This window comes from Rhizobium sp. 62_C5_N11_2 (assembly GCF_051811185.1).
Taxonomy (GTDB): Bacteria; Pseudomonadota; Alphaproteobacteria; order Rhizobiales; family Rhizobiaceae; genus Rhizobium; species Rhizobium leguminosarum.
On record NZ_JBPWPW010000001.1, the window covers coordinates 951,511 to 1,060,772 of the forward strand.

The 109,262-nt window shown below is 61.8% G+C and carries 111 protein-coding genes (2 of these 111 only partly in view); 68 read left to right on the forward strand and 43 right to left on the reverse strand.

What is annotated here, in order from left to right; translation table 11 throughout:
* Positions 1-335: the final stretch of an NAD(P)H-quinone oxidoreductase gene (locus tag AB8B31_RS04830; RefSeq protein ID WP_439007363.1), read on the forward strand. It extends 661 nt beyond the left edge of the window; 335 of the gene's 996 nt are visible here — the last part of the coding sequence; the start codon falls outside the window, past its left edge; the stop codon is at positions 333-335.
* Here the strand turns inward: AB8B31_RS04830 and AB8B31_RS04835 are convergent.
* On the reverse strand, positions 332-1,762 hold the full coding sequence (locus AB8B31_RS04835) for an MFS transporter (RefSeq protein WP_439007364.1): 1,431 nt from the start codon (positions 1,760-1,762) through the stop codon (positions 332-334). The genes AB8B31_RS04830 and AB8B31_RS04835 overlap by 4 nt on opposite strands.
* A 101-nt stretch (positions 1,763-1,863) precedes the next feature.
* Here AB8B31_RS04835 and AB8B31_RS04840 point away from each other — a divergent pair, with 101 nt between their 5' ends.
* Positions 1,864-2,487, forward strand: a complete 624-nt coding sequence (locus AB8B31_RS04840) for a helix-turn-helix transcriptional regulator (protein WP_439007365.1) — start codon at positions 1,864-1,866, stop codon at positions 2,485-2,487.
* A gap of 28 nt (positions 2,488-2,515) precedes the next feature.
* Here the strand turns inward: AB8B31_RS04840 and AB8B31_RS04845 are convergent, their stop codons facing one another.
* Complete coding sequence (locus tag AB8B31_RS04845) at positions 2,516-3,727, reverse strand: MFS transporter (protein WP_439007366.1); 1,212 nt, start codon at positions 3,725-3,727, stop codon at positions 2,516-2,518.
* Positions 3,728-4,341: 614 nt separating this feature from the next.
* Here AB8B31_RS04845 and AB8B31_RS04850 point away from each other — a divergent pair.
* Positions 4,342-5,367 (forward strand): asparaginase, encoded by a 1,026-nt coding sequence (locus tag AB8B31_RS04850; protein ID WP_439007367.1) that lies wholly within the window; start codon positions 4,342-4,344, stop codon positions 5,365-5,367.
* A gap of 109 nt (positions 5,368-5,476) precedes the next feature.
* Positions 5,477-6,217 (forward strand): hypothetical protein, encoded by a 741-nt coding sequence (locus tag AB8B31_RS04855; RefSeq protein ID WP_018241166.1) that lies wholly within the window; start codon positions 5,477-5,479, stop codon positions 6,215-6,217.
* Here AB8B31_RS04855 and AB8B31_RS04860 read toward each other — a convergent pair.
* Positions 6,192-6,947, reverse strand: coding sequence for a DeoR/GlpR family DNA-binding transcription regulator (locus tag AB8B31_RS04860; protein ID WP_439007368.1), 756 nt, complete (start codon positions 6,945-6,947; stop codon positions 6,192-6,194). The two genes, AB8B31_RS04855 and AB8B31_RS04860, sit on opposite strands and share 26 nt — an antisense overlap.
* A 140-nt stretch (positions 6,948-7,087) precedes the next feature.
* Between AB8B31_RS04860 and AB8B31_RS04865 the strand changes: the two genes are divergently transcribed.
* Both AB8B31_RS04865 and AB8B31_RS04870 read left to right on the forward strand, forming a co-directional pair.
* Positions 7,088-7,444, forward strand: a complete 357-nt coding sequence (locus AB8B31_RS04865; RefSeq protein ID WP_088680780.1) for a DUF4406 domain-containing protein — start codon at positions 7,088-7,090, stop codon at positions 7,442-7,444.
* A 229-nt stretch (positions 7,445-7,673) separates the two neighbouring features.
* Positions 7,674-8,294: a glutathione S-transferase family protein gene (locus AB8B31_RS04870; protein ID WP_028734131.1), complete on the forward strand. Its 621-nt coding sequence runs from the start codon at positions 7,674-7,676 to the stop codon at positions 8,292-8,294.
* On the opposite strand, the gene AB8B31_RS04875 is transcribed toward AB8B31_RS04870, so the two are convergent.
* On the reverse strand, positions 8,279-8,644 hold the full coding sequence (locus AB8B31_RS04875; protein WP_018241170.1) for an MmcQ/YjbR family DNA-binding protein: 366 nt from the start codon (positions 8,642-8,644) through the stop codon (positions 8,279-8,281). The genes AB8B31_RS04870 and AB8B31_RS04875 overlap by 16 nt on opposite strands.
* Before the next feature lie 38 nt (positions 8,645-8,682).
* The gene (locus AB8B31_RS04880) at positions 8,683-8,877 is read right to left on the reverse strand and encodes a hypothetical protein (protein ID WP_112906287.1); all 195 of its coding nucleotides are present in this window, start codon (positions 8,875-8,877) and stop codon (positions 8,683-8,685) included.
* A 174-nt stretch (positions 8,878-9,051) separates the two neighbouring features.
* On the opposite strand from AB8B31_RS04880, the gene AB8B31_RS04885 reads away from it, so the two are divergent.
* Together AB8B31_RS04885 and AB8B31_RS04890 are read left to right on the forward strand one after the other, a co-directional pair.
* Positions 9,052-9,948: a LysR substrate-binding domain-containing protein gene (locus tag AB8B31_RS04885; protein WP_439007369.1), complete on the forward strand. Its 897-nt coding sequence runs from the start codon at positions 9,052-9,054 to the stop codon at positions 9,946-9,948.
* 291 nt (positions 9,949-10,239) lie between these two features.
* The gene (locus tag AB8B31_RS04890) at positions 10,240-10,482 is read left to right on the forward strand and encodes a hypothetical protein (protein ID WP_028734128.1); all 243 of its coding nucleotides are present in this window, start codon (positions 10,240-10,242) and stop codon (positions 10,480-10,482) included.
* A gap of 153 nt (positions 10,483-10,635) precedes the next feature.
* Here the strand turns inward: AB8B31_RS04890 and AB8B31_RS04895 are convergent, their stop codons facing one another.
* A complete protein-coding gene (locus AB8B31_RS04895; RefSeq protein ID WP_439007370.1) occupies positions 10,636-11,295 on the reverse strand; it encodes a glutathione S-transferase family protein in 660 nt (219 codons plus the stop codon).
* Positions 11,296-11,393: 98 nt separating this feature from the next.
* Complete coding sequence (locus AB8B31_RS04900) at positions 11,394-12,761, reverse strand: TIGR03808 family TAT-translocated repetitive protein (RefSeq protein WP_439007519.1); 1,368 nt, start codon at positions 12,759-12,761, stop codon at positions 11,394-11,396.
* A 254-nt stretch (positions 12,762-13,015) separates the two neighbouring features.
* On the opposite strand from AB8B31_RS04900, the gene AB8B31_RS04905 reads away from it, so the two are divergent.
* Positions 13,016-15,313 carry a sensor domain-containing protein gene (locus AB8B31_RS04905; protein ID WP_018241176.1) on the forward strand — a complete coding sequence of 766 codons (2,298 nt, stop codon included), beginning with the start codon at positions 13,016-13,018 and terminating at the stop codon, positions 15,311-15,313.
* 376 nt (positions 15,314-15,689) lie between these two features.
* Here AB8B31_RS04905 and AB8B31_RS04910 read toward each other — a convergent pair whose 3' ends face one another.
* Complete coding sequence (locus AB8B31_RS04910) at positions 15,690-16,661, reverse strand: glycerophosphodiester phosphodiesterase family protein (RefSeq protein ID WP_439007371.1); 972 nt, start codon at positions 16,659-16,661, stop codon at positions 15,690-15,692.
* 114 nt (positions 16,662-16,775) lie between these two features.
* Here AB8B31_RS04910 and AB8B31_RS04915 point away from each other — a divergent pair, with 114 nt between their 5' ends.
* From AB8B31_RS04915 to AB8B31_RS04960, 10 genes are all read left to right on the forward strand, one after another.
* Complete coding sequence (locus tag AB8B31_RS04915) at positions 16,776-17,582, forward strand: alpha/beta fold hydrolase (protein ID WP_018241178.1); 807 nt, start codon at positions 16,776-16,778, stop codon at positions 17,580-17,582.
* 87 nt (positions 17,583-17,669) lie between these two features.
* Entirely contained in the window at positions 17,670-18,680 is a 1,011-nt protein-coding gene (locus AB8B31_RS04920) for a ligase-associated DNA damage response exonuclease (RefSeq protein WP_130715983.1), read from the forward strand.
* A gap of 51 nt (positions 18,681-18,731) precedes the next feature.
* On the forward strand, positions 18,732-20,357 hold the full coding sequence (locus AB8B31_RS04925; protein ID WP_047619575.1) for a cisplatin damage response ATP-dependent DNA ligase: 1,626 nt from the start codon (positions 18,732-18,734) through the stop codon (positions 20,355-20,357).
* A 113-nt stretch (positions 20,358-20,470) separates the two neighbouring features.
* The gene (locus AB8B31_RS04930) at positions 20,471-21,391 is read left to right on the forward strand and encodes an alpha/beta hydrolase family protein (protein WP_018449444.1); all 921 of its coding nucleotides are present in this window, start codon (positions 20,471-20,473) and stop codon (positions 21,389-21,391) included.
* 190 nt (positions 21,392-21,581) lie between these two features.
* The gene (locus AB8B31_RS04935; RefSeq protein ID WP_047619577.1) at positions 21,582-22,388 is read left to right on the forward strand and encodes a L,D-transpeptidase; all 807 of its coding nucleotides are present in this window, start codon (positions 21,582-21,584) and stop codon (positions 22,386-22,388) included.
* Between the two features lie 176 nt (positions 22,389-22,564).
* Positions 22,565-23,299, forward strand: a complete 735-nt coding sequence (locus tag AB8B31_RS04940; protein ID WP_047619579.1) for a L,D-transpeptidase family protein — start codon at positions 22,565-22,567, stop codon at positions 23,297-23,299.
* A 284-nt stretch (positions 23,300-23,583) separates the two neighbouring features.
* A complete protein-coding gene (locus tag AB8B31_RS04945) occupies positions 23,584-23,793 on the forward strand; it encodes a cold-shock protein (protein ID WP_003546468.1) in 210 nt (69 codons plus the stop codon).
* 275 nt (positions 23,794-24,068) lie between these two features.
* Positions 24,069-24,353: a hypothetical protein gene (locus AB8B31_RS04950; RefSeq protein WP_018241184.1), complete on the forward strand. Its 285-nt coding sequence runs from the start codon at positions 24,069-24,071 to the stop codon at positions 24,351-24,353.
* Positions 24,354-24,412: 59 nt separating this feature from the next.
* Positions 24,413-24,649: a 30S ribosomal protein S21 gene (rpsU, locus tag AB8B31_RS04955; RefSeq protein WP_018241185.1), complete on the forward strand. Its 237-nt coding sequence runs from the start codon at positions 24,413-24,415 to the stop codon at positions 24,647-24,649.
* Between the two features lie 230 nt (positions 24,650-24,879).
* Positions 24,880-25,104 carry a hypothetical protein gene (locus AB8B31_RS04960; RefSeq protein ID WP_003546479.1) on the forward strand — a complete coding sequence of 75 codons (225 nt, stop codon included), beginning with the start codon at positions 24,880-24,882 and terminating at the stop codon, positions 25,102-25,104.
* 44 nt (positions 25,105-25,148) lie between these two features.
* Here the strand turns inward: AB8B31_RS04960 and AB8B31_RS04965 are convergent, their stop codons facing one another.
* Positions 25,149-25,637 carry a MarR family winged helix-turn-helix transcriptional regulator gene (locus AB8B31_RS04965; RefSeq protein ID WP_018241186.1) on the reverse strand — a complete coding sequence of 163 codons (489 nt, stop codon included), beginning with the start codon at positions 25,635-25,637 and terminating at the stop codon, positions 25,149-25,151.
* A 337-nt stretch (positions 25,638-25,974) separates the two neighbouring features.
* Here AB8B31_RS04965 and AB8B31_RS04970 point away from each other — a divergent pair, with 337 nt between their 5' ends.
* Complete coding sequence (locus AB8B31_RS04970; protein ID WP_018241187.1) at positions 25,975-26,397, forward strand: organic hydroperoxide resistance protein; 423 nt, start codon at positions 25,975-25,977, stop codon at positions 26,395-26,397.
* Between the two features lie 93 nt (positions 26,398-26,490).
* On the opposite strand, the gene AB8B31_RS04975 is transcribed toward AB8B31_RS04970, so the two are convergent.
* Positions 26,491-26,937: a MarR family winged helix-turn-helix transcriptional regulator gene (locus AB8B31_RS04975; protein WP_028733805.1), complete on the reverse strand. Its 447-nt coding sequence runs from the start codon at positions 26,935-26,937 to the stop codon at positions 26,491-26,493.
* 88 nt (positions 26,938-27,025) lie between these two features.
* Between AB8B31_RS04975 and AB8B31_RS04980 the strand changes: the two genes are divergently transcribed.
* From AB8B31_RS04980 to AB8B31_RS04990, 3 genes are all read left to right on the forward strand, one after another.
* Entirely contained in the window at positions 27,026-27,754 is a 729-nt protein-coding gene (locus AB8B31_RS04980) for a DUF899 domain-containing protein (RefSeq protein WP_018449440.1), read from the forward strand.
* An 85-nt stretch (positions 27,755-27,839) separates the two neighbouring features.
* Entirely contained in the window at positions 27,840-28,307 is a 468-nt protein-coding gene (locus tag AB8B31_RS04985) for a DUF1579 domain-containing protein (protein ID WP_028733806.1), read from the forward strand.
* Positions 28,308-28,385: 78 nt separating this feature from the next.
* Positions 28,386-29,165 (forward strand): VOC family protein, encoded by a 780-nt coding sequence (locus tag AB8B31_RS04990; RefSeq protein WP_283186263.1) that lies wholly within the window; start codon positions 28,386-28,388, stop codon positions 29,163-29,165.
* A 203-nt stretch (positions 29,166-29,368) separates the two neighbouring features.
* Here AB8B31_RS04990 and AB8B31_RS04995 read toward each other — a convergent pair whose 3' ends face one another.
* Entirely contained in the window at positions 29,369-30,889 is a 1,521-nt protein-coding gene (locus tag AB8B31_RS04995) for an ABC-F family ATP-binding cassette domain-containing protein (RefSeq protein ID WP_439007372.1), read from the reverse strand.
* 382 nt (positions 30,890-31,271) lie between these two features.
* Between AB8B31_RS04995 and AB8B31_RS05000 the strand changes: the two genes are divergently transcribed.
* Positions 31,272-31,769, forward strand: a complete 498-nt coding sequence (locus AB8B31_RS05000) for a metal-dependent hydrolase (protein WP_247265597.1) — start codon at positions 31,272-31,274, stop codon at positions 31,767-31,769.
* A gap of 7 nt (positions 31,770-31,776) precedes the next feature.
* Here AB8B31_RS05000 and AB8B31_RS05005 read toward each other — a convergent pair whose 3' ends face one another.
* Together AB8B31_RS05005 and AB8B31_RS05010 are read right to left on the reverse strand one after the other, a co-directional pair.
* Positions 31,777-33,369 carry an ABC-F family ATP-binding cassette domain-containing protein gene (locus AB8B31_RS05005; RefSeq protein ID WP_439007373.1) on the reverse strand — a complete coding sequence of 531 codons (1,593 nt, stop codon included), beginning with the start codon at positions 33,367-33,369 and terminating at the stop codon, positions 31,777-31,779.
* Between the two features lie 195 nt (positions 33,370-33,564).
* Positions 33,565-35,130, reverse strand: coding sequence for a helicase HerA-like C-terminal domain-containing protein (locus AB8B31_RS05010; protein WP_439007374.1), 1,566 nt, complete (start codon positions 35,128-35,130; stop codon positions 33,565-33,567).
* Between the two features lie 222 nt (positions 35,131-35,352).
* Between AB8B31_RS05010 and AB8B31_RS05015 the strand changes: the two genes are divergently transcribed.
* The 3 genes from AB8B31_RS05015 to AB8B31_RS05025 all read left to right on the forward strand — a co-directional run bounded on the left by AB8B31_RS05015 (position 35,353) and on the right by AB8B31_RS05025 (position 36,816).
* Positions 35,353-35,745 (forward strand): hypothetical protein, encoded by a 393-nt coding sequence (locus AB8B31_RS05015; RefSeq protein ID WP_018449432.1) that lies wholly within the window; start codon positions 35,353-35,355, stop codon positions 35,743-35,745.
* 102 nt (positions 35,746-35,847) lie between these two features.
* The gene (locus tag AB8B31_RS05020; RefSeq protein WP_047619596.1) at positions 35,848-36,303 is read left to right on the forward strand and encodes an NUDIX hydrolase; all 456 of its coding nucleotides are present in this window, start codon (positions 35,848-35,850) and stop codon (positions 36,301-36,303) included.
* Between the two features lie 189 nt (positions 36,304-36,492).
* Positions 36,493-36,816: a hypothetical protein gene (locus tag AB8B31_RS05025; protein ID WP_018241198.1), complete on the forward strand. Its 324-nt coding sequence runs from the start codon at positions 36,493-36,495 to the stop codon at positions 36,814-36,816.
* Positions 36,817-36,831: 15 nt separating this feature from the next.
* On the opposite strand, the gene zwf is transcribed toward AB8B31_RS05025, so the two are convergent.
* From zwf to AB8B31_RS05040, 3 genes are all read right to left on the reverse strand, one after another.
* Positions 36,832-38,349 (reverse strand): glucose-6-phosphate dehydrogenase, encoded by a 1,518-nt coding sequence (gene zwf / locus AB8B31_RS05030; RefSeq protein ID WP_018449431.1) that lies wholly within the window; start codon positions 38,347-38,349, stop codon positions 36,832-36,834.
* A gap of 112 nt (positions 38,350-38,461) precedes the next feature.
* On the reverse strand, positions 38,462-39,232 hold the full coding sequence (tam, locus tag AB8B31_RS05035; protein WP_439007375.1) for a trans-aconitate 2-methyltransferase: 771 nt from the start codon (positions 39,230-39,232) through the stop codon (positions 38,462-38,464).
* An 83-nt stretch (positions 39,233-39,315) separates the two neighbouring features.
* Entirely contained in the window at positions 39,316-40,590 is a 1,275-nt protein-coding gene (locus AB8B31_RS05040) for a hemolysin family protein (RefSeq protein WP_018241201.1), read from the reverse strand.
* 867 nt (positions 40,591-41,457) lie between these two features.
* Between AB8B31_RS05040 and AB8B31_RS05045 the strand changes: the two genes are divergently transcribed.
* The 5 genes from AB8B31_RS05045 to AB8B31_RS05065 all read left to right on the forward strand — a co-directional run bounded on the left by AB8B31_RS05045 (position 41,458) and on the right by AB8B31_RS05065 (position 46,199).
* On the forward strand, positions 41,458-43,836 hold the full coding sequence (locus AB8B31_RS05045; protein WP_439007376.1) for a methyl-accepting chemotaxis protein: 2,379 nt from the start codon (positions 41,458-41,460) through the stop codon (positions 43,834-43,836).
* Between the two features lie 157 nt (positions 43,837-43,993).
* Positions 43,994-44,557, forward strand: coding sequence for an AAA family ATPase (locus AB8B31_RS05050; protein WP_439007377.1), 564 nt, complete (start codon positions 43,994-43,996; stop codon positions 44,555-44,557).
* A complete protein-coding gene (locus tag AB8B31_RS05055; RefSeq protein WP_018449427.1) occupies positions 44,532-45,008 on the forward strand; it encodes a GNAT family N-acetyltransferase in 477 nt (158 codons plus the stop codon). The genes AB8B31_RS05050 and AB8B31_RS05055 overlap by 26 nt, the downstream gene beginning before the upstream one ends.
* A gap of 67 nt (positions 45,009-45,075) precedes the next feature.
* Positions 45,076-45,570, forward strand: coding sequence for an AAA family ATPase (locus tag AB8B31_RS05060; RefSeq protein WP_439007378.1), 495 nt, complete (start codon positions 45,076-45,078; stop codon positions 45,568-45,570).
* A gap of 53 nt (positions 45,571-45,623) precedes the next feature.
* Complete coding sequence (locus AB8B31_RS05065; RefSeq protein ID WP_439007379.1) at positions 45,624-46,199, forward strand: histidine phosphatase family protein; 576 nt, start codon at positions 45,624-45,626, stop codon at positions 46,197-46,199.
* A 250-nt stretch (positions 46,200-46,449) separates the two neighbouring features.
* On the opposite strand, the gene AB8B31_RS05070 is transcribed toward AB8B31_RS05065, so the two are convergent.
* Together AB8B31_RS05070 and AB8B31_RS05075 are read right to left on the reverse strand one after the other, a co-directional pair.
* Entirely contained in the window at positions 46,450-46,899 is a 450-nt protein-coding gene (locus tag AB8B31_RS05070; protein ID WP_028733820.1) for a hypothetical protein, read from the reverse strand.
* 126 nt (positions 46,900-47,025) lie between these two features.
* The gene (locus AB8B31_RS05075; protein WP_439007380.1) at positions 47,026-47,712 is read right to left on the reverse strand and encodes a TetR/AcrR family transcriptional regulator; all 687 of its coding nucleotides are present in this window, start codon (positions 47,710-47,712) and stop codon (positions 47,026-47,028) included.
* Between the two features lie 183 nt (positions 47,713-47,895).
* On the opposite strand from AB8B31_RS05075, the gene AB8B31_RS05080 reads away from it, so the two are divergent.
* From AB8B31_RS05080 to AB8B31_RS05100, 5 genes are all read left to right on the forward strand, one after another.
* A complete protein-coding gene (locus tag AB8B31_RS05080) occupies positions 47,896-49,074 on the forward strand; it encodes a patatin-like phospholipase family protein (protein WP_112906313.1) in 1,179 nt (392 codons plus the stop codon).
* A 28-nt stretch (positions 49,075-49,102) separates the two neighbouring features.
* The gene (locus AB8B31_RS05085; RefSeq protein WP_439007381.1) at positions 49,103-49,861 is read left to right on the forward strand and encodes an acetoacetate decarboxylase; all 759 of its coding nucleotides are present in this window, start codon (positions 49,103-49,105) and stop codon (positions 49,859-49,861) included.
* Between the two features lie 26 nt (positions 49,862-49,887).
* Positions 49,888-50,670, forward strand: coding sequence for a 3-hydroxybutyrate dehydrogenase (locus tag AB8B31_RS05090; RefSeq protein ID WP_128402272.1), 783 nt, complete (start codon positions 49,888-49,890; stop codon positions 50,668-50,670).
* Between the two features lie 136 nt (positions 50,671-50,806).
* The gene (locus AB8B31_RS05095; RefSeq protein WP_439007382.1) at positions 50,807-51,700 is read left to right on the forward strand and encodes a DUF2092 domain-containing protein; all 894 of its coding nucleotides are present in this window, start codon (positions 50,807-50,809) and stop codon (positions 51,698-51,700) included.
* A 383-nt stretch (positions 51,701-52,083) separates the two neighbouring features.
* On the forward strand, positions 52,084-52,818 hold the full coding sequence (locus AB8B31_RS05100) for a hypothetical protein (protein WP_439007383.1): 735 nt from the start codon (positions 52,084-52,086) through the stop codon (positions 52,816-52,818).
* A gap of 111 nt (positions 52,819-52,929) precedes the next feature.
* Here AB8B31_RS05100 and AB8B31_RS05105 read toward each other — a convergent pair whose 3' ends face one another.
* Positions 52,930-53,613, reverse strand: a complete 684-nt coding sequence (locus tag AB8B31_RS05105) for a TetR/AcrR family transcriptional regulator (protein ID WP_439007384.1) — start codon at positions 53,611-53,613, stop codon at positions 52,930-52,932.
* Positions 53,614-53,733: 120 nt separating this feature from the next.
* On the opposite strand from AB8B31_RS05105, the gene AB8B31_RS05110 reads away from it, so the two are divergent.
* From AB8B31_RS05110 to AB8B31_RS05130, 5 genes are all read left to right on the forward strand, one after another.
* Positions 53,734-54,798 (forward strand): efflux RND transporter periplasmic adaptor subunit, encoded by a 1,065-nt coding sequence (locus tag AB8B31_RS05110; RefSeq protein WP_439007385.1) that lies wholly within the window; start codon positions 53,734-53,736, stop codon positions 54,796-54,798.
* A gap of 1 nt (position 54,799) precedes the next feature.
* Positions 54,800-55,897, forward strand: a complete 1,098-nt coding sequence (locus AB8B31_RS05115) for an efflux RND transporter periplasmic adaptor subunit (protein ID WP_439007386.1) — start codon at positions 54,800-54,802, stop codon at positions 55,895-55,897.
* On the forward strand, positions 55,894-58,944 hold the full coding sequence (locus AB8B31_RS05120) for an efflux RND transporter permease subunit (RefSeq protein ID WP_439007387.1): 3,051 nt from the start codon (positions 55,894-55,896) through the stop codon (positions 58,942-58,944). Before AB8B31_RS05115 ends, AB8B31_RS05120 begins: the two co-directional genes overlap by 4 nt.
* Position 58,945: 1 nt before the next feature.
* Complete coding sequence (locus AB8B31_RS05125) at positions 58,946-60,235, forward strand: alpha/beta hydrolase (RefSeq protein WP_439007388.1); 1,290 nt, start codon at positions 58,946-58,948, stop codon at positions 60,233-60,235.
* A 66-nt stretch (positions 60,236-60,301) separates the two neighbouring features.
* On the forward strand, positions 60,302-60,940 hold the full coding sequence (locus AB8B31_RS05130; protein WP_439007389.1) for a TetR family transcriptional regulator: 639 nt from the start codon (positions 60,302-60,304) through the stop codon (positions 60,938-60,940).
* Between the two features lie 18 nt (positions 60,941-60,958).
* Here AB8B31_RS05130 and AB8B31_RS05135 read toward each other — a convergent pair whose 3' ends face one another.
* Complete coding sequence (locus AB8B31_RS05135) at positions 60,959-61,426, reverse strand: cupin domain-containing protein (RefSeq protein WP_028733833.1); 468 nt, start codon at positions 61,424-61,426, stop codon at positions 60,959-60,961.
* A gap of 444 nt (positions 61,427-61,870) precedes the next feature.
* On the opposite strand from AB8B31_RS05135, the gene AB8B31_RS05140 reads away from it, so the two are divergent.
* Positions 61,871-62,689: a sugar phosphate isomerase/epimerase family protein gene (locus tag AB8B31_RS05140; protein WP_439007390.1), complete on the forward strand. Its 819-nt coding sequence runs from the start codon at positions 61,871-61,873 to the stop codon at positions 62,687-62,689.
* Between the two features lie 68 nt (positions 62,690-62,757).
* Here AB8B31_RS05140 and AB8B31_RS05145 read toward each other — a convergent pair whose 3' ends face one another.
* Positions 62,758-63,801: a zinc-dependent alcohol dehydrogenase family protein gene (locus AB8B31_RS05145; protein WP_439007391.1), complete on the reverse strand. Its 1,044-nt coding sequence runs from the start codon at positions 63,799-63,801 to the stop codon at positions 62,758-62,760.
* A gap of 247 nt (positions 63,802-64,048) precedes the next feature.
* Here AB8B31_RS05145 and AB8B31_RS05150 point away from each other — a divergent pair, with 247 nt between their 5' ends.
* The gene (locus AB8B31_RS05150; protein WP_130652034.1) at positions 64,049-64,936 is read left to right on the forward strand and encodes a branched-chain amino acid aminotransferase; all 888 of its coding nucleotides are present in this window, start codon (positions 64,049-64,051) and stop codon (positions 64,934-64,936) included.
* Between the two features lie 154 nt (positions 64,937-65,090).
* Here AB8B31_RS05150 and AB8B31_RS05155 read toward each other — a convergent pair whose 3' ends face one another.
* Positions 65,091-65,993 (reverse strand): LysR family transcriptional regulator, encoded by a 903-nt coding sequence (locus AB8B31_RS05155; protein ID WP_018446283.1) that lies wholly within the window; start codon positions 65,991-65,993, stop codon positions 65,091-65,093.
* Positions 65,994-66,131: 138 nt separating this feature from the next.
* Between AB8B31_RS05155 and AB8B31_RS05160 the strand changes: the two genes are divergently transcribed.
* The 4 genes from AB8B31_RS05160 to nadE all read left to right on the forward strand — a co-directional run bounded on the left by AB8B31_RS05160 (position 66,132) and on the right by nadE (position 71,362).
* Complete coding sequence (locus tag AB8B31_RS05160; RefSeq protein WP_439007392.1) at positions 66,132-67,433, forward strand: HlyD family secretion protein; 1,302 nt, start codon at positions 66,132-66,134, stop codon at positions 67,431-67,433.
* A gap of 118 nt (positions 67,434-67,551) precedes the next feature.
* Positions 67,552-69,171, forward strand: coding sequence for an MDR family MFS transporter (locus AB8B31_RS05165; RefSeq protein WP_130652036.1), 1,620 nt, complete (start codon positions 67,552-67,554; stop codon positions 69,169-69,171).
* Positions 69,172-69,201: 30 nt separating this feature from the next.
* Positions 69,202-70,407, forward strand: a complete 1,206-nt coding sequence (locus AB8B31_RS05170) for an adenylate/guanylate cyclase domain-containing protein (protein WP_439007393.1) — start codon at positions 69,202-69,204, stop codon at positions 70,405-70,407.
* Positions 70,408-70,525: 118 nt separating this feature from the next.
* Positions 70,526-71,362: an ammonia-dependent NAD(+) synthetase gene (gene nadE / locus AB8B31_RS05175; RefSeq protein WP_439007394.1), complete on the forward strand. Its 837-nt coding sequence runs from the start codon at positions 70,526-70,528 to the stop codon at positions 71,360-71,362.
* Here nadE and gstA read toward each other — a convergent pair.
* Complete coding sequence (gstA, locus tag AB8B31_RS05180; RefSeq protein WP_439007395.1) at positions 71,305-72,000, reverse strand: glutathione transferase GstA; 696 nt, start codon at positions 71,998-72,000, stop codon at positions 71,305-71,307. The two genes, nadE and gstA, sit on opposite strands and share 58 nt — an antisense overlap.
* A gap of 118 nt (positions 72,001-72,118) precedes the next feature.
* Between gstA and AB8B31_RS05185 the strand changes: the two genes are divergently transcribed.
* Positions 72,119-72,733 carry a TetR/AcrR family transcriptional regulator gene (locus tag AB8B31_RS05185; RefSeq protein ID WP_028733842.1) on the forward strand — a complete coding sequence of 205 codons (615 nt, stop codon included), beginning with the start codon at positions 72,119-72,121 and terminating at the stop codon, positions 72,731-72,733.
* Between the two features lie 109 nt (positions 72,734-72,842).
* Here the strand turns inward: AB8B31_RS05185 and AB8B31_RS05190 are convergent, their stop codons facing one another.
* Complete coding sequence (locus AB8B31_RS05190; protein ID WP_439007396.1) at positions 72,843-74,078, reverse strand: multidrug efflux MFS transporter; 1,236 nt, start codon at positions 74,076-74,078, stop codon at positions 72,843-72,845.
* A 330-nt stretch (positions 74,079-74,408) separates the two neighbouring features.
* On the opposite strand from AB8B31_RS05190, the gene AB8B31_RS05195 reads away from it, so the two are divergent.
* Positions 74,409-74,753, forward strand: coding sequence for a nuclear transport factor 2 family protein (locus AB8B31_RS05195; RefSeq protein ID WP_047619637.1), 345 nt, complete (start codon positions 74,409-74,411; stop codon positions 74,751-74,753).
* 31 nt (positions 74,754-74,784) lie between these two features.
* Here AB8B31_RS05195 and AB8B31_RS05200 read toward each other — a convergent pair whose 3' ends face one another.
* The 3 genes from AB8B31_RS05200 to AB8B31_RS05210 all read right to left on the reverse strand — a co-directional run bounded on the left by AB8B31_RS05200 (position 74,785) and on the right by AB8B31_RS05210 (position 76,877).
* Positions 74,785-75,516, reverse strand: coding sequence for a sulfite exporter TauE/SafE family protein (locus AB8B31_RS05200; RefSeq protein WP_018241221.1), 732 nt, complete (start codon positions 75,514-75,516; stop codon positions 74,785-74,787).
* A 61-nt stretch (positions 75,517-75,577) separates the two neighbouring features.
* Complete coding sequence (locus tag AB8B31_RS05205; protein WP_439007397.1) at positions 75,578-76,231, reverse strand: class I SAM-dependent methyltransferase; 654 nt, start codon at positions 76,229-76,231, stop codon at positions 75,578-75,580.
* A 319-nt stretch (positions 76,232-76,550) separates the two neighbouring features.
* Positions 76,551-76,877: a hypothetical protein gene (locus AB8B31_RS05210; protein ID WP_439007398.1), complete on the reverse strand. Its 327-nt coding sequence runs from the start codon at positions 76,875-76,877 to the stop codon at positions 76,551-76,553.
* A gap of 225 nt (positions 76,878-77,102) precedes the next feature.
* Between AB8B31_RS05210 and AB8B31_RS05215 the strand changes: the two genes are divergently transcribed.
* Both AB8B31_RS05215 and AB8B31_RS05220 read left to right on the forward strand, forming a co-directional pair.
* Complete coding sequence (locus tag AB8B31_RS05215; protein WP_008528928.1) at positions 77,103-77,705, forward strand: superoxide dismutase; 603 nt, start codon at positions 77,103-77,105, stop codon at positions 77,703-77,705.
* 137 nt (positions 77,706-77,842) lie between these two features.
* The gene (locus AB8B31_RS05220) at positions 77,843-78,688 is read left to right on the forward strand and encodes a metallophosphoesterase (RefSeq protein ID WP_439007399.1); all 846 of its coding nucleotides are present in this window, start codon (positions 77,843-77,845) and stop codon (positions 78,686-78,688) included.
* 52 nt (positions 78,689-78,740) lie between these two features.
* On the opposite strand, the gene AB8B31_RS05225 is transcribed toward AB8B31_RS05220, so the two are convergent.
* Positions 78,741-79,433: a helix-turn-helix transcriptional regulator gene (locus tag AB8B31_RS05225; RefSeq protein ID WP_131605359.1), complete on the reverse strand. Its 693-nt coding sequence runs from the start codon at positions 79,431-79,433 to the stop codon at positions 78,741-78,743.
* Between the two features lie 130 nt (positions 79,434-79,563).
* On the opposite strand from AB8B31_RS05225, the gene AB8B31_RS05230 reads away from it, so the two are divergent.
* The 3 genes from AB8B31_RS05230 (at position 79,564) to AB8B31_RS05240 (ending at position 81,882) form a co-directional block, all read left to right on the forward strand.
* A complete protein-coding gene (locus tag AB8B31_RS05230) occupies positions 79,564-80,199 on the forward strand; it encodes a LysE family translocator (RefSeq protein WP_439007400.1) in 636 nt (211 codons plus the stop codon).
* A 190-nt stretch (positions 80,200-80,389) separates the two neighbouring features.
* Entirely contained in the window at positions 80,390-80,830 is a 441-nt protein-coding gene (locus tag AB8B31_RS05235) for a c-type cytochrome (protein WP_018241227.1), read from the forward strand.
* 137 nt (positions 80,831-80,967) lie between these two features.
* On the forward strand, positions 80,968-81,882 hold the full coding sequence (locus tag AB8B31_RS05240; RefSeq protein ID WP_018241228.1) for a cytochrome c: 915 nt from the start codon (positions 80,968-80,970) through the stop codon (positions 81,880-81,882).
* Between the two features lie 145 nt (positions 81,883-82,027).
* Here AB8B31_RS05240 and AB8B31_RS05245 read toward each other — a convergent pair whose 3' ends face one another.
* Together AB8B31_RS05245 and AB8B31_RS05250 are read right to left on the reverse strand one after the other, a co-directional pair.
* The gene (locus tag AB8B31_RS05245) at positions 82,028-82,657 is read right to left on the reverse strand and encodes a glutathione S-transferase family protein (RefSeq protein ID WP_018241229.1); all 630 of its coding nucleotides are present in this window, start codon (positions 82,655-82,657) and stop codon (positions 82,028-82,030) included.
* Between the two features lie 107 nt (positions 82,658-82,764).
* Positions 82,765-83,259 (reverse strand): GNAT family N-acetyltransferase, encoded by a 495-nt coding sequence (locus AB8B31_RS05250; protein WP_018446273.1) that lies wholly within the window; start codon positions 83,257-83,259, stop codon positions 82,765-82,767.
* A 269-nt stretch (positions 83,260-83,528) separates the two neighbouring features.
* On the opposite strand from AB8B31_RS05250, the gene dmeR reads away from it, so the two are divergent.
* From dmeR to bla, 3 genes are all read left to right on the forward strand, one after another.
* Positions 83,529-83,801, forward strand: a complete 273-nt coding sequence (gene dmeR / locus AB8B31_RS05255) for a Ni(II)/Co(II)-sensing transcriptional repressor DmeR (protein ID WP_018241231.1) — start codon at positions 83,529-83,531, stop codon at positions 83,799-83,801.
* Between the two features lie 157 nt (positions 83,802-83,958).
* Positions 83,959-84,990, forward strand: coding sequence for a CDF family Co(II)/Ni(II) efflux transporter DmeF (dmeF, locus tag AB8B31_RS05260; protein ID WP_439007401.1), 1,032 nt, complete (start codon positions 83,959-83,961; stop codon positions 84,988-84,990).
* A 113-nt stretch (positions 84,991-85,103) separates the two neighbouring features.
* Positions 85,104-86,021, forward strand: coding sequence for a class A beta-lactamase (gene bla, locus AB8B31_RS05265; RefSeq protein ID WP_182565361.1), 918 nt, complete (start codon positions 85,104-85,106; stop codon positions 86,019-86,021).
* Positions 86,022-86,082: 61 nt separating this feature from the next.
* Here bla and AB8B31_RS05270 read toward each other — a convergent pair whose 3' ends face one another.
* The 4 genes from AB8B31_RS05270 to AB8B31_RS05285 all read right to left on the reverse strand — a co-directional run bounded on the left by AB8B31_RS05270 (position 86,083) and on the right by AB8B31_RS05285 (position 91,573).
* The gene (locus tag AB8B31_RS05270; protein WP_182565360.1) at positions 86,083-86,547 is read right to left on the reverse strand and encodes a hypothetical protein; all 465 of its coding nucleotides are present in this window, start codon (positions 86,545-86,547) and stop codon (positions 86,083-86,085) included.
* Between the two features lie 94 nt (positions 86,548-86,641).
* Complete coding sequence (locus AB8B31_RS05275) at positions 86,642-88,981, reverse strand: glucose/quinate/shikimate family membrane-bound PQQ-dependent dehydrogenase (protein ID WP_028733854.1); 2,340 nt, start codon at positions 88,979-88,981, stop codon at positions 86,642-86,644.
* 197 nt (positions 88,982-89,178) lie between these two features.
* Positions 89,179-90,681 carry a protein adenylyltransferase SelO gene (locus AB8B31_RS05280; RefSeq protein WP_439007402.1) on the reverse strand — a complete coding sequence of 501 codons (1,503 nt, stop codon included), beginning with the start codon at positions 90,679-90,681 and terminating at the stop codon, positions 89,179-89,181.
* 109 nt (positions 90,682-90,790) lie between these two features.
* On the reverse strand, positions 90,791-91,573 hold the full coding sequence (locus AB8B31_RS05285) for an HAD-IIB family hydrolase (protein WP_018446267.1): 783 nt from the start codon (positions 91,571-91,573) through the stop codon (positions 90,791-90,793).
* 360 nt (positions 91,574-91,933) lie between these two features.
* Between AB8B31_RS05285 and AB8B31_RS05290 the strand changes: the two genes are divergently transcribed.
* Positions 91,934-93,388 carry a DHA2 family efflux MFS transporter permease subunit gene (locus AB8B31_RS05290; protein ID WP_047619664.1) on the forward strand — a complete coding sequence of 485 codons (1,455 nt, stop codon included), beginning with the start codon at positions 91,934-91,936 and terminating at the stop codon, positions 93,386-93,388.
* A 17-nt stretch (positions 93,389-93,405) separates the two neighbouring features.
* Here AB8B31_RS05290 and AB8B31_RS05295 read toward each other — a convergent pair whose 3' ends face one another.
* The gene (locus AB8B31_RS05295) at positions 93,406-93,636 is read right to left on the reverse strand and encodes a hypothetical protein (RefSeq protein WP_047619666.1); all 231 of its coding nucleotides are present in this window, start codon (positions 93,634-93,636) and stop codon (positions 93,406-93,408) included.
* A 21-nt stretch (positions 93,637-93,657) separates the two neighbouring features.
* Positions 93,658-94,605, reverse strand: a complete 948-nt coding sequence (locus AB8B31_RS05300; RefSeq protein WP_047619670.1) for a homocysteine S-methyltransferase family protein — start codon at positions 94,603-94,605, stop codon at positions 93,658-93,660.
* Between the two features lie 218 nt (positions 94,606-94,823).
* On the opposite strand from AB8B31_RS05300, the gene AB8B31_RS05305 reads away from it, so the two are divergent.
* The gene (locus AB8B31_RS05305; protein WP_018241240.1) at positions 94,824-95,492 is read left to right on the forward strand and encodes a TetR/AcrR family transcriptional regulator; all 669 of its coding nucleotides are present in this window, start codon (positions 94,824-94,826) and stop codon (positions 95,490-95,492) included.
* Between the two features lie 11 nt (positions 95,493-95,503).
* On the opposite strand, the gene AB8B31_RS05310 is transcribed toward AB8B31_RS05305, so the two are convergent.
* Complete coding sequence (locus AB8B31_RS05310) at positions 95,504-96,028, reverse strand: DUF1697 domain-containing protein (protein WP_047619674.1); 525 nt, start codon at positions 96,026-96,028, stop codon at positions 95,504-95,506.
* Between the two features lie 17 nt (positions 96,029-96,045).
* Positions 96,046-98,154, reverse strand: coding sequence for a S9 family peptidase (locus tag AB8B31_RS05315; protein WP_047619675.1), 2,109 nt, complete (start codon positions 98,152-98,154; stop codon positions 96,046-96,048).
* Between the two features lie 253 nt (positions 98,155-98,407).
* Between AB8B31_RS05315 and AB8B31_RS05320 the strand changes: the two genes are divergently transcribed.
* A complete protein-coding gene (locus tag AB8B31_RS05320; protein ID WP_003557772.1) occupies positions 98,408-98,797 on the forward strand; it encodes a DUF930 domain-containing protein in 390 nt (129 codons plus the stop codon).
* A gap of 102 nt (positions 98,798-98,899) precedes the next feature.
* The gene (locus AB8B31_RS05325; protein WP_047619677.1) at positions 98,900-99,712 is read left to right on the forward strand and encodes a polysaccharide deacetylase family protein; all 813 of its coding nucleotides are present in this window, start codon (positions 98,900-98,902) and stop codon (positions 99,710-99,712) included.
* Positions 99,713-99,745: 33 nt separating this feature from the next.
* Here AB8B31_RS05325 and AB8B31_RS05330 read toward each other — a convergent pair whose 3' ends face one another.
* The 3 genes from AB8B31_RS05330 to AB8B31_RS05340 form a co-directional block, all read right to left on the reverse strand.
* Entirely contained in the window at positions 99,746-101,035 is a 1,290-nt protein-coding gene (locus tag AB8B31_RS05330) for an NAD(P)/FAD-dependent oxidoreductase (RefSeq protein ID WP_047619679.1), read from the reverse strand.
* A gap of 18 nt (positions 101,036-101,053) precedes the next feature.
* Complete coding sequence (locus AB8B31_RS05335; RefSeq protein WP_018241245.1) at positions 101,054-102,220, reverse strand: AI-2E family transporter; 1,167 nt, start codon at positions 102,218-102,220, stop codon at positions 101,054-101,056.
* Between the two features lie 176 nt (positions 102,221-102,396).
* Entirely contained in the window at positions 102,397-103,257 is an 861-nt protein-coding gene (locus AB8B31_RS05340; protein ID WP_018446259.1) for a VOC family protein, read from the reverse strand.
* A 293-nt stretch (positions 103,258-103,550) separates the two neighbouring features.
* Here AB8B31_RS05340 and AB8B31_RS05345 point away from each other — a divergent pair, with 293 nt between their 5' ends.
* The 4 genes from AB8B31_RS05345 (at position 103,551) to AB8B31_RS05360 (ending at position 106,228) form a co-directional block, all read left to right on the forward strand.
* Positions 103,551-103,970: a universal stress protein gene (locus AB8B31_RS05345; protein WP_018446258.1), complete on the forward strand. Its 420-nt coding sequence runs from the start codon at positions 103,551-103,553 to the stop codon at positions 103,968-103,970.
* Between the two features lie 116 nt (positions 103,971-104,086).
* Positions 104,087-104,755 (forward strand): PAQR family membrane homeostasis protein TrhA, encoded by a 669-nt coding sequence (gene trhA / locus AB8B31_RS05350; RefSeq protein WP_018446257.1) that lies wholly within the window; start codon positions 104,087-104,089, stop codon positions 104,753-104,755.
* A gap of 34 nt (positions 104,756-104,789) precedes the next feature.
* Positions 104,790-105,341 (forward strand): GNAT family N-acetyltransferase, encoded by a 552-nt coding sequence (locus tag AB8B31_RS05355; RefSeq protein ID WP_018446256.1) that lies wholly within the window; start codon positions 104,790-104,792, stop codon positions 105,339-105,341.
* Positions 105,342-105,526: 185 nt separating this feature from the next.
* A complete protein-coding gene (locus AB8B31_RS05360; RefSeq protein ID WP_018446255.1) occupies positions 105,527-106,228 on the forward strand; it encodes a pentapeptide repeat-containing protein in 702 nt (233 codons plus the stop codon).
* A gap of 20 nt (positions 106,229-106,248) precedes the next feature.
* Here AB8B31_RS05360 and AB8B31_RS05365 read toward each other — a convergent pair whose 3' ends face one another.
* Together AB8B31_RS05365 and msrB are read right to left on the reverse strand one after the other, a co-directional pair.
* Positions 106,249-106,776 (reverse strand): GNAT family N-acetyltransferase, encoded by a 528-nt coding sequence (locus AB8B31_RS05365; RefSeq protein ID WP_168297951.1) that lies wholly within the window; start codon positions 106,774-106,776, stop codon positions 106,249-106,251.
* 105 nt (positions 106,777-106,881) lie between these two features.
* A complete protein-coding gene (msrB, locus tag AB8B31_RS05370; protein WP_018241252.1) occupies positions 106,882-107,295 on the reverse strand; it encodes a peptide-methionine (R)-S-oxide reductase MsrB in 414 nt (137 codons plus the stop codon).
* Between the two features lie 187 nt (positions 107,296-107,482).
* On the opposite strand from msrB, the gene AB8B31_RS05375 reads away from it, so the two are divergent.
* Both AB8B31_RS05375 and AB8B31_RS05380 read left to right on the forward strand, forming a co-directional pair.
* Positions 107,483-107,698 carry a hypothetical protein gene (locus AB8B31_RS05375; protein WP_018241253.1) on the forward strand — a complete coding sequence of 72 codons (216 nt, stop codon included), beginning with the start codon at positions 107,483-107,485 and terminating at the stop codon, positions 107,696-107,698.
* A gap of 188 nt (positions 107,699-107,886) precedes the next feature.
* Positions 107,887-109,262 carry the 5' portion of a putative monovalent cation/H+ antiporter subunit A gene (locus AB8B31_RS05380; protein WP_439007403.1) on the forward strand. 982 nt of this gene lie beyond the right edge of the window, so 1,376 of the gene's 2,358 nt are visible here — the first part of the coding sequence; it begins with the start codon at positions 107,887-107,889; its stop codon lies beyond the right edge, outside the window.

Here is a 109,262-nt window from a genome sequence, read left to right on the forward strand (position 1 = left end):
TCGGCGCCTCCTATTTCGAGCGCAACATCGGCTCGTTGGCCAAGGACGGCTGCCTGTCGATCATCGCCTTCCTCGGCGGCGCGATCGCCGAAAAGGTCAATCTCTCGCCGATCATGGTCAAGCGGCTGACGGTCACCGGCTCCACCATGCGGCCGCGCACGGCAGAAGAAAAACGCGCCATCCGCGACGACTTGCTCTCCGAGGTCTGGCCGCTGCTGGAAGCCGGCACCATCGCCCCCGTCATCCACAAGGTCTTTGCCTTCGAAGAGGTTATCGAAGCCCACCGGTTGCTGGAAGGCGGCAGCCATGTCGGCAAGGTCATGCTGCGCGTTTAAAAAGACGCGCGGCGCGATAATGTCAGCGACACGCCGACGGCGAGAACACCCGGCAGCGCCATCAGCAGATAGAGCCAGTGCGCCGCCGAAAGCGCGCCTGATATGCCGCCCGGATCGACGAGGCCGGCGCCATTGGCGATGACGCCTGAGAAGGCCGCACCGAAGGCGCCGCCGAGCGAACTCATCGTCGGGATCGCCGAAGAGGCCTTGTCCTGTTCGTTGTCGGCAACGAGCCTCAGGACCATGGCGACCAGATGCGCCCAGCCGAGACCGATGCCGAAGCCCATCATGAACATGCCGATCGCCGCCGGCACGATGAAAAGCATATGCCCCTCCGGATTGTCGCTCGCGAGGAAAATCGCGAGCGAAGCGGTCGCCGCCGTCTCGATAAGGGCACCAATGACGATTGCCCGGTAAGCCGGCCTGCCGGTCCAAGAGCCACTGAGGAAGGCCGCAAACGTCCAGCCGAGGGCGACGAGTGCGACGAGATATCCCGATAGGAGTGGCGCCACCCCATGCAGGGTCTGCAGGAAATAGGGAATGAAGACGTCGCTGACGAGGACGACGGTCATGGCGAGCATCGCCAGGTAGACCCGTGCAATCGGCTGGGAAAGGCTGACAGCGCCGGACGGCAAGAGCCGGTTCGGGCTCTTCCGCTCGATGAGAAGCATGGTTGCCACCGCGATGACCGAGGCCGCAATCAGCGCCGCTTTCGCGCCTGTTGTCTCGATCGCGCCGGCCGCACTCACCATCAGCACGGCCGCAAGCAGCAGTCCGATCTGGGCAACCGGGGTCTTCTCCTGCTCGCGGTCGTCCTCGACCTCGGGCAGAAGCCGTGGCGCCAGGAATGCCATCAACAGCCCGAGCGGCACCAGCACGATGAAAGCGTAGCGCCAGGTGTGGCCCGAAGAAAAGAAGCCGCCGAGCGTCGGTCCGATGACGGTCGCCACGCCCCAGATCGCCGCATAGAGCGTCGAGGCCTTCGGCCATAGGGGCTCGGGATAGACGAAGCGGATGAAGGCATAGCCGAGCGCTGCCAGCGCGCCAGTTCCCAGACCCTGCACCGCGCGTCCGATCAGCACCACCGGCATCGACGGTGCGGCTGCGGCAATCAGGCTGCCGACGCCGAAGACAAGTGCCGCGATCACATAGACGGATCGAAGCCCGATGCCGCGCGGCCGCATGGCGACGAAGATCGAGCCGAGCACGGCGGCGGCGACGAACAGGCTGGTAACCCAGGAAAACAGCGCGAGCCCGCCGATATCGCGCACGATCGAAGGCGCGATCGTCGCCATGATGTAGCTCTCCACAGCATAAAGCGTCACGCCGCCGGCCAGCATCAGCGTTGCCGGCAGGTGCTCGGGCAGGAACAGGCGGAAGACCGAGCTGGAATTCGGGACGGCTGCAGTCTGGTCGATATTCGACATGGGAGGACCCCGAGATTTTTACTGGCGAAGGATTATTTTCCAAGTTATAAATTGGAAAATTGCATGCCGATTTGATTAAAACAAGACTTGACTTGGAAAATATGCGCCAGTCCCCAGCCAACCGGATCCTGATCCTGATAAAGACCGACGGCCCGCAGCTTGCCGCCGCGATCGGCGATGCGCTCGGCATATCAGGCGAAGCCGCCCGGCAGCAGCTGTCGAAGATGGCGGAGGAGGGGCTGGTGGAACCGGTCACCGTTGCCGCCGCGGGCAGGGGCCGGCCGCGCCAGCTCTGGCACCTCACGGCCAGCGGCAACCGCCAGTTTCCGGATGGCCATGCCGAGCTGACGGCAAATCTCCTTGGCACGCTCGTCGAACAGCTCGGGGCCGCAGCCCTCGATACGGTCATCTCCGCCCGCGAGGCCGAGACGCTGCAGCGCTATCGGCAGGAACTCAGCGAGGCGCATGACCTTGCCTCGCGCGTCGAGGCCCTTGCCGGCATCCGCACCCGCGAGGGCTATATGGCCGATCACTGGCAGGAGGCGGATGGCTACTTCATGCTGGTCGAAAACCACTGCCCGATCTGCGCCGCCGCCACCGCCTGCGCCGGCTTCTGCCGCTCCGAACTCGAAACCTTCCGCGCCGTCCTCGGCGCCGATATCGAGCGCAGCGAACACATCCTCGCCGGCGCCCGCCGCTGCGCCTATCGCATCATGCCGCGTTGACCGATATCGCTGGCAACCGGCTGGCGGTTCACGCCGGCTGCCGCGCCTGCCGCCAGTTGCTTTCGAGATAGAGCAGCACTCCGATCGATGCGAGACCCGCGGCCGCGCCGACAAAGGCGGTGCCGGAATAATCGGTGATCGCGGTGCCGAAAGCGAAGAGGCCGGCGCTGATACCGGTCCCAATGAAAGTGTTCAGCGAGATCAGCGAGGTTCCAAGCCCCGGTCGGTCCGCGATCAGGTCCTGCAGATAGGTGATCGGCACGCTGAGGATCGCTGCCGCCCCGCAGGCATTGAGGAGGAGTAGTGCATAGATGTGCCAGGGCGCGGAAGCAAAACCAAGCAGTAGCAGATAGGCGCAGTAGATCAGCGCGCCGAAGGCGAGCACATGCACGGTCCGGAAGTGGCGCTGCGCAAAGCCCCACATCATCATGAACGGCATCTCGAGCAGCGCCGTCAAACCTGCCATGAAGCCGACCTCGACGACGGTGCCGCCGGCCGCATGGGTGATGATCAGCGGCAAGAGCATGCTGTTCAGCCGCTGCAGCCCGAACAGCATCGCCATGACGATAACGCGCGACAGCACATGCGGCACAAGAATCCGTTTCAGCGAAGCAAAGAACCCGGCGTGATCGGGGGCAGGGCCGGCGGCGCCATTTCGGGGTGCGAAGAAGAAATACAGGCAGAAGCAGGTGCAGCTTGCCAATGCCGCGATCCCATAGGCCGGCGTCATCGACGGCGAACTGACGAGATAGAGGCCGATCAACCCCGGCGCCAGCGCCCATGAGCCGGAAAAGAGCGCCCGCACGGTTGCGGTGATCGCCGCCCCCTGGCCACGGTCCATCTGATTGGTCCTGGCGCGCAGGCTGGCGAACAGCAGCGAATAGGTGGAATTGCTCATCGGTACCAGCAGCAGCGTGGAGAAGATGAAGACCATGGGGCTATGAAAGATCGCGATCGACCCGAAGCCGAGCATGCCGGCGACGCAAAGCCCCAGCACCAGCGGCCGGCGCTCTTTCAGCCTGTCCGACCAGATGCCGAGCGTCAGGCTTGTCGTGACGTTGACGATTGCCGAGAAGAACACCAGCGCCGAATAGGCGCCATTGCTCAAGCCGAGTTCATTGATCCCGATGATCGACTGGTAGGGCGCGGTCGAAGCATAGGTGAAGGCGAGCGCGACGAGTGTCACGGTCGGAATACGGATCCTGTTGTCGCGAAGGATCAAGGAAAAAGTGGATGGCATGGGGGCGGTTCCTGATGCGCCACTCTTAGCTGCATCGGACCTATCAGAGAAACGATAGTTTTAGATCGTCTTCGTCAATTTTTGTGATGAATGTTTGGACGATGTGATCGCGTTCAAGCCTGCAAGGGGGCTGAATGCCTATTTCAGAATTTCGCGACCAAATTCGAGAGCCAGAAGTCGATTTGCCCGAAGGGAAGAACATTTGCCAAAAAAGCGACGAGCGCTGAGGTGGTGTATATCAACACCAGCCCAAGAAGGACTCCAAGGGTGATTCCGACGCTCGTCTTTGCGGGCTGGCGTGCCAACCAACACGCCAAGCTCAGAGAGACAATCGTGAAAAGTGCCAACAACGTGGACTCGGTGATAGATATGCCCGATTGCAAAACAATTCCTCGGATTGTGAATTGGGTTGCAAGGCATAACGTCTCGAGCCGTCTAAACTCAAGGGCTGGGACGGCGGAATATGCGGTGATGTCCAGCCACCCATAGAGCCGGTGCACTATCAGCAGGCACCCGCGCAGCCGCCTAAACCCCGACGCCACGTCAACCCCGTTGGCTTTCGCCGCGTGACGCGTTATGGACTGCGCAACCCGCCAGCATCCGGATGAGAGCTCATGACCAATCCCGTCACCGTCGAAGTCACCCGCGGCCTGCTCGTCGAAAGTCGCCATCGTGGCGCGGTGGCTGTCGTCGATGGCGACGGCAAGCTTGTCTTCTCGCTGGGCGACATCGAGGCCGCGGTCTTCCCGCGCTCGTCCTGCAAGGCGATGCAGGCGCTGCCGCTGGTCGAGAGCGGTGCTGCCGATGCCTACGGCTTCGGCGACAAGGAATTGGCGCTGGCCTGTGCCTCGCACAGTGGCGAGGACGAGCATGTGGCGCTGGCCGCTTCCATGCTGTCGCGCGCCGGTCGCGACGCCGAGGCACTGGAATGCGGCGCCCACTGGTCGTTCCATCAGAAGACCCTGATCCATCAGGCCCGCACGCTCGAGGCACCGAACGCGCTGCACAACAATTGCTCGGGAAAACATGCCGGCTTCATCTGCGCCTGCTGTCATCAGGACCTCGATCCGAAGGGCTATGTCGGCTATCAGCACCCGCTGCAGGTCGAGATCCGCGCGGCGATGGAAAGCCTGACCGGCGCCGTGCTCGGCGCCGAGAGCTGCGGCACCGACGGCTGCTCGATTCCGACCTATGCCGTGCCGCTCAAGAGCCTTGCCCACGGTTTTGCGAAAATGGCGACCGGCACCGGCCTCGAACCGCTGCGCGCCAAGGCCTCCCGCCGACTGATCGAGGCCTGCATGGCCGAGCCCTTCTATGTCGCGGGCTCCGGCCGCGCCTGCACGGAACTGATGCAGATCGCCCCCGGCCGTATCTTCTGCAAAACAGGCGCCGAAGGCGTCTTCTGCGCCGCCATCCCGGAAAAGGGCATTGCCATCGCGCTGAAATGCGAGGATGGCACGACCCGCGCCGCCGAAGCCATGGTGGCGGCAACCCTCGCCCGCTTCTTCGAGACGGAGAGCGAGGTGCATGCGGCCCTGATCGCCCATGCCACGAAGCCAATGCGCAATTGGAACGGCATCCATGTCGGCGATGTCAGGGTCACTTCCGCCTTGGCGGATGAGTCGAGCTTGCTTACATAAGTTATTAGAAAAATAAGAATTGCCTAATATAAAGGGGTACGTCCTGCGATCGCGGATGCACCCTTTCGCAGCGACGTGAGCACAGTCCTGGAAGCCGTGAGGGCAGGGCATGTTTGCAGGCCGCTATCTCTGGTGGATGCTGATGGGCATCGGCATCTTCATGTTCGCTACGTTGAGCCTCGATTATATCACCTGGCTCACGATCCAGCTGTCCGGCTGCGGCGAGATGGCCGGGACCTGCGAGCCGGCCCTGCGGCTGATATCGGGCGTGCTCAAACCCGCCTGCATCTGGACCGCGATCGGCGTGCTCTTCATGGCGACGCTGCTCCGTCTTCACGCTCTCTCGCTCATCTGGTTCTGGGGGCCGATCGTCGCCATCTGGTTCGTCGCTTCCACGCCGATCCTGCTCTTCCTGGCGGCGGATGCGGCGGCGCTGACGCAATCCGCTACCCTGGCCGCACTGCCCGTCGCCTTCCTGTTTCTGGCGGCTTTCGCAGCCTATCTCATGTTTGCCCTCGAGGATGGCGACATGCTGCCGCTTGCAGCCTCGGTGCCGTTGCGCCTTACACTCCGCCTGACGGCGGTTTACGGCGCGCTTGCTGGCGCAGCCTTCATGCCGGAACTCTCTCGGATCGCCGGGACCCTGCTCGACATGCCGGCACTTTCCATCGTCATCGCGTTGGCGCAGCCATATCTGCAGACGGTGCTCACCATTGGAACCGGCAGCATGGCGCCGGCCTATGCCGTGTTGGCGGCCTTCATCGCGGCCCTTGCCGCAAGTCTCTTGCCGCATGCTGCAGCACCGCAGCCCTCCCGCAGCACCATCATGCTGCGGCGATTGCGCCGTTGAGATCGCGATAGGGTTTCAGCCGTTCGGCGGTCACCTCCATGGGCACGATCAGCCCCGCCACCTCGGAAATGCCAAGCACTGGGCAGGGTGAGACGAGGTCGAACTTCTCCTCGGTCAGCAGCACATGCGTTTCGGCCGAGCACCGGGCGATGTGCCGCTTGATCGCCGCTTCCTCGAAATCACCGGTGGAAAGCCCGTGCACGGGATGCGCCGCCGTCACCCCGAGGAAGAAGAGATCGGGGCGGAGCTGCGAGATCGCCGCTGCCGCCGCTGCGCCCGTCGCCACCATCGAATGTTTGTAGAGCCGTCCGCCGGTCAGGATCACCTCGGCCGTCGGGTGGTGTTCCAGCTCGGCGGCGATCGTCGGGCTGTGGGTCGCAACCGTCAGCGGCAAGTCGCGCGGCAAATGCCGGGCGATCTCCGCCGTCGTCGTGCCGCCATCGAGGAAGATCATCTGACCGGGCTTGACCATCGCCGCCGCCGCTGCTCCCAGCCGTGCCTTGATCTGTGACGAGACGCTGCGCCGGGCGGTGAAGTCAGGCAGGTCAGGCGCCAGCGGCATCGCCCCGCCATGCACCCGTTTCAGCAGCCCCTCCGCCGCCATTTCCCTGAGGTCCCGCCGGATCGTGTCTTCCGAAAGGGCGAAATCCTCGGCGACGCGCTTGGCGATCACCTGGCCGTCACGGCGCAGGATGTCGAGAATGAGGGTCTTGCGTTGCGTTGTCAGCATCGTCTCTCTGCACGAAATTAAACATAATAGCCCGATATTGCACGAAATGACTCGACATTCAAGAAATATCGTGCATTTTCACGAAATCCCGTGCATGAGGCCGGGAGTGCTCACGCAGAAGCGGAGCGAAGGAGTGGATCATGTTGATTTTGATTGCCGGGCCCTATCGGTCCGGAACGGGCGACGACCCGGAAAAGATGGCCGCCAACCTGAAGCGGTTGGAAGAACCCTCGCACGCGCTGTTTGAGGCGGGCCACGTGCCGATGATCGGCGAATGGGTGGCGCTGCCGATCTGGCATGCCGCCGGCGGCCGGTCGGTCGGCGATGCGCTCTACGAAGAGATCTTCCACCCGGTCGCCGGCCGGCTGCTGCAGCTCTGCGAGGGCGTGCTGCGCCTGCCGGGCGATTCCAAGGGAGCTGACAACGACGTGCGCATCGCCAGGGAACGCGGCATTCCGGTCTGGCACAGGCTGGAGGATGTGCCGGGCTGCGGCTGAGCGGATTGCTGCGCCCGCGCTTTGCCCTTTGCTACACTCAATGCATTCGCAGCTTTATCGCTCACCCCCTCAACCGACCCGTCGGATGAGGGGGCCACACGACACATCTATTATGCCCTCACACTCGGCGCACCCACCCTTGTCTCGACGGACGATCAAAACCCAATCTCCCCAGTTCCGGCGCACCGACCGCTACGCTATAACCCTTGCCGAAAGGGAGTCGAGAACCATGCTGACACTGTATTACGCGCCGGGAACCTGCGCGCTCGCAAGCCTTATTGCCCTGGAAGAATCCGGCCTGGCCTTCGAAACGAAGAAGATCAGCCTCCGCGATGGCGAGCAGCGTTCGCCGGACTATCTGAAGATCAACCCGAAGGGCCGGGTGCCGGCACTGGTCACCGATTATGGCGTGCTGACGGAAACGCCGGCGATCCTGGCTTATATCGCTCAGAGCGCGCCGGCCGCCAAGCTGGCGCCGCTTGACGATGCCTTCGAATTTGCCAGGCTCCAGTCCTTTAACAGTTATATCTGCTCGACCGTGCATGTGAACCATGCCCATCGCCCGCGCGGCTCGCGCTGGGCCGACGAGCCGGCGGCAATCGAGGCGATGAAGGCCAAGGTGCCTGAGAATATGGCCGATTGTTTCACGCTGATCGAGCAGACGATGTTCGAAGGCCCATGGGTGATGGGTGAGGCCTATTCGCTCGCCGATCCCTATCTCTTCGTCATGACCGACTGGCTGCCATCGGACGGCGTCGATCCCGCCCGGTTCGAAAAGGCGAGCGACCACCACGCCCGCATGCTGCTGCGCCCCGCCGTCCAGCGGGCGCTGGCCTACGACCGGGCCTGACCGTTAAAACCTGCGGCAAGCTTCTTCGGCGCCCGGAACAGCCAGGCGCCGATCAGTCGCAACCGCAGTTCCTCGTCGCCGATCACGGCGGCGCGCACCGGCAGATGCGGCCAGCCGACATAATGATCGGTTTGAAAATAGACGTCAGGCGCCATCTCCAGCAGGTGATCCTTGTCGTCGAGCGAAATCGAGATCACGATCGTCTCGGCATTCTTCACCGCGACAAAACTCTTGCCGCCGACCTTCAGCGCCGGATTGCCATACGAGGTGCTCTCCTCGACATCAGGCAGGCCGGCTTCCGCCGCCAGCCGCTTCAGGCGTTCGAAGATCGCATCGACGTCGTCGGCCATTGCTCCGCCCTTTCTGCCAGGGCGAACCTACCATATCTTCACGCGCATTTCGCCAGCGGCGGCTTGCCCTCTGCCTGAAAGCCGGTCTGCATCCCAAGCGGCAGATCGGCGATTTCGCGCATCGACATGCGCTCGACCTCGGGATGCCGCAGCGGATCATCCTTCCAGGCTGGGGCAATTTCCGCGCTTGCCACCTGCCGAACAGGGGTGAAGAAAAACTTCAACAAAGACATGGCATGCCTCGCTTTCTCAGTAGCGCAGAAGGATGATCAATGGCGGCTGGCGCCTGCTGAGCCATCCCATCCGCTGACGTCCTGCGTTCGAATGGATTGCCTATGCTTGCAATGTCGGCCTCAACAGGCAGTTTTTCAATTGAGATTAATGCGGCGCCGCTATAGAAAAGCTATATGAAGAACTTGAACATGGTCCATCTCAACGGCCTGCGCGCGCTGGAGGCCGTCGGTCGTCTCGGCTCGCTCCAGGCCGCCGCCGACGAACTCGGCGTCTCGGTCGGCGCCGTCAGCCAGCAGGTCATCAAGGCCGAAGCCCAGCTTGGTCAGGTGATCTTCGAGCGCACCGCCAGGGGCATGATCGCCACCGAAGCCGGCCGGCCGGTGCTTCTGGCGCTCGACGAGGGGTTCGCCCGTCTTTCGGCGGCGGTGTCGATCGCCAGCCGCAAGGACGATACCATCCTGACCATCTCGGTGGCGCCGGTTTTCGCCGCCCGCTGGCTGGTCTGCCGGCTGGATCGCTTCGCCGAGCGCCATCCCGACATCAAGCTGCGGCTGGATGCAACCACCAATCTCGTCAATCCGGCCCTCTGCGACGTCGATATCGGTATCCGCGTCGGCACCGGCAAATGGCCGGAGGTGAAGGCAGAGCTGCTGTTGGAGCAGGAGGTCTTTCCCGTCTGTTCGCCCGAGATGGCGGCAAAATTGAAAGAGCCTGCCGATATTCTCGAACTGCCTGCCATCATCGATGGCCATGCCATGTTCACCTGGGAGGTCTGGATGCGCGAGGTCGGACTATCAGGTGCCACGCTTTCGACCCGTCACGTCTTCAACGACGCCTCGCTCTGCCTCGATGCGGCGATTGCAGGGCAGGGCGTCATGCTGGCCTGGCAGACCCTTGCCGCCTTTGCGCTCGCCGAAGGCCGGCTCGCCGCCCCCTTCGGCATTCGCGCGCCGACCGGCTTCGGCCACTACTTCGTCACCGCCGAAGGCACGCGCGAGCCAAAGAAGGTCAAGGATTTCAAGGCCTGGATCCGTGAGGAAATGGCCGGCACGCTGGCGCTCTTTCGATAATCCTCAGACCTAGGCAGTGAGTTCATGAGGTGATTTTTCCCCCGACCAGGATGGACTTCAATCTCGCGGAGCGCCAGAACTCCGGGCCGTTCGCTGCCATCGAACCGGACGGCTTCATCATTGCCGGCAACTGGTGACAGGCGGGCAAGCAATGGACTATCCTTAATCAGGGCGAGTGTGGCCTCCGGAATTGGAGACGATCGGCTTCGATAACAAAATCTTGTTGTAATTCAACGGATTGAACCACGTCCACCAGCCTCAGTGAATGTTTCCAGGATGGGAGAAACGCTCATGGCGCATGTGAACAAAGTCCTGCGCTCGATCAACGATCAGGGCGCGGACCGCTGCGTCGATATATTTCGGCGGCCGGATGGAACCGTCGGCTTCGAGGAATTCCGTCGAGACGTCGAGGACGCGCGCGGCTGGTTTCCGATCGGTGGTCACTCCGATCGTGTCTTTGCCGGTGAAGCCGAAGCGCTGGCAGCTGCCCTGATCGATGTGGCTTGGCTGAGACCCGCGATTGGCAACGCTTGAAGCAGCGCGGACGTTGTCAGAAGCCGGACGACACCACCTCGATATTCATACGCAGCGTCGAGGATGCTCTAAAATTCGTTCGATCATAGACGACATCCACTTTAAGGCCTCGTGGCCGACGTATCCAATGGACGCAATTCGGTGCGCCGCGCTTTAGATCGGCTCCTTGCTGCGTGTTGCTTGCATCGCCTTATAGGCCGGGCGGGACTGGCAGCGCTCGATCCAGGCTTTGATATTCGGATGCGCCTGGAAAAGCGCCTCTTCGCTCTGGGCGTAGCGCAGCACCTCGGCGATGTTGAGATCGGCAACGGTGAAACGGTCGCCGACGATCCATTGCCGGCCGGCGAGGTGGCCTTCGAGAACCGCCAGCGGCCTGCGCAGCGGGCGGCAGGAAACCGCGATCGTCTGTTGGCCACCTTCGCTGTTTTCAAGCCCGTTATCATAGGTGAGTACGATCTTCACCGTGTGCGGTTCGACCTCCGCAGCCGCCCAGATCGTCCACATCGTCAGCAATCCGTCTTCCTCGACGGTTTGGCCGGAAAGCGGTCCGCCATATTTACGGGCGAGGTAAAGATTGATCGCCAGTGACTCGTGCATCACGAGGTCGCCGTCCCGAATGCTGGGGATCTGCGCCATCGGGTTGACGGCAATGAATTCCGGCGAATGCGTGTTGAGCGGCGCATCCTGAGATAGCGGATCTGCGAGCCGCCTTGCCTGCAGCACTGGCACCGAGCGGAATTCGACCCCAAGCTCCTCCGCCATCCAATAGACGCGTGAGGCGCGCGATCGATAGACTCCGTAGATTGTCAGCATGTCCATATCCCCTCGATGTGTCCGAGAGACCGTAAATGCCGGATCGGCGTGGGAAAAGTCCTTGTGGCTGATGGGATGATGAAAGCTTTTGATGGCCTTCAGGAGACGCGGTTTCGCTCCACGGTCAGCTGCGCATAGGGCGAGCCGCCGCCTGCCATCTCGCCGGACACCTTCTTCTCCCACTGGAAGCCTAAAACCGCGCCTTCGGTGATCTCCTGGAAGATGTTGTCGGTGATGACCGCGGTCCCGGTGCCGTCGGCGACCGAGACGGCGCAACCGACCGGGGCCTTGCGCACCACATTGCCTGTCACAACGACGTTGCGCAGATAGGGACCCCAGCCGATCTGCAGCCCCCAGCGCGGCGCGCCCTCGATCACATTGCCTGAAATCAGCGTGTCGGCCTCCGCCGCGATGCCGATGCCGAAACCGACCTCATGCTGGTATGGGCCGCGCAGCGTCAGGTTGCGCACGACATTGCCGGTAACGCTCGCCAGCCGGCCGCCCTCGTCGAAATTGGCGATCGAGATGCCGTTTGCCGCCCCGTCGATCATGTTGCCGGAAACGACGGCGCCTTCGAAGGCGAATTCGACATAGATCGCCGTCTCACCGGAGCGTCGGCACTGGTTGCTGCTGATCTGGATATCCGAGGCCGAATTGGCGCGGATCGCCGTAAAGGCGCAGTCGGAGATGTGGTTGTTCACCACCATCACCCCGTCGGCGCGGAAAATATTGATGCCGTTGCCGTTTTGGCCGGTGCCGCCGTCATTGGCGCGGATGTTGGAAATGCGGTTGCCGGAGACAACCGTGCCGTCCTCCGCCTTCTTCCAGCGATGCACCAGGATGCCGCCATTGCCGCAATCCGAGATCGTATTGCCGGTGACCGAAAGGTTGGTGGAATCCACCGCGTAAAGTCCGGATTGGGCAGCCCCCGAAATGTGACTGCGCTCGATCCTGCCGCCGCAGCGCTCCAGCTGCAGGCTATGTTTGCAGCTGCCGCTGATCTCGCAATTGTCGATCAGCACCTCGTCGACGCCGGTAAATTGCAACAGCCCGCCGGCATCGTCGCCAAGCCAGCGGTTGCCGCCGTCGATGACGAGATTGGAAAGCTCGATCCGCCGCACGTTCTCGGCCGAAAACAGGTGGCCGTCGCCGGTATAGACGATCCGTGAAGCGCCAGGCACGCCTGATATGCGCGTATTGTCGGGCAAGGTGAGGTTGGAGACCCGGTAGGTGCCGGGCGGCAGAAACACCGGCACGTTCTCGCGCGCCGCCTGTTTGATCATCTGCTCAAGGTTGCGGGTCTTGCGGTCGCCACTTTCGGGAATGGCGCGATATTCCACCGCGTCGATTGCCCCACGCAGGTCGGGCTGAGCGGCCGCCGTCAGCGGCGAGGCGACGGCGCGTGATGTCCCTCCCGCAACCGCCGAGGCCGCGAGGAATAAAAGCATGTCGCGGCGTGAGGGCATCCGGGGATCACTTGTCATAACGCGCCCGTAGCAGGAAACGTGCCAGGCGGGCATGTATTCTTTTGGCACAAGCTTGGCAAAGGCGGACGAAATTGCCGTCGTGGCGAGCGCGACGGCAGGATATCGCCGCTTATATTGTCGTCTTGTTCACCCTTTCATTTAAGCAAGCCGAAGGAAATGAGGACTACTTTTAAGGGAAATTCTATGATGACGGGTGTGGGATACGGCCTTCGGCCGGCGGGGAGAATGGCGGCATGCACGAACCGAGTGCCAGGCGATGGGAATCAGCCGATGCCCTGACGGCCGAAACGCGGCGCATCGTCGCCGCGACGGAGGCAATGATGGCATCGACCGCCCACCACTTTTCCGAGGGTATCGAGAACCTCCGCCTCAAGGAAATCGTCCACGAGCTTCCGGATTTTCTCTACGTCAAGGATCGTGACAGCCGCTTCGTCTTTGCCAATGCCGTCACCGCCAGCAGCCTTGGCCTGGAGAGCGCTGCGCTGATGACCGGCAAGCGCGATTTTGACCTGTTCGATTTCGAGACGGCGCTCCACCATTTCGATATCGAGCAGCAGATCATGACGACGGGCGAAGCCCGCATCGACATGGAGGAATCCTACGTCCTTCCCGGCAGTAGAAGACCGATATGCCGGCTGACCTCGAAGATCCCGCTGCGCAACGATCGCGGCGAAATCGTCGGCCTGATCGGTGTTTCCCGTGATATCACCGAACGCAAGCGCCAGGAGGATCTGCATCGCGGCCAGGCGAGCCTGCTCGAAATGATTGCCCGCAACGAGCCGTTGCCGATGATCCTCGAGGCGCTTGTGCTGATGATCGAGGCGCAACTGACCGGGATCGACGGATCGGTGCTGCTGCTCGACAGCGAGGGCACCAGGCTCTATCACGGCGCCTCTCCCAATCTGCCCGGCGGCTACAGCCGCCTCATCGATGGTGTCACGATCGGTCCGAAGGTCGGCTCCTGCGGCACCGCCGCGTGGCGCGGTCAGACCGTGATCGTCGAGGACGTGATGAGCGATCCGCTCTGGGAGGATTTTCGCGCGTTGATTGCCCCGTTCGGGTTCCGCTCCTGCTGGTCGACGCCGATCGCCACATCGCAGAACAATGTGCTCGGCACGTTCGCGCTCTATTCCAGGGAAGTCCGCCGTCCCACCGAGCACGAGATGACGCTGGTGGCGCTCGCCACCCATATCGCCGGCATCGCCATCGAGCGCAAGCGTGTCGACGACCGCATTCATTTCATGGCCCATCATGACGATCTCACGGGCCTGCCGAACCGCGCCTTCCTGAAGGAGCGGCTGGCGAGTATCCTCGACCAGGCCCGGCGCAACAACCGCAAGGTGACCGTCGCCTATATCGATCTCGACAATTTCAAGGACATCAATGATGGCCGCGGCCACGCCGCCGGCGACGAGGTGCTGAAGGAGATCGCCGCCCGCATGGCCAATAGCGTCAGGGCGTCAGATATGGTGGTGCGTCTCGGCGGCGACGAATTCCTCGTGGTGCTCGTCCACCAGTCGAGCCACGATGCCGGCATCACGCGCCGTCTTCGCGAGCTGCAGAAGGCGATCAACCGGCCGATCCGCGGCGCGGACGGCGAGATCACCGTCACCTCGAGCATCGGTGTCGCTGCCTTCCCCTTCGATGGCGCAACCTCCGAAGAGCTTCTCGCCAATGCCGACCGCGCCATGTACCGCGCCAAGGAACTCGGCCGCAACACATTGCAACATCACGAGGGCGGCAGCACGCCCCTCGGAATGCCGCTCGGCGAGCACGAGGAACTGCACCTGGCGATCGCCGGCGACCAGCTGTTCCTGCAATATCAGCCGCAGGTCGATGTCGCCACCGGCCGCATCACCGGGCTCGAGGCGCTGGTTCGCTGGAACCATCCGGCCAAGGGCAGGCTGCCGCCGGTCAATTTCATTCCGCTCGCCGAAGAGACCGGCCTGATCGTCCCCCTCGGTCTCTGGGTGCTGAACGAGGCCTGCCGCCAGGCGCGCAACTGGCAGGATATGGGCCTGCCGCCGCTGACGATCGCCGTCAACGTCTCCGCCAAGCAGTTTGCCGATCCGGATTTCGCAACCCATGTCACCGAAGCGCTCGAGCGCCACCGCCTGCAGTCGCGCTGGCTGGAGCTGGAGGTCACCGAAAGCGTGGTGATGCACGATGCCGAACGCGCGCTCGCCATGATGGAATCGCTGCGGGCGCTGGGCGTTCGCCTGTCGATCGACGATTTCGGATCCGGCTATTCCAGCCTCGCTGCACTGAAGACTTTCCCCTTCGACCGCCTGAAGATGGACCGTTCGTTGGTCGAGGCCCTGCCGGGCGACAAGACCGCCGTCGCCATCGCCTCGGCCGTCATCTCGCTGGCGCAGACGCTGAAGCTTTCGGTTCTCGCCGAGGGTGTCGAAACCGACGCCCAGATGGATTTCCTGCGCCAGGCGCGTTGCGAGGAGGCGCAAGGCTACCGCTTCTCGAAACCCGTCTCCCCGGAGGAAATCCCGGCATTGCTGCGAGCGCGGAGCCTCTAGAGCCTTTCCGGGTTAGATTGAAGCATTCTGCCGGAGCAGGTTTTCGTCAGGGCAGAGGCGATTGGCGACGGGCATACCTCCCGGTACGTCCGAGCCGATCGCCTTTGATCCTGGCGGAAAGATGCCCGGCCCTTCGGGTTGGCTGAAACGGGCCGGCTGATCGACCGGCCGGCTTGGCCGTAGAGCCGGGCTACGACGCGCGCCGGCCGGTCGACCATCCGACTCCGTTTGAGCCAACAGAATGCTTCAATCTAACCCGGAAAGGCTCTATTGCATGTCGCCCAAAAGTGTGCAGCGGTTTTGGGAGAACGACATGCACAAAAGGAAACATTGAAAGACGCCGCATCGATCAGGTCGACGCGGCGTCTTTCAAGCTCTATTTCGCAAGCTTGCCGATCGCCTCGATCTCGTTCGTCCATATGCCCGCCGCATAGTTTGGCGGCAGCCGCGCCAGTTGCGCGGGGTCATCGATGCCGGTGGAAAAATCGCTGCCGCGATAGGGACCGAGCACGAAGACCTCGGTCCCGGCATCCGCCATCCGGTTGAGAAAACGGTCCGGCCAGCCCCAGAGCCACGGGGCGATATTGATCGGCACCAGCATCATCGCATGTTTGCATTCGTCCGGCAGCAGGCCGGTCCAGCCATAGCCGATATAGCCGAACAGGCAGCCCTTCAGGCTCTTGCGCGAGGCGGTCTTGATATCGGGTGCCATCCGGCGCAGCACGTCGATCGGCTCGTCACCGCCATAGACGATGATCTCGGCCCGTCTTTCCTGGGAAAGTCCGTTGAGCACGGTGGCGAGCTTTTCGCCCTCGGAAGGATCGCGGCTCTTGACGTTGATGAGGAAGCGCCGATCCGGAAAGGTCGACAGCACCTCGGCAAGGGTCGGCATCATGCCGATGCCACGGCCGCGAAAGGGAAAGGTCTTGCCGCCATCGGCGGTATAGCCATAGCCGATGTCGAGCCTCTTCATGTCAGCCATCGAATGCTCGCGGGTGACGCCATGCCCGTCGGTGCGGCAGTCGAGCGTCCAGTCGTGAAAGACGGTGAACTGCCCGTCCGTTGTCGGATGTACGTCGATCTCGACGATATCGGCGCCGGCCGCAAAGCCTGCCTGCATCGACGGAAGTGTGTTTTCGAGATAATCGTGTTTTGGCGGCAGCATTCGGCTCGCCGTGCAGGTGTCGTTCTTGAGATCGGTTTCGTCGAAGCGCTGGGCGATGCCGCGATGGGCGAGCAGCACCGGTTTTCCCGGTCGGTGTTCGGCTATCAGGCTGGTATTGTTGAGGTAGATGCCCGCTGCGACGACCGCGATTGCCGCCGCGCAATAGAAAAACTTCCTGCCCAATGCTGATCCCCCTGGTTGCATCGCAAGGGCTAGAAAGCGATTCTGGTTGTTCTTGGGCTGTTTTCCGGCTTTTCTATGCCATCGGTCTATTCGCCGGACGGGAGCCTCATCGCTATGGAACCACAAGACGACGAGCTCATCCATTTCGAGACGCATGGCGGCGCCCCATTGCCGCCGGCAGCAGTTGAAGGGCATGTCGCGCGCGACGGTGCCCGCATTTGGTATGCGTCCTACGGCGCAGGTCCCCCTGTCATTCTGCTGCATGGCGGCCTTGGTCACAGCGGCAACTGGGGTTATCAGGTCCCGGCACTGTTGCGCCGCGGCCGCCGCGTCGTGCTGATCGACAGCCGTGGCCATGGAAGAAGCACCCGCGATGCCCGTCCCTATAGCTATGAGCTGATGGCCTCTGACGTGCTCGCGGTCATGGACGCGCTGCATCTCGACAAGGCGGCCGTCGTCGGCTGGAGCGACGGCGCCTGCATTGCCCTGATTCTCGCCATGACGGCGCCGTCACGTGTCGAGGGGGTCTTCTTTTTCGCCTGCAACATGGATCCGAGCGGCACGCTGGAATTTGTTCCGAGCCCGGTCATCGACCGATGCTTCAGCCGGCACGCCAAGGACTATGCCGCATTGTCCACAACGCCTGACGATTTTAATCCATTCGTCGAGGCGGTCAGCCTGATGATGCGGACGGAGCCGAATTATCAGGCCGCCGACTTGGGCCTGATCCGGGTGCCGGTCGCAATCGTCCTCGGCGAGCGCGACGAATTCATCAAGCCCGACCATGCCGAATATCTTGCTCGCAGCATTCCGAACGCTGAGATGATCTATCTCACAGGCGTCAGTCATTTCGCGCCGCTGCAGCGGCCGGGTGAGTTTAATGTCGCTGTGGTCAACTTTCTCGACGGGATAGGGTCATGACATTGCAGTCGTTGAGCCGCGCCCCATTCCATAGTCCGTTCTTCCCGCCCTCTGGCCTCGCGTCCATTTCCCGCTATCTCTCGTTTCATGAGACCTGATGCGCTGCTTTATCCCGCCCCGGAGGGGCTCTATTGCCCCGAGGGCGGCTTCTATGTCGATCCGGTGCGGCCGGTCGAGCAGGCGCTCGTCACCCACGGCCATTCGGATCATGCCCGCCCGGGCCACGTGAACGTGCTTGCCACCCGCCAGACGCTCGACATCATGCGCCTGCGTTACGGCGACGGCTTTTGCGCCAGCGAGCAGGCCGCAGCCTTCGGCGAGGAACTGCTGGTCAACGGCGTCAAGGTAAGCTTTCATCCCGCCGGCCATGTGCTCGGCTCCGCCCAGATCGCCATTGAGAAGAACGGCACACGCATCGTCGTCTCCGGCGACTACAAGCGCCGACCCGATCCGACCTGCGCCGCCTATGTGCCGGTTGCCTGCGATGTCTTCATCACCGAGGCGACCTTCGGCCTGCCGGTCTTCCATCATCCCGATCCAATGGAGGAGATAGCCAAGCTGCTGGCGTCGCTGCGGCAATTTCCCGAGCGCACCCATCTCGTCGGCGCCTATGCGCTGGGGAAGGCCCAGCGCGTCATCCGGCTGCTGCGCGATGCCGGTTATGCCGAACCGATCTATATCCACGGCGCCATGGAAAAACTCTGCGACTATTATATCGAGCAGGGCATCGATCTCGGCGAGCTGCTGCCGGCGACGATCGAAAGCCGCGACAAATCAGTCTTCAAGGGTGCGGTCGTCATCGGCCCGTCATCGGCCTTCGCCGACCGCTGGGCCCGGCGCTTCAACGAGCCGCTGCCGGCCTTCGCCTCCGGCTGGATGATGGTGCGCCAGCGCGCCAAACAGCTCGGCGTCGAACTGCCGCTCGTCATCTCCGATCATTGCGACTGGCCGGAGCTGACCGAAACGATCCGGGAATTGCACCCGGCCGAGGTCTGGGTGACGCATGGCCGCGAGGAGGCCTTGGTGCGCTGGTGCCAATTGCAGGGCATCAAGGCGAAACCGCTGCATCTGGTGGGTTATGAGGATGAGGGCGATTGAGGAGATGAGCAATATCCCGCGTCAAAACCCCTCCGAAGTCGGGAGGCGCCCATGAAAGCCTTCGCCGACCTCCTCGACCGCCTGGTGCTCACACCCAGCCGCAACGGCAAACTGAAGCTGCTGACCGACTATTTCCGCGACACGCCCGATCCTGACCGTGGCTATGGCCTTGCCGCCATCGCCGGCACGCTGGAGGTGCGCAACGTCAAGCCCGCCATGCTGCGTGAGCTGGTGCTCGAGCGCATGGACGAGGTGCTGTTTCGCTATTCCTATGATTATGTCGGCGATCTCGCCGAAACCATCTCGCTCGTCTGGGACAATGAGAGGGATATCGACCGCTCGGCGCTCGCCCAGCCGCGTCTCGGCGAGGTCGTCACCGGCATGAACGCACTCGGCCGCACAGAAGTGCGCAGCTTCGTCCGTGACCTGCTCGACCGGCTGGATTCGTCCGGCCGTTTCGCCTTCATCAAGCTGGCGACCGGCGCCATGCGCATCGGCGTTTCCGCCCGCCTTGCCAAGCAGGCGCTGGCCGATCTCGGCGACAAGGACGTCACCGAGATCGAAACCCTCTGGCACGGTCTGCAGCCGCCCTATGAGACGCTGTTTGAATGGCTGGCGAATGGCGGCGAAAAACCGGTGCTGGCCACACCGGCAATCTTTCACTCCGTCATGCTCGCCAATGCGGTGGAGGAGGGCGATCTGACCGGTCTCGATCCGGCCGACTATGTCGCCGAATGGAAATGGGACGGCATCCGCGTGCAGCTCTCCCGCTCCGGCGACAGGCGCAAGATCTATTCCCGCTCCGGCGACGACATTTCAGGCGCCTTTCCCGATATTCTCGACGCGATCAGTTTTTCCGGCGTCGTCGACGGCGAGCTGCTGGTTGGCGGCACCGCCCGCTCCAACAGCCCGACCCGGACCTTCTCCGACCTGCAGCAGCGCCTGAACCGCAAGACGGTGACGACGAAGATGCTCGGCGACTATCCCGCCTTCATCCGCACCTATGACCTGCTCTTCGACGACGAGGAGGATGTCCGCGGCCGGACCTATATCGATCGCCGCGACCGGTTGACCGAGATCATCGACCGCGCCCCCCATGACCGTTTCGATCTCTCGCCGCTCGTGCCGTTCTCGTCGTGGGAAGAGCTCGACGCTCTCCGCGCCGCGCCGCCCGATCCGGTCATCGAAGGCGTGATGATCAAGCGCCGCGACAGCATCTACCAGGCCGGCCGCATGAAGGGCCCCTGGTTCAAGTGGAAGCGCAACCCCTATAATGTCGATGCGGTGCTGATGTATGCCCAGCGCGGCCACGGCAAGCGCTCCAGCTACTATTCTGATTTCACCTTCGGCGTCTGGGCCGATGACGAGGACGGCGAACAGCTGGTGCCTGTCGGCAAGGCCTATTTCGGCTTCACCGATGCCGAACTCGAGGTGCTCGACAAGTTCGTGCGTGACAATACCACTGAGCGCTTCGGCCCGGTGCGCGCCGTGCGCGCCGACAAGGATTTTGGCTTCGTCGTCGAAGTGGCCTTCGAGGGCATCAACCGCTCGACCCGGCACAAATCGGGGGTCGCCATGCGTTTCCCCCGCATCGCCCGCCTTCGCCCCGACAAGCCCTCCTACGAGGCCGACCGGCTGCGCACGCTGATCGCCATGATCGACGCCAAGCCGGAATGAGGTTGCATGCCCTGCGCAACAATGACGCAGGGCAATATTTTCAACATCATGTGTATTGGCGGCAACGATCTTCCGGTGCAGATTCTGCGTGCCGGGGAAATGATGGGTGCGTTATGAGCTCGCTTGAACAAAATTCCTTTTTCCGTCAACGCCGTGCCGTTCTGGCGGGTCTTGCCGGTGCACTCATCCTGCCGCGCATGGCAGCCGCGTTTGATGTCCCGGACGAGCCGCGTCTCGCCAAGCACGACTATGCCAAGGTCCGCCACCATTTCCGCACCAAGCTGTTGCAGAAGGGCCCGGCGCCCGACAAATACGAACCGCTGAATGCGCCTGCCGATGCCGACAAGATCTTCTACCGCTCCGGCTACGGCGAGCTGGAACTGGCGGCCTGGGTTTCCAAATACAAGCGCGAGCGCGCCGCCAAACCGGCCGTGCTCTTCCTGCACGGCGGCAATGCCATGGGCATCGGCCACTGGCAGCTGATGAAGCCCTATATGGATGCCGGTTATGTCGTGATGATGCCGTCGCTGCGCGGCGAAAACGGCCAGATGGGCAATTTCTCCGGCTTCTACGACGAGGTCGACGACGTGCTGGCCGCCACCGAGCGCCTGGCGCATCTGCCGGGCGTCGACCCCGAACGGCTGTTCATCGCCGGCCACAGCATCGGCGGCACATTGACCATGCTGACGGCGATGACCACCCACAAGTTCCGCGCCGCCGCGCCGATTTCGGGCAACCCCAACGCCTTCCGCTTTTTCAGCCGCTATCCCCAGGATATCCGCTTCGACGACAGCAATGAGCATGAATTCGAGGTGCGCTCGGCTCTGTGTTACGCCCAGAGCTTCAAATGCCCGGTGCGTGTCGTCCACGGCACGGAGGAGCCGCATTTCAACGACCGCGCCGATCTGCTTGCCCGCCGCGCCCGCGCCGCCGGCATTCATATCGAGACCGAAACCGTCGCCGGCAATCATACCTCGGCGCTGCCGGCCGAGATCGAACAGAGCATCCGTTTCTTCCACGGGGTGGCGGCCTGAGTTTCGCCGCCACCGGCAATTGCGATTAAGTGCCCTGGACGATTGATCCGCGATCCCGCCACCGATGGCGGCGGGCTGGTCGTTTCCTGACCTTGTGCCTTTTCCACCCCAACGCCAGCCTCGCGCCAGCCGCGGATGCGATCGTCCCGGCAGATGTCGTTGTCTGCCGATCGTTGATAAGGGTGGTTCCATGAATTTTCTGCGCCGGGTCTTCCCGATTGCCGGGCTCGTGATTGCGGTTGCGTCGCTGAGCGGGTGCAACATCCTCATTCCCGATGTCGCCGCCGATTCGCCCGCCCGCTTCGTCCAGGAAACCTCGCCGGTCTTCTATCAGCCGCCCGGTGTCGATCCGCGCCGGGTGCGGCCGATCCCCGATCAGCCGGTGCCGCAGACGCGCGAACTCTACAAGACCCAGTTCCACCAGACCTATGGCCTGCCGGTGACCAATCCCGTGCATATGGCGATGTATGGTGAGCTTCGCGACGCGGATTTCACCCTGCCGGCGATCCCGGTCAGCCGCGTACAGCCGCAGTTCCTGCGCCAGGAGGTCGATTATCAGACGACCGAGCGTGCCGGCACCGTGGTCGTCGATACCAAGGCGCATTTCCTTTATTTCGTCGAGGGCAACGGCAAGGCGATGCGTTACGGCGTCGGCCTCGGCCGCGACGGTTATGCCTGGTCCGGCCGCGGCGTCATCCAGTGGAAGCAGAAATGGCCGCGCTGGACACCGTCGGTCGAAATGGTCTCGCGCCAGCCTGAGGTTCGCCCGTTCGGGGCGGAGAATGGCGGCATGAATCCGGGGCTGATGAACCCGCTCGGCGCGCGCGCCATGTATATCTTCAAGGACGGGCAGGATACGCTCTATCGCGTCCACGGCACGCCCGACTGGCAATCGATCGGCAAGGCCACATCGTCGGGCTGCGTGCGCATGCTGAACCAGGACGTCATCGATCTTTACGACCGCGTGCCTGCCAGGGCCGAGATCGTTGTGATGTAGCGCTGCAACAGCGCTGCTCATATCGTCCGCTTCAGGCCGGACACGTCTACGTGAAGCTATGGTTTATTTGGCGCAAGCCGATAGATCTTCTCTTGTTGTTATCGGCATCGGGCGAATCGCTGGTTTATCAGCCCTTTCGTCCGGCTTCCCGCATCAGAGGAAATCAGTCCCGCGTCATGAGCTTCGATAGACATCTTTCCCGCCGCAGCTTTCTTTCCTTTTCGGCATTGACCGCAGCCTCCGCGCTCACCGGCTGCGCCTCCTCAGCCAATACGGTAACATCGGGCGATACGTCGATCATCTATCGTTCGCCCATGCGCCTGTTCCAGTCCCCGGCCGCGTCAAGCGTGCCGAGCGGGCCCGAGCTTGCCGTCATGTATGGCCCGGTTGAGGATGGCGGCTTTCTCATTCCGGCCGTTCCCTACGAGCAGATCGATCCGCGCTATTATCGCCAGCGCGTCGTCGATCCCACTGGCCAGCCGCCCGGCACCATCGTCGTCGATACGCCGTCGCGTTTCCTTTATCTCGTCCAGGGCGACGGCATGGCGATGCGCTACGGCGTCGGCATCGGCCGCGAGGGTTTCGCCTGGCAGGGCTCGGGCGTCATCCAGTGGCGTCAGAAATGGCCGCGCTGGAAACCGCCGAACGAGATGGTCGCCCGCCAGCCGGAACTCGTCAAATATTCGATCGACAACGGCGGCATGGAGCCTGGCCTGAAAAACCCGCTCGGCGCCCGCGCGCTCTACATCTTCTCGAATGGAGAGGACACGCTTTATCGCCTGCACGGCAATCCCGATTGGCGCTCGATCGGCAAGGCCGTCTCATCGGGCTGCGTGCGGCTGCTGAACCAGGATATCATCGATCTCTACGATCGCGTTCCGACAAAGGCGCCGATCGTCGTCTGGCAGTAATTTTCACCCAGGCGGCCGCGATCCGGCCGCCTCGGACCGATCCCTTTGTCCCCGGGCAAGCAGGTTGCTTTCCCCTGGACAAGAGCTTCATTTTGCGCCCGCAAGAGAATTATTTTCCGAAATACCATTGCTTAATTCGGTAAATATCCTACATGGTGCGTATCGAATTGCTTGCGACCTTTGTCCACGCGCTTGAGCGCACCGTCAGATATCCTCTCAACATCGATACGGCTTGTCGGATATCTCTCCGCAGGCGAACACAAACGGTTGAAAAGGAGATCGTTATGAATTCAGGCGTCGTCAAGTGGTTCAATGGCACCAAGGGTTTTGGCTTCATTCAGCCGGATGATGGTTCTACGGACGTTTTCGTCCATATTTCAGCGGTTGAACGCGCCGGCATGCGCGAACTCGTTGAAGGTCAGAAGATCCGCTACGATCTCGTCCGCGACAAGAAGTCCGGCAAGAATTCGGCTGATAATCTTCAGGCCGCATGATTTGTCATTCGCCTCTGCTGACCATGAATATGGCAGCGGGCTGGCCATGTGCTGGCGGCAAGCTGACCACGGATGTACTGGCAGCGAGCTGACCAGGGGTGGCGGTGAGCTGACCATACGGGCAGCGGGCTGAGTGACTGGAAGAGGTCGGGTCCGAGCCCGGCCTTTTTGCTTTGATCGCAGGCTTTTCCGGAATGGCCCTCGGTCGTACCTGAATGGCCCCTGGTCGTTCTGATTGACCGATTGAGCAGCCGAAGAGTCGAAGGGACGCTGAAATGGGCAGACCAAACTATAAAGTCGGCGACATGATCGTGCTGAAGTCCGGCCTCACCCGCACGGCGAAAGCCGACAAGCGGTGCCGGATCTCCAGCATCCTGCCCAACGACCATGGGCATGTGCAATACCGCGTCCAGTTCGACGCAGAGAATTTCGAACGCCGCATCACTGAGGCCGACATCGATACCGGGGAAACGCCATCCAGGGTTTCCCCCCAAGCGGCGGCCAAGTCCGATGGCGCCGAACCCTGGCTGAAGTTTTCGAGCATCAAAATCGGGAAGTAGTCCCGCGCTTTTTAATATGGACAGTGCGGCCTCGCCGCCGCGACAGGAAGGATATCGTTTTGCAGGTACTCGTCAGGGACAACAATGTCGATCAGGCGCTCCGCGTGCTCAAGAAAAAGATGCAGCGGGAAGGCCTGTTCCGGGAAATGAAGGCGCGCAGCGCCTTTGAAAAGCCGTCCGAGAAGCGCGCCCGCGAAAAGGCCGAGGCCATTCGCCGCCAGCGCAAGCTTGCCCGCAAGAAGCTGCAGCGCGAAGGTCTGCTGCCGGCACCGAAGAAAGTTCTCCGCACCCGCTGATCCCGGCCGGGGAGTCGCGGTCCGGCTGTGGCATCACGGTCCGACCGCGGAACCATGGTTTCAGCCGTGAGATCACGGCTTTCAGCCGCGGATTCATGGCTTGCAGCGCTGCGCGTTTTTTGAGGCGCGCAATGGACGCTGTAACACTTTGAATTTCTGCATAATTCCTTGAGCCAATTCCGATTTAAGGAATTATGCTGTAGCGCCGCCATCACCTGGGAAAGGGGCACATGACCGCCACCAAGGGAGAATTCTTCAATCCCGCCAAGCTCTCGTCTCGCGACAAGGCAGAAGCGACCGATCACACGGCGCGTGCCATCATCGCCGCCGAGGCATCGGCCCGTGACAAGAAGACGGAGAAGCTGAAGGCGCTGCGTTTGCAGCAGGAGGCCGAGGCCGAACCTAAGGCAGCTCCTGCAAAGAAGCGTCGGTCGCCGGCTAAGCCGCGGCCCTGATCTCTCGGAGCGCACGCTGATGCGGGTCTACCGGGTGGACGCGTTCAGCCTCCGTCCGCGCCGGCCCGCCCGAGATTACCCCGCAGCCGATGCAGCATGTCGCGCATCTCGGCCATTTCCTTAAGCGTGCAGCCTGCGGCTTGCCCGATCGCCATCATGATCGTGTCGATCTCCCCCTTCATAGCCTCACCTCTAGGGGTCAGCGACACAATCACCTGCCGTTCGTCGCGCAGGTCGCGGATGCGCTTGATCAGCCCGCTCTGTTCCAGCCGTTTCAACAGCGGCGACAGCGTGCCGGAATCGAGATCCAACTGCTCGCCGATCGTCTTGACCGGCAATTCGCCGCGTTCCCAGAGCACCAGCATCACCAGATATTGCGGATAGGTCAGGCCGACCTTGTCGAGGATCGGCTTGTAGGCGCGGGTGAAAGCATGCGCCGTCGCATAGACCGCGAAGCACAGCTGTTTTTCCAGCCGCTTCTCCTCTTGCGGTATCTCCATCGTCTTCGTCGTGTGCGCTTTCATATCCATCATCCCTAGAGCATTCCCGTTTTTCTTCGAATCACGAAATGCTCTATCCCTTTGTTTTCACGCAATTCCGGGCGCAAAACCGCTGCGCACTTTTGCTGGAATTGCTCTAGAACATGATGCCGAAAAGTGTCAGCGGTTTTCGGGCGACATCATGCTCTAACTCTTTAATTTAGAACAGGATTCAGATTTTAGGCCGGCGCGGCTAAGATCATCCTGTTCTAAGGCCCGATTGTCCTCCTTTCGAATTCGAAATGCAATTTGCAAAATTCACTTGCGTACAATTTAATTGTGCGATACTAAAAATCCAACCCCATCGAAGGGCCAACCAAAGGAGATCGTCATGCCTATTCTCTATACGACCAAAGCCTCTGCCACCGGCGGCCGCGCAGGCCGCGCCGTTTCCGAAAACGGCGTTCTGGACGTGACCCTGACCGTCCCCAAGGAACTCGGCGGCGACGGTGCGACCGGCACCAATCCCGAACAGCTCTTCGCTGCCGGCTACTCCGCCTGCTTCCTCGGTGCATTGAAATTTGTCGCGGGCCAGCAGAAGGTCAAGATTCCGGAAGACACGACGGTCTCCGCCAAGGTCGGCATCGGCCCGCGGGAAGATGGTGGCGGCTTCGGCATCGAAGTGGCACTGACGGTTGACATTCCGGGTCTCGACCGCGAAACGGCTGAAAAGCTCGCAGCCGCAGCCCATATCGTCTGCCCCTACAGCCACGCCATGCGCACCTCGACCGAGGTTCCGGTCACCGTCGCCTGATCGATTTTAAAAAAGTTGGCAGCCGTATCGGCTGCCACCATCTGCCGGCCGGGTAGGGTGGTATCCGGCCGGCTTCGGCGTTTCGGCCGCCATTCATGACAACGCCTGCAGATCCTGCCGCAGCCTTGCGACGCTGCCATCCGGCAGCTTTCCGTCGATCATCGCATGCGTGCTTTCCCAGATCGGCAGCGCTCTCACCAACACCGCCTTGCCCTCAGTGGTGAGGCTCAGCAGCCGGCCGCGCCTGTCCCTCGGGTTCTCCATCACCGTCACCCAGCCCTTGCGCTGTAACGGCTTCAGCGCCGCCGTCAGCGTCGTCTGGTCCATGGCGAGCAGGGCGGCGACCGGCCCCATTGGCGGTGGCTCCGGCCGGTTCAGCGACATCATCAGCGAAAACTGCCCATTGGTCAGCCCGGCCGGCCTCAGCGCGTCGTCGAACAGCCGGGCAAGCGCGCGCGCTGCCCGCTGCACATGCAGGCAGAGGCAGGTGTCGCGCACCATCAGCGTCGTGGAAAAGGGAATCTCGATCGAATTTGACATGCTTCATTTCTATTGATATCAATGTATTTAGTCAAGGAGAAGGAGATGAGCCGGCTTCACCGGCAAGCGCCGGAGGAGGGCGCACTCCATGCAGAATGACGTTGTTTCCCGCGAAGAGTGGCTGGAGGCCCGCCGTGCCCTGCTGGCAAAGGAGAAGGAGGCGACGCGGCTGCGCGACAGCGTCAACGCCGCCCGTCTGGCGCTGCCCTGGGTAAAGGTCGACAAGGATTATGTCTTCGAAACGCCCGAGGGCAGGAAGTCGCTCGCCGATCTCTTCGACGGTCGCAGCCAGTTGCTGATCTACCATTTCATGCTCGGCCCGGATTGGGATGCCGGCTGCACCGGCTGCTCCTTCCTATCGGATCATGTCGATGGCGCCCTGCCGCATCTGAACCATCATGACGTTACCTGGGTCGCCGTTTCGCGCGCGCCTCTCGACAAGATCGCTGCCTACAAAAGGCGCATGGGTTGGAAATTTCCCTGGGTCTCTTCCTTCGGCAGCGATTTCAATTTCGATTATCACGTTTCTTTTAGCCCCGAGGATCTTGCCAAAGATAAGGTCTTCTACAATTTCACGCCTATGCAGCCGGCTGATGCCAATGACGAACTGCCGGGCCTCAGCGCTTTCTACCGCAACGACAAGGGTGAGATCTTCCATACCTATTCGAGCTATGCTCGCGGGCCGGAAGAACTGATCGGCACCCTGATGATCCTCGACCGCGCGCCGAAGGGCCGCAACGAGGACAGCACGATGAATTTCGTGCGCCGCCACGACGAATATGAGGAGGCCGCCAAGGCGCCATCCTGCTGTCACTGAGCCGGAGCATGATGCCGAAAAGTGTAAGCGGTTTTGCGTCCGGAATGCGGAAAACAAGCGCCACCATCACTCAAGGGAGAAGAGGATGATGAAGACCGCTGAAGTGCTGAAGGAACATTCCTTTCTGGAAAGGCTGATCGGCGACTGGACCGTCACCGCACCCGACATGAGTGGCGGTGAGCCCTGGACCGAGACCGTCCGCTCGCTGCACGGCATCTGGTTCGTCGCCGAAGGGACCGGCCGCATGCCGGACGGTAAGGAGGCCACCAGCATCCTGACGCTCGGCTACAACGCCACAAAGGGCAAGTATGTCGGCAGCTGGATCGGCAGCATGATGGACTATATGTGGGTCTATGAGGGCGAGGTCGATGCGTCAGGCAATGTACTGGACCTTTATACGACAGGGCCTGACTTCAACGGCGAGGGCCTTGCCGATTACCGCGAGCAGATCATCTTCGTCGATGCCGATCACCGCACCTTCGTCTCCAGCGCCAAGCAGCCGGATGGCTCCTGGAAGCAGTTCATGGAAGCGCATTACGCCCGCAGGATCTGACAATCACGGCGCTCACCCTCGAAATAGGGGCCTTGCAAAGAGGCCTCCGAAGAGGAGCGTCGAAAAAGGGAGAGTATGATGTCTGAGACGCATGGAAAGTTCATCTGGTGCGAGTTGATGACCCCCGACACATCAGCTGCCGCGAAATTCTACAGCTCGGTCGTCGGCTGGACCACCTCCGAAATGAAAATGGAGGGCATGCCCACCTATACGATCTTCGAGGCGAACGGCATCGGCGTCGCCGGCCTGATGGAATTTCCGGCCGAACTCGAGGGCAAGGGCATTCCGCCGAACTGGACGGGTTATGTCGACGTTGACGACGTCGACCAGTCGGCCAAGGATTTTGCCGCCAATGGCGGTTCGGTCCGCCGTCCGCCGGAAGACATCCCGACCATCGGTCGCTTCGCCGTCGTCGCCGATCCGCATGGCGCGGTGCTCTGCATCATGACGCCGGCGCCGATGGAAAATCCCATGCCGGAACTGGCCTTCGACGCGCCCGGCAATATCGGCTGGCGCGAACTCTATGCTGCCAATGGCGAAGAAGCGCTGGCCTTCTATTCCAAGCGGTTCGGCTGGACGAAGCACAGCGAATTCGACATGGGTCCGATGGGCGTCTATTATCTCTTCTCCCATAACGGCAGGCAGATCGGCGGCATGATGACCAAGCCGGAAAACCTTCCGATGCCCTTCTGGTGCTATTATTTCATCGTGCCGACCCTCGACGCCGCAACCGAACGCCTCACATCGGGCGGCGGCAAGGTCGTCCACGGCCCGATGGAAGTCCCTGGCGGCAGCTGGATCGTCCAGGCCACGGACCCGCAAGGCGCCTTCTTCTGTCTGGTCGCACCGAAGCGGTAGGTTTGGGAGCGACGTTGGCGGTGTGCCGTGCAGCCCCCTCATCCGCCCTACGGGCACCTTCTCCCCGAGGGGAGAAGGGGGAATCGAGACGTCGCCACGAGTCTCTTCTCCCCAGCGGGGAGAAGGTGGCGGCAGCCGGATGAGGGGGCCTCACGGCACACCGTCAACAACAATTACGCTCCGGATCCCACCACCCACCACCATCACCCTCCAACCGAAGCAAAGAACCCTTCCGGGCTTTCCACCTCTACCAGCCGCTTCTTCTCGATCAGCCAGAACCGGTTTCCCACCGCCCGCACGAAACTGCGGTCATGCGATACCAGCAGGCAGCTCGCCTCGTGCGCCATCAACTCGCTCTCCAGCGCCTCCTGGCCCTCGATGTCGAGGTGGTTGGTCGGCTCGTCGAGCAGGTAGAAGTTCGGCTCCGCAAGCCTCAGTACCAGCATGCCGAGCCGCGCTTTCTGGCCGCCGGACAGTTGGCCGATCGGTTTTGCCTGCATGTCGATTGTCATGCCGGCGCCTGCCAGCAAGGCCCGCGCCCGCTGGTCACCGACATCGAAGCGGCGGATGATCGTGCCGATCGGCGTATCGCTGTCGGCAAGATCGGCAAGCGCCTGGTCGCCATAGCCGAGCACGAGCGACGGCGTCGCCTTGATGCCGTCGCGCGCCATCTCGGGTCTTTCGATCGTCTGTTTCAGCATCGACACCAACCGCGACTTGCCGGCGCCGTTGAGGCCGAGCAGCACGATGCGGTCGCCCTGGCAGATGAACTGCCGGCCGGTCTTGAACAGCGGCGTTCCATCGGGCGTCGTCACCACCGCATCCTCCAACGTCACCAGCACCTTGGCATGGGTGCCGCGGTTGGCGAGCCGGATGGCGCCGGCCGAGCGCTCCAGATGCGCCGGTTTTGCCGCGTCCTCCAGCTTCTCCGCCCGTTGCCTGAGCTGCTTCGTCTTGACGACGAGCAGGTCGCTGCCGGAATTGATGCCGATATTGTTGAGCTTCGCCGCCTGCTTGCGCAGTTGCTCCGCCACCTTCATGTCGCGCTCGTAGCGCCGGGCTTCGGAAGCGTCGGCCTCGTCAAGGGCGGCGCGTGCCCTGGTATAGGGCAGGGCGAAGACCGGCGATTGCTCCGGCCGCAGGAACAGCGTCCGGTTGGTCGTCGCATCGAGGAAGGCGCGGTCGTGGCTGGACAGGATAACCGGCACGTCGCGCGGCAGCGCATTCAGCCAGCCCTCCAGCTGCGCGATCTTTTCAAGGTCGAGATGGTTGGTCGGCTCGTCGAGCAGAAGCACGTCGGGCTCGCTCACCCAGGTGCGGGCAAGCATGGCAAGCCGCTGCCAGCCGCCGCTCAATTGCTTCAGCGGCCGGCTCCGCATGAGCTCCGGCACGTCGAGTGATTCCAGCACGACGTCGACGCGCCAGCTCTCGCTTTCGGCCTGATCGGCCGGCAGCGCCTGCAGCACCGCATCGTAGAACGGCGTGTCGAAAAGGGGAGGCGGCACATTCTGCGCGACATGGCCGATGGTCAGCCCGCGCGCCTTGGTGATCTCGCCCTCGCTCGGCTCCAGCGTACCGGTGATGCAGGCAAGCAGCGTCGATTTCCCCCGCCCGTTGGCGGCGACGAGGCCGATGCGGTCGCCGGCGTTGACGACGAGATTGAGATTGGATAACAACGGATTGCCCAGCGTCACGCCGAGATTGCGGATATTGATGAGTGTCATGATCGTTCTCTGGTCTTGACCGGGTGGTCGGCACGATCCGGGGCATTCAGCCATCACGGGATTGCGCGGTTCGAGCCCGGGAAATGAGAGGAATGCGCGCTGTCAATTACGGCGCCGCATTGGCCACGAAGGGCAGACCAGGAAGAGATGTTGAGAAACGGTCTCTGGTCAGCCCTGCAAACGCATTTGCAGGGCGTTGACGGGACCACGCTGGCGATTAAACCGAAAGTAATATTGCATTGCGTGATCCTCCTTTCTCAAAAGCTTGCAAGACCCAAATAACATTGCCCGCAAAAAGAGGCAAGGGAGCTGCATCTGCGCCGATTCTAGCCATAAACCGCGCATAGAGGATTCTTCGGGACCGACCGGGAGAATAAGACGCATGCTCATTGCCCATTTGCCTGCAGGCTACCTTCTCGGGAGCGCCGCGCGGCAACGGTCCGCCGCACCCGGCATCATGATCGTAGCCTTGATCGGCAGCGTATTGCCGGATTTCGATATGGTCTATTTCTTCCTGACCGGCGGCAAAGTCCACCATCACGACTATGTCTCCCACTGGCCGCTTTTTTGGCTCGGCTTCGCCGCCACGGCCCTGCCGGCGATCAGTCGACTGGCGCCGGACTGGCTTCCCACGGCCGCCGTCTTTTTCGCAGCCGTCGTGCTTCATATGGTTATGGATACCGTCGCTGCGCCGATGCTTTGGCTCGCGCCATTCGATTGGTCGAAATTCGAGCTGACGACGGTGCCGGCGACCTACAGCAATTGGATCGTGAGTTTCATGCTGCATTGGACCTTCGTTCTCGAACTCCTGATCTGCGTCACCGCGTTGATCGTCGCCGTCTGCCGGAATCGTCGCGTCGGAGGCCGGCAGCAGGCATGAGGCGGAATTATCCCGGGTGGCCGGCAGACAAATCCAGCCGCCGCGTTATCCCGATACTCCTGAGGAATGTCTCGTCGTGGCTGACGACGATGAGCGCGCCGTCGTAAGCGCGCAATCCGGCCTCGACGGCGGCAATCGAGTCGATGTCGAGATGGTTGGTCGGCTCGTCCAGGATCAACAGCGGCGGCGGCGCTGAGCCGAGCACACAGGCAAGGCCCGCTCGCAGCAATTGCCCGCCGCTCAGCGTCGATACGGTCTGCAGCGCCGCATCCGCCCTGAACATGAAGCGGGCAAGGGCGGCCCGGCAGGTATTTTCATCGGAAAGCAGATTGATCCGACGGAAATTGTCGCGGATCGAGGCCGACGTATCGAGAAGGCTGACCGTCTGATCGAGCATCGAGAAGGCAGTCATGACGCCGATCGTGCCCGCCCAGGGTTTTAGGTCGCCGGTGATGAGCGCCAGCAAGGTCGTTTTGCCCGAGCCGTTGCGGCCGGTGACGGCGATACGCTCCGGTCCGGTCACATCGAAGGAGAGATCGCGGATGACGGGATCACCCGGCTGGTAGCCCGATGTCACGCCATCCATCCTCAGCACGATCTTGCTGGCGGGCAGCCCGGTCGGCGGCAAGGTGACCGACAAGGGCTGCAGGATCTCGATCTTCTCGCGCGCTGCCCTTGCCTCTTCCAGTGCCTGGGCGCGCCGGCGTTCGGCGAGGCGGGCATTGTCGCCGCCCGTCGTTTCGCTCCCCTCCTTCATGCCGCCGAGCATGATGCGCGGTATGCCGCCCTTGGCGGCCATCTTCCGCCCGGTGCTGTCCCTCTGCGCCTGGCGCTCCACTGTCGCCTGCGCTTTCTTTGCCACCTCGGCCATGCGTTTTTCGGCTTCAGTGAGATCATGCTGTGCCGCCACGAGCTCGAGGGCCTTACGCTCGCGATAATGGCTCCAGTTGCCGCCGAAGCGCGTGGCGCCAAGCGAGGTCAGTTCGACGATCGCGTCGACGCTTTCGAGCAGTTCCCGGTCATGGCTGACGATGATGGCGCCGGCCCGCCAGCCTGACATCAGCGCGATCACCGCCTCGCGGCCTTCGCGATCGAGATTGTTCGTGGGCTCGTCGAGCAGCAGGAAATCCGGTTCGGTAAAGATCAGCGCCGCCAGCCCGGCACGTGTGCGCTGCCCGCCGGAGAGTGCCGCAAGCGGGGTTTCCGGTGACGCGTCGAGCCCGGTCCGAGTGAGGGCTGCGGCAATGCGCGCCTCCAGCATCCAGTCCGCGGATGCCAGCTCGTCGGCCGTTGCCGCGCCGGCTTCGGCGCGGCGAAGAACAGCGAGCGCATCGGTCACGCCGAAGAGATCGGCAACCGTTTCGTCAGATGCTACCTGAACGCTCTGCCGCAGCACGCCAAGGCTGCCGTTGACGGATACGGTGCCCGAATGCGGCTGGATTTCACCGGAGACGAGCTTCAGCAGCGTCGTCTTGCCGACACCGTTGCGCCCGACAAGACCGGTACGCTCGGCCCCGAAACTCAGGTCGAGATTGGAAAAAAGCGGCCGCCCGTCAGGCGCGGACCACGAAATTTGGGAGAGGGTGATGGATGCAGGCATGGATCTGGATTTCCCGGTTGGCAAGGCGAACTGGCGTTGCGATCGGGTTAAAATCCATTGCGGCACACATCCTGTTGAAATGGTCGATGGCAGGGAATTTAGGGAATAAAGGCTGAAGGTTCAAGGCAAAGCAGCCAATGGGGCGGCAGGCAGCGATCCTGCCACCCCTTTTCTGCCTGCCGACAGTCCGCAATCCTATCGCTTCAAGCTGCCCAAGATCCCGCGCACCAGCGCCCGGCCGACTTGCGTCGCCACCGTGCGCGCCACGCTTTTCATTGCCGCTTCCACCACTGTTTCGCGCTGGTAGCCGGAAGTCCTGCCGCGCGATTGGCCGCGGCCCTGGTTGTCGTCGTCATTGCCGCCGCCGAAGCCCGGCAGGTTCCAGCCGGAGGTCGTGCCGCCCTGTTGCTGAGGCGCTTCTTCCTGGGCTCGCTTGGCGGCTTCGGCATCGACCGCCTTCTTCGCCCGTGCGGCCAGCAGCTCGAAGGCGGATTCGCGGTCGATATCCTCGTCATAGATGCCGAGAACCGGGCTCCTGTCCATGATCTGCCGGCGCTCGTCATCCGTCACCGGGCCGACGCGGCCGGATGGCGGGCGGATCAGCGTGCGCTCGACGATCGAAGGCGCGCCTTTGGCCTCCAGCGTCGAGACCAATGCCTCGCCGGTGCCGAGATTGGTGATGACCGTGGCGCAATCGAAGGCCGGATTCGCACGGAATGTATCGGCCGCCGTCCTCACCGCCTTCTGTTCACGCGGCGAATAGGCGCGAAGCGCATGCTGTGCCCGGTTGCCGAGCTGGGCGAGCACCGTTTCCGGCACGTCGAGCGGGTTCTGCGTCACGAAATAAACACCGACGCCCTTGGAGCGGATCAACCGCACCACCTGCTCGACGCGTTCGGTCAGCACCTTCGGCGCGTCGTTGAAGAGCAGGTGCGCCTCGTCGAAGAAGAAGACGAGCTTCGGCTTGTCGGGGTCGCCCACCTCGGGCAATTCCTCGAAGAGCTCGGAGAGCAGCCAGAGCAGGAAAGTGGCGTAAAGCCGCGGGTTCATCATCAGCTTGTCGGCGGCCAGCACCGAGATCTGGCCGTAGCCATTATTGCTGGTGCGCATGATGTCGGAAATCTTCAGCGCCGGTTCGCCGAAGAAGTGCTCGGCGCCTTGCTGTTCGAGAACGAGCAGCGCCCGCTGGATCGAGCCGACCGAGGCCTTGGAGATCAGCCCGTACTGGTTGGAAAGTTGGCTGGCGTTCTCGCCCATATAGTTCAAGAGCGAGCTGAAATCCTTGAGGTCGAGCAGCGGCAGCCCGCCCTGGTCGGCGATCTTGAAGGCGATGTTGATGACGCCTTCCTGCGGTTCGGAGGCATCCATCAGGCGGGCGAGCAGCAGCGGTCCCATCTCGGCGATGGTGGTGCGCACCCGGTGGCCCTTCTCGCCGAACAGATCCCAGAATATCACCGGAAACTGGTCGAATTCGTAATCGGCAAAGCCGATCTGCTCGGCGCGCTTCGTCAGGAAATCCCTGGGCTCGCCCTTGGCGGCGATGCCCGAAAGATCGCCCTTGATATCGGCCGCAAACACCGGAACGCCGGCCCGGGAGAAACCTTCGGCCAGCACCTGCAGCGTTACCGTCTTGCCGGTGCCGGTAGCGCCGGTGACGAGGCCGTGGCGATTGCCGAATTTCAGGTCGAGATATTCCGGCTTGTTGATGCTGTCATCGGGATTGCGGCTCGCGCCGATGAAAATCTTGCCTTCCTCGATCATTCGGAATGCTCCCTTGGGGCTCTGCCGCCATTTATGAGAAGGCTTGCTTCAGCTACCTTCATCGAACCATCGTTTCCCTGTTATAAGCAGGCAGGCGCATGCGGACAACTGTTTGCATTGAAAGCAAAACCGGACAAAGCGCCGCCCGGGGAGGGCCGGCTTGAGTTGCTGTGGAATTTCGAATAACGTTGACGTTAACGTCAAAAAAACAGGAGGCTGACGATGAATGAAATTGTGACCCAGATCGCCGATCGTGTGGGTATTGCGCCTGATTTGGCCGAAAAGGCGCTCGGCATGATGCTCGGCTTCCTGCAGCGCGAGGCCGCCGATGGCCCGGTCGCCAAGATGATCGAAGCGATCCCCGGTGGCGCCGATCTCGTCGCCCAGTTCAACGGCGCAGGTGCCGGCGGCGGCGGTCTGCTCGGCGGGCTGATGAGCTCGCTCGGCGGCGGCGGCATCATGGGGCTCGGCCAGCAGTTGATGGGCGAAGGCCTCGGCATGGGCGAGATCACCTCGCTTGCCAAGGAAACCATCGCGATCGCCAGGCAATATGCTGGCGAGGAAGTCGTCGACGAGGTCGTCGCTTCCGTCCCGGGCCTCAGCCAGTTCGTCTGAGACGAGAGATCAGGAGCCCCGCATTTTGCGGGGCTCATTGTTCTCGCTTCGGAAGCACCGGAGTGAAGAGCATCCGCGGTCCCTTGGATGGAAGGAGAGCCCATGGCCATCTGGCGCCCATCGCAGCAGATCAGGGTGAAGGTGATCGGCCTCGCCTGGCGCAATGACCGGCTGCTCGCCGCCGAAGTGGAGGATGACAGTGATCGCATCAAGGGCGTTCGCCCGCTCGGCGGCGCCATTGAATTCGGCGAAAGCCGCGAAGAGGCCCTGCAGCGCGAATTCAGGGAGGAACTCGAGACCGATATTCGCATCGTCGGTCCCTGGCATCTGCTTGAAAACATCTACGAGCATCACGGCGCGACCGGTCACGAATACATCTTTGCCGCTGATATCGAACTGGCCGATGCGTCGCTCTATGAGCGCGATGAAATCCGCTATTCCGAACTCGACGAGACGGCGGCGACGGCGCGCTGGTTCGGCCGCGACAGGCTGCGCGACGCCGGCATCGATCTCTATCCGACAGGTCTCGACAAACTCCTGTCGCGCTGGCGCGATTGAGCCTGATATCCCCCGCTTTGAGGTGGCTTCGGCCGATCGCCGAACTTTGATCGTTTGCGGCCCGCTTCCGGGGGAACAATGAGCTGGCATCGCCTGTTGCTAGAGCAATTCCAGCAAAAGTGTGCAGCGGTTTCGCGTCCGGAATTGCGTGAAACAAAAACGATCGCTGAAACCAGAAGGAATAGCATCATGCGCAGGTTTATTGCAGCAACTTCGATCGCTCTCCTCAGCCTCTCCGCCCCGGTTCTTGCCCAGTCGAACATGGGCATGGATGCCAGCGGACGGATCGACGGCACGCCGCCGCTCGGCACCGCGCCGGGAGTTGAAACGCAAAGCGGGCTGATAATCCCGCTCGACTCGATCGAAACCGGCAGCATCGACAACGAGCCTCTAAGCGGTCCGGTCGACTGGGCGCGCTGCCCGCCGCGCAAGGCACGCGGAGCGCTTGCCACCGAAGGCGGCAAGAGCGGCGCCTCGGTCAGCGCCGCATGCCGTGATAACGGAAACCAGTAACACCAGGGGAGGGCGCTATTTGCCGTCCTTCTTGTCGTGATGCAGGATGACGCCGAGTTCATGCCACTGCCGCCTGTCGCGCTGGATCAGTTCGTCGGCTGAGGCCGGTCCCATGCTGCCCGGCGCGTAAGCGTCAGGCACGCTCTGATCCCCAGCCCAGATATCGAGGAAGGGCTGCACCGCCGCCCAGCCGGCCTCGATGCCGTCGGCGCGCTGGAACAGCGTCTGGTCGCCGATGAAGAGATCGTAGAGCAGCGATTCATAGCCGGTCGTCTTGGCTATATCGAATTTGTCGGCATAGCGGAAATCGAGCGAGACCGGCACGGTATCGACGGAAAGCCCCGGCGACTTGATCGAGATTTCCATGCTCATGCCCTCGTCCGGCTGTACCTGGATCACCAGCCGGTTCGGCGGCAGGCGGCTCTTGACATCGGTCTCGCGAAACTGTGCGAAGGGCACCGGCTGGAAGGTGATGACGATCTCGGTGTCGCGCGCCGTCAGCGCCTTGCCAGTTCTGAGATAGAAGGGCACGCCGGCCCAGCGCCAGGTATCGGCATAGAGCTTCAGCGCCACGAAAGTCTCAGTCCTGCTGTCGGGCGAAACGTCCCTGGTGTCGCGATAGGCGGGAAGCTGAGCCCCATTGAGCGGGCCTGCGCCATAGGCGCCGCGCACGCCGTGCGTCTTGGCCTCATCAGGCGTATAGATGCGCAGCGCCTTCAGCACCTTGCTTTTCTCGTTGCGGATTGCCTCGGCATCGAAGCTGTTCGGCGGCTCCATGGCGATCATCGCCAGCAGCTGGAAAAGATGGTTCGGCACCATGTCGCGCAGCGCACCTGTCGCATCGTAGAATTTGCCGCGGCTGCCGACATCGACGATCTCGGCGGCGGTGATCTGCACATGGTCGATGTAGCGGCTGTTCCACAAGGACTCGATCATCATGTTGGCGAAACGAGCCGTCATCAGGTTCTGCACCGTCTCCTTGCCGAGGAAATGGTCGAGCCGGTAGACTTGGCTTTCCCCGACCTGGGCGAGAATCTGCGCATTGAGCGCCTGCGCCGAGGCGAGATCGGTGCCGAACGGTTTTTCGATCGCGACACGGCGGAAGACGCCATTGCTTTCATCGGTCAGCCCATGCGCGGCGAGCTTCTCGACGATCGTCCCGAAGAAGGATGGCGGCACCGCGAGATAGAAGGCGGCATTGGCATTCGGCCCCAGCCGCTTGCCGATCTCGATGAAAATATCGTCCTTGGTGAAATCGCCTGACGTATAGGAAATACGCCGGCGCAGGCTTTCCCAGGCTTCGTCCTTTACCGTCGGCTCTTCGCCGCTCAGATGGTTGAGGAACTGGTCGAGCCGCCCGCGCAGGAATTCATCGTCACCCGGCTCGATGCCGATGCCGAGAATGTGGAGATCGTCGCCGACGAGGCGGCTGCGCGTTAGATTGATGATCGCCGGCACCAGTAGGCGGCGCGTCAGGTCTCCCGTGGCGCCGAAGATGACGAGGGTGACCGGCGGGGTTGGGGCAGCGTCCATGTGTCATCTCCTTGCAATTTGCGGCCGACTATAATGCGTACCGGTTTCGCCGCAACATAGGCGGCGAGGGGTAACAGGCATTTGACAACATCTGACGTGCGCCCGAGGTCGGTTACGCTTTGACCGCCACCATGAAAATCCTCGGAAACCTCAGCAGCACCCGCCCATCCGACATCTTGGGATAGGCCTTTTCCACCCGCTGGAGGTAATCCGCCAGGAATGCCTCGCGATGCTCTTCGCCGGCATGGGCGAGATAGGGCATCAGCCCGGTTCCCTTCACCCATTCGACGATATCAGCCGCATCCGCCATCGGGTGATTGTAGATGGTGTGCCAGATATCGACGCGCGAGGATTTGGCGATCAGCCGGCTGTAGTAAGTGGACGGCGGCGGCAGCCCCTTGCGGCGCACGGTCTTCGCTTCGAAGGCGGATTTCCACGGTCCGGCATGCGCCGTCTCCTCCATCGCCAGGTGCGAGGGTTCGCCGAGATTGTCGGGCATCTGCACCGCAAGCACGCCGCCTTCGGAAAGCCCGTCCATCAGCCGGTCGAAAATATCGAGATGATCGGGCAGCCATTGGAAGACGGCATTGGCAAACAAAAGGTCTGCGGGTTCGTCCGCCTGCCAGCGAGTGAGATCGGCTTCGACGAAGGCAGTGTCCGGAAGTCGCTTGCGCGCTGCCTCCAGCATGTTCATGTCGCTGTCGACGCCGGAGACGCCGGCCGCCCCGTAGCGCTCGATGATCAGTTCTGTCGAATTGCCCGGTCCGCAGCCGAGATCGATGGCGTGGCGAAGGCTTTGCAGCGGCACCTGTGCCAACAGGTCACGCGCCGGTCGCGTGCGCTCATCCTCGAATTTCACATATTGGTTGGCGGACCATGCCATGGCGTTCACTCCTGCTGTCAGGCCACATCTTCCATGTGGCGGATGCGGATCTTTGATGTTGCTGCCGTCGAGCGTGCCGACCTTCAATCCGCAGACACAAGTATTTTGTCGACGCGCCTCCCGTCGAGATCGACGACTTCGAAGCGCCATCCATCTCGCGTGAAGCTCTCACCCAATTCCGGCAGATGTTTCAACTCTTCCAACACCAGGCCAGCCACAGTCTGATATTCCAAATCGTCATCGAGCTTGAGATTTAAGAACTCAGCGAATTCGTCAATCGGCGTCCAGCCGGACACGAGGTAAGAACCGTCGTCTCGGCGAGCGATGGCTTGCTCATCGATAGGTCCCTCCTGGAGAGCTCCCATGATCGCTTCCAAAATGTCACCTGACGAAACAACTCCCTCGAAATGACCGTACTCGTCAAAAACCAGCACCATGTGGACGGGCGATTTCCTGATTGCTTCAATCACATTGATGGCGGTTGAAAGGTCTGAAACCACCGGGACGTCTTGCGTCAGAGCCTTGATGTCGACACTGCCGTGTTCGGACATCGAGTCGTAGAAGTCCTTGACCGGAAGGATGCCGATCACCTCGTCCGAACTGCCTTTCCGAACGGGCAACCGAGACCGTTTCGTCCGGTGCAACTGGGTTCGAATTTCATCAAGGCTGTCGTCAATATCAATAATTTCGACGTCCCGTCGGGGCGTCATAAGCGCTCGGGCGGTGCGGTCCGCCAGTCGCATAACGCCTGATATCATCGCGGACTCTTCGCTTTCGATCACGCCAGCCGACTGCGCCTCGGCCAGAACAGTTTTGATCTCTGCGTCAGAGACATTGTCGCCACCTTTTCCTGATTGGCCCAAAAGCTTAAGCACAAGATTTCCGGAGGCGTTTAGAAGCCACACGAGTGGCAGCGCGATTTTTGAAAGTACCGCCATAGCCGGGGCGACCTTGGCCGCAACCGCTTCGGGTTCTCGCAATGCGATCTGCTTTGGAACAAGTTCGCCGATGATCAACGAAAGATAGGTGATTGCCACAACGACTGAACCTACACCAATGGCATCGGCGGCCGTCGATGACAGCCCCTGGGCTTCCAGCCATCCGCTCAGGCGGCCGCCGAGCGTGGCACCTGAGAAAGCGCCGGAGAGAACGCCGACCAGCGTGATGCCGATCTGAACCGTAGAGAGAAAGCGACCGGGGTTTTCGGCAAGTTTGATTGCCTGAGCTGCACCTTTGCTCCCATTGTCAGAGAGAACCTTTAGGCGGGCTGTTCGAGAAGACACAACAGCCAACTCCGACATGGCGAGCACACCATTTACGATGGTGAGAAACGCCACAATTCCAATTTCCAGAAACACAGGGACCCTATTCGTTGAGGTTTTAATGCCGCATGGATCAGGCGACGCGGCAAGGCGTTCGAAGTGACGCTATATCAGCATCGCCCATCGTCTTTCCATCATCGTGTTAACATCAGTACAGGTTCCATCAGTCCTCAGATTTCCTTGAGGTGGCAAGCCCGACCCAGCCGGAACGGTTGGAAATCCAGTCGGCCTGCAACGGCCCCGTCATTCGCGATGGTCTGGAACGCTCTCTGCTGGAACCTGATATGCCTGAGGCGAGGCGGATGTCATCGCACCGCCTACAGTGGTCGCCAGCTTCTTCGGCCGGGAGATCCCGGTTGGAGCGGGCGGAGCTTGTACTGGATGGGTCGCTGTCAGGCATGGCGCAATTTTGGCGGTGAAACGCTTTCGGCGCAAGAGGCGTCGGGCGAAAATCCTTATAGCGTCTTGATGTGACAGTTTTGAAAAGGACAGTAGCACCTCGTTCTGATTGAGGATTTCGGCGGATTTTCCGCGCTTCTGCAACGAGCGCTTTACAATGATCGAGCTATTGGCAGATGGAATTTTTAGGGTGTAGCAGCGGCACTGCGGCGCGTCCCATGAGCTGGAATAGCGATCCGGCAAAGAGGTGGTGCCAAGGACAAAATTATGCATAAATTCAAAGCGCTACAGCATTGTTTGCACGTCTGAAAAGACGCGCGGCGCTAGAGCCCATGACAAATCAAGGTGAGCCCGTGAACAGCTGCCCAACTCATAAGTAAAGCTGGCGCAATACACCGTAAATTAACAGCCTCTTCGTATTTTCTTCAAATTGCGAACGATTTCCGCGACGTGCAGCCACGTCCCGGCTCGATCGACGACATGCCCGCTCGAGGAGGTACGCGCATGCAGTTCAAATCGGCTACCGGACGCAACATTTTTTCCGTGGCGGCCTGCGGTGTCGTCGCGACAATCGCGGCATCGGGCGTTCTTTTTTACATCGCCTATAACGATATGCGCAAATCGAGCCTCGATCAGATGCTCCAGATCGCTGCCACCAACGCGCTCAACGTCGAGAAATCCATGAGCGTGGCGCTCGGCATCGTCAATGCGTTGGAGACGTCGCTGTCGACGATGAAGGAAAGCGGAAACGCCAGTCGTGCGACCGCCGACGACCTGCTGAAGAACATGCTGCAGGATAATCCGATGGCGCTCGGTGTTTGGACCGGCTGGGAACCGAATGCCTTCGACGGCAAGGACAAGGATTTCGTCGGCAAGGAAGGCCACGACACCACCGGCCGCTACGTGCCCTATTGGGTGCGCAGTGGCGACAAGATCCAGCACACGCCGTTGGTCGATTATGGCGTGTCGGGCGCCGGCGACTACTACCAGCTTCCCTTTACCCAGAAAAAGACCGTCGTCATCGAACCCTATGTCTACGCGGTCGACGGCAAGGATGTGCTGATGACCTCGGTCGCCAAGCCGATCATGGTCGATGGCAAGGCGCTTGGCGTTGCCGGCATGGACATTTCGCTCGACGACGCCAACAAGGCGATCTCCGCAGTCCACCCGATGGAGACCGGCTATCTCAGCCTGGTGACGGGTGCCGGCAGCATCATCAGCCATCCCTCCGCTGCGCTCGCAGGCAAAAATATCAAGGACGGCGGTGATCTCACCGCCGGCTGGGATCAGTTGATCGCCAAGCCCGGCGTCGAGCAGGAGATCGCGCCGGACGGTCAGAGCTATTTCTCGGTCGCCTATCCGGTAAAGCTCACGAATGACCTCAACTGGTACGCCATTGTTTCGGTGCCCAAATCCACCGTCTTTGCCCAACTCAATAACATGGCCTGGAGCGCCGTTGCGATCACCGCTATCGCTGCACTCCTGCTCGGTTTCGCCGGCTGGCTCATTGCCCGCAAATTCGTCCGCCGCATAGAGGGCGTGATTGCCGAGACCGATCGTATCGCCCATGGCCAGCTGGACGTGCAATTGAACGACAAGAATGCCAAGGACGAAATCGGCGACCTCTCACGCTCCCTCGCCATCCTGCTGGAAAGCAATCGCCACAAGATCAGGCTCGAAGCCGATGCGGAAAGCTCCCGGTCCCGCGAAGAGATCGAACGACAGGAACGTTCCGTCCTCCATGCCGCCCGTGAGGATTCGATCAAGTTCGCGGTGAGCGAACTCGGCAACGGACTGGCCAGCCTCTCCAACGGAGATATGACCATCCGGCTGGAAAAGCCATTTACCGACTCCCTTGACGAAATCCGCGTCGATTTCAATGCGTCTGTCGAAAAGCTCCAGGCAGCCCTGATTTCCTTCTCCGAAAACGCTGCCGTCATTCAGGCCGGTTCCGAAGAAATCCGCTCGGGCGCCGACGATCTCGCCCGCCGCACCGAACAGCAGGCCGCTTCCGTCGAGGAGACCGCCGCTGCGCTGGAGCAGATCACCACCTCGGTCAAGGACTCCACCCTTCGCGCCGAGGAGGCGGGAACGCTCGTCAGCCGCACCAAGGATGGTGCGGAAAAGTCCGGAGAGATCGTGCGCAATGCCGTTGACGCCATGACCGGCATCGAGCAATCCTCGCAGTCGATCTCCAACATTATCGGCGTGATCGACGATATTGCCTTCCAGACGAATCTGCTGGCCCTCAATGCAGGTGTTGAAGCAGCGCGTGCGGGGGAGGCCGGCAAGGGCTTCGCCGTCGTCGCACAGGAAGTGCGTGAACTCGCGCAGCGCTCGGCCACCGCCGCCAAGGAGATCAAGGCGCTGATCACCTCGTCCGGCGACCAGGTCAAGCGTGGCGTCGATCTCGTCGGCCAGACCGGCAAGGCGCTGCAGGCGATCGTTGCCGAAGTCCAGCAGATCAACAGCAATGTCCAGGCGGTCGTCCAAGCCGCCCGTGAACAGTCGACGGGTCTCCTGGAGATCAACACGGCGGTCAACCAGATGGACCAGTCGACCCAGAAAAACGCCGCGATGGTCGAGGAATCGAACGCCGCTTCGCACACGCTGGTGACGGAGGTGTCTGCCCTCTCGGAGCGTCTGGCGCAGTTCAATCTCGGCCAGGTGGCCAAGGCGGCCCCCGCCGCCCGGGCGGCTGCCAAGCCGGTGGCACGCCCGGTCGGGGCGATGCTTTCGATGCGCAGACCGGTTCCCGCCTCGGCCACCGACCATGCCAGGCCCGCTCCGTCACCGGCCCGTGCACTCGGCGGCAAGCTCGCAGCCGCCTTCGGCACGTCGGCTGCACCAGCTTCGACCGAGGGCAACTGGGAAGAGTTCTAGACACTCCACACGCGTCCTCGAAGGCGGCAAGCATTGTTTTTCCTCAAGCGGACACAACTGCGAGGATGGCGCGCGCTCAATTTTGATTTGAAAGCATTCAATATCTCGCGCTAAGGTCACACAAACCAGCATCAGCGCAAAGTCCTCGGAGTTGCCGATGACGTTTCCCAATCCCTCGGCCACATTTGACCGCATGCTCATCATGGGCAATGGCGGCGCGGGTAAATCATGGCTCGCCCGTCGTGTTGGTGAGCAGCTTCACCATCCGGTTGTCCACCTTGATGACATGCATTGGGAGCCGGGGCGCTACGGCATCGATCGCGACAGAGCGTTGCGGGACGAGATGGTCAAGGCGGCGGCCGAAGGTAATGCTTGGGTCATGGAGGGCGTTTACGGGCAGTTGGCGAACATCGTCCTCAACCGCACGACGATCCTGGTCTGGATTGATTTGCCGGAGGAAGAATGCATCGCCAACATCAAGCTTCGAGGCATCCAAGGCGGCGAGACCGAAACGCAATTCGATGGCCTTTTGAAGTGGGTGGCCGAATACAGGAGTAGAACGAACAACTGGAATTCATGGGAGACGCACGCACGATTGTTCTCGGTCTTTACCCGTCCGAAGTTCCTGTTATCGAGCCGTGAGGCAGTCACCGATTTTGCCGACAGATTGTCCACCAGCATCGACGAGGCCGCCGATGAAAGAGCCCAGATTTCCGAATGACGAGGGCGAAGACGCCTGGATGGTCGTCCAGGTGTTTGCGGATGAACACTGGAATGCCTACCACGACATCCGCCGCGCCGTCCTCTTCGAGGCCCGCGGGTTGATTGGCTATGATGCGAACCATCCCGATGATCGAAGAGATGGACATTTCCCTTTGCTGCTTCTGCTTGAAAACACTCCGGTCGGTGCGGCTCGTCTTGACCTGATGAGCGAGCAGACAGCATGTGTGCGGACGGTCGCAATCAGGGCGGAACGCCAGGGAAAGGGGTACGGCCGGATGCTCATGGCAGGCCTCGAAAAATTCGCATCACAACACCGGGTCAAGAGATTGCTTGTGAATGCGGCGCGAGACGCCGTGGGGTTTTACGAAGCGCTCGGATGGGCTGTCATTGAGGCCGGTGGTGAAAACCCGGTGCTGACAAAGGAATTGCGAACCAGGCCTCAATGGTGAAGTATTGCGCTGACCGCGAGCTGCTCTGACGTTCTCGTGGAGCCTCTCCAAAAACGACGAGGTCACGATGCTCATTATCTTCGGTGGTCTGCCTGGCAGTGGAAAGACGACGATTGCCCGCGCTTTGGCTGAGCGGTTGAATGCGGTCCATGTGCGCGTTGATACCATCGAGCAAGCAATCCGTGCCTCCGGAATTGCCGATGATGCCGGGCCTGCAGGCTATATTGTGGCTTACGGTATTGCCGGAGACAATCTGACCCTTGGCAGGACTGTTATTGCCGACTCCGTCAACCCGCTTCGGATAACCAGGTCAGCGTGGCTTTCGGTCGCGCAAGCCGCTGGGGTGACGGCGGCGGAGGTCGAGGTCGTTTGCTCGGACAAAGCCGAGCATCGCAACCGTGTTGAAACGCGCCTCACCGACGTCGAAGGCCTGGTGAAGCCGACATGGCAAGCGACTTGCGAAAGAGCCTATGACGAATGGCCCGATGCAGTCGTCATCGATACCGCTTCGAAAACGGTGGAAGCGGCTGTTGATGAACTGATCGACCGACTTGGCGACTGAGAAGGAAATTACACCAACCTGCCACCAATCAACGACGAACCGGTATCGAAACCATGGAATCTCGGATCGTTCTCGTTCGTCACAGTCTCCCTTCCATTGAAGGAGATACACCGTCTATCGACTGGAACCTAAGTGCACCGGGTAAGGCAGCCGCGATCGAGTTGGCAAAATACCTCTCCGGATTCCGCGTAAAGGAAATACGCAGCAGTCCTGAAAAGAAAGCGCATCAAACCGCTGCCTTGATTGCTGATCGTCTGGCTCTTCCCGTTTGTCTTGATTCTGACTTGCGGGAACACGACCGATCCAAGGTAGGATATATTGCGCGAACTGATTTTGAAGCAGGCATCACCAGACTGTTGGAGCATCCTCACCAGCTCACATTTGGCGACGAAAGCGCAGATGCGGTTTTCAATAGAATGGACCAAGCCGTGGCCCGAGCGAGAAAAGCCCGACCGAGTGGCGACTTAATGATCGTAACACATGGCACCGCCATGTCGATCTACGCCGCTCGGGTTCTCAGGGTCGATCCGCTGGCGTTCTGGCGAAGTCTTTCCATGCCGACTGCCGTAGTGCTGGACGGGAACGAAATGAAGATTATCGATGTACCGGACACTCCGGCGGACCGATGACCGATTAGGCAACCTCCCAAACATAGCTTCCGTCCGCGTTGCTTGCGCTCCACTAAGCGGCGAGGATGGTGATCCCGTAACCATTAGTCGCGCGCGTTCGAGATGATTGACACTAGACGAAAACTGCGCTCGTAGTGGCGCCTGATCGCCGGCGACGTCGAGGTGTGGCCGCGGCCGCGCGTCTTCCTTCACTTGGCTGGCTTGCGCGAACGTGGCTGACTGTAGCTTTGCTGGTGATTTCCGTAAAATCCTACCGTCTGGTAGCCAGGCGTCCTGTCGCCAATTCGGCCCGGCAAGCCTCACCAAAATCGAGGAGAAAGTTCATCGCGCCGGAACGGGCAAGATCGCGGATTTCAGAGAGCGAGCGATTGGGCGTCAAATAGGTTTCGACGATCCTTGCCATCGCCAGTTCGGCTGCGTCCACGACCGAACGGGATGAAATCAGACGCATCTGAGCGACCAGTGCATAAAGCAGCACGAGATCGGAAACGTCGTCCTTCTGGTGGCTTAGTGCGTCACCGTAAAGCCGCGTGGCTTCGGCGATGAAATCCGAAAACAGCTTTTCGCGCTTGGCAATCTCGACCTCGCGTTGTTTTTCCTTCACCTGTGATCGATGCGTCATCCACGTGCTGGCAAATGAGGTCAGGCTGCCAATCGCGATGCCGGCGAGACCCATCAGAGCAGAGATGTATGCGTCCATGAGATTCTCCTCTCGGAACGAGCCGCGCGCGACACGTAAATAACAGGGCGGATCGCCGACCAGCCCCAATGCCCAGGCGTGCTGGTCAAAAATTCAAAGGTTTACCAGCGCGAGGCTTGGGAGGTTCTACTCTGCAAGCGGAGGCCCCACCCACACGCCGACTGGTATTTCCGGGATACAATTCGCCAATCCGTCGAGCATGCCTTGCAACACGCCCGCGCTCAGCTCCTCAATCTTGCCGCTGGGGCCGACGAGGCTGTCTACCAGCAGCAAGGTAAGTCCATGCATTTGCGACCAGAATATTAGAATGGCACCATCGATCGTACGCGTGTTTGCCGCGGTGTTGGGAATGAGGCGCCCAAGAGCGCCGTCGCATATCGCCTCTACCACAACGGCTTTCATGCTGTAGGCCGCAGTTCTCTCGATCGCAGGGCGCCCATTGTCCTGGCCACCAAGGTAGCCGCCGAACATTAATCTGTAGAGCGCTGGATTGTTGACGCCGCCGCAAACGTAAGCGCGCGCTATAGCTGCCAGCCGCTCGCGCGGACTGTCGAGTTCCTTCGTCGCATCGGCCATCCGCTTCGCAAGGAGCTCAAATCCGACTGCCGAGACGGCGGCCAGCAATTCGCGCTTGTCGGCGAAGTGTTTGTAGGGGGCGTTGTGACTGACGCCCGCTCGTCGGGCGAGCTCCCGAAGCGAAAATTCCGTGCTCTGGGATTCGCTGAGGACATCCAGTGCAGCCTCTACGATCGCCCTGTGCAGGTCGCCATGATGATACGGGCGCTGCTCTGTGGTGGAAATATCTTTGGTCATATTCGTCCATTAGGTTTTTAAGTTGCTCGTGTCAACATTTTTGATTGTGCGATGTTGACATTGTCTACTCTCATCTTTAAGTGGGCGTTGTCAACATGTGGCGTGCCCGTTCCGCCTACTATTTCGGCGCAATACGAGCACGCGATCGGCGCCTACGGACGCTACAACAAAAAAGGTACATTGATGGCCGCTCAACATCCCGTCATAAACAAGAGGCACCGCATAGCGGAGCGTCCGCCATTCGAGCGTATCGCGCTGTTGTTGCAAGGCGGGGGGGCGCTCGGCTCATATCAGGCCGGCGTCTATCAAGCACTGGCCGAAGCCGGTCTGCATCCTGACTGGGTCGCCGGCATCTCCATCGGTGCCATCAACAGCGCTCTGATCGCCGGCAATCCGCCTGAAAGACGAGTGGAGGCGCTCAGGAGCTTCTGGGAGACGGTAACCGCCCCGGCTCACGGGTTTCCCACTCTGTTTTCGGCAATGCTAGGGGCGATGGGGCTCCAGGGTGATTTCGCGCGTGGCCTGCTCAATCAGGCACATGCCTTCGCCACCCTTATGGACGGCGCCGCGGGCTTCTTCAGGCCCCGTCCGGTGCCACCTTTCTTTTCATCCGCCGGCAGCATCGAGGCGGAAAGCTTCTACGACGTCGCACCGCTGAAGGCGACGCTGGAACGGCTGGTGGACTTCGACCGCATCAATACAGGGGCCATGCGTTTCAGCGTCGGCGCCGTCAACGTACGCACCGGCAACTTCGAGTATTTCGATACCACGACCCACGATATCCGCCCCGAACATATCATGGCGAGCGGCTCCCTGCCGCCTGGCTTCCCGGCGACGAGGATCGACGGCGAGTGTTACTGGGACGGCGGCCTCATATCGAACACGCCGCTGCAATGGGTCCTCGATAACGCGCCGCGCCAGGACACCCTGGCCTTTCAAGTCGATCTCTGGAGCGCGAGTGGCGAGTTCCCGCGTGACCTTCTCGGAATCGAACTGCGGCAGAAGGATATCCGCTTCTCGAGCCGCACGCGCGCGGCGACCGACCATTTCAAGACGCAGCAGCGGCTGCGCCGCGCACTCGGCCATCTGGTCGAACTCGTCCCGCAGGACGCTCTGCTGCAAGCCGATCCGGAGATCAAGCTGCTCGTCGATCAGGCCGACGAGAAGGTCTACAACATCGTCCAACTCATATATCGCGCCAAGAAATACGAAGCGAGCTCCAAGGATTACGAGTTCTCCCGGCTGACGATGGAGGAGCACTGGGCCTCCGGCTACAACGACGCCCTTCAAACATTGCGCCACCCCGAGGTGCTGCAGCGGCCCGGCACGCCGGACGGCGTCGCCATTTTCGACTTCGATTGAGATTTCACCCAAAGAGAAGAGCACGACCATGAAGATCGCCGCAGTCCGCGAAAATGCCTTCGCGATGCCGCTCAACAATCCGGCCTATCCGAGGCCACCCTACAAGTTCTACAACCGCGAATTTGTCGTCATCAACTACCGGACCAATCCGGAGGCCCTGCGCGCCGTCGTGCCGGAGCCGCTGGAAGTGATCGGCGACACCGTCGCCTATGAATTCATCCGCATGCCGGATTCGACCGGCTTCGGGGACTATACGGAAACCGGGCAGGTCATTCCGGTGCGCTTCACGACGCCATCGGGCAAGGTGCAGGAAGGCAGCTACGTGCATGCCATGTACCTTGACGACAGCTCTCCGATCGCCGGCGGCCGTGAGATCTGGGGCTTTCCGAAGAAGCTGGCAACGCCGAAACTGTCGCACGAGCAGGAGACGCTCGTCGGAACGCTGCACTATGGCTCGGTTCTCTGCGTGAGGGCGACCATGGGCTACAAGCATCGCGAGTTCCCGCTGGAGCCGCTGGCCAAGGCAATGGCGAAGCCCGCCTTCATGTTGAAGATCATCCCGCACGTCGACGGTTCGCCCCGGATTTGCGAACTCGTGCGCTACTATCTCGAGGATGTGACCCTGAAGGGCGCATGGGCCGGCCCGGCAGCCCTGCAATTGTTTGAACACGCGATGTGCGATGTCGCGCGGCTGCCCGTGCGGGAGGTCACGTCGGCCAGCCATTATATCGCCGACCTGACGCTCGGCCTCGGCGAGGTCGTGTTCGACTACCTCCAAAACGACTGATCTCCCGCAACTGAAAGGAACTATCCATGTCTCGATTTGATGGAAGAGTGGCGATTGTCACCGGAGCCGCGAGCGGCATCGGCAAGGAGATCGCGCTTCGCTTCGCTGCCGAAGGCGGCATTCCCGTGATCGCCGACCTCAATCTTGACGCCGCGAACGCAACGGCCGCCGAGGTCAAAAGCAAGGGCGGCGATGCATTCGCGGTGGCGATGAACGTCGCCGACGAAGAGCAGGTGGAAAAGGCCGTTGTCGAGGTGATCGCCAGGTTCGGCAAGATCGACGTGCTGGTCAGCAATGCTGGCATCCAGATCGTCAAGCCGCTGGTCGACTTTCCCTTTGCCGACTGGAGAAAGCTGCTTTCGATCCATCTCGACGGCGCCTTTCTGACCACTCGCGCGTGCCTCAAGCACATGTATGCCGCCAATTATGGCCGGGTGATCTACATGGGTTCCGTGCACTCCAAGGAAGCCTCGAAGCTGAAGGGGCCCTATGTCACGGCCAAGCACGGACTGATCGGACTGGCCAAGGTACTGGCAAAGGAGGGAGCCGAGCACAACGTCACGGCCAACGTCGTCTGTCCCGGCTTCGTGCGCACGCCGCTCGTCGACAAACAGATCCCGGAGCAGGCACGGGAGCTCGGCATCAGCGAGGAGCAGGTGGTCAAGACGGTGATGCTCAAGGATACGGTCGACGGCGAGTTTACCAGCACCGATGATGTGGCCGACGCTGTTCTCTATTTCGCGGCGGCCAAGTCCAATGCCGTGACGGGTCAGTCGCTGGTCGTGAGCCACGGCTGGTTCATGCAGTAGGATCGATTGCGGACAGACGGACGACACCCTTTGCGGCGCCGTGCGACAGAAACGCTCCAACACCCCGGACCAACTCTACCTCGCGACGAGCCGCAGTAGGCTCGCGCTATCTGGATTAGTATCAAAGGAAATGAACATGGAAGTCTGTAATGGTTTGCGGCGGGCCCTCGCGAAGGCCCGGCGACCTTCGGTGGCAACGAACCGCTCTGTCGACGGCGTAAGCGTGCGTGGAGTGACTGCGATACTGCGGAATGTCGGGCAGACTGCCGCGTTCGGCATTCTTGTGGGATTCGCCACACTGCCGACAGCCCGCGCGGATGAACCGACACCTCCGTTCAAGCCAGCGATCAGCGACGAGGCCGCGACCGCCGTTTCGCAGATGGGAAAGACGCTGCACGCCAGGGACCTGTCGGTCACGGCAAGAACGATCAGCGTCTATCTGGACGAATTCGGACAACCGCTTCACATCTTCCATACGATCAAAATCGCCGCCCGCCGGCCCGATCGGATCGCCGTCGAGTTTATCGGCGATGACGGCAGACACGATCTCTTCTACGACGGCAAGGCGGCCTCGGTCTTCTTTCCCGACAGAAAGAAATACATGACGATCCCCGCGTCGGGCGACATATCGTCCGCGCTCGACGAGATCGCAGACAAGCTGGACCTCGATTTTCCGCTCGGCGTCCTTTTTGCGGGCTCTCCAGACGAAGTGCTGCTGGGCGATGCCATGGCGGCCGAGCAGGTGGGCATGGCTACCATCGACGGGGTCGAGTGCCGGCATCTGCTTTTCTCACAGAAGTCCGGCATCGATGTGGAATTGTGGCTCGAGAAGAATGACGCGGCGACGCCGCATCGCTTGGTCGTCACCTACCCGTTGCTGCAGGGCCAACCAAGCTTTGTTGCCGAATTCACCAGTTGGACGACCGAGCCCCCTCTGTCCGACTCCGAATTCACCTTTGAACCTCCTGCTGATGTGAAAAAGATCGACCCGACACCAGCCGTCGCGTCGGGAACCGAGGGGAGGAAGTGATGAACCATCTCAAGCGCACCTGCCTTGCTTTTCTCGCTTTAACGGCCATCACATCGGACGTTGCCTTCGGTCAGTTTGCGCCGCCCCCTGGCGGCCCGCCGTCCCTGCCGTCTGGAGGGCCACCGCATTTCCCGTCGGGCGGGCCAAGCGGGGGCCCACGTCCGCAGATAGGCCGCACTCCGCGTCCACCAATGGCGAACCACCGTCGGCCGCCGGTGAGCGCTCAGAACCGCCCTCCGGCGAACCCACGTACTCTTATGCCAGGTGTCGGCGGCGCAAAGGGGCGATTGGCGGAAGGGCCTGGCCGCGGGGGGAGTAACGCGTCTGGAAATATCCGCAACACGCTGAACTCGGGCGGTAACATCAACGGGAACCGCACCTTCATGAACTCCGGCGGCAACATCGCCGCAAAGGACTCGGGCAATGTCACCGTCAACAATTCCGGCGATGTCAAAGTCTCCGGCAACGGCAACGGATACTTTGGCCGTGGATACTATGGTCGTGGAGACCACGGCGTCGGCGACTACGGTGACGGAGAGTATGGCGGTGGGGATTATGGTCGTGGATACTATCGCCGCGGAGCATATGTTCTGGGCGGGTATGCGGCAGGCGTCGTCACCGGTGCGGCAGCCGCCTCCAGCACCGGCGGAACGACATATTCTTCCGACGGATACCAGTCTGGATCCGCTGCAGGTTCCTCTGGCACAGCGTCCTCGGGTTCGTCCCACCGCACCTCTTCGGGTTCTGCCGACGCGTCGTCGTCGGGTTCGTCCCAGGCGGGCTCTTCAGGTTCGTCTCACGCCAGGTCTTCAGGCTCATCTGGCGGGGAATATGCGAGCTCTTCCGATCAGAGCCGCTCCGACCGGCCCGTTGGCAGCGGAGAGGGCGGGTCGAACCAGAGCGGCGGCAATGGCAGGTCCCAGTCTGTCAATCCGCTGATTGCCGGCCTGTTTGAGAGCCTGCCACCGGAGGGCACGGCATGGTCATCGGAGGATGCGGTCGGTTGGCTTCAGGCTGCGGCCGCCAATCTACGGATCGTCTATAAGATCCAGGGAAACATCACGGTCACGGGCGAAGTCCCGCCGTCGGATGACAATCGCGTTCCTAGCGGCAATTAGATTCAGCTCAGCGTGGGAAGAGGCAAAGGCCGGATACGTCGCACGACGTATCCGGCCTTTGCCAGCATCGAAAGTTGCACAGCTCCGTCCGCCCTGACGCACCTCGCCAAATCAGGCCATTCGTTTCGAACGCCGCAGAAGCCCGTTCATAACGAGGTTAAGGTGCGCCTCCATAAGCGCCCTGCCGTCGATCGGCTTTCGATCGGCAAGCATGAGATGCCAGACGGCAATCTGAAAAATCGAACTCGCGAGCACGTCAGGCGTATCGGTGGCCGTATCATGTCTCAACTCTCCCGATTTCACGCCTTCCTCGACCAAGGCCGTGAGGGCTGCAAGCGTCGGTGCGATGAATAGCTCATGACGGCAATCGACCATTTCGGGAAGACGAGTTCCTTCGGCGACGGACAAGCGCAGGAGTTCTCTCGTCTTTCGGTCGTTGGCCGTATTTTCATAAGCGATAAGCAGTAGGTCGCGGATCCTATCGGCGCAGGATCCCCGAAGGCTGCCGATGGCGGTCGACAGGTCTGCGGATGACGTCGACGCGTGACGAAACATCTCCTGGAAAAGAACATCCTTGGTCGGGAAATAGAGGTAGACCGTTCCCTTTGTTATCCGCAGTCGGGTTGCGACATCTTCAACTCGCGTTGCCGCATAACCTTTTGCCGCAAACTCCTCGAACGCGGCCTCCAGTATTTCATGGGGACGCCGCGCCTTCCGTTCCGCCCGCGATGTTTTTTTAACAACTCGTTCCATCATCCAATTGGAATTATTCGGCTGTCCGGCGGCTAACCGCATCTGCTTCACCCATGCCCATGTTGCGTGTGTCAACATTTTCTGACGGAGATGTTGACATCGTCTACTTTAGCTATTAAGTGGGCGTTGTCAACATCGGGCGATGGCCTGTTAGGAGCAAAAATGCAGTCCTTTCGATTGCTGGGAATTGGTCTCGCCTGCGCAGTCCTGGCTGCCTGCGAAGAGAAAGCTGAAGTTGCGCCGCCGCAGCAGCAAGTCCGCGTCGTCGCGGCAGCCGAGGCTCAGTATCAGCCGGGTGCGGAAATCACCGGCGAGGTGAAGGCGAGGGTCCAGACCGAACTCTCCTTTCGCGTCAGCGGCCGGGTTCTTGAGAGAAGGGTCGACGTCGGATCGCATGTCCACGCCGGCGACGTCCTCGCCCGGCTCAACGACACGGAACAGCAGGCGGACGTCAGCGTCGCCCGTGCCGCGCTGGCGTCGGCGCAGGCCGTCGTTGCGCAGAAGACGCTCGCCTTCGACCGGGCGAAGTCACTCCTGCAGTCGCAGGCCGTTCCGAGGGCGGTCTTTGATGATGCCCAGAAGGAGCTGCTGAGCGCACAGGCTTCCCTCGAGGCCGCCGAGGCCGCGCTCGCGACGGCAGAGGACGCTCTGTCCTATACCGAGCTGAAGGCCGCCGCGGACGGCATCATCACGGCGCGCAGCATCGAAGCCGGGCAGGTGGTGTCAGCAGCGCAGTCGGCCTTCACGCTCGCCCATGACGGGCCACGAGACGCAGTGTTCGACGTCTTCGAGGCGTTCTTTCTGGATGGCCGGCCGCTGAACGACGTCGAGGTCGCACCGGTCTCCGATCTTGCGAGCGACGTCCACGCCAGCATTCGCGAGGTCTCTCCCGTCATAGACGCGAAGGCAGGCACGATCCGGATCAAGGTGGGGCTCCAGGACGGCGCGCCATGGCCGCTCGGAACGCCTGTCGTGGGCAAGCTGCGCGCCTCGCCGCGCGACGGAATCGTGCTGCCCTATACCGCGATCGCATCAGCCGGGGGCGAACCTGCCGTGTGGCTCGTCAACACTCAAAACCAATCCGTTTCGCTCCGTAAGATCTCGGTCGACCGATATCGCCAAAGCGATTTCGTCGTCACCGGCGGCGTCGCCGCACAAGACCTGATCGTCACCGAAGGCGGAAAGTTCCTCAAGGAAGGCCAGGCCGTCGCCTGGGAAGGCAAGTGAGATGACCCTCAATCGCATATATACCTCTCTCCCGCTTCTTCTGTCAGTGTCGCTGCTTGCAGGCTGCGATCAGAGCTCCGTTGCGGGGGAGGAGACGGCTCCCCGCCCTGTCAAAGTCGTCATGGCCGCGGCCGAACAGGACAAAATCGTAAGTTTGCCCGGCGTGGTGCGAGCCCGCATCGAGACCGACCTGGCGTTTCGGACGCTGGGGCGAATGGTGTCTCGCAAGGTCGATGTCGGTGACCTTGTGCACAAGGGCGATGTCCTGGCGGAAATCGATCCGCTCACTCTGCAGCTCGCGGTCACGAGCGCGGAGGCGGAATTCCACAACGCCCAGGCGCAGTTCGAGAACGCCGCGACGACGGAAACCCGCAAGCGAAGGCTCGTCCAAAGCAATGCAGCGAGCATTGCTGATCACGATCTTGCCGACCAGCAGCTCAAGTCGGCTACCGCCAATGTTGCGAAAGCGACGGCCAGCCTTGCGAAGGCGCGCGAGCAGCTAGGCTACGCCGAGCTGAGGGCCGAGTTCGATGGCGTCGTGACCGCCACGTCCGCAGAAATGGGCCAGACCGTTTCTGCCGGCCAACCGGTCTTGAAACTGGCACGCCTCGAGCAGCGCGACGTGGTCGTCGACATGCCGGAAACGCAGTTCAGTCGCATTCGCCTGGACGACCGCTTCAACGTCGCCCTCCAGCTCGACGGCAGGATCCAGGCGACTGGCGTGGTCCGCGAGATCGCACCGCAGGCCGATCCCAATACCCGCACCTATCGGCTGAAGATCGGGATCGATCAGGCGCCGGACATCTTCCGCCTTGGCGCCGTGGTCACCGCGACGCCGCTTGTCGGAGAAAGGAAGCAGGCGATCACGCTGCCGCTCTCCGCCATTCGCCATGAAGGCGGCACCAGCCAGGTATGGGTGGTAGATCGCTCGACAGCCACTGTCGCTCCGAGAGCGGTTGAACTGGAAGGTCCGGCGTCCGCCCCCCGTTCTGTCCTGGTTCAAGCGGGCCTGCGGGAAGGGGAAGAGATCGTCATCGCCGGAGTCGATGAACTCACCGATGGACAGAAAGTGCAACTCGGACAGGAGCCACGCCCGTGAACAAATTCAACCTTTCTGACTGGGCGCTCGAGCATCGTTCTCTCGTCTGGTACTTCATGATTATGTTCGCGGCGGCGGGCGCCTTTGCCTATCTCGGGCTCGGCCGCGAGGAGGATCCGTCCTTCACGATCAAGACGATGGTGATCCAGGCCCAGTGGCCGGGCGCTTCTGCACAGGAGGTGACGCAGCAGGTTACCGACCGCATCGAAAAGAAGCTCCAGGAACTCGACAAACTGGAACATACCCGCAGCATTACGACTGCCGGTCAAACGATCGTCTTCGTCGATTTGCTGCCGGATACGAACGCACGGGACGTAAAGCCCACCTGGTCGCGCGTCCGCAACTTGATTGACGATATCAAGCACGAATTCCCCCAAGGCGTGGTCGGCCCCTTCTTCGATGACCAGTTCGGCGACGTCTATGGCAATATCTTTGCCTTCACGGCGGACGGCCTCAGTCAGAGAGAACTGCGCGATTTCGCAGAGGGTGCCCGAACGCAGATCCTCAACATCCCCGACGTCGGCAAGGTCGACATCGTCGGTGCGCAGGACGAGGTGATCTACCTCGAGTTCTCCACCCGCAAGATCGCCGCTCTCGGCATCGACCGCTCCGCCATCATTGCCACGCTCCAGGCGCAGAACGCCGTAACCCAGTCCGGCTTTGTCGAAACGGGGCCGGAGCGAGTCGCTTTGCGGGTCGGCGGGCGTTTCATCTCCGAAGACACCCTGCGGGGGATCAATCTTCGAGTAAACGACCGCTTCTTCCCGCTGACCGACGTCGCCACCATCTCCCGTGGCTACGTTGACCCGCCGACGTCGCTCTTCCGCTTCAACGGAAAGCCCGCCATCGGGCTCGCGATCGGCATGAAGACGGGCGGCAATGTGCTTGCCTTCGGCGAAGCGCTTGACAAGACGATGAGCAAAATCACCCAGGAGCTTCCGGTCGGCGTCTCCGTCGAACAGGTATCCGACCAACCGAAGGTGGTTGAGGAGGCAGTCGGCGGCTTTACGAAAGCTCTGTTCGAGGCAGTCGCGATCGTGCTCGCGATCAGCTTCATCAGTCTGGGGATGAGGGCCGGCCTGGTGGTGGCAATCGCGATCCCGCTCGTTCTCGCCATCACGTTCATGGTCATGTTCTACACCGGCATATCGCTGCAGCGCATCTCGCTTGGAGCGCTGATCATCGCGCTCGGCCTCCTCGTCGACGACGCCATGATCGCCGTCGAGATGATGGTTGCACGGCTGGAAGCGGGCGACAGTCTCACGAAGGCCGCCACCTACGTCTACACATCGACTGCGTTTCCCATGTTGACCGGCACTCTGGTTACGGTCGCGGGCTTCATCCCCGTCGCTTTCAACAAGAGCAACGCCGGCGAGTTCACCTTCACGCTCTTTGTCGTCATTGCGGTTTCGCTCGTCGTTTCATGGGTGGTCGCGGTCGTGTTCACGCCCCTGATCGGGGTGACCATTTTACCAAAGACAATGAAGAAGCACGCTGAGCACAAGGGTTGGTTTGCGAAGGCGTTTTCGAACGTGCTGCAATTCTGCCTGCGCTGGCGCTGGATGACGATCATCGCAACAGTCCTTCTCTTCGCTGGATCAATCGTTGGCCTGTCGATGGTGCAACAGCAATTCTTCCCGAGCTCTGACCGTCCGGAACTGATCGTCGACTGGAACCTGCCGCAGAACAGCTCGATCGCTGAAACGAGCCGCCAGATGGCCCAGTTCGAGCATGAGATGCTGACTGACAACCCTGGCATCGAGCATTGGTCGACATACGTTGGCAGGGGTGCGCCGCGCTTCGTTCTTTCCTTCGACGTGCAGCCGGCTGACGTTTCTTTCGGCCAGACGGTCATTGTCACCAAGGGACTGGACGTCAGGGACAAGCTGAAGCAGCAGATGGAAACCTACCTTCAGAAGACGTTTCCGGGAACGGACGCTTACGTGAAGCTTCTGGACATCGGGCCTCCGGTTGGCAAGCCGATCCAGTACCGTGTGTCCGGCGAAAATCTGCAGACGGTGCGCGACCTGGCACAGAAGCTGGGCTCGATTGTCGGCACTTATCCTTCCCTCAGGAACATTGCCTTCGACTGGAACGAGCCGGCCCGTGTCGTGAAGATAGACGTGTTGCAGGACAAGGCCAGACAGCTCGGCGTCTCGTCCCAGGACATCGCAATGGCGCTCAACACTGTCGTACAAGGAAATGCCGTAACGCAGGTCCGGGACGACATCTATCTGGTCGATGTCATCGGTCGTGCCGCGGAAAAGGAGCGCGGCTCGATCGACACCCTGCTTGACCTGCAACTGCAAAGCAGCAGCGGTCAATCCGTCCCGCTGTCATCGGTCGCAACCTTCCACTACGAGCTCGAACAGCCGACAATCTGGCGCCGCGACAGAATTCCGACCATCACGATCAAGGCCGGGATCGGCGATGCGACGCAGCCGGCGACGGTGGTGAAGGCACTCTCCGACAAGGTTTCAGCTTTCGAAAAGACGATGCCGGCCGGGTATTCGGTCAAGATCGGCGGCGCGGTCGAGGAAAGCGCCAAGTCGCAAGGTCCGATCGCGAAGGTGGCGCCGGCTATGTTCGTCATCATGGCGACGCTGCTGATGATCCAGCTTCAGAGCTTCCACAGGCTGTTCCTGGTCTTCTCGGTGGCGCCGCTGGCCCTTATCGGCGTCGTCGTGGCACTGCTCGCCAGCAACTCGCCGCTTGGGTTCGTCGCACTCCTGGGTGTGCTCGCGCTGGTCGGAATCCTCATCCGCAACTCCGTGATCCTGATCGTGCAGATCGAGGAGCTGCGTGCAGAGGGAATGTCGGCATGGAAGGCGGTGGTGGAGGCGACCGAACACCGCATGCGGCCGATCATGCTCACTGCCGCGGCCGCGACTCTGGCCCTGATCCCGATCTCGCATGAGATTTTCTGGGGTCCGATGGCTTACGCGATGATGGGTGGGATCGTCGTCGGAACGGCGCTGACGCTTCTCTTCCTGCCGGCGCTCTACGTCGCCTGGTTCCGGATTCTTCGCGAAGCCGAGCAGCACTGAGATGACCACATCCCTCTCACTCCCTGGGCGCATTGCCCAGGGTCTCACCAGCTTTGGGTTTGGGTTCGGCAAGGCGATCGCTGCCCGCTTGGGCCGCGCCGTCCTGGTCCTTGTGGCCCTGTCACTCGTTACATCGGGTTGCGCCAACCGGGTGCAGGATGTCCTGCAGCCTCTCGCCGTGGCCCCGGCCGGCACGAGCCGGGTCACCATGCTCGTCGCCACGACGCGCAAGCCTTCGGAGGATCCCGGCAAACTCTTTTCCGGCGACCGCGGGACGGCGATTTCCCTTAACAGCGTCGACGTATCCATCCCGCCCGATCGGAACCGCAAGATCGGAGAGGTGCAGTGGCCGTCCCGCATGCCGCCCAACCCGCAAAAGCAGTTTGCGGTCACGCAGGTTGCCAAGGTGCAATCCGAGGGCCAGGCGTTCGACTGGTACCGGAAGAATCGAAACACCAAGCATCAGGTCATCATTTTCGTGCATGGCTTCAACAACACCTATGCCGATGCCGTCTTCCGCTTCGCGCAGATCGTCCATGACTCGGGAACCGACGCCGCACCGATCCTCTTCACCTGGCCATCAAGGGGCCGTGTCTTCGATTACCTCTATGACAAGGAGAGCGCCAACTATTCGCGTCGCGCTCTGGAGGATCTGATCCTCCAGGCTGTGAACAGTCCCGACGTCTCCGATGTGACGATCCTCGCCCATTCCATGGGCGGCTGGCTTGCGGCCGAGGCGCTGCGTGGCGTCGCCATGCGCGAGAAATCAATCCCGACGAAGGTGAAGAACGTTGTTCTCGCATCGCCGGACATCGATATCGACGTGTTCCGTCGCCAGTTCACCGAGATGGGGGCGAAGCGGCCACACTTTGTGATCCTGACATCGACACGTGACAAGGCGCTGGAGATGTCGAGCTGGTTATCGGGTGGCGTTAGCCGCGTCGGCGGGTCCGATCTCAGACCCTACGCGCCTCTTCTCGACCAACTCGGCGTTTCCGTTATCGATACCAGCGCCATCGCGACGAATGATCCGCTCGGCCACAATGCCTTCGCCGACAGTCCTGAGATCGTGCGCCTGCTCGGGCGGCGGCTGGCAGGGCAGAGCCTCGAGGGTAGAGAGGCAAGCGTTGCCGATCAGATCGGGATGACGGCGGCCATTTTCGCCGGCTCGGCAGCGCGCGTAGCCGTTGCGGCTCCAGTCGCGGTCATCAGCCCGGAGGCGCGAGAAATCCTGAAGCGGGAGCTCTCCTCGAATGGGGGAAAGATGGTGGATGGTCAGATTGCGTACTGATCGTCAGCCGCCTCGATCAGAGCGGTCTGAGACCCGTCCAGCATGCGGACTAGATAGGATTGGCAAATGGAAGTTGGCACGACTGTAAAAAACCAGCCGCGAGCTGATTACATCTCCTCGATCGTCGAAGCCGGCACGGCAGCGTGCCGGCTGTACGGGCCCACGAAAACAAACGTCGTCGATATTGCTCGACTGCTGGGGAAGTCGCCGGCAAGTGTGTACAAAATCTTCCCCTCCAAGGCGGCGATTTGGGATGCCATCGCCGGGAATTTTTTCGAAACTGACCTCCGCTTCACTCCGTCTGCCGACGGCGAGCTCACCAGTGCGGCGAGCCGCCTGAAAAAAACCGCGCTCGGGCAACACCGCCTGATGCTGCAGGCACGTCTCGGCGACAGCCAGATGTTCGACCTCGTTGTTCTCGCCGCAGACGGCAGTCGGCCATCATTCAGAGACCATCTGAAACGACTTGAGGCGCATGTGAGGGAGCTCGTTTGCGCCGGCATCGCGAATGAAGAGTTCGTTCCGAGGAATGTTGACGCGGCCGCATCCTGCTTTTGCGCCTCAATCATCTCCTTATGGGACCCCAGAATTATTGGCGCCCTGCCTTGGAGCCACGGTGAGCTATCAGCTCATGAACTCGCTTCCTTTGCAGTTGCAGCTCTCCGGCCAAGTTCCCCAGGCGTGGAGAGCATGGCCGCGGAATGACGCCCCCAGATGCGGCCGCTAGGCCGCGAGGATGGTGATCCCGTACGAATTGGCGGCCGCAGTCATGCGAGCGATGGTTTCCGCCGAAGGGCTGACCTTCGGTGGCTCGGTCGTGCCTTCCGCTTCGATAAACTCGGCCATGTCTCGATCGACGACCGCGGAAAAGACCACGGGAACGGTTCCGCGGTTGGAATAGCCGTGCACCATGAAGGGCGGGATGGTGACGATGTCGCCGGCGCTGGCTTCGATCTCTTCGGGGCCGCTGTCGCTCAGGCGCCAGATCGTCAGCTTTCCCTCGATGATGCGGAACACTTCCGGGCTCGCATGCGCATGTTTCGGCGTCCGGCTGCCTGATGGCACGGTGACGTCGAAGATATTGAGCCAGGCTCCGCTAATTCTAAGCCGCCGCTCGACCCGGTCGCCGAGGACGAAAAACCGCTTTGCCTCGTCGCTCGCAGGCATTTTCACAAATGAGTTGGACATCATGTCTCTTTCTTTTTCTTACAGGGCTTCTTCTTATGGGCTTTTTCTTGCGGGCGCAGCCGTTAGACCTTTGCGACGCCTTTGACAACCCGCCCTGTTGTTGGGAGTAACATCGCCGAACGCTTTCAAAGAAACGCGCTACATCGGTCGAAGCGATGAACAAACGGCTCCGTTGCCAGGGGTTCAGCGCCGCTCGCGCGCCACTGCGTCACGAGACTGTCGGGGCCGATATCGGTACGTCGGGGCGTTTCCGCAAGGTCCGCCAATGCCGCATCAGCTATGCGGAAATGACTGAGGCCGGAGAGTTCGAAAGGCTCGGCGCCTGTAATACCGCCGACACAGAAGGGGTGCATAGAACGCGGCGGCCGTTCTTAGCCGTTCTTGGGGGCCGTCATTCCACGCCGTCCCGGCATTCACATTGATCATTCACATTGATGGAGCGCATCCATGTCTACTCTTCCCGTCGTCGGCGCTGCCATGACGCTCGATGAAGTCGAACTTCACCGTGACTGGCTGTTCGAAAAGTCCCGCGATCTCGAATTGCAGAGCTTCGTCGATGCCGAGATTCTGAACGGCGACTGGGCGCCGCTTGCCGCCCGCGCCAGAAGGCTTCTCGACGGTCATGGCGGCCGCCTCGGCATTCACGGCCCGTTCTGGGGCTTCACCATCGCCTCGGAAGATCCTGATATCCGTGGCATCGTCACTAGGCGCCTGCTGCAGGGGCTCGATGTCTGCGCCGCCATCGGCGCAACCCAAATGGTCATCCACAGTCCCTTTACGTCATGGTCCTACAACAATCTCGACGACAATGCCGGCGCCCGCGAGGCCTTGGTCGAGCGCACGCACACGACCCTGCGCGATGCCGTCAGGCGCGCCGAGGATATCGGCTGCACCATGGTCATCGAGAACATCGAGGACAAGGATCCGCATATTCGCGTGGCGCTTGCCGAGAGCTTTAACTCGCCCGCCGTCGCCGTCTCGATCGATACCGGCCACGCCCATTATGCCCATGGCTATACCGGTGCCCCGCCGGTCGATTATTACGTCAAGGCCGCCGGCAATCGCCTGCAGCATGTCCACCTGCAGGATGCCGACGGATATGCCGATCGCCATTGGAGCCTCGGTGAGGGCTCGATCCACTGGCACGCCGTCTTCAGGGCCCTTGCCAAACTCGAAAGCAATCCGCGCCTCATCATCGAGATCAAGGATAAGTCCAAGATCCCGGCTTCATCAGCTTTTCTCGCCTCGATCGGCGTAGCTGAATAAGGTTCTAAGCCCGGCCCGCTCTCCCTGGTTCCCGTGCTCGCCACAGGAGGGGAGGGTGGAGTCGCGCTTCATGAGAACCTGGTGATTACGCTGATTCCCGTGGCCTCAGCCTTGTCGAGTGCCATCAGCGCCGGCACCGCCTCCTCGAGGCTGACCCGCCGTCCGATCAGCTTCTGCGGCGCGATCTTGCCGGCCGAAAGCATCGACAGCATGGCGTCGTAACGCCAGGCCTGCATGCCGTGGCTGCCGTAGATTTCCAGCTCGTGGCCGATCACCTGCGCCATTGGAATCTGCGGCGTTGCGTGTTCACCCAGCATCAGCCCCACTTGTACATGCCGCCCGCGCCGGCGCAGATTCTTGATCGAGTTGAAGCAGGTGACGGGATGGCCGAGCGCATCGATCGAGACATGCGCGCCGCCCTTGGTGATTTCGCGCACCGTTTCCGCCACGTCGGCGAGACCTGACGCATTGACCGTCGCCACCGCCCCGCAATCCCGCGCAAAGGCAAGCTTCTCCTCGGAAATGTCGATGCCGATCGCATTCGCTCCGAGCGCCGTGGCGATCATGATCGCCGACAGGCCGACGCCGCCGCAGCCATGCACGGCGATCCATTCGCCGGGCCCGGTGCGGGCCTGGTCGGCGACGGCGCGAAACGAAGTGGCGAAGCGGCAGCCGAGGCTTGCCGCCGTCGCATCGTCGATCGTATCGGGCAGGTGCACCAGATTGGTGTCGGCATAATCGATCGCCACATATTCGGCGAACGATCCCCAATGGGTGAAGCCCGGCTGGAACTGGTTCGGGCAGACCTGCTGGTTGCCGGAATGGCATTCGCTGCAATGGCCGCAGCCGGAAACGAAGGGCACGGTCACCCGGTCGCCGACCTTGAAGCGCATCACGCCGCGGCCGGTGGCGACGATCCGCCCGGCAAGCTCGTGTCCCGGCACATGCGGCAGGCGGATATCCGGGTCGTGGCCCATCCAGCCGTGCCAGTCGCTACGGCAGAGCCCGCTGGCCCCGACCGCTATGACGACGCCGTCCTCGGTTGGCGTCGGATCGGGCAGGGTGCGGATTTCGGGCGCCTGTTCGAAGGCTTCGTAGAACATGGCTTTCATCGGCGTCTTCCCTTGCTGTCTGTCCGTGATTGCGCGCATGATGACATGCGGCAGGTAGCCATTCCAACATTCCATTCCATCATTTTTGCTGATGCACCCATCGATGAAGCCGCCTTGCTGCGCACGAATATTGCGGCCTGCCGCCATTCCCCGGCATTTTCTTGCTTCCGCGTTTCCGCTCGGGATTTGTCCTTGACCCGGCTTGCCGCGGCGGTTTTTCCTTCTCCGGCTTCAGGAGGAAACCATCATGGCCGTCGATACATCACCCCGTTCAACCACCTGGACCCATGTCGACGGGGAGTGGCTCCCTGGCAATCCGCCGCTGATCGGGCCGACCTCGCACGCCATGTGGCTGGGCTCGACGGTCTTCGACGGCGCGCGCTGGTTCGACGGCATCGCGCCGGATCTCGACCTGCACTGCCAGCGCATCAACCGCTCGGCACTCGCCATGGGCCTGAAGCCGGTAAAATCAGCCGAGGAGATTGCCGCACTTGCCTGGGAAGGCGTTGCGAAATTCGACGGTGCGACGGCAATCTATATCAAGCCGATGTACTGGGGCGAACACGGTTCGCCCGGCAGCGTCGTCGCCGTCGACGGGGAATCGACCCGCTTCGCGCTCTGCCTGTTCGAGGCGCCGATGGGCGGCCATGGCGGCACCAGCCTCACCGTCTCGCCCTATCGCCGCCCCTCGCCGGAAACCGCGATGACCGAGGCGAAAACCGGCTCGCTCTATCCAAACAGCGGCCGCATGATCGCCGAAGCGCGCAGCCGCGGTTTCGACAATGCGCTGGTGCGCGACCTGAATGGCAACGTCGTCGAGACCGCTTCCTCGAACATCTTCATGGTCAGGGACGGCGTGGTGATGACGCCGGCCGCCAACCGCACCTTCCTCGCCGGCATCACCCGCGCCCGCGTCATCGGCCTGCTGCGCCAGGCCGGTTTCGACGTGCACGAGGCAACGCTCTCCGTCGAGGATTTCATGCAAGCCGACGAGATCTTCACCACCGGCAACTATTCCAAGGTCGTCAGCGTCACCCGCCTCGACGACCGCAACCTCCAGGAAGGCCCGGTCACCCGCAAGGCGCTGGAACTCTACATGGACTGGGCCTACGGCCGCAGCGAAAGCGAGGAGTGAGCCACGATCCCGCGAAGCGGGAGCAAGCGATCCAGTGAATCGATTGCAGTGGCGAACGCCCGAAGCGCAAGCGCAGGGCCGGCGCGGTCGGTGCCAGCCACACCCGAGCCCATTCGCAAAAAAAAGTGAGAGCAGGCCTACCCGGGGCGCACCCTCACGTCATCCACTTCCGATGTTCCGCAAATCTCTCCGCCAAGAGATCGATGAACAGCCGCACCTTGGTCGGCAGGTGGCTGCGGTTGGGATAGACGGCGTTGATGTTGAATTCGATCGGCCGGTAGTCCGGCATGATCTTCACCAGCCGCCCTTCGGCGATGTCATCGAACACCACGAAACTCGGCGCCAGGAAGATGCCCCGCCCGGTCAGCGTCAGGAAGCGCAGCATCTCGGCACTGTTGGAGACGACATTGCCGCTGATCTTGACGCTCTCCTTTTTGCCCTCGCCATCCTCGAAGCGCCATTCGTCGCCATAGGGGTAATAGGCATATTGCAGGCAATTGTGATCGGCGACCTCGGCCGGCGTCTTCGGCATCGGACGGCTCTCGAAATAGGCCGGCGAGCAGACGAGCATATGGCGCCAGGGCGTCAGCTTGCGCGCGACGAGCGACGAATCCGGCGGCAGTACGGTGCGCATCACCAGATCGTAGCCATCCTCGATCATGTCGACCATCCGCTCGCCGACGCTGAAATCGAGTGAGATCGAGGGATAGAGCTCCATAAATTCGCTGACGACAGGCGAGAGGAAACGCACGATGGCGCTGCTGGTATAGACCTTCAACGTGCCGCGCGGCGTCGAACTCAGCGCGCCTGCCGTCCGGTCCGCCTCTTCCAGCTCGGCCAGGATCTGCAAAGAGCGCTCATAGTAATATTTGCCGGTTTCGGTCAGGCTGACCTTGCGCGTCGTGCGGTTAAGCAGCCGCACGCCGAGCCGGTCCTCCAGCGATTGCACGTGGTTGCCGACCATGGTGACGGACATGTTGAGCCGGCGCGCGGCGGCGGAAAAACCACCGCATTCCACCACCCGGCCAAAGACTGTGAGGCTTGTCAGCCGATCCATATTGCCCTCGGATTATCCGCTGAGAGTTGATGATCCTTCCCGATTTAAGCAGATTATCAAAATAAATGTCAGGGTGCATTTTCCTGCGCATCGAACATGGCCTCTCACGGAGGAGGCCAACGGTGAAGGAGAATTGCGATGGTCGAGTTACCCCACAGGCAAGTTTTCGAAAGTGCGAAGCAGGCCGAGCAGATCTTGGCCGAGGAAGCCGCCAGGGCGCCGGCCGCCGAGGCGCCCGCCATGCCTGTCTCTGAAGCGCCGGTCGTCGAAGTACCGGCTGCGGACGCATCAGTCGCGGAAGCGCCCAAAAAGACCGGCCGTCGGATCGTCAAGCGCGCCGTCATTGCCGCCGCGCTGCTTGCCGGCGTCGCTTTCGCGGGCGATTTCGGCTATCGCTACTGGACGGTCGGCCGCTTCATCGAAACCACCGACGATGCCTATGTGAAGGCCGATTACACCACTGTCGCCCCGAAGGTCGCCGGCTATATCAGCCAGGTGCTGGTCAACGACAATGACGCGGTCAAGGCCGGCCAGGTTCTCGCCCGCATCGACGATCGCGACTTCCAGGCTGCACTGTCGCAGGCCAGAGCCGATGTGAAGGCGGCCGAAGCCGCCATCACCAATATCGACGCCCAGATCTCCTTGCAGCAATCGGTGATCGAGCAGGCGAGGGCGACGATCGATGCCTCGCAGGCATCGTTGGAATTTGCCGTGTCCGATGCCGCCCGCTCGGCCCGCCTGATCACCAACGGCGCCGGCACCCAGTCTCGCGCCGAACAGACCCAGTCGGCCCGTGACCAGGCCGCTGCTGCCGTCGAGCGCGACCGGGCAGCCCTCGTCACGGCTCAGAATAAGGTGCCGGTGCTGCAGACCCAGCGCGAACAGACCGTTGCCCAGCGCGACCGTGCGGCCGCCGCCGCCCGGCAGGCAGAGCTCAACCTCTCCTATACGGACATCGTCGCTGCCGTCGACGGCACGGTCGGCGCCCGGTCGATCCGCGTCGGTCAGTATGTCACTTCGGGCACGCAGCTGATGGCGGTCGTACCGCTGCATGCGTTCTACGTCGTCGCCAATTTCAAGGAAACGCAGCTGACCTATATCAGCCCCGGCCAGTCGGTCGAGATCAAGGTCGACAGCTTTCCCGACATCTCGATCAAGGGTCATGTCGACAGCGTTTCGCCGGCAAGCGGCCTGGAATTCTCGCTGCTGCCGCCGGACAATGCCACCGGCAATTTCACCAAGATCGTTCAGCGCATCCCGGTCAAGATCGTCATCGACGACGAAGCGCTGAGCGGCCTGTTGCGCTCGGGCATGTCGGTCGAGCCTGAAATCGATACCAAGGCTGCCCAAACCCAAGCTGCCGAGACCAAGGTGGGCGAGACCAAGCCTGCCCAAGCCACTGGGGCGGCCGAAGAGGGATTATCCAGCCACGCTGGATGATCCTTCCCTTCTTCGCCCAATGATCCCGATCATTTCCGAATGATCCCGATCATTCCCGAATGATCACCCGAACCCCGTCATGAGAAAGTTTCCCGCGAGAGCTGGAAGGAGATAAGCCATGGCCACTCTTCAGATCGCCGCAAACGGCAATTCGCTGGCGCGCCCCGCCGCCGCAGCGCCCGTGGCACCTGCCGTCATGAGCCCTCTGCGCATGTGGGCAGCCGTTGTCGGCTCGACGCTCGGCGCCTTCATGGCCGTTCTCAACATCCAGATCGTCAATGCCTCGCTTGCCGATATCCAGGGCGCGATCGGCGCCGGCACGGATGACGGCGGCTGGATTTCGACTTCCTATCTGATCGCCGAGATTGTCGTCATTCCGCTCAGCGCCTGGCTGGCGCGCGTCTTCTCGGTCCGCAACTATCTGCTTGTCAACGCCATCCTCTTTCTCATCTTCTCCGTCGCCTGCGCCTTCGCGGCCAATCTGCAGCAGATGATCATCCTGCGCGCCATACAGGGCTTTTCCGGCGGCGTGCTGATCCCGATGGCCTTCACCATCATCATCACCCTACTGCCCAAGGCCAAGCAACCGATCGGCCTTGCCCTCTTTGCCCTGTCTGCCACTTTCGCGCCGGCGATCGGCCCGACGATCGGCGGTTACCTCACCGAGAACTGGGGCTGGGAGCATATCTTCTACGTCAACCTGGTGCCCGGCGCGCTGATGGTTGGCCTGCTCTGGGTCTCGCTCGACCGGGCGCCGATGAACCTGAAGCTGCTCGCCAAGGGTGACTGGCCGGGCATCATCACCATGGCGATCGGCCTTGCCGCCCTGCAGACCGTGCTGGAAGAGGGCAACAAGGAAGACTGGTTCGGCTCCGATTTCATTGTCCGCCTGTCCGTTATCGCCGCCGTCTCGCTGACGCTGTTCCTGATCATTGAGCTGAAGACCGCCAATCCGCTGCTGAACCTTCGCCTGCTGGTGCGCCGCAATTTCGGCTTCGGCATCGTCGCCAATTTCCTGCTCGGCATTGCGCTTTACGGCTCGGTCTTCGTGCTGCCGATCTATTTGACCCGCATCCAGGGCTATAATTCCGAGCAGATCGGCATGGTTCTCGCCTGGACCGGCATCCCGCAGCTGCTGCTGATCCCGCTGGTGCCGCGGCTGATGAAGCATTTCGACGTCCGCCTGCTGATCGTCGTTGGCTTTGCCCTTTTCGCCGCCTCGAATTTCATGAACGTCCACATGACCGGCGATTATGCGAGCGATCAGTTGTTCTGGCCGAACATCGTCCGCGCCATCGGCCAGGCGCTCGTCTTCACGCCCCTCTCGGCAATCGCTACCGCAGGCATCGAGCAGGAAAATGCCGGTTCGGCTTCGGCACTCTTCAACATGATGCGCAATCTCGGCGGCGCCGTCGGCATCGCCTCGCTGCAGACCTTCCTGTCGAAGCGCGAGCAGTTCCACTCGAACATCCTGACCAACTCGGTCTCGGTCTTCGAGGAAGCCACCCGCGATCGTATCGCCAGGCTTACCGGCTACTTCATGAGCCACGGCATCAGCGATCAGGCGCTCGCCGGCCACAAGGCAGTCGTCGCCATCGCGCTGAAAATACGCAAGCAGGCCAATATCATGGCCTTCAGTGACACCTTCTTCCTGCTCGGCGTTGCCCTTGTCGTCGCCCTGCTTGCAACCCTGCTTCTCAGGAAACCCGGTCAACTCTCCGGCGGCGGCGCTCACTAGCGCCCCGCCTCCCTCAAGGAGGAGAAAGCCATGACGTCAGCGATCTATGCTCCCGATACCGACAGGCTCCAAACGAAGACCGCCGGCCATGCCGTCAGCGCCGCTGCGCTGCTCTCCATCATCGAATGGCTTTCCGGCGATGAATGTCACGCGCTCGACGAAGCGGGCCTCGTCTCCGGCCTCGGCCGCAGGCTCCAGGCGCTCGGCCTGCCAGTCGACCGGCTGACCTTGCATCTGATGACGCTGCATCCCGAGTTCATCGGCCGCACCATCGCCTGGGCGCCGGGCGAACCGGTCGAGATCCACGACCGGGAACACGGCGCCCGCGTCGCCATATCAAATACGCCGCTGCGCAAGGTCATGGAAACCCGCGAACCGCTGGTCGTCGATACCAGAGAAAGTGTGCATGGCCGCTGGCAGCATATCGATGTCTTTGCCGATCGCGGCCTGATGCAGCTCGTCATCGCGCCACTTTGCAATGTCGACGGCCCGGTCAGCGCCGCCGTCTTCGGTACGAAGCGGCCGGGCGGCTTTACCGCCTCCGAACGTCAGGTGATCGAGCGCATCCTGCCGGCGCTGCGCAATACCAGCGAACTGCGCATCCTTCGCCAGGTCGAGCTCAGCCTGCTCGATACCTATATCGGCCCGCTGACGGCAAGCCGCATCCTGGCCGGCCGCATCCGCCGCGACGAGGTCGAATCGATGGAGGCAGCCCTGCTGCTCTGCGATCTCAGAGGCTTTACCGAACTGTCGAACCGGCTGCCGGGCAGCACCGTGCTCGGCCTGCTCAACGCCTATTTCGATAAAATCGTGCCGGCCATTACCCGCGAAGGCGGCGAGGTGCTGAAATTCATGGGTGACGCCGTGCTTGCCTTTTTCCCGGGCTATGATGCCGCCCATTCCTGCGGCGCGGCCCTGGCATCGGCCCGCGCCATCCTCGATGAGATCGACCATTTCCAATATGAGGGCATCGGCGTGAAGGCCGGCATCGCCCTGCATTACGGCGAGGTCAGCTACGGCAATGTCGGCTCCGGCCGCCGCCTCGACTTCACCCTGATCGGCGGCGACGTCAACCTGGTCAGCCGGATCCAGACCGCCTGCAGCGAACTGGGTGCGGCCCTGCTGATGTCGGCGCCGTTTCGCGACGAGGCCGGGGCAGGGGATGCCGTCTCTGTCGGGGCGCACAGGCTGAAGGGTTTTGCCGATCCGGTCGAACTGTTCACGATCGTGCGGTAGGTGCCAAACCGCCCACTTGCATAAAATGCATGGCAGGTCTGCCCGAAACGGCTTCGTCTTCCCCCCATCTTTTCGCCATAGTGGCGCCGAAATTCCGCAAGCGGGGAGGAAGAGGCTTATGACTGTGCTGTTCGACGAACAAGGTGAGATCATCCGCGAACTGGGTGTCGCCGCCGACATCGACCCTGAGCGCGAGATCGAACGGCGAACCGGTTTCCTCAAGGATTATCTCATCGCTTCGGGCATGCGCGGCTACGTCCTCGGCATCAGCGGCGGCGTCGATTCGCTGACGGCGGCGCTGCTGGCCCAGAAGGCGGTGCGCGAGCTGCGGGACAGCGGTCACGCGGCCGAATTCATCGCCGTGCGCCTTCCCTACGGTGTCCAGGCTGATGAGGCCGATGCGGTGAGGGCGCTGGAAACGATCGGCGCCGACCGCTCGATGGTGGTCAACATCAAAGCGCCGGCGGATGCGATGCTTGGCGCCGCGTTAAACGGCGGCCTCGCCTTTGCCGATGCCGGCCGGCAGGATTTCATCCTCGGCAATATCAAGGCCCGCCAGCGGATGATCGCCCAGTTCGCCCTGGCCGGGGCGCTTGGCGGCCTCGTCATCGGCACCGATCATGCGGCCGAGGCGGTCATGGGCTTTTTCACCAAGTTCGGCGATGGCGCGGCCGATATCCTGCCGCTCGCCGGCCTCAACAAACGCCGGGTCCGCCTGCTGGCAAAGCGGCTCGGCGCCCCGGACGAGCTGGTGTTCAAGGTGCCGACCGCCGATCTCGAGGACCAGCGCCCATTGCGCCCCGACGAGGAGGCCTATGGCGTCAGCTATGACGAGATCGACGATTTTCTTGAAGGCAAGCCGGTCGGCGAGATCGCCCGCCGCCGCATCCTCGCCGCCTATCGGGCGACCGGCCACAAGCGCGCCCTGCCGGTCCGTCCTGATGAGGCGAGATAGGCGTGTGGTGCAAAATAGACGCCGTCGGCATCGAAGGCCTCGAGATCTTCGGCCTGCAGCGCCTCGCGCACCTTCGGTCGCGCCGCCACCCGGGCCATGAAGCCGTGCAGATCAGGCCATTGCTTGAGATCGATGTCGGTCCAGGGCGACCAGTTCAGGCAGACGAAGAGATAGGCATCTGCCACCGTGAAGGCATCGCCGGTAAGATAGGGTCCGGCAAGACGGCCGTTCAGCCAGGTGAGCCGCTTCGAGATCAGCGCGCGGACCTCGCCATGAACGCTGGAATAAATCGGGTTGAAGAGCAACACCATCGGCTTGTGCAGCTCGGCGGTGATGAAGTTGAGATAGGATTGCACCTCGTTGCGGCGGATGTCGCCGACATCAGGCAACATAGCTGCCCCTTCCGGCACGCTGTCGGCGAGGAACTGCACGATCGCCGGCCCCTCGGTCAGCACCTTGCCATCGTCGAGCATCAGCGCCGGCACATAGCCGTTGCCGTTGATGGCGAGGTAATCCTCGCCGTCGCTCGTCCTGTGGGTCTGCCGGTCAACCTGGACGAGCTCGATATCAAGCCCCAGCTCCCGGCAGATGATGTGCGGCGAAAGCGAACAGGCGGCTGCGTGCATATAGAGTTTCATTGCGGTTTCCTCTCCCTGTGGAGGCGGTCGGTGCCGCCCGCCGATTAGCGTTTGAATATTTGTACTGTTTCGCATAAAATAATCTTCGTCAAGAATTTAATGCGAAACGGTACAAAATATGAAGGACGAAAAGAAGCGCGGCCGCCCAAGGGCCTTCGACGCCAAGGCGGCGCTCGGCAAGGCGCGGGATGTCTTCTGGGACAGGGGGTTTGCCGCCGCCTCGCTCGACAATCTGAGCGCTGCGACCAACCTCAACCGCCCGAGCCTCTACGGCGCCTTCGGCGACAAGGAGGATCTCTATCTCGATACGCTGGAGGGGTATCGGCAGGACGGCATGGACGTGCTGACTGAGGCGCTCGACCCGTCACTGCCGTTGCGCGACAATATCGCCCGCGTCTATGCCGGTGCGCTGGCGATTTATCTGCACGGTGAAACCGCCGCCCGCGGCTGTCTGCTGATCGGCACGGCATCGGCCGAGGCGGTCCAGCATGAGCGGGTCCGCGAGATGCTCGGCCGCAGCCTCAATGATTTCGACGACGAGATCGAAAAGCGCATGCGCCTTGCCGTGGACAGGGGCGAGCTTCCCCAAAGCGCCGATCCGCAGATGCTTGCAAGGCTCGCCTCCGCCGTCATGCATTCGCTCGCCGTCCGCGCCCGCGCCGGCGACAGCCGCGAGACGCTGGAAGCGATCGCCCGGTCGGGCGTCGAGCTGATCTGCGGGAGCGCCCCCTAGAACAGGATGATTTTAGGCCCGGTCGGCCTAAAATCCAAATCCTGTTCTAAATTATATAGTTAGAGCATGATGTCGTCCGAAAACCGTTCACACTTTTCGGCATCATGCTCTAGCTGGATGTCCGCCGATCCCTCGGCCGTACCATCCAGGAATAGGCAGCGCCGGCGAGAAGCAGTACTGACGTGCCGAGGAACACCGCCCGCATGCCGATATGCCCGCCGACAAAGCCGCCAAGGATGGGGCCGGCCACCTGGCCGACATATTGCGACGAGATGGAAAGCCCGAGAATGCTGCCGGCCGCACTGTCCGGCACGCTGTGGCGGATAACAGCGGCGATGCAGGGCAGCAGCCCGCCGAGTGCTGCGCCCATCAGGAAACGCAGGATGATCAGCTGCCAGGAGCTGGTGACGAAGGCCTGCGGGATCAGCAGCAGCCCGGCGACGGCGAGCGCGCCTGAAATCACCAGCCAATGGCCGATCCTGTCGGCGAGCTTGCCGAGCCATGAGGCCGAGAGAATGCTGCCGAGAGCGGCGGCTGACATGACTATTCCCGATATCATCGTCACCTGGGCTTCGACGGGCACGAGCTGCGCGACATAGACGGTGATGATCGGCTCGATCGACATATTGGCGAACATCAAGAGCATGCCGGTCGCCAGCATGGCGATGACGGGCCGCTTGTCGGCAATGGATTTCCAGCCGCCGCTGGCCTTGGCCGCCTGCTTGCGAGCCGGCGATTTCTCTTCCTTGATCAGCAAGGCCGTGGCGAGAAAGGCGAGGAAGATCATGCCGCCAGCGGCGAGAAACGTGCCGCGGATGCCGATGATCGGCGGCAGCGCCCCGCCGACCAGCGGCCCGACGAGATTGCCGGCCATGATGCCGGAGGAGAGCACGCCGAGCGCCCAGGCCGAACGGTCCTTCGGCGTCTGCGTCGCCACCAGCACCATCGAGCCGGAGGCATAACCGCCGGCAAGCCCGACGAAGAGGCGCAAAGCCACCAGCTGCCAGACATTGCCGGCCATGCCCATCAGCGAGATCGCCAGCGTCATGCCGAGGCTGGCGCGCACCAGCATCAGCTTACGGCCGTAAATATCGCCGAGCCGGCCCCAGAGCGGCGCGACGAGAGCCGCGGCAAAGAAGGTGGCGCCATAGGCGATACCCGACCACTGCACGATGTCAGCATGGTCGCTGACACCGAGCTCCTCGACATAAAGCGGCAGGAAGGGAAGCAGCAGCGTCATCGCCACGATCGTGGTGAAGGAGCCGATCAGCGAGATGGTGAGATTGCGCTTCCAGTGGATCGAGCCGGGCCTGGCGCTGGCGGCGTCCAATTGCGTATCGGTCATTCTCTCGGCCCCGGCATTGATCGCGCGGCGAGTTCCGCACGCATGGTGAAACAATGTGCCCTTTGCCGCGGCGAGGAGATCGGCGCGGGTGAAACTGTCCTGAGATCGAGTTTTTCGAGGTCGAACGCATAGGCCGTAGCGGTGCATGCGCTCGCCGTTCCAGGGCGGGCACGCGCTGATATAACCGCGCTATGGCCCATCCTTCAAGATGGCGCTTCCGCATTGGTGGCCTGTCTTTGGAAATGAGAGCCGCAATCTGGACCCTCTCGGACAAAACTGCTACAACATGACCGATTGCATAATGCAATCGGTCAATCCAAGGACATTGCCATGAGCGACATGCGCAGATCCCGAGAGCAGAGCGTCCGTCATCTCTACGCCGCCTATCTCGACGACCGCAAGGATATCGTCGGCGCCATGTTGACGGAGGATTTCACCTTCTCCAGTCCGCGTGACGACCACATCGACCGGGCGACCTATTTCGAGCGCTGCTGGCCGAAGGAGCCGGTCTTCCGCGGCTTTGACATCGAATTCCTGGCGATCGACGGCGACGAGGCGGTCATCCGCTATCGCGCCGAAAAACGGGACGGCGGCAGCTTCCGCAACATAGAGAGCCTTCGCTTCCGCGGCGACAAGATCGCCTCCGTGGATGTCTATTTCGGCCGGAATCTGTAGTCTCCCGGCCGGGATGGCGATCGCCCTGTCTTTACAGGAGCCGCATTGCCGACGTGCCGATGATGATCATCGAGACCGCCACCATCAGCGGCCGCACCGGCAGCCGTTTGACGAGGATCGCGCCGAAGGGGGCAGCGATGACGCCGCCGATGATCAGGCCGATCGCCGAATTGAGCTCCGACCAGCCGAGCGTCAGCATGAAGGTCAGGGAAATCGTCAGCGTCACCGCGAATTCGGTGAAATTGGTCGAGCCGATCACCCGTTTCAGATCATGGCCGCGGCTGACCAGCGAACTGGTGACGATCGGCCCCCATCCGCCGCCGCCGATCGCATCGAGCACGCCGCCGCAAAGCCCGACCGGTGGCACCATCCAGTCGCGGACATCCCGTTTCGGCGGCGGCCGAAAGGCTTTGTAGAGGATCACCAGCCCGATCGCGATCAGATAGGCCGACACGAAGGGCGCGATCACCTTGCCGTCGATATTGGCCAGCAGATAGGCGCCGATCGCGCCGCCGATCATGCCGGCCGGTGCGAGCCGCGCCACGAGGCGCCAATCGACGTTGCGATGATAGGCGTGCGAGATGCCCGAGGCGGCGGTGGTGAACATTTCCGCCACATGCGTCATGGCGCTGGCATTGGCCGCCGGCACCCCGAAGGCGAGAAGGCTGGTCGTCGACAGCACGCCGAAGGCCATGCCGAGTGCGCCGTCGACGATCTGCGCGCAGAAACCCACGACGATGAAGAAGAAGAAATCCGATGTCATGCAGTCCCCTCAGACAAACGGTAGCATCAGAATAAGCGACGCGGGGAAAAAGTTTCCGGTCTCAGGCGGTAAGTCCGCGCTGCTTCAGACGGACGATCTTGAAGAAGCCGTTCGGAAAGACCGGCAGGATATCGGCAGGCGCGAAATTACCGCGGCGCTCGGCCCAGGCGAGGATGCGGTGAATGCGGAAGGCGGAGGACCAGCCGATGTGGCGCACCAGCGGCGCCACCGCCGTCTCGATCGCGCCCTGCAGACCGGCGCCGTCGCCAAGCTTGCTGGCAAGGATGATCTCGCCGCCCGGCCTGAGCACTCTCGCGCATTCGTCAAGCGCCCGTTCGGGCTCGGGGATGAGCGTGATGACGAAGGGCAGGCAGACCGCATCGAAAGACCGGTCGGCAAAGGTAAGCGCATGGGCATCCATCACATCAAGCGCCCGCACATGCTGCAGCTTCTCGCGTTTCGCCTTTTCACGCGCCCGCGCGATCATGTGTTCGGAAATGTCGATGCCGGTTACCCGGCAGTGGCGCGGGTAATGCCCGAGCGTCAGGCCGGTGCCGACGCCGATTTCCAGAATATCGGTGCCGGCTGCGGCCGCGAGTGCAGCAAGCTTGCGGTGGCCATCGCGCAGGATGCCGCGATAGACGCGGTCATAGACCGGCGCCCAACGCTGATAGATTTTTTGCTGATCTTCCGCCCTGCTGCGAAGCTCTGACATGCCGGCACCTCCCTACAGCGCCGCACGTCTTTTCGGACGCGCAAAGGGCGCTGTAACACTTTGAATTGCTGCATAATTTTGCCCCTAAACCAATTCTGCTTTAGGGAATTATGCAGTCGCAAGCCCAGGAAAAGTGGAAAGCGGTTCCCCAGGAATTGCATCTAATAAAAAGATTTGAGCGGTTCTGTGCTTCTCTCAAAAGCTGAACCGCTCTAAAGCCCAGCCTCTCAACTCCTAAGGGTAGGTTCCGGTTCCCGGCGAAATGTGACCCAAGGCACAGATCCACACCGGGGGGCACTTTGGGCGACCCCGCTACAGCCTATTTTGCCGGCATCAGCCCAAGCTGTTTGGCGTCCAGTTCGCTGCCGATCTCGACGGTTTTCTTTTGCTTGTCGTAGACGCAGATCTGGGCGATCAGCCCCTTGGCGCCCTTCGGCTTGCCTGTCACCAGGGCAAGCCCGTAATGCGAGCTGCCGAACGGATCAACCGTGGTGCTGGGCTTCTCGATCGTGACCGCTGCCTTATTGCATTTGGCCTCGACGTCGGCGGCGAGCTGCTTCCAGGCGTCATCGGAGGAGGCATGCGCCGTACCTGCCAGGCAAAGCAGGACGGCGGCAGTGAGAGGCTGGATTATATTCCTGTTCATATCGGGTCTCCGTTGATCTCCATAACAGGCAAAGCGGTTTTCGGGGCGGGCATTCCCATTGATTTGCCCAAGCGATTTCTACGCGCGACTCCAACCCTGTAACTGAGGCAAATTTTCCTCCGGCCGGTCGTTTTTTGATAATTCGCCGGTTGCCTCTCCCCCTTTCCGCTCCTATGTTCCGCCTCACCTGCCGAGACGCAATCAATTGCCAAGAGGAGATCTGACATGGCTTTCGAATTGCCTGAACTTCCCTATGATTACGAAGCGCTTGCTCCCTTCATGTCGAAGGAAACGCTGGAGTTCCACCACGACAAGCACCATAAGGCCTATGTCGACAACGGCAACAAGCTCGCCGCCGAAGCCGGTCTTTCGGACCTCTCGCTCGAAGACGTCGTCAAGAAGTCCTTCGGCACCAATGCCGGCCTCTTCAACAACGCGGCCCAGCACTACAACCACATCCATTTCTGGAAGTGGATGAAGAAGGGCGGCGGCGGCAACAAGCTGCCGGGCAAACTCGAAGCGGCCTTTACCTCCGATCTCGGCGGCTATGACAAGTTCAAGGCCGATTTCGCCAATGCCGGCGCCACCCAGTTCGGCTCCGGCTGGGCCTGGGTTTCCGTCAAGAACGGCAAGCTCGAAATCTCCAAGACCCCGAACGGCGAAAACCCGCTGGTTCACGGCGCCACCCCGATCCTCGGCGTCGACGTCTGGGAACACTCCTATTACATCGACTATCGCAACGCCCGCCCGAAATATCTCGAAGCCTTCGTCGATAGCCTGATCAACTGGGACTACGTCCTGGAACGCTACGAAGAAGCCACGAAGTAAGCGGCACCAGACCAGCCGCCATGGCGGCGATGTCGTCCGCCTCTTCGAATTTGACACCCGGCGCCTCAAACGCCGGGTGTTTCGTTTTCACACGAAGCCGTCACATCCCTGTCACCAGCCGCTCCTAATCACGCCCCATGTCTTCCTCTGCGTCTCCCTTGTTCCGCTTCGGCGTCATCGCCGACCCGCAATATGCCGCGATCGCGCCGCATGTGGCGATGGATCGCTATTACGCCAACAGTCTCGCCAAGGTCGCCGCGGCGATCGAGGTGTTCAACGGCTGGGAATTGAGCTTCGTCATGACGCTCGGCGATGTCATCGACCGCAGCTTTTCAAGCTTCGACGATATCCTGCCGGTCTATGACAAGCTCAGGCACGAGGCGCTCTTCCTGCTCGGCAACCACGATTTCTCGGTCTCTGCAGGACACTTGTCCGAAGTCGCCGCGCGCCTCGGCATGCCATCGCCCTATTATAGCTTCTTGCGTCACGGCTGGCGCTTTATCGTGCTCGACGGCAACGAGGTCAGCATCTTCGCGCCGCCCGAAGGCCATCATCATCGTGCGCTTGCCGCTGAGATGCTGGCGGAGCTGCAGGCTAAGGGTGCCAGGAATGCCCATCGCTGGAATGCCGCGCTGAGCGACGAACAATTCGCCTGGCTTGGCGATGAAATCGCAAAAGCGGCCGAGGCCGCCGAAAAGGTGATGGTCATGAATCACTATCCCATTCATCCGCCCAGTGAGCACGGCATGTGGGACAGCGAGCGCATCGTCGAGCTGCTTGCCTCCAGCAGCAATGTCGTTGCCTATCTCAACGGCCACGACCACGTCGGCAATTACGGCATGGCCGGCGCCTGTCACTTCGTCAATTTCAAGGGCGTGGTCGACACCGAGACGGAAAACGCTTTCGCGATCGTCGAGGTTTATACAGACCGCATCGAAATCCGCGGCTTCGGCCGCGAGGTGAGCCGCACGCTGGCTTACTAGTTGCGAAACAGCGCGAACCCGAGCGTGTCGATGATCGACCGAACGGCTGATATCAGGCAGGCACAGCCTTCTCCGTCCAGCCGCTGGTCCAAAGCTCCCGCAGCCGGTCGCCGTCGCCCTTGAAGAAATCCTCGCTCGTTGCGCAGCGCTCCACCCGGTCGCTGCGGAAATTGCGGATCGCCTGGCGCAGCTCGCACCAGGCGACGATATTGGCGGTCTGCGAATAATAGATCAGCGCGACCGGCCGGATCGTCCGCTCGCTGGCGCGGCCGAGTTCGTCGCGGTAGCCGAGCATCAGCTTGCGTTCGTCGCGGATCGCGCGGCGCACGATCGCCAGGTCGAAGCCGGCCGGCTGCGCAATCGAGCCCCAGGCGTAAAGCGCCTTGTTGTCCATCGCCTGGCGTAGGGGCGCCGGCACCGCGCCGGCAATCTTCTGGTTGACCCGGCGCGCGGCCTGCTTCAGCTCCTCGTCCGCCGTCCGTTCGAGCAGCGCCAGCGACAGAACGATCGCCTCCATCTCCTCGATCGAAAACATCAGCGGCGGCAGGTCGAAACCCGGCCGCATGATGTAGCCGATGCCGCGCCCGCCTTCGATCGGCACCCGCATCGCCTGAAGGGCGGCGATGTCGCGATAGATCGAGCGCACGGTCACCTCGAGCGTCTCGGCCATCGTCGCTGCTGTCATCGGCTTTCTTGCCAGCCTGAGGATCTGAATGATCTCGAAAAGCCGCGAGGCCTTGCGCATTTTTGCCTCTCCCATCCGCCACGCTCCTGACAATACACTGTCAGTTGGGTTCCCGTATAGAGCCGACTATCGGATTGAAATCAATCAGGGTCTTTCAAAACGGCTCGCAGAACTCAAGGCGGTAACTGACATGAACTACCACGAAAACCTCTGGCTCTTCTTCACCCTTCTCTTTGGCATCATCATCGTGCCGGGTATGGACATGCTCTTCGTGCTCGCCAATTCGCTGACCGGCGGCGTCAAACGCGGGCTGGCGGCGACCGGCGGCATCATGGCCGGCGGCGCCGTGCATTCGGCCTATGGCGCAGCCGGCGTCGGCGTGCTCGTCACCATGCTGCCGCAGCTTTTCAACGTGCTGCTCTTTGCCGGCGTCGCCTACATGATCTGGATCGGCATTTCGCTGATCCGCAGTTCGATCACCGTCGAGGCGGTTGGCCCGGGAACGGCGCACTCCGGCTGGCGCGCCTTCCGCCAGGGCGCCGTCACCTGTCTCGTCAATCCGAAGGCCTATATCTTCATGTTTGCCGTCTACCCGCAGTTCCTCAGACCGGAACATGGCCCGATCTGGATGCAGGGGCTGATCATGGGCGTCATGACTGTCGTCACCCAGTTTGCCATCTACGGCACGCTGGCGATGACGGCCGGCCGCAGCCGCGACCTGCTCGTCGCCAACCCTGACGTCACGGCCTTTGTCGGCCGCTTCGCCGGACTGCTGCTGGTTGTCGTCTCCGCCTTCAGCCTCTGGCAGGGGTGGAAAAGCGCTTGAGCGCCACTGCATGTCGCCCGGAAGTGTGCAGCGGTTCCGGGATAACGACATGCATAAAAGCAGAGAACGGCCTATCACATTGTTTTTATGATGCTCCGGCAAAACGTGACTGCCAGGACGCATGGATTTTGTCATGCTCCCGGTGCAGATTGGCCTCCGGCCAGTTGGCCGAGGAGAAATGGAGAGGAATATGAATTGGAAAGCAGTAGCTGCCGCCGCAGCGATGGCCGGCATAGCCTTAGGTTCGGTGACCGCCGCCGACGGTACTCATGATTCGCGCATTGCGCTGATGAAGCAGATCGGCGGTTCGGCCGGCGCCCTGGCAGCCATCGCCAAGGGCACCAAGCCCTATGACGCCGAGGCGGTGAAGGCGGCGCTGACCACCATCGCCGCAACGGCCAAGGTCTTCCCCGACCAGTTCAAGCCGGGCACGGAGACCGGCGACGAAGAGGCGAGCCCGAAGATCTGGGAAAACATGGATGACTTCAAGGCGCGCGCCGCCAAGCTCTCCACCGACGCCGAAACCGCGCTGGCTCAGCTTCCGGCCGATGCAGCCGCCGTCGGCGCCACGGTCAACACGCTCGGCGCCAATTGCGGCGGCTGTCACAAGGCCTATCGCATCAAGGATTGATAGGCCGTTTGATCTGGAACTTGATACGCGACCCGCGCCGGCCTTGCCGCCGGCGCGGATCACCTTATTCTCCGCCCGTGTGGGCTGGTCGCAGAACCGCTCCAAGCAGGAAAATCTCGGTAAAGGGGAGGCGGAGCATGGTCCGCAGGTTCATCCGGTTACTGCTCTGTCTGATCGGCGTCGCCGTGCTTGGCGGCGGCGCCTTCTATCTCGTCACCGCACCCGATCCGCTGCCGGAGAGCCGTTGGGCCGGTCTCGGCGCGCCGGACCCGGCGAACGGTCAGATGGTTTTCTGGGCGGGCGGCTGTGTCAGCTGTCATGCAGCACCGGGTTCCGAAGGCGATGCAAAGCTGACGCTTGCAGGCGGCCTGGCGCTGAAGAGCCCTTTCGGCACCTTCCACGTGCCGAACATCTCACCCGATGAAAAGGCCGGCATCGGCGCCTGGACGCTCGCCGAATTCGGCAACGCGATGAAGCGCGGCGTCGGCCCGGGTGGCGAGCACCTCTACCCGTCCTTTCCCTACAGCTCCTATTCCCGCATGAGCGATAAGGACGTCAACGATCTCTTCGCCTTCCTGAAGACCCTGCCGAAGAGCGCAAATGTCGCGCCACAGCATGAGCTGCCGTTCCCCTTCAACATCCGGCTGGCGCTCGGCGGCTGGAAATTCCTCTATTTCAGCGACCAACCGCGCGTCGCGCTCGCCAAGAGCGACGACAAGATCAAGCGCGGGCAATATCTCGTCGAAGGCCCCGGTCATTGCGGCGAATGCCATACGCCGCGCGATGCGCTGGGCGGCTTCCAGGCGGATCAGTGGCTCGCCGGCGCCCCCAATCCGGAAGGCAAGGGCCGCATACCGGATATCACCCCGGCCTCCAAGAGCATCGGCGGCTGGAGCGAGGCCGATATCGCCAGCTACCTCGAAACCGGCTTCACCCCCGATTTCGATTCCGTCGGCGGCTCTATGGTCGATGTGCAGCAGAACATCGCCCATCTGCCGGCCGCCGACCGCGAGGCGATCGCCGCCTATCTGAAGGCCGTGCCGGGACGCTAAAGCATGTTGCGCAAAACTGCGCAGCGGTTTTGCGGCAACGACATGCGTAAAAACAAAGATCCAAAGCGCGTCGCATGAATCAAGTTTGATGCGACGCGCTTTAAGTGCGGTTGTGCCTGGCACCTTCGCAAGGTCCCACGCCTGCTTATAGGGAGGTGGGACCTGGCATCAGATCATAGGGATGGCGCCAGCCGGGCATCTTGCTGATACGATCTTTCCAGGCTGTGATAGCCGGGAAGGCGCTGTGATCTATCCCGGTTTCCTCCGGCATGAAGACGTAGCCCGCCAGAGAGAGGTCTGCGATCGTCAGTCGGTCGCCGACCATGAAGGCCTGGTGCGCCAGATGTTCGTCAACAATGGCATAGGCAGCTTTGGCCCTCAGTCTCAAAAACTCGACGACGGGCGTCTCGCCGCTCTTCTGAAGGCCATACATGAACCTCAGCGTTGCGTAGTAGCTCGTGAATTTATGGTTGTCGAAAAGAATCCAACGCATGATGTCACGCCGTTCTTCGACCGTCTGCGCCCCAAAGTGGCCTGTCACCTCTGACAAGTAGTCCAGGATGATCCCCGATTGGCTGATTTTCGTTTGCCCATGTTCGAGCACAGGCGCCTCGCCCTGTTCGTTTATGGTTTTTCGCCATTGTTCGGTTCGCGTTTCGCCGCCCAGATAATCAACGAAAATGCTTTCCCACTCGATGCCGGCAAGCGCAAAGAACAGCGCGACCTTGTAAGAATTCCCCGACAGAGCGAAACAATGGAGTTTGAAATCAGGCATGAAAGCTCCTTATGCAATTCGACAAAGCATGTCGCGCAATACTGTGCAGCCGTTTTGATGCGTTGAGCTTCGGCTCTTGCGAAAGCCGAACCTTCGAGCCGGTCACCCTAAGCGATCGACTGCATATAGCGCATGCCGGTCACCGGACGCGGGGTGAAATCCAGCTGTTCGTAGAAGCGGTGCGCCAGCACGTTTCCGGTGGCGGCGCTGACGGAGAGGTAGCCGCAGCCGGCATTGCGGGCGGTCTCGCGCGCCCGGTCGACGAGCAACTGGCCGGTGCCGTGACCGCGATGGCCGTCACGCACGAAGAGGTGGTGCAGGTCCATGCCGCGCTTGCCTTCCTGCGCCCTGTAGAGCGGCACGAGAATGGCGTAGCCGATCAGCCCTCCGCCGGTCTCGGCGACGAGCGCATTAATCCAGGGCAGCGGGCCGAAGAGGTCGCGCTCCAGCTGCTCCGCCGTCGTGCCTGCCGAATCGCCGTGATGGGCGGCAAGCAGGGCGATCATCTCGTTGAGTTCGGGCAGGTCGCGCGGCTTGGCGGCGCGGATCGTCACCACCGATGGGCGCATCAGTGAAATTTCGCTGTCTTCGATTTCGGTCATGGTCTTCGCGTCCTTTGATATTCTGCCGTCAGGACGCTGCCGATACAACAAAGCCGCCTGACGGCGGCTTGTTGACAATATGATCTTGTCCGGCCGCCCTTTACAGGTACAGCCAAAAATACGAGCGGCTCTGGTGCGCGTTTTTGATCATGGATCATAGATCGTCGGAAATGCGGGCTTTGTCAATGGCGGATCGGAGCCCATCACAGGCATTGAGCCCTGGCCTCACTCTTGATAGTATACCCCCCTATGCTATATGAGGACCCATCATGTCCCACACCACCCTGCAGAAAAAGAAGCTCGTCGCCCGCATCAGCCGCTTGAAGGGGCAGATGGAGGCGGTCGAGCGCGCCCTCGAGTCTGAGCGCCCTTGCGGCGAGATCCTGCAACTGCTCGCCTCCGTCCGCGGCGCGCTGACCGGGCTGACCGGCGAGGTGCTCGACGATCATCTGCGTGAGCACGTGCTGAATGCCGCCGACGATGCGGCAAGGGCGGAGGCGGTCGAGGACATATCGGAAGTGTTGAGAACCTATATGCGCTAGAGCAATTCCAGGAAAAGTGTGAAGCGATTTTCCCAGGCAAAGCGCGAAGCGATTTTGCCGGGAATTGCGTAAAAAACAAAAGCTTAGAGCGGTTTTGCGTTTTCATGAAACGCTGAAGCGCTGAACCGCTCTAAGCGCGATGACGAAGGAGCCTGTCATGAGTGTGGGAAGCGACAAAGCTGGAATCAATGCCCTGGAACATGATCATGTCTTCCTCGGCGCCGATCATACGCGCAACGAGCGGCGCATCTGGCTGGTGATCGCGCTGACGGCAGTGATGATGGTGGCGGAAATCGCCGCCGGCACCGTCTACGGCTCCATGGCCCTGGTCGCCGATGGCTGGCACATGTCGACCCATGCCAGTGCGCTGCTGATTTCGGCGCTCGCCTATCTCTTCGCCCGCCGGCAGGCACGCAATCCGCGTTTCACCTTCGGCACCGGCAAGCTCGGCGATCTCGCCGGCTTCGCCAGCGCTATCATCCTTGCCCTGATCGCCCTGCTGATGGCCTGGGAAAGCCTGCTGCGCCTTTCCAATCCCGTGCCGATCGGTTTTGCCCAGGCGATCGCCGTGGCGGTGATCGGCCTTGCCGTCAATCTGGCCAGCGCCTGGCTGCTGGCCGGCGGCGGCCATGTCGCGCATGGCGATCATGCGCACCATCATCATGGGCATGGCCATCACGCGCATCACAGTCATGGCAACCACGCCCATCCCGCGCATGGACATCGTCCGCACGGTCATGGCGACCATGCCCATCACGCAAAGACCGGCGACAACAATATCCGCGCCGCCTATCTGCATGTCATCGCCGATGCTTTGACCTCCGTGCTCGCCATCGCGGCGCTGACGCTCGGCAGCCTTTATGGCTGGCTCTGGCTCGATCCCCTGATGGGCATCGTCGGCGGTTTGGTGATCGCCAATTGGTCGTGGAGCCTGATGAAATCCTCCGGCGTCGTCCTGCTCGATGTCATTTCCGAAGGCGAGACGCTGCCGGCGGAGATCCGCGGCGCCATCGAGACGGAGGACGACCGGATCACCGATCTGCATGTCTGGCAGGTCGGCCCCGGCCATCATGCCGCAATTGTTGCCGTCCTTACCTCGAAGCCGCGCGATCCGGCCTTCTACAAGGGCAGGCTTTCGGCGTTGGAGGAATTGTCGCATGTAACGGTCGAGGTTACGCGCGCGGCGTGATCGGCGCGATCGGACGACAAAGGTCGCTCGACGGACGATTAACATCACCTTGGGGACGAGATGCCGCCGCAATCTCGCCTTAGCTCTGTCCTCCCGATTTGCCGGAGGATTTCATGGATCTCAGTCTAACCCGCCGCATGCTGATAGGCGCGGCATTGTGCCTGCCTGCGATGGGCTTGCCCGCGCTGGCGATTCCCGCCAATGCCCAGGAGGGGGCCAAGGAGAGTGCCGAGGAGGGCGACGACAACATCGAGCGCCGCCTTGCTGCGCTGGAAAAACGCACCGGCGGCCGCCTCGGCGTCTCGGTGCTCGACACTGAGACGAGCATCTCTTTCGGCTATCGCGGCAGCGAGGCCTTTCCGATGTGCAGTACCTTCAAGGCGCTGGCCGCCGCTTTCGTGCTTGCCCGTGCTGACAAGGGCGAGGAGAACCTCGATCGGCGGGTGACCTACGGCAAGGACAAGCTCGTCGATTATTCGCCGCTCAGCGAAAAACACGCCGGCACCGATGGCATGACCATTGCCGAACTCTGCGAGGCGGCGGTGACCGTCAGCGACAACACGGCCGGCAATCTGCTGCTCGAAAGTTTTGGCGGTCCGGCGGCGCTGACCGAATGGCTGCGCTCGATCGGTGACGGCACGACCCGCCTCGACCGCTCCGAACCGACGCTGAACGAGGGCCGAAAGGACGATCCGCGCGACACGACGACCCCGGATGCGATGCTCGACACGCTCGGCAATCTGACGCTCGGCTCGGTCCTCACTGAGGCCTCCTGCGACAGGCTGATCGCCTGGCTGGTGGCGAGCACGACAGGCAAGGAGCGGCTGCGGGCCGGCCTGCCGGCCGATTGGAAGGTCGGCGACAAGACCGGCACCGGGCCGAATGGCTCTCTCGGCGATATCGCTGTGATCTGGCCGCCGGATCGCGGTCCGATCGTCGCAGCCGTTTATATCAGTGAGACGACCGTGCCGGTGAAGGAACTCAACCCGGTCTTTGCCGAAGTCGGCCGCATGATCGTCGACATGGTGTGAATCATGAAAAATGCGGCGGAGAAGGCTCTCCGCCGCACCTCGGGTCAGGTTTTCCTGTGGCTCAGGCGGCGGTGATATCGTCTGCCGTCTTGGTGCCGTCATCCTCGATACCGGCCATCTCGCGCTTGATCTGCTCGGTGATTTCCTTCTCGATTGCGGCGCGTTGGTCGGCCGGCATGGCGGCCAGATCGGCCTCGGTCAGATCGTGCTGCTCGAGATAGCGGGCGCGGATATATTCCGCCGGCGTCATGTTGCCCCATTTGGAGAATTCGTCGACCAGGGCGGCATGCGCCGCACTCGCCGCCACTTCATCGTCGGAAGGCTGATTGATGTAGGGGCCTTCGCTGCTTTGCAGGGCCCACATGGTATTGGCGATCGAAGGCGGCGTGCTGCTGGGCTCGAGACCGGGCGCGGTATTGCGCGCAGTGCTGTCGAAGTCCGTCGTTTGCTGATTCTTGGATTTGGCCGACTGATCGAAAAGACCGCCGACCCCGTAATAATTGCGAATATTGCTAGAGATTTCCATAAAAACTCTCCCCGAAAAACGGGGAGAGAATGGCGATGCAACCATGCCTAGAGCTTGCGCCGCCTCCTTCTCGTGAGGAGAAGGGGCGCTCCCATCAAGGCAGCGTATAGGCGATCACGTAATCGCCGGGCGTGGTGCCGACCGAGCCGTGGCCGCCGGCGACCATGACGACATATTGCTTGTTATCATCAGTCTCATAGGTCATCGGCGTCGCCTGGCCGCCGGCGGGAAGCCGCGCCTGCCAGAGCTCTCGGCCATTCGTCACGTCATAGGCGCGCAGGTAGTTGTCGACCGCAGCCCCCAGGAAGGCGACGCCGCCCTTGGTCAGCATCGGTCCACCGATGCCGGGTACGCCCACCTTGAAGGGCAGGGGCAATGGCGTCATGTCGCGCACGGTGCCGTTCTTGTGCATATAGGCAATCTTGCCGGTGCGCAGGTCAACGCCCGCGACATAGCCCCATGGCGGCGCCTGGCAGGGGATTTTGAGCAGCCCGAGGAAGGGACCCATGAACACGCCGTAAGGCGCGCCGTCATTGCGGTTGAGCCCCTGTTCGCTGCCCTTCTCGTCCTGGCCTCTCGGCGGAATATCGGCGGCCGGCACCAGGCGCGAGGTGAAGGCGAGATAGGTCGGCATGCCGAACATGATCTGCCGCTCCGGATCCACCGCCACGCTGCCCCAGTTGAAGGTGCCGAAATTGCCGGGATAGACGATCGTCCCTTTGAGCGAAGGCGGCGTATAGCGGCCCTCATAGTAGTAGCGGTGGAAGTCGATGCGGCAGGCGAGCTGGTCGAACAGCGACACGCCCCACATGTCCTTTTCCTGAAGCGGCTCCGGCGAGAAGGTGAGGTCCGAGATCGGCTGCGTCGGCGAAGTATGATCGCCGGAGACCGCACCACCCGGCGCCGGGATTTCCTTGACCGGGATGATCGGCTCGCCGCTGCGCCGGTCGAGCACATAGAGATCGCCCTGCTTGGTCGGGCCGACCAGGGCCGGAACCACGGTGCCGTCCTGCTTCGTCAGGTCGATCAGCGCCGGCTGGGCCGGGACGTCCATGTCCCAGAGATCGTGATGCACCGTCTGGCGCACCCATCGCAACTGGCCGGTGGCGATATCGAGCGCGACGATCGAGGAGGAGAATTTCTCGACATTGTCGCTGCGGTTGATGCCGAGCTGGTCGGGCACCTGGTTGCCGAGCGGGATATAGACCATGCCGAGTGTCTCGTCGACGCTGAAGACCGACCAGCTGTTCGGCGAGTTGGTCGTATAGGTCTGGCCCTCGGTGATCGGCGTCGTCACGTCGGGATTGCCGGAATCCCAGTTCCAGACCAATGCGCCGGTATTGATGTCGAAGGCGCGGATGACGCCGGATTGTTCCTCAGTCGAATAGTTGTCGTTCACCGCCCCACCGACGATGATCTTGCCCGCCACCGCGACCGGCGGCGAGGTGGAATAGTAATAGCCGGCCGGATTGTAGCGCATGCCGGTTTCCAAATGCAGCACGCCCTGGTCGGCAAAGCTGGTGCAGACCTTCCCGTCTGCCGCATCGAGCGCGATCAGCCGGGCATCGGATGTCGGCAGGTAGACGCGTTCGGCGCAGGGCTGGCCGGCGGCAACGGTTGGATCGGCATAATAGGTGACGCCACGGCAGGTCTGATGCTGCCGGTCGGGGTTCATGCCGGAGTTGGCGTCGTATTTCCATTTCTCCTTGCCGGTCTTGGCGTCGAGCGCGATCGCCCAGTTGTGCGGCGTGCAGAGATAGAGCGTGTCCTTCACCTTGAGCGGCGTCACCTGATAGGTCGTCTCGCTGATATCCTCCGGCCGTTTGACGTCGCCGGTCTGGTATCGCCACGCTTCCTTGAGAGTGGAAACATTCTGGGCTGTGATCTGGTCGAGCGGCGAATAGCGCTGGCCGAAAGGCGTGCGGCCATATTGATGCCATTCGCCATCCGGCACGCTGCCCCCGAAGGCGGGATTGGCGGCGACCATGTCCTTGGGCAGTTCGCCGGCAAGATCATGCGGGTCAGTCGTCATCGAATAAAGGGCGACGAGGATGGCGAGGATGACAGGCACGGCGAGCGGCCAGGGGTTGGCGGCGTAGGTGATGCCCGTCGGGCTGCGCAGGCCGAGCGGCCGGCGGATCCATGGTGTCAGCAGCCAGAGCCCGAGCAGGATGATCATGCCGCCGCGCGGGCCGAGCTGCCACCAGTCGAAGCCAACCTCCCAGATCGCCCAGGCGAGTGCTGCGACGACGAGCACCGCATAGACCCAGAGCGCCACCGCCTTGCGCATCAGAAGCAGACCGGCGGTAATCACGAACATCAGCCCGGCAAACAGATAGAAGACGCTGCCGCCGAGCGTGACGAGCCAGAGCCCGCCACCGCCGAGTGCCAGCCCGATGATGATGAAGAAGATGGAGGTGACGATGATCGCCATAAGGCAGTCTCCCGCTGAGGTTAGCCGGGGTGAAGGATCGGCGGAAAAGCCCCGCCGATCAGGCAGATAGCGCGAGGCAGATGCCTTTCAACGGCCACATTTGCCGCAGGGCGCGGATGCACCGAACGGCGCGTCAGGCCGGATGGAAGCGGATCGCTGTGGCGCAAATGTCCCACCAAAACGGGCGAGAGCGCTCGTTACGTTCCGCAGAAGGTCGCAAGCACCCGTTCGTCCGGCTTCGGTGGCTCCCTATAAGCGGCAAAGCCTGGCTGATCCTCATAGGGTTTCGAAAGCACGCTCAGCAGCGCCTCGAACAGCGAGAAATCCCCGTCCTCGACGGCAGCCTTGATCGCCTGTTCGACCCGGTGATTGCGCGGAATGAAGGCCGGATTGACGCCGCGCATGGCAATGGTGCGCTCAGTGGCCGTCTGCGGATCGCGGGACAATCTCTCGCGCCACTGCGTGAGCCAGGGGCCGCAGGCATCCGCTTCGCGGAAACTTGCCGCAAATGCGGGCGCTGCGACGTCATCGCCGGCAAGATCCGATAGCCGCCGGAAGGTCAGGGTGAAATCGGCGCCCTGCGCCTGCATCAGTGACAGCAGCGCCTGCACCAGTTCGAGATCGCCGTCCTCTTCACCGGCAAGGCCGATCTTTTCGCGCATGCCGGCCAGCCAATGCGCCTGGAACCGTTCGCCGTAACTCTTTATCACCACATTGGCCTTGTCGACCGCGCTGTCGGGCTCGGCGTCGATCAGCGGCAGCAGCGTTTCGCCGAGCCTTGCGAGGTTCCATTGGCCGATGCCGGGCTGGTTGGCATAGGCGTAACGGCCATGCTGGTCGATCGACGAGAAGACGGTCGCCGGATCATAGGTATCCATGAAGGCGCAGGGGCCGAAATCGATCGTCTCGCCGGAGACGGTCATATTATCCGTGTTCATCACGCCATGGATGAAGCCCACATGCAGCCAGCGGGCAATCAGCGCCGCCTGGCGTTCGGAGACCGCTTCGAAGAGCGAGAGATAGGGGGTTTCAGCCTCTTTCAATGCGGGATAGTGCCGGTCGATCACATAGTCGGCCAGAGCCCGCACGCCGTCGGTATCGCCCCTGGCCGCGAAGTACTGGAACGTGCCGACTCTGACATGGCTGGCCGCGACGCGGGTGAAGACCGCGCCCGGCAGCACCTCTTCGCGATAAACCGGCTCGCCTGTCGTCACCGCCGCCAGCGCCCGCGTGGCGGGAATGCCGAGCGCAAACATTGCCTCGCTGATGATATATTCGCGCAAGACCGGCCCGATTGCCGCCCGCCCGTCGCCGCGGCGCGAAAAAGGCGTCGGTCCGGCGCCCTTCAGCTGGATATCGTAGCGCTTGCCGCTGCGGTCGACGACCTCGCCGAGAAGGATCGCCCGCCCATCACCGAGCTGCGGCGAGAAGCCGCCGAACTGATGCCCGGCATAGGCCATCGCCAGCGGTTCGGCCCCTTCGGGAAGGAGATTTCCGGAAAAGATCGCCGCGCCATCGCGGCGCAAGGCCTCGACGTCAAGCCCGAGCTCGGTGGCAAGCGGCTCGTTGAGCTTGATCAGCCAGGGCTCCGCCACCGCAGTCGGCGCTTGCGCCGCAAAGAAGTGCGGCGGCAAACCGACATAGCTGTTGTCGAACGGAAAGGCCGCACCGGGCCGATTTTGCTGCAGGGCGGAGGTCATAGTTCATAGGTAGGGTTGGCTTGCCTGCCGCGCAAGCCGGTTCTGCCGCCTGTCTGATCTGCAACGGGTTGCAGACGCTGCATCGCGTCGATCGTCGATTGGCGGACGCTTATCGCCGTGATCGCAAAATCGCTTCTGCAGCCTCGACGAAGCCAACTCCGCCCGGTCCATCTGTGATCCATACCGGTGGTGTAGGCATCTCAGGGAGATAGTCGACAACCGTGCTCACGCCCACCGTATGCCGGAAGAAACTGAACATTGGCGCATCGTTGGTCGAGTCACCCGCATAGAGCACCGCGTCGCGATCGGTCTCGACATCCAGATCATAGGCCTGCTTGAGTATCCTCTTGGCCATCGAGAGCTTGTTGTATCCGCCGAGCCAAGCGAGAAGCCAAAGATTGTTGACTGTTACATCAGCGCCTGCCGCGGCCAATCTGGCAAGGATTGTTTCTCGCAAATCCGAATCTTCTGGTTTGGCGAAAGCAAGGCTGGTCATGCGAAAGGGGTGATCTTCCGCCAGTTGCGCCCTCGGCAAGGCCACTCGGATTTCTTCCTCAATCGCACGCAGTCGCCGTGTAACATCCTCGCGATCCGCGTCAGAATGCCAGAACGAGCGCTTGGTGCCGTGCCCATTTGCATTGCGCCGAAAATAGAAGCCGCCGTTCTCGCCAATGACTCCATCGACCGGCCACATTCGCGCCATCTGATCGCACCATCCAGCAGGAGCTGCGGTCACCGGAATGACGATCACGCCGGATTGCTGGAGACGTTCCAACGCAGTGTAAGTGGCGGCAGCAAGCCGGCCGCGATAGGTCAACGTCTCATCCATGTCGGTAAGGACAAAACGCACGCTCTTAAATTCAAAGGCGCTTGCTGTATTCAGGGGCTTCATTGTCAGTTCTTTCCTCGTCAGACGGTAAAGCTGCCTATCACGCACTTGATCCGGCAAGCATGGATCGCAGGTCATTGACTTGATTCATCGGGGCACCTCCGTTGCTCAGAAAACCAGCGGTGATGGACTCACCGTCCGCCCGTCGCTTCTTCACCCCTAAGACCTCACGAAGAACAGACCCATGCAAGGAATCGTGATCTGCCTTTACCTCTCGTCAAAGCAGCTTTGCCATAAACGACATAGCGCCGCCATGATCGCAGGCGTATAGCAAATCGTCTCCCCTTGGCTTCGCGCCATGTCATCCCCCGCGGCCTTGCTGCCTTGTGTGCTCCGCCGCGCCACCGCGAGTGATCCCGGACGATGTCGGATCAGATTTACCAGGCGCCGATGGTTCGGCGCGCCACACCCAATTTCCGGGTGATCGCGATGATTGTCGCGAGTGCGATGCTGATGGAAAATATCGATGCGACCGTGCTTGCGACCGCGCTGCCGACCATGGCACGTGATTTCGGGGTCAGCGCCCCGGCCATGTCGATCGCCTTGACCTCCTATCTCTTGAGCCTTGCGATCTTCATTCCGGCAAGTGGCCGGATGGCCGATAGTTTCGGCTCCCGCACCGTTTTCCGCTCGGCCATCGCCGTCTTCGTCGTCGGCTCCATCCTCTGTGCCCTGGCGCCGACGCTGTCCTTCCTGGTGCTGGCGCGGCTGCTGCAGGGCATCGGCGGCGCGATGATGATGCCGGTCGGGCGCCTGGTGCTGATGCGCAGCGTCGACCGCAAGGATATGGTCAGCGCCATGTCCTGGCTGCTCGTGCCGGCGCTGATCGGCCCGATCGTCGGCCCGCCGCTCGGCGGCTTCATCGTCACTTATCTCGACTGGCGCTGGATCTTTTATATCAATGTGCCGATCGGCATCATTGGCATGATCTTCGTCTCGATCTACATCGACGAGGTCAAGGGCAAGGCAGGCGGTCCGTTCGATACGATCGGCTTCATTCTTTCCGGCGTCTCGCTCGGCTCGCTGCTCTTCGGCTTCGAAATGTCGAGCCATGAGGGCGAGGGTGCGTTTTCGATCTTCCTGATCGCACTTGGCCTGCTCTTCGGCATCGCCTATCTCAGACATGCCCGCAAGCACCCGTCGCCGATCATGGATTTCTCGCTGATGAAGGTGCCGAGCTTTGGCACGTCGGTCATTGCCGGTTCGCTGACGCGCATCACGCAAGGAGCGCAGCCCTTCCTGCTGCCGCTGCTCTTCCAGATCGGCTTCGGCCTGTCTGCCGCCGCGGCCGGCCAGATCATCATCGCGACCGCGCTTGGCGCTCTCGCCATGAAGCCGATGGCGAAATTTGTCTTCCGCCGGCTGGGCTTCCGCAGGAGCCTCATCCTCAACGGCATCCTCGGGACGATCGGCTATGGCCTTTGTGCCGCCTTCCGGCCGGACTGGCCGATGCCGCTGGTCTTTGTCGTCCTGGTGCTCAGCGCCTTCTTCCTGTCGTTCCAGTTCACCGCCTATAACACCATTGCCTATGACGAGATCAGCAAGGAGCGGATGAGCTCGGCCACGAGCTTCTACACCACCTTCCAGCAGCTGATGCTGTCGCTCGGCATCTGCATCGGCGCCTTGGCGCTGCACGGCTCCATGGCGTTCAATGGCGCCGAGACGCCGGCCCTTGGCGATTTCTCGGCAGCCTTCATCGTCGTCACGATCATCTCGATCACCGCGACCTTCTGGAACCTGCGCTTCTCGCCGACTGCCGGCGAGGAGATCACCGGCTACAAGGCCAAGCAGACGAAAGGCGCCGTCGCCAAAGGCTGACACCGCCTTTCCCTTCGTCAGAAGCCGACCGGCTCCCGCGGCTGCCTGCGTCGAAAGGGCCGGCCCTCGCGCCGGTCTGCCTCGAGCCCGTAGGTTATCGGGCCGGGCAAGCCCCCGAAGGCGAGATCACTATCCCGCAGCGCCACCTCCACGGCTGCCTCAGGCTCGGTGCGCCTCTGCCGTCCCGTGATCACAAGCCACAGATCGTGCCAGCGGCGCTCACGCATCATCGTGCCCCCAATCGTCATTCTCTCCTCCCTCTCAGGTCGTTACGCCGCCTGCGGCAGGCATGCCTCGCAGATCGCCGCGACATGGCGGTGGTCGGTGCCGCAGCAGCCGCCAAGCACGCGCACCGCAGGCATGCGGTCGATGAGCTTGCGGTAGCGGCGGCCGAGATCTTCGGGATCGCCCGCATCCAGCGTTTCGCTATTGTCCAACTGCTCATGGCTCATGGTCGAGGCATTGGCGCGGATGCCGGAAATGCGCTTCACCCAGCCGCTTCCAGGATCGAGCGCTGTTTCGAAATGCGTCGGATGGGCGCAGTTGATCATGTAATAGGCCGGCGCACCGCCGGTCGCCGCATCCGTCGTCTCGATGGCGTCCTGAATGCTGCGGCCCGTCACCAGCCGGCCATCCGTCTCCAGCGTGAAGGAGATGGCCGAGGGCATGCCGAGCGACTGTGCCGCCCGCGCCACGCCGATCGCCTCGTCGATGTTGGTCAGCGTGAAGGCGCTCACCATATCGGCTTCGGTGCCGGCAAAAGTGCCGATCTGGAAGGCGTGGTAGTCTTCCGCTTCGACCGCATCCATGAAGCCTGCCTTGTAGCCGTCGCCGCGCGGGCCGATCGCCCCGCTGATGACGATCGGCTGCTCCGGCCGCTCATAAGCGCTGCGTAAGCCGACGAGCAGGTCGACGGCCTCCTCGTTGACCGCCTTCAGGGCTTCGCTGGTATAGCCGAGCTTCTGTCCCCAGTCCGGATTGGCTCGCCATGTGGCGGTGTCGAGCACGAAGCCCGTGCCGTGCCGCCGGGCGATATCGAGATAGCGGCGATAGTAATTCCGCATGCGCTGCCGCCCGTCTTCGGAAGACAGCAATATGAAGGCGGCGAAATGCGGAAGCTCGATCCCTTCCTGGAAGATCATCGTCGTTTCCATGCCGCCATCGGTAATGAAGGTGCCGCCTTTGAGCTGCGGCAAACCATTTCTGTACTTTGCCATTGTTGAAGCCTCTCCCTCGCGGCGCCCGATTGGCTGCCGTCGATGAATGATGTTCTGGCGCTTAATCGGCTGCCAAACTAGACGACTTGCGGTATACTCCAGGTGGTTTTGGTTTTTGCCGATTGATATCAATTGCTTGCTTCAACCGATGCTGCCGGGGGCGCAAGCAAGCCTGAAGGTGCGGCGCCAAAAACTGTACCGTCGGTACAGGAGGGGACATGCGAAAGGGCGAGGAAACGCGGACCCGCATCCTCGATGTGGCCGAAGCGGCAGTCTTGCAGAAGGGTTTCGGCGGCACATCCATCGAGGAGCTGATCGCCGAGACCGGCATCACCAAGAGCGGCTTCTTCTATCATTTCAGAGACAAGAACGAGCTCGCCAAGGCGCTGCTCAACCGTTACATCGAAAATGACGAGCGCATCTACGACGAGATCTTCAGCCGCGCGCGCGATCTGGTCGACGATCCGCTGCAGTCCTTCCTGCTCGGCCTGAAGCTGCTGTCCGAATTGCTCTCCGACCTGCCGAACGGCCATCCGGGCTGCCTTGTGGCGGGCATCTGCTATTACGAGCGGCTGTTCGACCGCGAGATACAGGAGATCAACCGGAATGCGGTGCTTGCCTGGCGGCGCCGCTTCGGCCGCATGATCCGGGAAATCGTGGCCGTCTATCCGCTGCGCGAACCCGTCGACGTCGACCAGCTTGCCGACATGGTGTCCTCAGTCCTGGAAGGCGGCATCGTTTTGTCGAAGACGCTGAAGGAGCCGAACACGCTGGCCGAACAGGTGCTGATGCTCCGCACCTTCGTGAAGATGCTCTTCCTGCCGGTGGCGGAGATGCCGAGGGCGTCGAGCGGTTCAGCCTTTCATGGAGGCGCAGAGCCGCACTAGCTTTTTGGGCGTCAGTCCTTGCCTTCCATCGCCGCGGCCATTTCCGCGAGCTTGCGCACGGTGTTGAGATTGCGCGACGTTCCAGTCTTCAGCGCCGGCAGCTTCAGCTTCGAGCGGCCGGAGCCGTTGGGATAATGCACGTAGATTTCCCGGCCGGCGAGTTTCGCCTCCTCGCCGTCGGGCGCCACCATCTTTTCCAGCGCATCGCCGGGCGGCTTTTCGGGCAGGAAGTAGACCAGCAGGAAGTTCGGCTTGGCCTTGGGGAAGGGTGCGTCGGCGGCAAGCTTGTCGAGTTCTTTGCGGCTGCGCACCGTCACGCCTGGGCGTTTGCCCATCGTCTTGCCGAGCGCCTCGTCGAGCCGCTCCTCCACCGTCTTTTCCGCCTCATCCGAGCGGAAAAGCACGTTGCCGCTCTGGATGTAGGTCTTCACGTCGGAAAAGCCGAGGCCTTCGCATATCGCCTTCAGTTCGGCCATCGGCAAAGAGCCGGTGCCGCCGACATTGACGGCGCGGAGCAATGCAACAAAGACCGTCATCGGCTCCTCCGAATCCTTTACATCTTGCCGGCAACCTTGATTGCAAACGCATACTCAAAGGCAATCTCTTCCAGCCGTTGGAAGCGGCCCGAGGCGCCGCCATGGCCGGCGTCCATGTTGGTCTTGAGCAGGATCGGCGCGTCGCCCGTCGTCTTGTCGCGCAGCTTCGCCACCCACTTGGCCGGCTCCCAATAGGTGACGCGCGGGTCGGTCAGGCCGCCGAGCGCCAGGACCGGCGGATAGGCCTTTGCGCCGACATTGTCATAGGGCGAGTAGGATGCGATCTGCTCGTATTCTTCCTTGCTGTCGATCGGATTGCCCCATTCCGGCCATTCCGGCGGGGTGAGCGGCAAAGTGTCGTCGAGCATGGTGTTGAGCACGTCGACGAAGGGAACGGCGGCGATGAGGCCGGCAAACTTCTCCGGCGCCATGTTGGCAACCGCACCCATCAGCATGCCGCCGGCCGATCCGCCCTCGGCGATGATCTTCGCGTAAGAGGTGAACTTCTGTTGATTCAGATAGTCGGCCGCTGCGACGAAGTCCCTGAAGGTGTTCGTCTTTTTGTCCATCTTGCCGTCTTCGTACCAGGAAAATCCCTTGTCCTTGCCGCCGCGGATATGGGCGATGGCATAGACGAAGCCGCGGTCGGCGAGCGACAGGCAATTGGTGTTGAAGCCGGCCGGAATGGTGATGCCGTAGGCGCCATAGCCGTAGAGCAGGCAGGGCGCGCTGCCGTCGAGTGGGGTATCCCTACGATAGAGCAGGGTGACCGGCACCTTCTCGCCGTCCCACGCCGGAGCGAAGACGCGGCGGGTGACGTAGTCGTCGGGATTGTGACCGGACGGCACTTCCTGCGTCTTCAACAGCGTGCGCTCGCGCGTCACCATGTTGTAGTCATAGAGCTGCGACGGTGTCGTCATCGAGGAATAGGAGAAGCGGATGATATCGGTGTCGTATTCCGCCGCGCCCTGCAGCCCCAGCGAATAGGCTTCCTCGGCAAAGGCGATCGCATGTTCCTCGCCGGTCTTGCGGTCGCGGATCATGATCTGTGGCAGCCCGTCCTTGCGCTCCAGCCACAGGAGATGGCGGGCATAGGCCATGTGGCTGATAACAAGCGTGCCGGGCTTGTGGGCGACCACTTCGCGCCAGTTTTCCTTCACCGGATTGTCGACCGGCGCTTCCATGATCTTGAAATCCTTGGCGCCGCCGTCATTGGTGAGGATGTAGAAGACGTCGCCGCCCTCGGTCAGCGAATATTCGATGCCTTCCTCGCGCGCCGCCACCAGCTTCGGCTCGGCGGTCAAGTCCTTGGTCGACAGCAGCCGGTATTCGCTGGTCTCGTGGTCGTGGATGTCGATATAGATGACATCGTCGAGCAGCGAGCCGCCGACCCCCATGAAGAAGCCGGCATCGGCTTCCTCATAGACCAGCCGGTCTTCCGACTGCGGCTGGCCGAGAATGTGGTGGAACACCTTCGACGGCCGGTGGTTCTCGTCGAGCGCCGAATAGAAGAAGCTCTTGCCGTCGGGCGCCCAGACGCCGCCGCCGCCGGTATTCTCGATCCGGTCCTCGAGGTCTTGCCCGGTCTGGAGGTCGCGCACCTTCAGCGTGAAGAACTCCGAACCCTTGTCGTCATAACCCCAGATGCCACGGTTGTGGTCGCTCGTATGGTCGAGGCCGGCGAGGCGGAAATAGGCCTTGCCGGCCGCCTCCTTGTCACCGTCGAGCAGCACTGTGCGGATCGTCTCGTCGGCGACATTGCCGTCGCGGGCGATGCGGAAATAACGCGGCTGTTCGCCGCCGGTGACATAGAAGGTGCCGTAGGCATAGGCGCCGTCCTTCATCGGCACCGAGCTGTCGTCTTCCTTGATGCGGCCGCGCATTTCGGAAAACAGCACCTTCTGCAGCGGCTTGGTGTCCTCCATCGCCGCGTTCATATAGGTGTTTTCAGCGTCGAGATGGCGGCGGATCTCGGGATCGAGGATCGACGGATCCTTGAACATCGCCTGCCAGTTGTCGGCGCGCAGCCAGGCATAGTCGTCCGTGCGGGTGATGCCGTGGCGCGTATCGGAGGTGGGCTTCTTCGGTGCGGCAGGCGGGGTCGGCAGGCTCTTGAAAGCGGACAAGGAATGGCTCCGGTGGGAATGTCGGGTTGGCAAGAGATAGAGGCGCACTGGTCCCGGATCAAGCGGCAAGGGTGTGGCAAGGGCGCGGATGACCTTCCACAGACAAGGAGGACGCTTTGCCCGCCTTGCCTTGATGTCACCACAATATTTAAGAAAGTCCGCTCTCGTCGCGCGAAATTTGCACGTGCCAAGCCTCCGGCAAGCCGCCTGTGGCAGGGTGAAGAATGGACAACAGCAAGGGATTTTCTCCGCAATGCCGAAACGTCTGCTCCTGTTTGTATCCCTCGCAAGCCTCGCTGCCCCCGCCTTTGCCGTCGATCCCGCCATCAAGAAGCAACTGGAAAAACTCGATCCCTCGACCCGCCTGGAACAGAGTTGCGACACAGAGGCGATGAGCCGCATCAACAAGGACAGCACCGGCTTCAAGCCCGACAAGGTGATCGCCTACACCTTCAAGGACCCGATCCCCGGCGACAATTCGCTGGACGCGCCGGGTGCCGTCTTCCGCAGCAAGGGCGACTGGTATCATCTCTCCTACAATTGCATCACCGGTCCGCAGCATATCAACGTGCGCGAGCTCAATTATGAGATCGGCGAGAAGGTGCCGCGCGAGAAGTGGGACAAGTATTATCTCTATGATTGATGCTGCCCTGTCCGTCCAGGCGGCTGCGGTGACATCCGGCCGCATGGCGCCGGGGGAGAGCCGCCGCTAAAATCGGCAGCTCGAATCATAGAAATCCATCGTATGAACCGCATCCTGCTCGCTTCGGCGTTCCTTTTCTCCACCATATTAACTGCATTGGCGGACGAAATTCCGTCAGCCGTGCCGGCCGCGCTCCGTCAGGTCCCGGCTGCAGTCAGTCCGGCCCCGAAGGCGCCGGCGCCAAAACTCGTCGAGCCGCATCTGCATATCGCCCGTTCCAATGTCGCCGGCCATGCCCGTGTTGCGCTGACCTTCGATGCCTGCATGGGGCAGGCGGACGAGCGCATCCTTTCGACCTTGGTGCGTGAACGCATCCCGGCAACGATCTTCGTCACCGCCCGCTGGCTGAAGCGCAATCCCGCCGCGGTCGCCGTGTTCCTGCAGAATCCCGATCTCTTCGAACTCGAAAATCATGGCCAGAACCATATTCCGGCCGTCGACACGCCGACGCTGATCTATGGCATCGCGTCTGCCGGCTCGCCGCAGGCGGTGCGGCAGGAAGTCGAAGGCGGCGCTGCCGCGATGGTCGCTGCCGGCATCCCGGCGCCGCACTGGTTCCGCGGCTCGACCGCCAAATATGATCTTTCCGCCATCAGCGAGATCCGCGCCATGGGCTATCGCATTGCCGGTTATTCGGTGAACGGCGACGGCGGCTCGCTGCTCGGGGCTGTTATCACCGAAAAGCGCATCGCCGCGGCCAAGGACGGCGATGTCGTCATCTCCCATGTCAATCAGCCGACCCATGCGGCCGGCGAGGGGGTGGCCAAGGCATTGGTCGATCTCAAGGCGAAGGGTACGCAATTCGTCCGACTCCAGGATGTCGAGGACACCGGTGACGACAAGACGACCGAATAACGGCCGAAGCCTCTTCTTCGTCTCGAACAAGATTTAACGCAGCATGATTTCCGGTCGGAAGCGCTCGTGCAGCGTTCGTAAGCCCGGTCCGTCGCGGTCGACCGCAAAATCCTCGAACCAATCCCGTTGCATGCCGGCCAGCATTGCGCCGATCATTTGCGCGGCGAGATAGGAGAAGGTGATGCCGTTGCCGCCGTAGCCGTAGGCCGCGAAGACATGTGGTATCTCCGGCACCGGACCGATCAGCGGCAGGCCGTCGGCCGTCTCGCCGAAGGTGCCGCACCAGGCATGGGCGACGCGTGTATCCGCCTTCGGCCACAGCCGCTTCATCTTCTCCTGGATTGCCATGGTCTTGGCCGGCAGCTTCCGATCTCGTACTTCGGCATCCGTGGTATCGTCATCCTCGCCGCCGGCGACGATGCGATTGTCCGCCGTCGTGCGCATGTAGAGATAGGGGTGGCTGTCCTCCCAGATCAGCGCCCTGTCGCGCCAGAAATTTGCCGGGTCCTGCGGCACGGTGGCGAGCGCCCAGCTCGAACTCGACCGGTGCAGTTTCGGCATGTCGAGGCCCGGCATCGAATAGCCGGTCGCAAGCACGACATGCCGCGCCTCGATGACGTGGCCTCCATCCGTCTCCGCCATGACGCGGTCACCTTCGCTGTGAAGCGCAGCCACGGAAGCGTTGACCAGCCGCGCGCCGCGCCGGACGGCCATCTCCAGCAGCGCCCAGGTCAGAAGCAGCGGATCGCATTCCGCCGAACCCGGCGAATAGATCGCACCATCCCGGTCGAGTTCGAATTGTGTGAAGAGATCGGGATGTTCGAGATAGACGCCGGGCAGGCCCGCCCGGCGACGAAGCTGGCGCTCCTCCAGCAGGTTGCGCGCGCCTTCGCGGCCATCAGCCAGATAGAGCGTATTGCGAGACCGGAAGCCGCAGGCGATCTCGTTTGCGGCGATCAGCTTGGAAAGGCCGGCGACCGCGGCACCACTGCGGCGGTAGATGCCGGCCGCACGCTCGAAACCGTAATAATCCTCGAGCTCGGTGAGGGTGCTGTCGATTTCCCATTGCAGCATCGCCGTGCTCGCCGCGGTGCTGCCGAAACCGGGCTCTTCCCGGTCGATGATAACAACGGAGAAACCGCGGGCCGTTAAATGTTCGGCAACCAATGCGCCGGTAATGCCGCCGCCGATCACGGCGATGTCGGTGGAAAAGCTCTGCTCGATCGGCCGCCATTCGGGCCGAATGCCGCTTTTTCCCCAGAGAGAACGGCCGCTGACCATCTGGTCATGATCGGATTCGGTAAGGTCGAGATCAGCTGCCACGAAGGTTTCCCCGGTTGATTATTTCGGCAATTGCGGCTGCGGTTTTTCCTCGATCAGCAACTCGTCGATAATAGTCATGACGATCAGCGAAAGCGGCAGCGCCAGCATGGCGCCGACGGCACCCCACATCCATGTCCAGAACAGGATGGCGAGGAAGACGACGAAGGGATTGATTTCCAGCCGCCGTCCCATCACCGCCGGGAAGATCAGGTTCTCCATGAGGAGATGCACGGTGAAGAAGGCTGCCGCCGGCATCAGTCCGATGAGGATGCCATCATGGGTCAGGATGCCGGCGACCGCGACGGCAAGTGTCATCAGCGTGATGCCGAGATAGGGGATGAAGCTCGACAGGAAGGCGAAGAAGCCCCAGAGCACCGGGGCCGACAGCCCGCCGGCATAGGCGATGACAGTCATGACGACGCCGAGCCCGACATAGATCAGCGAGGCCGTGGCGAAATAGAAGCCGAGCACCTGCTCGACGGCATTGATGACACGGATTGCCGCCAGGCGTTGCGTGCGGGTGCGGAAGGTCATGATGATCGTCTTGCGCAAGTTGACCCGACCAGCGAGGAAGAACAGCAGCGCCGCAAAGAAGATCATCCCCTGCACTAGCGCCGGCGTCAGGCTACTGGTCACCACGTGCAGCACGTTGCCGGTGTTTTCGAGCAGCGCACCGATCGACATCGACCCGCTTTCGAATGTCGCCGGCGTGATATGCAGCCATCTGATGCGTTCCAGATATGGCATGACGCGGTTTATGGTTCGCTCGGCGAAGGCCGGGCCCTCATTGGCAAGCGTCATCAGCGGGTCGGCAAGCGAGTTGATCAGCAGGAAGATCACCAGCGCCACGGCGCTCGACAGCATGAAGGCGTTGGCAAGCCGCGGCACTCCCATCTTGCCGAGCTTTTCTGCCGCCATGCCGAGGATCATGCCGACGACGACGGCAAGTGTGATCGGGATGAGGATCAGCGACATCAGGTAGACCGCGGCAAGAAAAAGAATGCCGAAGATGCCGATGATCGCCCAGGCCATGCTGACGTCGAGCCCATCCTTTTCCAGACGGTGCAGCGGAGGCGGCGGCAGTTCTTCCGCAGCTTCCTTCAGCGACTGTGCCCAGGCGCTGGTGTGGCGTTCGCCGATCGCGATTTTCTTTGCTTGTTTGCGGATGCCATTGGCGATGCCCATGCGGTGAGGTCCCCGAAGCCCCATTGCTTCCTCACGGAAACGCACCGATAGGGTTCCGGTTCCCTGAAGGAACGACCGCCTGTGAAGGTGCATCCGGCATGTCTTTGCGCCGATGGCATTGCCCGCATGGCGTGAGCGTCTTCAACCGCTATGGCTGATCTGCTGCAACCTGGAAATTACGCCGACAGCGTCAGGCCGATGCCCCAGGGATCCCTGAGGAATACGCCGCCGTCGCGCTTCTCGCTTTTGATCTCCAGCGCATCGAGCTTGGAGACCGCCGCATCCAGCGTCGCCTTGTCGTTGAAGCGGATCTTGTAGTCCGAAAGCCCGGTCATATTGCTGGCGCGAGCCGTCGCGCCGCGGCTGTTCCAGATATTGGCGCCGAGATGGTGATGATAGCCGCCGCTCGCAAAGAAGCTCGCGCCGGGATAGCGCGCCATCAGCTTGAGACCGAGGACGTCGCGGTAAAAGGCGTCGGCCTGCGGGATGTCGCCGACCTGCAGATGCAGGTGACCGATCGCCGTCCCCACAGCCATGCCGTTCCAGCGCTCATCAGGCGCGCTGTTATAGAGCGCCTGCAGGTCGAGGCGAAGCGTCGCCATCTCCACCATGCCGTCCTGGTGGAATTTCCATTGTTCGTGCGGCCGGTCGGCATAGATCTCGATGCCGTTGCCTTCGGGATCGGAAAGATAGATCGCCTCGCTGACGAGATGGTCCGAGGCGCCGTCGAGCGCGACATTGTTCTGTGCCGCATGGCGCAGCCAGCGTGCGAGCTCGGTCCGGTTCGGCATCAGGAAGGCGGTGTGGAAAAGGCCGGCGGCATTGCGCGGCGCGATGGTCGCATCTTTTGCGGTCGTCAGCGTCAGCAAAGGGAGATCGCCGACACCCAGCACTTCGCCGCTCGCCGTCTTCTCGATGACCTTCAGGCCGAGCATCGATTGATAGAAACCGGAAACGAGGCCGAGGTCGGTGACGACGAGATGCGACTGGTCGATATAGGCGGGCCGCGTCAGTGCATAGGAAGTTTCGGTCGTCATGGATTGTTCTCCTGCCTCTGAATTGGCCTGTAAGAGAGAAGGCGTACCGGCGGTGGCGGCAAACATGCCGCCTGTGGCAAGCCCGAGGAAGTTTCGCCGGTTCATTCGCCTCTGATCCCTCGGTTGCCGTACTTGATCCCTATATGGCGCATTCCGATTGTTCACAGAAGGCCCGTTTTTGAGGATGAAGCGTTGAACAGATGTTGACGATGACTTGCGCCCACTTGATCGCCGTCAACGCGCCCATATCTTATTTAGATGAAGCTTATAAATACCAGTCATGGAGGGAAGCCATGTACAGAAAGATCATCGTAGCGATCGCGCTCGGCGGCATCGAAAAGGGAGAAAAGATCCTCCGCAAGGCCGCGTCCTTGCTCGATGACGGCGGTGAGATCATCGCGCTCAACGTTATCGAAGATGTGCCGAGCTATGTCGCGATCGAGTTGCCTGCCAATATGGTCGAGGACGCCATGCAGGACAGCCGCGACAAGCTGCAGGCGCTGCTCACAACCACCGGCGTCAAGGCAACCGTCGAGATCGCCAACGGCCCGCCTGCCAAAGCCATCATCTCAACCGCCGAAAGCCACGGCGCCGATCTGATTATCGTCGCCTCACACGTTCCGGACTTTTCCAACTACTTCATCGGCGCCACCGCCGACCGGGTCGTGCGTCATGCCAAATGCTCGGTGCTGGTCGACCGGCAGAAGATTTGATTTTTGGGCCACTGCGGCCTGTCACGAAGATTTACCGCCCGTGCGCTTTGCCGCGGTTGCGCGCCCGCCGGTTCGATGCGACGATTGCAATCGGGGTATGAAACGGATTGGCGTGCATGGCCGAGTTCAACGGCATTCGCTGGGCTTATGATAGATACGAACTGATCGCCGACGGTATCGTCCATGGCGTCGGCCTCGTGCTGGCGCTGATCGGCGCCACCGTGCTGATTTTCTACGCCACGGTCTGGAGTTCCTACGGCGCGCTCGCCGCCGCCTGGATCTATGGCGTCGGGCTGGTGCTGACACTTGCCATTTCCTTTTCCTACAACGCCTGGCCGGTCTCGCGCACGAAATGGTTTCTGCGCCGCTTCGATCATTCGGCGATCTTCCTGCTGATCGCCGCCACCTACACGCCCTTCCTCGAACGCGGCGCCGACGACCCGCTGCTCTTGTTCATGCTGGTCGCGATCTGGCTGTTCGCCGCCGTCGGCATTGTCCTGAAATGCGTCTTCCCCGGGCGTTACGACCGATTTGCCATCCTGCTTTATCTCGCTATGGGCTGGAGCGGCGTGCTGGTGGCCGGGCCTGTCGCTTCGCGCATTCCCTCCGCCTCGATGCTGCTGATCGTCATCGGCGGCGTCATCTATTCGCTCGGCGTCATTTTCCATGTCTGGGAGAAGCTGCGCTTTCAAAACGCCATCTGGCATGGTTTCGTCGTCACCGCCGCAGCCGTGCATTATTCGGCCGTCTTCACTTGCTTCAGCCTGTCGGCGCCGGGCCTCTGAACGACGGTCGTTTACATCTGTCGGGGTCGGGCGTATGCCGCCTTTCACAGACAATACGAACCGGGCAATCATGACTGACGCTGTCCTCCTCCGCGACGCCACCGAAGCCGATCTTTCCGCCATCCGCGATATCTACAATCACGCTGTTGAGCACACGACGGCGATCTGGAACGACACGCTGGTCGATCTCGAAAATCGGCTGGAATGGTTCAGGGCGCGCAAGGCGCGGGGCTTTCCGGTGATCGTCGCCGAAATGTCGGGCAAGGTCGCAGGCTACGCCTCCTATGGCGACTGGCGGGCCTTCGACGGCTACCGCCATACGGTCGAGCATTCCGTCTATGTCGACAAGGATTGCCGCGGTGCCGGCATCGGCGAGCGGCTGATGCGGGAATTGATCGCGCGTGCTGCGGCCGGCAACATCCATGTGATGATCGCCGGTATCGAGGCTGACAATACCGCCTCGGTCAGGCTGCACGAAAAGCTCGGTTTCCGCATCGCCGGCAGATTTTCCGAGGTCGGCACCAAATTCGGCCGCTGGCTGGACCTGACTTGCATGGAACTTCGCTTGCCCGGCAAGGCGGGTTGACCCACCTGCCTGGCAAAGCCCCAGACTGATCAGGCAAAGCCCCAGACCCATCAGGCAAAGCCATTGTGAACGGCGCGCACCATCTTTTTATTGTAGTCTGAGCTGTGTAAGAATGTGGACGCAGTCTGCTTCGCGGAAGGCGGCCTTGAAAGCGTCATGTAAGCGTCATGGGGGTGTATAGTTCAATGGCAATGCAAAGATCGTCGCTCGGTCTCCTTGCCCTCGTCCTTCTGGCATTTCCGCCGGTTGTAGCCCGGGCCGCCGATTGCGGCAGCATGGCCTCGCCGAAGCTCGACTGGCAGGAATGCACCAAGAAGAACCTGATGCTGCAGGGCAGTGATCTCGAAGGCGCCAATCTCGTCGGCACCGATTTCTCGCTGACCGATCTCGCTGGCGCCAACTTCAAATCCGCCAATCTGGAGAAAGCGACGCTGGTGCGCGCCTCACTCGAGGGCGCGCACGCTGAAGGCGCCAATTTCGCCAAGATCGAGGCCTATCGCTCCAGCTTCGCCAATATCGCCGCCGATGGCGCTTCCTTTGCCGGCGCCGAGCTGCAGCGCGCCAATTTCGCCGGCGCCCAGCTCGCCGGCACGAGCTTCGAAAAGGCCGAGCTCGGCCGCGCCGACTTCGACAAAGCGGTACTGACGGGTGCGAAATTCTCGTTCGCCAATCTCTCCCGTGCCGATCTCTCCGGCGCGACCTTCGAAACCACGCCGATGTTCGATCGCGCCTTCATGTTCCTCACGCGCATCGAAGGCCTTGACCTCTCGGCCGCTGCAGGGCTCGAACAGGCCCAGATCGACCTTGCCTGCGGCGATGCCTCGACCAAGCTGCCGGCCGGCCTCTCCGCCCCGACGACCTGGCCCTGTCCAGCCGAGCGCGAGTAACCAGGCGGGTCTGAACCGCTCTATGTCCGGTCCGTGATGTAGAGGTAGAATTCCATTATGCCGCCATCGGGGCTTCCCGTTTTGGCGAATGTTTCCCGCCGCCGGTGCACCCGCTCCGCAACACGTTGCGAGGGAATGTTGTCGGGCCTGACGATGGAGACGATGCGCGCAAGGCCAAGGGCATGAAGCGCGTGGTCGCGGCAGGCGGCGGCCGCCTCGATCGCATAGCCCTTGCCCCAATGGTCGCGCCACAGATGATAGCCGATCTCGGGTTCCAGGCCCGCGGAGGTTTCCTGCAGCGTGATGCCGCAATCGCCGAGCAATGTGCCGCTCTGCCGGTCCGTCACCGCCCAGAGGCCGAAGCCGTGACTGGTATAACTGTCGAGGGCGAGCCTCTGGAACCAGCGCGCGGTTTCGTCGAAACTCTTGATACCGGGGTAATACCGCATGCATTCGGCATCGCCGAAAATGCGGTGGAGAAACGGCAGGTCGGCAGGCGTGATCTCCCGCAGCGTCAGCCGCTCGGTCTTCAGGATATCGCGCGCCATCGGCCTTCTCCTGGTATCGCCGATCCGTCGATAGCGTCTACGACGGAGGAAGTCAGCGGCCCATCACATCGGAATGGGCCGCTTGCCGATTGCGGGGCTGCGCGCCTACTTCCCGGGCTCGAACACCATGGAATGGCCGTTGATGCAGTAGCGCAGGCCGGTCGGTGGTGGCCCGTCGGGAAAGACGTGGCCGAGATGGGCTTCGCAGCTGCCGCAACGGATTTCGGTGCGCACCATGCCAAAGGCCGTGTCGCGATGCTCCGTCACCGCTTCGGGCGACACTGCTTCGAAATAGCTCGGCCAGCCGCAGCCGGCATCGAATTTCGTGTCGGAGCGGAAAAGCGGCGCATTACAGCCGACGCAGCGGTAAAGCCCTGTCTCGAAGGAGTCCCAGTAGGGGCCGGTAAAGGCGCGTTCGGTACCGTGCTGGCGCGTGATGCGGTATTGCTCGGGGGTGAGCTGCTCTTTCCATTCGTCATCGGTTTTGTGGATCTTGGCGGTGGTCGCAGTTTCGGACATGAGGTGCTCCTTTCGCCGAGGGGCGGTTCCGTTTGCGCAAAATGTGGTGCGCCGCGTTCACTTCATCAAGTCTCCAGCGCCGCGCCATCAGATTGGCGGCATACCGCAATTGGAGGAAGACGCTTGCTTTTACATCCGTTAGGGGTTTTCTGTTAGGGTTAATGTTACGTGCATTGGAGAATCACTGGTGTTTGAGGCAGCAATCGTCCTGCTCTACGGCCTGGTGGCCGTGGCCGCCATGGCGGTCACGCTGTTGGAAGGCTGGGCCAACCATGACGGCTTTACGCTCCATCGTCTCGCCGGACTCTTCGCCTGCCTGCTCTGGCCGCTGACGCTTGTGGTCTTCATCCTGCACGGTTGCATCGCCCGGCTGCTGTCGCGTCTCTCCCGATCGATGGCCTGATCGACTTCGAACACCGCCATGCAGTGCGGCCTGCGGCCGAAATCACTTGAGACGCTCCCCCGTTTCGCCTAAGCCAGAAGACAGGCCGATTTTCTCCGGCTTTTCGTCTGTTGCCTTTACAGCGCCGCGCGCCTTGTCGGACGTGCAAAGAACTGTAACATTTTGAATTATGCAGTAGAGGAGGGGACATGGCCGATGTCACGGCTCTGACATTTCTGGCCCTGTGTCTGCCGCTCGTCGGCGCTCTTGCTGCCCCCTTCGTGATCCGCATCTTCGGCGCAAACGGTGCCTGGCTCCTAGCGATCGCTCCCTTGCTCGCCTTCCTGCATTTCCTGCGTTTCATTCCCAAGATCGCGCGCGGCGAGGTCGTCACCGGCGGCTATTCCTGGGTGCCGAGCTTTCATCTCTCCTTCTCCTGGTTCCTCGACGGCCTGTCGCTGGTTTTCGCACTGCTGATCACCGGTATCGGCACCCTGATCGTGCTTTATGCCGGCGGCTACCTCAAAGGACACAAGGATCAGGGCCGCTTCTTCTCCTTCATCTTCCTCTTCATGGGCGCGATGCTCGGCGTCGTCGTTTCCGACAGTTTCCTGATGCTCTTCGTCTTCTGGGAGCTGACGTCGATCACTTCCTTCCTGCTGATCGGCTTCGATCACGAGCGTGCGGCGGCTCGCCGCGCAGCCCTGCAGGCGCTTGTTGTGACCGGCGGGGGAGGGCTCTGCCTGTTGGCCGGTCTGCTGTTGCTCTGGAATATCTCAGGCGTCACTGAGATGTCGCGGCTCATGGGAACGGGCGATGTCGTGCGCGAAAGCCCGTTCTATCTCGCAGCCCTCCTTCTGGTCCTGGGCGGCGCCTTCACCAAGTCGGCGCAATTTCCCTTCCATTTTTGGCTGCCGAACGCCATGGAGGCGCCGACGCCGGTTTCCGCCTACCTGCATTCGGCGACGATGGTGAAGGCGGGCGTCTATCTGCTGATGCGGCTCAATCCCGTCATGGGGGCGACGCCCCCCTGGGAGATCCTACTGCCCTTCTTCGGCGGGCTGACGCTGGTGGTCGGCACCGCGCTTGCCATCCGCCAGACCGACCTGAAGCTCAAGCTCGCCTATACCACCGTCTCCTCGCTCGGCCTGCTCGTCATGCTGATCGGCTTCGGCTCTGACCATGCGGTCGAGGCGGCGGCGCTCTATCTGGTGGCGCATTCGCTCTTCAAGGGCGCGCTCTTCATGGTCGCCGGCATCATCGATCACGAAACCGGCACGCGCGACATTACCAGGCTGCGTGGCCTGATGCGGGCGATGCCGCTCACCTGGATGATCGCACTTGCGGCGGCCTTGTCGATGGCCGGCCTGCCGCCCTTCTTCGGCTTCCTCGCCAAGGAGGAGATCTATACGGCACTCGTCGGCGGCGATGTCCGCGCACTCACCTTTACCGCCATAACCGTCTTCGGCAATGCGCTGATGTTTGCCGTCGCCTTTGCCGTGGCGCTGAAACCCTTCCTCGGTCAGCCGGTGGAGACGCCGAAACCTCCGCACGAAGCGCCCGTCCTGCTTTGGCTCGGCCCGGC

Bases quoted from the DNA above. Each gene is read 5' to 3' on its own strand.
- AB8B31_RS05075 (WP_439007380.1), bottom strand. From the start codon at position 47,712: ATGACCAAAGATATTTCCACCACAGAGCAGCGCCCGTATCATCATGGC.
- AB8B31_RS04940 (WP_047619579.1), top strand. From the start codon at position 22,565: ATGAGCTTCGATAGACATCTTTCCCGCCGCAGCTTTCTTTCCTTTTCG.
- AB8B31_RS05345 (WP_018446258.1), top strand. From the start codon at position 103,551: ATGTACAGAAAGATCATCGTAGCGATCGCGCTCGGCGGCATCGAAAAG.
- AB8B31_RS04935 (WP_047619577.1), top strand. From the start codon at position 21,582: ATGAATTTTCTGCGCCGGGTCTTCCCGATTGCCGGGCTCGTGATTGCG.
- AB8B31_RS05275 (WP_028733854.1), bottom strand. From the start codon at position 88,981: ATGGCGATCATCGTCACCTCCATCTTCTTCATCATCATCGGGCTGGCA.
- AB8B31_RS05070 (WP_028733820.1), bottom strand. From the start codon at position 46,899: ATGGACGCATACATCTCTGCTCTGATGGGTCTCGCCGGCATCGCGATT.
- AB8B31_RS04890 (WP_028734128.1), top strand. From the start codon at position 10,240: ATGGCGCATGTGAACAAAGTCCTGCGCTCGATCAACGATCAGGGCGCG.
- AB8B31_RS05220 (WP_439007399.1), top strand. From the start codon at position 77,843: ATGTCTTCCTCTGCGTCTCCCTTGTTCCGCTTCGGCGTCATCGCCGAC.
- AB8B31_RS05280 (WP_439007402.1), bottom strand. From the start codon at position 90,681: ATGACCTCCGCCCTGCAGCAAAATCGGCCCGGTGCGGCCTTTCCGTTC.
- AB8B31_RS04885 (WP_439007369.1), top strand. From the start codon at position 9,052: ATGAAGAACTTGAACATGGTCCATCTCAACGGCCTGCGCGCGCTGGAG.
- AB8B31_RS05185 (WP_028733842.1), top strand. From the start codon at position 72,119: ATGAAGGACGAAAAGAAGCGCGGCCGCCCAAGGGCCTTCGACGCCAAG.
- AB8B31_RS05000 (WP_247265597.1), top strand. From the start codon at position 31,272: ATGCTCATTGCCCATTTGCCTGCAGGCTACCTTCTCGGGAGCGCCGCG.
- AB8B31_RS05195 (WP_047619637.1), top strand. From the start codon at position 74,409: ATGAGCGACATGCGCAGATCCCGAGAGCAGAGCGTCCGTCATCTCTAC.
- AB8B31_RS05250 (WP_018446273.1), bottom strand. From the start codon at position 83,259: ATGACCGAAATCGAAGACAGCGAAATTTCACTGATGCGCCCATCGGTG.
- AB8B31_RS04840 (WP_439007365.1), top strand. From the start codon at position 1,864: ATGCGCCAGTCCCCAGCCAACCGGATCCTGATCCTGATAAAGACCGAC.
- AB8B31_RS04845 (WP_439007366.1), bottom strand. From the start codon at position 3,727: ATGCCATCCACTTTTTCCTTGATCCTTCGCGACAACAGGATCCGTATT.
- AB8B31_RS05325 (WP_047619677.1), top strand. From the start codon at position 98,900: ATGAACCGCATCCTGCTCGCTTCGGCGTTCCTTTTCTCCACCATATTA.
- AB8B31_RS04930 (WP_018449444.1), top strand. From the start codon at position 20,471: ATGAGCTCGCTTGAACAAAATTCCTTTTTCCGTCAACGCCGTGCCGTT.
- msrB (WP_018241252.1), bottom strand. From the start codon at position 107,295: ATGTCCGAAACTGCGACCACCGCCAAGATCCACAAAACCGATGACGAA.
- AB8B31_RS04875 (WP_018241170.1), bottom strand. From the start codon at position 8,644: ATGGCCGACGACGTCGATGCGATCTTCGAACGCCTGAAGCGGCTGGCG.
- AB8B31_RS05230 (WP_439007400.1), top strand. From the start codon at position 79,564: ATGAACTACCACGAAAACCTCTGGCTCTTCTTCACCCTTCTCTTTGGC.
- AB8B31_RS05050 (WP_439007377.1), top strand. From the start codon at position 43,994: ATGACGTTTCCCAATCCCTCGGCCACATTTGACCGCATGCTCATCATG.
- nadE (WP_439007394.1), top strand. From the start codon at position 70,526: ATGACTGTGCTGTTCGACGAACAAGGTGAGATCATCCGCGAACTGGGT.
- AB8B31_RS04975 (WP_028733805.1), bottom strand. From the start codon at position 26,937: ATGTCAAATTCGATCGAGATTCCCTTTTCCACGACGCTGATGGTGCGC.
- AB8B31_RS04920 (WP_130715983.1), top strand. From the start codon at position 17,670: ATGAGACCTGATGCGCTGCTTTATCCCGCCCCGGAGGGGCTCTATTGC.
- AB8B31_RS04960 (WP_003546479.1), top strand. From the start codon at position 24,880: ATGACCGCCACCAAGGGAGAATTCTTCAATCCCGCCAAGCTCTCGTCT.
- AB8B31_RS05045 (WP_439007376.1), top strand. From the start codon at position 41,458: ATGCAGTTCAAATCGGCTACCGGACGCAACATTTTTTCCGTGGCGGCC.
- trhA (WP_018446257.1), top strand. From the start codon at position 104,087: ATGGCCGAGTTCAACGGCATTCGCTGGGCTTATGATAGATACGAACTG.
- AB8B31_RS05290 (WP_047619664.1), top strand. From the start codon at position 91,934: ATGTCGGATCAGATTTACCAGGCGCCGATGGTTCGGCGCGCCACACCC.
- AB8B31_RS04945 (WP_003546468.1), top strand. From the start codon at position 23,584: ATGAATTCAGGCGTCGTCAAGTGGTTCAATGGCACCAAGGGTTTTGGC.
- AB8B31_RS05135 (WP_028733833.1), bottom strand. From the start codon at position 61,426: ATGATGTCCAACTCATTTGTGAAAATGCCTGCGAGCGACGAGGCAAAG.
- AB8B31_RS05015 (WP_018449432.1), top strand. From the start codon at position 35,353: ATGAATGAAATTGTGACCCAGATCGCCGATCGTGTGGGTATTGCGCCT.
- AB8B31_RS05365 (WP_168297951.1), bottom strand. From the start codon at position 106,776: ATGGCGCGCGATATCCTGAAGACCGAGCGGCTGACGCTGCGGGAGATC.
- AB8B31_RS05235 (WP_018241227.1), top strand. From the start codon at position 80,390: ATGAATTGGAAAGCAGTAGCTGCCGCCGCAGCGATGGCCGGCATAGCC.
- AB8B31_RS05360 (WP_018446255.1), top strand. From the start codon at position 105,527: ATGGCAATGCAAAGATCGTCGCTCGGTCTCCTTGCCCTCGTCCTTCTG.
- AB8B31_RS05165 (WP_130652036.1), top strand. From the start codon at position 67,552: ATGGCCACTCTTCAGATCGCCGCAAACGGCAATTCGCTGGCGCGCCCC.
- AB8B31_RS05160 (WP_439007392.1), top strand. From the start codon at position 66,132: ATGGTCGAGTTACCCCACAGGCAAGTTTTCGAAAGTGCGAAGCAGGCC.
- AB8B31_RS05210 (WP_439007398.1), bottom strand. From the start codon at position 76,877: ATGAACAGGAATATAATCCAGCCTCTCACTGCCGCCGTCCTGCTTTGC.
- AB8B31_RS04915 (WP_018241178.1), top strand. From the start codon at position 16,776: ATGGAACCACAAGACGACGAGCTCATCCATTTCGAGACGCATGGCGGC.
- AB8B31_RS05140 (WP_439007390.1), top strand. From the start codon at position 61,871: ATGTCTACTCTTCCCGTCGTCGGCGCTGCCATGACGCTCGATGAAGTC.
- AB8B31_RS05225 (WP_131605359.1), bottom strand. From the start codon at position 79,433: ATGCGCAAGGCCTCGCGGCTTTTCGAGATCATTCAGATCCTCAGGCTG.
- AB8B31_RS05010 (WP_439007374.1), bottom strand. From the start codon at position 35,130: ATGATCGAGGAAGGCAAGATTTTCATCGGCGCGAGCCGCAATCCCGAT.
- AB8B31_RS05300 (WP_047619670.1), bottom strand. From the start codon at position 94,605: ATGGCAAAGTACAGAAATGGTTTGCCGCAGCTCAAAGGCGGCACCTTC.
- AB8B31_RS05240 (WP_018241228.1), top strand. From the start codon at position 80,968: ATGGTCCGCAGGTTCATCCGGTTACTGCTCTGTCTGATCGGCGTCGCC.
- bla (WP_182565361.1), top strand. From the start codon at position 85,104: ATGGATCTCAGTCTAACCCGCCGCATGCTGATAGGCGCGGCATTGTGC.
- AB8B31_RS04905 (WP_018241176.1), top strand. From the start codon at position 13,016: ATGCACGAACCGAGTGCCAGGCGATGGGAATCAGCCGATGCCCTGACG.
- AB8B31_RS05295 (WP_047619666.1), bottom strand. From the start codon at position 93,636: ATGACGATTGGGGGCACGATGATGCGTGAGCGCCGCTGGCACGATCTG.
- AB8B31_RS04900 (WP_439007519.1), bottom strand. From the start codon at position 12,761: ATGCCCTCACGCCGCGACATGCTTTTATTCCTCGCGGCCTCGGCGGTT.
- dmeR (WP_018241231.1), top strand. From the start codon at position 83,529: ATGTCCCACACCACCCTGCAGAAAAAGAAGCTCGTCGCCCGCATCAGC.
- AB8B31_RS05025 (WP_018241198.1), top strand. From the start codon at position 36,493: ATGCGCAGGTTTATTGCAGCAACTTCGATCGCTCTCCTCAGCCTCTCC.
- AB8B31_RS04835 (WP_439007364.1), bottom strand. From the start codon at position 1,762: ATGTCGAATATCGACCAGACTGCAGCCGTCCCGAATTCCAGCTCGGTC.
- AB8B31_RS05130 (WP_439007389.1), top strand. From the start codon at position 60,302: ATGGAAGTTGGCACGACTGTAAAAAACCAGCCGCGAGCTGATTACATC.
- AB8B31_RS04990 (WP_283186263.1), top strand. From the start codon at position 28,386: ATGTCTGAGACGCATGGAAAGTTCATCTGGTGCGAGTTGATGACCCCC.
- AB8B31_RS05060 (WP_439007378.1), top strand. From the start codon at position 45,076: ATGCTCATTATCTTCGGTGGTCTGCCTGGCAGTGGAAAGACGACGATT.
- AB8B31_RS05205 (WP_439007397.1), bottom strand. From the start codon at position 76,231: ATGTCAGAGCTTCGCAGCAGGGCGGAAGATCAGCAAAAAATCTATCAG.
- AB8B31_RS04850 (WP_439007367.1), top strand. From the start codon at position 4,342: ATGACCAATCCCGTCACCGTCGAAGTCACCCGCGGCCTGCTCGTCGAA.
- AB8B31_RS05115 (WP_439007386.1), top strand. From the start codon at position 54,800: ATGACCCTCAATCGCATATATACCTCTCTCCCGCTTCTTCTGTCAGTG.
- AB8B31_RS04925 (WP_047619575.1), top strand. From the start codon at position 18,732: ATGAAAGCCTTCGCCGACCTCCTCGACCGCCTGGTGCTCACACCCAGC.
- AB8B31_RS04980 (WP_018449440.1), top strand. From the start codon at position 27,026: ATGCAGAATGACGTTGTTTCCCGCGAAGAGTGGCTGGAGGCCCGCCGT.
- AB8B31_RS04865 (WP_088680780.1), top strand. From the start codon at position 7,088: ATGTTGATTTTGATTGCCGGGCCCTATCGGTCCGGAACGGGCGACGAC.
- AB8B31_RS05125 (WP_439007388.1), top strand. From the start codon at position 58,946: ATGACCACATCCCTCTCACTCCCTGGGCGCATTGCCCAGGGTCTCACC.
- tam (WP_439007375.1), bottom strand. From the start codon at position 39,232: ATGGCATGGTCCGCCAACCAATATGTGAAATTCGAGGATGAGCGCACG.
- AB8B31_RS05270 (WP_182565360.1), bottom strand. From the start codon at position 86,547: ATGGAAATCTCTAGCAATATTCGCAATTATTACGGGGTCGGCGGTCTT.
- AB8B31_RS05215 (WP_008528928.1), top strand. From the start codon at position 77,103: ATGGCTTTCGAATTGCCTGAACTTCCCTATGATTACGAAGCGCTTGCT.
- AB8B31_RS05200 (WP_018241221.1), bottom strand. From the start codon at position 75,516: ATGACATCGGATTTCTTCTTCTTCATCGTCGTGGGTTTCTGCGCGCAG.
- AB8B31_RS05090 (WP_128402272.1), top strand. From the start codon at position 49,888: ATGTCTCGATTTGATGGAAGAGTGGCGATTGTCACCGGAGCCGCGAGC.
- dmeF (WP_439007401.1), top strand. From the start codon at position 83,959: ATGAGTGTGGGAAGCGACAAAGCTGGAATCAATGCCCTGGAACATGAT.
- AB8B31_RS05150 (WP_130652034.1), top strand. From the start codon at position 64,049: ATGGCCGTCGATACATCACCCCGTTCAACCACCTGGACCCATGTCGAC.
- AB8B31_RS05170 (WP_439007393.1), top strand. From the start codon at position 69,202: ATGACGTCAGCGATCTATGCTCCCGATACCGACAGGCTCCAAACGAAG.
- AB8B31_RS05340 (WP_018446259.1), bottom strand. From the start codon at position 103,257: ATGACGACCGAAACTTCCTATGCACTGACGCGGCCCGCCTATATCGAC.
- AB8B31_RS04895 (WP_439007370.1), bottom strand. From the start codon at position 11,295: ATGCTGACAATCTACGGAGTCTATCGATCGCGCGCCTCACGCGTCTAT.
- AB8B31_RS05100 (WP_439007383.1), top strand. From the start codon at position 52,084: ATGAACTCCGGCGGCAACATCGCCGCAAAGGACTCGGGCAATGTCACC.
- AB8B31_RS05245 (WP_018241229.1), bottom strand. From the start codon at position 82,657: ATGCCTGATTTCAAACTCCATTGTTTCGCTCTGTCGGGGAATTCTTAC.
- AB8B31_RS04995 (WP_439007372.1), bottom strand. From the start codon at position 30,889: ATGACACTCATCAATATCCGCAATCTCGGCGTGACGCTGGGCAATCCG.
- AB8B31_RS05335 (WP_018241245.1), bottom strand. From the start codon at position 102,220: ATGGGCATCGCCAATGGCATCCGCAAACAAGCAAAGAAAATCGCGATC.
- AB8B31_RS05155 (WP_018446283.1), bottom strand. From the start codon at position 65,993: ATGGATCGGCTGACAAGCCTCACAGTCTTTGGCCGGGTGGTGGAATGC.
- AB8B31_RS05190 (WP_439007396.1), bottom strand. From the start codon at position 74,078: ATGACCGATACGCAATTGGACGCCGCCAGCGCCAGGCCCGGCTCGATC.
- AB8B31_RS05065 (WP_439007379.1), top strand. From the start codon at position 45,624: ATGGAATCTCGGATCGTTCTCGTTCGTCACAGTCTCCCTTCCATTGAA.
- AB8B31_RS05355 (WP_018446256.1), top strand. From the start codon at position 104,790: ATGCCGCCTTTCACAGACAATACGAACCGGGCAATCATGACTGACGCT.
- AB8B31_RS05080 (WP_112906313.1), top strand. From the start codon at position 47,896: ATGGCCGCTCAACATCCCGTCATAAACAAGAGGCACCGCATAGCGGAG.
- AB8B31_RS04880 (WP_112906287.1), bottom strand. From the start codon at position 8,877: ATGTCTTTGTTGAAGTTTTTCTTCACCCCTGTTCGGCAGGTGGCAAGC.
- gstA (WP_439007395.1), bottom strand. From the start codon at position 72,000: ATGAAACTCTATATGCACGCAGCCGCCTGTTCGCTTTCGCCGCACATC.
- AB8B31_RS04950 (WP_018241184.1), top strand. From the start codon at position 24,069: ATGGGCAGACCAAACTATAAAGTCGGCGACATGATCGTGCTGAAGTCC.
- AB8B31_RS04860 (WP_439007368.1), bottom strand. From the start codon at position 6,947: ATGCTGACAACGCAACGCAAGACCCTCATTCTCGACATCCTGCGCCGT.
- AB8B31_RS05095 (WP_439007382.1), top strand. From the start codon at position 50,807: ATGGAAGTCTGTAATGGTTTGCGGCGGGCCCTCGCGAAGGCCCGGCGA.
- AB8B31_RS04855 (WP_018241166.1), top strand. From the start codon at position 5,477: ATGTTTGCAGGCCGCTATCTCTGGTGGATGCTGATGGGCATCGGCATC.
- AB8B31_RS05005 (WP_439007373.1), bottom strand. From the start codon at position 33,369: ATGCCTGCATCCATCACCCTCTCCCAAATTTCGTGGTCCGCGCCTGAC.
- AB8B31_RS05020 (WP_047619596.1), top strand. From the start codon at position 35,848: ATGGCCATCTGGCGCCCATCGCAGCAGATCAGGGTGAAGGTGATCGGC.
- AB8B31_RS05055 (WP_018449427.1), top strand. From the start codon at position 44,532: ATGAAAGAGCCCAGATTTCCGAATGACGAGGGCGAAGACGCCTGGATG.
- AB8B31_RS05305 (WP_018241240.1), top strand. From the start codon at position 94,824: ATGCGAAAGGGCGAGGAAACGCGGACCCGCATCCTCGATGTGGCCGAA.
- AB8B31_RS04965 (WP_018241186.1), bottom strand. From the start codon at position 25,637: ATGATGGATATGAAAGCGCACACGACGAAGACGATGGAGATACCGCAA.
- AB8B31_RS05320 (WP_003557772.1), top strand. From the start codon at position 98,408: ATGCCGAAACGTCTGCTCCTGTTTGTATCCCTCGCAAGCCTCGCTGCC.
- AB8B31_RS04870 (WP_028734131.1), top strand. From the start codon at position 7,674: ATGCTGACACTGTATTACGCGCCGGGAACCTGCGCGCTCGCAAGCCTT.
- zwf (WP_018449431.1), bottom strand. From the start codon at position 38,349: ATGGACGCTGCCCCAACCCCGCCGGTCACCCTCGTCATCTTCGGCGCC.
- AB8B31_RS05145 (WP_439007391.1), bottom strand. From the start codon at position 63,801: ATGAAAGCCATGTTCTACGAAGCCTTCGAACAGGCGCCCGAAATCCGC.
- AB8B31_RS05110 (WP_439007385.1), top strand. From the start codon at position 53,734: ATGCAGTCCTTTCGATTGCTGGGAATTGGTCTCGCCTGCGCAGTCCTG.
- AB8B31_RS04970 (WP_018241187.1), top strand. From the start codon at position 25,975: ATGCCTATTCTCTATACGACCAAAGCCTCTGCCACCGGCGGCCGCGCA.
- AB8B31_RS05310 (WP_047619674.1), bottom strand. From the start codon at position 96,028: ATGACGGTCTTTGTTGCATTGCTCCGCGCCGTCAATGTCGGCGGCACC.
- AB8B31_RS04985 (WP_028733806.1), top strand. From the start codon at position 27,840: ATGATGAAGACCGCTGAAGTGCTGAAGGAACATTCCTTTCTGGAAAGG.
- AB8B31_RS05085 (WP_439007381.1), top strand. From the start codon at position 49,103: ATGAAGATCGCCGCAGTCCGCGAAAATGCCTTCGCGATGCCGCTCAAC.
- AB8B31_RS05285 (WP_018446267.1), bottom strand. From the start codon at position 91,573: ATGAAGCCCCTGAATACAGCAAGCGCCTTTGAATTTAAGAGCGTGCGT.
- AB8B31_RS05105 (WP_439007384.1), bottom strand. From the start codon at position 53,613: ATGCGGTTAGCCGCCGGACAGCCGAATAATTCCAATTGGATGATGGAA.